The following is a 109880-nucleotide window of genomic DNA, read 5'->3' on the forward strand; positions in this document are numbered from 1 at the left end:
ATACAGTTACGGCGGCCATAGCGGCAGGGAAACGCCCGGACCCATCCCGAACCCGGAAGCTAAGCCTACCAGCGCCGATGATACTACCCACACGGGTGGAAAAGTAGGACACCGCCGAACACACATTTAAGCCCTGTGCCCCCCAATTCTGTTGGGGGGCACAGGCATTTGTGCATCAGAACTTTGACGGGACGTCAATCGAAGAGGGTGGCGCCGGCCGGCGCGTAACTCTTCTCCATGCCGAGCAGCAACTTCTTGCGCTCGAGTCCACCGCCGTATCCGGTGAGACTGCCATTCGCTCCGATGACCCGATGGCACGGCACGATGATGCTGATCGGGTTGTGCCCGTTGGCCAATCCGACCGCGCGGGATGCGCCCGGCGATCCGATGTGCGTGGCGATCTCCCCGTACGAGCGCGTCTCGCCGTAGGGAATCGTCTGCAGGGCAGCCCAGACCCTGCGCTGGAATTCGGTGCCCACCGCATCGAGCTCGATCTCGAACTCCTGCCGCTGTCCGCGGAAGTACTCGTCGAGTTGTCGCACGGCGTCGGCGAACGCACCATCGTCGGGTTCCCAACCGGCGCGGCTCGGTTCATACGTCTGATCGACCATCCGCAGGTGTTGCAACCGGTCTCCGGCGCCGGCCAACGTGAGGACCCCGATCGGACTGTCGACGGTCCGGTATCTCACGCTCTCCATCATTTCTCCTTCGGCGGCCATTGGTTGACCGAGTGTTCGAGTGTTGTCCAAAGATGTTGTGTCACATAGGAACGCCACGGTCGCCAGCGCTCGCTGTATGCGGTGAGCGATTTCGCATCCTCAGCCATGCCGAGGTGGCGGGCTGCAACGAGGACACCGAGATCCGTCGCGGGAAATGCATCGGGATCGCCGAGACCCCGCATCGCGATCATCTCCGCCGTCCACGGACCGATCCCCGCCAGCGCCAACATCTGCTCTCGACCGCGGTCCCACGGGGTTCCCGCATCCAGCACCAGCGCACCGCTGCCGAGTGCGTCGATCAGCGTCGTGACGGTGCGCTGACGGGCTTTCGGCACCGCCAGGTGGCGCATGTCGATGTCGCTCAAATCCTCCGTCGAGGGGAACGTATGGGTCAGGCCTCCTCCGGGGTCACTGACCGGACGTCCGTAGGCCGCAGCGAGTCGAGCGGCGTGCGTGCGTGCGGCCCCGGTCGACACCTGTTGACCCAGCACCACCCGCAGCGCCAACTCGTGCTCGTCGACAGTCCGCGGGATGCGCTGACCCGGAGCCTTCGCGACCACCGCGGCCATCTGATCGTCCTCGCTGAGCGCATCGATGACGGCCTCCGGATCGGCGTCGAGGTCCAGCAATCGGCGGCAGCGTGCAATCGCGGCCGGAAGATCGCGGAAATCCGCGAGCCGCAGCAGACACCGGACATGGTCGGGGTGCGGGGTGAGCTCGACGATGCCGCTGCCATGGGGTAGTCGCAGGGTGCGCCGGTACGTCTCGTCGCGTGTCTCCTCGACGCCCGGTATCGCGGTCGCTGCGAGGTGACCGAATACCCCTTCATAGGCAAATGGTGTCCGTACCGGCAATCGCAGTGACAGCACGCCGCGGCCGCCCGCATCGTCTCCGAAGCGTTCCTGAGCTCTGCGGCGCAGCATCGTCGGTGTCAGATCGCAGACCGCGCGGATCGTGTCGTTGAACTGTCGGATGCTGGCGAACCCCGCTGCGAACGCGACGTCGCTGAACGGCATGTCGGTGGTCTCGATGAGCACTCGCGACATCTGCGTACGCTGCGCTCTGGCCAGAGCCAGCGGCGTCGCCCCGACCTCGGCCTGCATGAGGCGTTCCAGCTGCCGCACCGTGTAGCCGAGCTTCGCCGCCAGGCCGGTGACGCCGTCGCGGTCGACGGTTCCGTCGGCGATCAGTCGCATGGCCCGCGCCACGACGTCACCGCGGACGTTCCATTCCGGCGAGCCAGGCGATGCGTCCGGCCGGCATCTTTTGCAGGCGCGGAACCCAGCCCGCTGAGCCGCCGCGGCCGTCGGGAAGAACTCGACGTTGCGGGCGAACGGTGGTCGAGCCGGACAACTCGGCCGGCAGTAGATCTTCGTCGTCAGCACCGCGGTGACGAACCAGCCGTCGAACCGTGCGTCCTTGGCCTGGACGGCGCGGTAGCAGCGGTCGAAATCGGAGTGCATACCTCGACAATGGCACGCGGGCAGGGACAGGACTGGCGGAAAAGCGACATCGCAGTTCAGACGCTGCGGCGCACCGGGCCCAACCGGTCGGCGATCTGCTCGATCATCCGTTGCACATCGCCCAGCCGTTCGCCCAGCCGCTCCGGCACCCACGCCAGCGCGATCTCCGCCGGCGCCCAGGTGCTCTCGTCGACGGGTATCAGCGCGAACTCGGGCGGAGAGAAGATCTTCCCGATGAACGAGTCGGGGGCATAGCTCACCACGGCAACCAGGTGCCGGTTGAAGACCTGGGTGGCCATCTCGACTTCGCCGCCGCGCCGGTTCGTCGTGCGCACGACCCGATGGATGCCCCGTCGATTGAGGCGTCGGATCAGGCCGGCGAGCACCACAGGATTGGGCCGCGCGAAGTCGATCGCGACCTCGCGGTCGCGCAACTCCTCGATCGTCACCATGTCCCTGCCCGCCAGCGGACCGTCGAAGCGAACCGCGATCCCGCCCTGATAGGTGGCGACGACCCGGGATTGCAGGCGCTTGTCCGTCGCGGGCAAGTGGATCAAGCCGAGCTCCGCCCGCCCCGCGATCAACGCCGCGGTCACCTCCGCCGCGGAGCCGGGCATGCTGAACTCCGATGGGTACGGAAGCTCTGCGATCACGGCTTCGAGGTGGCCGAGTAAATCCGACGGCGCATAGGCTGTCGCGCTGACCCGCAGCGGAGCGAGTCCGCGTACGCCGTGCACAGCCGCCGCCTTGAAGTCCTCGACCTGGCGCAGGATCTCCCGCGCCGGACCAATCAGCCGTTGACCCAGCGGGCTCAGCCGCACCTCGTGGTACCGGCGCTCGAAAAGTTCTCCGCCCAGTTCTTTTTCGAGCAACTTGATCTGCTTGCTCAACGGGGGAGGGGTGATCATCAACTTCTCCGCCGCGCGGGTGAAGTGCAGTTCGTCGGCGACAGCGACGAAATACCTGAGCCTGGTGAAGTCGATGTCCATTCCCTGCCCGTTCGAGACCTACGGGCATGCTACGAGATCGCCGAACCGGGGTTCCCTTACAGCGGGGCGGTGGCGTCGATCTGCGGCGTCTCCAGCACCCCGCGGTCGTGCAACGCGGCGATCTCGGCCGGACCCAGACCGAGAAGTTCCGCGGCGATCTCGGCGGTCTGCTCGCCGAGCAGGGGCGCCTGCCTCATCGGTGGGTCGGCGACATGCGCGCAGTGGATCTGGACGTTCTCCATGACGAACGGTGCGGAGCCGAAGGGGTGCAACTCTTCACGGAACGATCTGCGCTGCTGGTAGTAGCCGAACCCGGGCAGCTCGTCGGCGTGCAGCACCGCAGCGGCTGGGACACCCGCGGCTTGCAGCTCGGACATCGCCCGGGTGGCGGAGCGCTCCGCCACCCACGTCGTCACTGCGTCGTCGAGTTCACTCCCCGAGATGCCGGGGGCGCCGACGACCGCTGCCAGTGCTGCGAGCTCGTCATCGCGCCGAGGCGTCACGACCACCCACCGGTCCTCACCGGCCGCCGCGTACGTACCCCACGCGGCGTCGTGAACCGAAGGACTGCGCTCGACGTGTCCCGACCGTCGGAGCGCGTCGGCGGCGATGTCGGCCGCGAGGTGGGTGAGCATCACCTCGGCCTGCGAAATGCTGGCCGCCCCACCAGTTCCGGTGCGCTCGCGGCGGATCAGCAGTGCCAGTGCGGCCAACGAGCCGATGCGGGCCGCCACATGATCGGGATAGACGGTCACGGTGTCGCAGAACGTGTCGGGCTCACCCGGATACACCCACAGGTTGGTGAAGCCGACTGCGGCACGCACCAACGGTCCGTAGCCGAGGCGCGCCGCCCACGGCCCTGTCGGGCCGAATGCCGAGCTGTCGACGACCACGACCTCGGGATTGATCTGACGTAACGTCGCATGGTCCATGCCCAAAGCGGCTGCCACGCCTGGTTTGAAGTTGTTGAGCACGACATCGCTGCACTGCACCAAGCGGTGCGCCAGCGCCCTGCCTTCGGCGCAGCGAAGGTCGATGCCGATCGAGCGTTTGTTGCGGTGCCCGGCCGCGTAGGGCTGGGTCATCGCGGTCGGCTTGCCCAATCGCAGGCCGTCGGGGTGGGCAGAGTGCTCGATCTTGACGACGTCGGCACCGAGGTCACCGAAGAAGCGGCCCGTGTCGGCGCCGACCACGATCACGCCCAGATCCAGGACGCGCAGGCCCTCCAGCGGCAAGCCCTGCCCGCTGCGGTCCCGCGCGCCCAGGACGGGTGCCGACACGACGCGCTCCGACGTGCCCGGCCGAATCGCCGTCGCGCGGTGACCGTCGATCTCGCAGACACCGGCCGGGATCGGCGCCACCACACCCGGGGCCAGTTCGACGTCGCGGAAGAATCCGCGGGTGGTGAAGTGGTCGGCGGCCAGCGCCTCGGGCAATGTCAACACCGCGGCGGCCGGCACGCCGTGGGCCTGCGCTCGCTCCTCGAGTTCGGCACGGGTCTTGTCGGCGCAGAACCGTTCGATCGCCTCCTGCAGATGTGGTGAGTGAAACCGCTTGCCGAGCTTGTCGTAGGACGGGTCGGCGAATTCCTGCGGACTGCCCATCAAGGCGAACATGCCACGCCACTGCCGTTTCGACAGAATGCAGATTCGGACGTGGCCGTCCTTGCAGCCGAAGATGGGGTAGCGCTGCTGCTCGGCGTTCCAGTCGCGCTGCTGAGCGCTCACCGCGACACCGGCGGACGCACTGCCTGCTGACCCGAACGGCGGATCCAGGGTCTGCATCGCGCCGTCGAGCACCGCGAAGTCGATGAGATCGCCCTCCCCGGTACGTAACCGGTCCAGCAGCACGCTCAGCGTCGTCGCCGCAGCCTGGGCTGCAGCGACCTGGTAGGGCAGTTCCCCCGGTGGGATGAGCGGGGCGCGACCGGGAACGCCGGACCGCGACAGCTCACTGCTGAGTGCGAGCAGAACCGGTGTGGTGGCCTGCCAGTGCGCACAGTCGTTGTCGCGCCCGAAGTCGCTGATCGACAGGATGATCAGGGCTGGGTGACGGGTCCGCAGCGTCCGCACCGACAGCGCCGCCTCCGCGGCCGAACCCGGGCGGGTGCTCTCGATGACGATGTCAGTCTCGGCCACGAGTGCGTCGAATCGCTTGCGGCCCTCGGCTGTTGACAGGTCGATCTCGACGCTGGGCAGCCCGTGGCGATTGATCGCGCTCTGCACGTGCACGGAGGCGACGTGGGGGCCGACCTGAGGGACGACCTGGTCGTCGACGGTGACACCGGGTATCCGTAGCACGGTGACGTCGGCGCCGAGGTCGGCGTAGAGGCGGCCGACCGCGGTCATGGCGCCGGTCGAGGCGTCCAGGATTCGCACACCCGCCAGCGGCGGATCGTAGGCAGCAGCTTCTGTGCGCACAGCGGTCAGCTTCGGCGGGCCTGACGAAACGGGATGTCGCGATCGGGTTCGGGTTCCTTGGGCAATCCCAGAACCCGCTCGCCGATGATGTTGCGTTGGATCTGGTCGGTGCCGCCGCCGATCGAGGTGAAGAACGCGTTCAGGGTCAGAAAGTTCACGTCGTCGGCCACCGGGTTCTCCGAGCCCGCCAGCAGCGCCTGGGCGCCGACGATCTCGGTTTTCAACGCCGCCTCGGCGTGAAGAATCCGCGACATCGCGAGCTTGCCCAGGGACATTATCGAACTCGACGTGCCCTGGCCTGCATTGGCTTTGGCGCGTGTGTTGTTGAGCCGGTTGAGCTCTCGCATCGCCAGCACGGTCGCCAACCGGTCACGCACCGCGCCATCGCCGAGGACACCGTTCGTACGGGCCAGCTCGATCAGACTGTCTGCCGCACGGTTTCGCGAGCCGCGGTTGCTGTCACCCATGATCGAGCGCTCGTAGGCCAGCGCGGTCTGCAGAGCGCGCCACCCGTTGCCCTCACCACCGAGCAGGTAGTCGTCGGACACCACGGCGTCAGTGATGAACACCTCGTTGAAATGCGTCTCGCCCGTGATCTGCACCAGGGGACGAACGTCGATGCCGGCCTGCTTCATCGGCAGCATGAACAGACTGAGCCCCTTGTGCTTCGGCCTGTCCCAGTCGGTGCGCGCCAGCAGCAGCGCGTACTGAGCGGTCTGAGCGCCGGACGTCCAGACCTTCTGGCCGTTGACGATCCATCGATCGCCCTCCCGCACCGCCGTGGTGCGGACCGCCGCGAGGTCCGACCCGGCACCGGGCTCGCTGTACAACAGGCAGGTGCGCGCACGCTCGACGAGGAAGTCGTGCAGCAGCTCGTCGCGCAGGCGGGCAGTGCCCAGCGCGAGCACGGTGTTGGCCGGGATGTTGTACCTGTCCTGCGAAGAGCCCGGCGCCTTCACCGCGGCGAACTCCGTGGAGATCACCGCGGCCAGCGTCGCGGGGTAACCGCGACCGAACCACTCGACGGGATAGGTGGGCACCGCGTATCCGGCGGCGAGAACTTTCTCCAGCCATGCGACACGCGCCGGCGAGCTGGTCCACGGGTCGCCGCCGGCGGGCAGCGGAGACCAGTTGTCGCGCAACCACTCCCGAACCTCGGTGCGCAGTTCGCCGGCGTCGGGCAGTGCGGTCTCTGGTGTCGTCTCTGGTGTCGTCTCGGCCATCTCAGGCACCTTTCGCGGCGAGGAAGCGTTCGCGGTGCAGACGTGTGCCGCCGAACAGGTGCAGTCCGGTGCGGGCGCGTCGCAGGTACAGGTGCGCGGGGTGTTCCCACGTGAACGCGATCCCGCCGTGCATCTGGATCGCGTGCAGTGCCACTGTGTGGTAGGCCTCCGCGCAGGTAAAGCCCGCCAATGCGATTGCGCCGTCGACATTTTCGCTCGCATCGGTGTGTTCGGCGGCAGCGTGGCGTGCCGCGGAGGTCGCGTTCTCCACGTCGATGAGCAGGTCCGCGGCCATGTGCTTGAGCGCCTGGAAGCTGCCGATCTGGCGACCGAACTGGATGCGGGTCTTGAGGTAGGAGACGGTCATGTCGAAGATGCGCCGCGCACCGCCGACCTGCTCACCCGCTGAGGCGATGACCGCGAGAGCCAGTGCGTCGCCCACGGCAGCCCAGCCGGCCGTTCCGAGTCTGCGCGCAGGGGTGCTCGTCAGCGTGATCGTCGACAGACGGACGGTCGGGTCGAAAACCGTTGCAGCACAGAGATCGAATCCCGGTGCGGCCGAACTCACCTCGAACACCCCGATGCCGTCGTCGGTCCGTGCGATGACCAGCAGCACGTCGGCGACGTGGCCCCACGTGACGTAGTGGGCGGCGCCGGTGAGGGTGCCATCGGCGCCCGCACGCACGTCGACCCCGTCGGGCGTCCACGATCCTGCCGGCCCGGTCAACGCCACCGTGGCGATCGTCGTGCCGTCGGCCAGCCCGGGCAACAGCCGTGCCTTGTCCTCGTCGGAACCCGCCGCGTTGATCAGCGCGACGGCCAGCACGGAGCTGGAGATGAACGGTGCGGGCAGCAATGCCGCGCCGGTCTCCTCGGCGACTGCCTCGACTTCGGCGGCGCCGAATCCGAGTCCGCCGTGCTCGGGCGCGACCAACATGCCCAGCACACCCTGGTCGGCCAGTCGAGCCCACAGCGCGCGATCGAACCCGTCCTCGCAGTCCATGACGCGGCGCACGTCGGCCTCGGTGCATTTGTCGGCCAACAGGTCGCTGACCGCGGCGGAGAGCTCAGCCAGTTCGGCCACATCCAACGTCATCTCAACGCCTCCCTCGGGTCGCGCCCACCATCGTGGGGGTCCGCCTGCTCGCTGTCCATCACCGATCCCGACACCGGTGGATGTCGCATCGAGACATGCGAACCGATCAGGGCTCACCGACCGGCGTGGCCAGGCGGGTGGGCTCGGAGTGTCCCCGCAGGGTCACCGTCTCGCCGAGGGTCCAGCGCTCACGTTCGTCCTCGGTCGCCTTGGTCACCGCGGCCGCCGACGCGACAAGATGTCCGTCGACTTTCTTGGAGAGCTCACACAACCGGGCCGCCTCGTTGACCGGCTCGCCGATCACCGTGTACTCGAACCGCTCCTTGGCGCCGACGTTGCCCGCCACGACCTGACCGGCCGCGACGCCGATGCCCGCCTCACACTCCGGCACCTCGGCGCGCAACCGCCGCGCCATCGCGCGCGCCGCCGCCAGCGCCTCTGCTTCGGGGTTGTCCAGCGACACCGGCGCGCCGAACACCGCGAGCACGGCGTCGCCCTCGAACTTGTTGACCAGTCCGTGGTGTCGGTCGACCTCGTCGACGACGACGTCGAAGAAGCGGTTGAGCAGCTCCACCACCTCCACGGCCGGCCGCCCCGTCACCAGCTTGGTCGAACCGATGATGTCGATGAAAATCACGGCGGCGTAGCGTTCCTCGCCGCCCAACTCGATCTGCTGCTTCTCCGCGGCGAGCGCGACCTCCCGGCCCACGTGGCGGCCGAACAGATCGCGCACCCGCTCCCGCTCCCGGAGACCGTGCACCATGGCGTTGAAACCGCGCTGCAGCTCGCCGAGCTCGGTGCCGTCGAACACCACCAGGTTGCAGTCGAGGTCGCCGTCTTCGACCTGCTTGAGTGCCTCGCGCACCACGCGCACCGGGGTGGCGATCAACCAGGACAGCAGCCACATCAGGATCAGGCCGAAGATCAACGCCACCAACGCGATGATCATCACCGCGACCGCGAACTGGGTGCTGGTGAGGTTGCTCAGCGACAGGGAGAAGATCGCCAGCAGCAGGATGCCCAATACGGGGACCCCAGAGCTCAGCAGCCAGACCGTCATGGTGCGCCCCATCACGCCATGCGTCAGCCGGCGCGGCGGGCGGCCCGCCTCGAGCGCCTGCGCGGCGACGGGCCGCAGCGCGAACTCGGTGATCATGTAGCAGGCGGTCGCCACGACGATCCCCGGGAAGCCCACCGCGAACAGGAACCGGGGGATGAAGGCGGAATCCTGCAGGCCGTAGAGAAGGGTCAGCAATGCGGTGCCGACGCCCCACAGGATGAGCGCGCTCGTCGCGACGCGGGCCGGCGCGCGGAACACGTTGCGCTGATCCTCCCGGGTGGGTGTGCGCTCCTCGAGCGCCCACCGCAGCGAATTCACTGTTCGGGCCGTGATCCACACCGTGCCGAGGATCAGCGCCACGAAGAGGTACGCGGGCACTACGCCGAACGTCAACCATGCGGGTGCATCGGTGAAGACGCTCGGCACCGGGATCGCCACGGTGTTGAGCAGTAGCGACACCCCGATGCCCAGGATGTTGGTGAAGAGCAGGAAGAACGTCAGGATGACCTGGATCCGGACCCGGCGGCGGCGCTGGTCCTCTTCTGGCCGGCCCAGCAGCCACGAGCCGTAATCGGGGGTGTCCAGCCGCCCGCTCTGCCGGGTGACCCGCTCCAGCACCTTGCCCAGCCGATGCGGCACGCTCGTCGTGGCGTTCATATGTTGCGTCAGCCTAGTGAGTGCCGCGGCCAACTATGGTGGTTCGGTGCGTCTCGTGATCGCCCACTGCACCGTCGACTACGTCGGCCGGCTCACCGCCCATCTTCCGTCGGCGAAGCGACTTTTGTTGTTCAAGTCCGACGGCTCGGTGAGTGTGCACGCCGACGACCGCGCCTACAAGCCGCTGAACTGGATGTCGCCGCCCTGCTGGGTCTCCGAGCAGGCCGACGGTGAGACCCCGGTGTGGGTCGTCGAGAACAAGGCGGGGGAGCAGCTGCGCATCACCGTGGAGTCGATCGAGCACGACTCCAGCCACGAACTCGGTGTCGACCCCGGGTTGGTCAAGGACGGCGTCGAGGCGCACCTGCAAGCGTTGCTCGCCGAACACGTGGAACTGCTCGGCGCCGGCTACACGCTGGTGCGTCGCGAGTACATGACCCCGATCGGCCCGGTCGACCTGTTGTGCCGCGACGAGCAGGGCCGTTCGGTGGCCGTGGAGATCAAGCGGCGCGGCGAGATCGACGGAGTCGAGCAGCTCACCCGCTATCTCGAGCTGATGAACAGGGACTCGCTACTGGCGCCGGTGGCCGGGGTGTTCGCCGCCCAGCAGATCAAACCGCAAGCCCGCACGCTCGCCACTGACCGTGGAATACGTTGTCTTACACTCGATTACGACAAGATGCGCGGGATGGACAACGACGAGTTCCGACTGTTCTGATGGGCCGCCGCCCGGCACGCAAGCCACGGCAGCATCCGCCGCTGCCCGCTCCGCGGCGGATCGAGATCGGCCCTGACGGCTTCGACTACGAGGTTCGGGCGGTGCCGGGGTCACGAGCGGTCAAGGTGTACCGCTGCCCGGGCTGTGATCAGGAGATCCGGCCCGGTGTCGCCCATGTGGTGGCATGGCCGGCCGATTCGGGGGACGCCGGCGCGGACGACCGCCGGCACTGGCACACATCGTGCTGGGCCAACCGCGCGACCCGGGGGCCTACGCGTCGCTGGTCGTGACTTCCTGTGTCGCTGAGCGTCAGTGCGAGTCGGCGGCAGGTTCGACGAGCTCGATCAGCACGCCGCCGCCGTCCTTGGGATGAATGAAGTTGATGCGCGAATTCGAGGTGCCGCGCCGAGGCGCGTCGTAGATCAACCGCACGCCCTGCTCGCGTAGCCGCTCGCTCAGCGCATCGAGATCGCTGACCCGGTATGCGAACTGCTGCAGGCCGGGGCCGCGCTTGTCGAGGAACTTCGCGATCGTCGACTCGTCATTGATGGGGGCCATCAGCTGGATCTGGGTGCTGCCCACCGGTGCGCCGCGCACCGCGAGCATCGCCTCGCGGATGCCCTGCTCGTCGTTGACCTCTTCGTGCAGCACGATCATGCCGAGATGGTCGTGGTACCACCGGATCGCCGCATCCAGGTCGGGCACCGCGATGCCCACGTGATCGACAGCGGTGACCAGCGCGGTGGCCAGTACAGGACGGGCGTCAGTCTGCTCGGCGGTCATAACAGCGAAGTTACCTAACAAGATCGGTTTCGAATAGTTCCGGCCCTAGAGATAGCCTCTCGGCAGTCGCTCGAAACTCAGGTGGAGGTAGTCATGACGACGTCGGTGATCGTTGCTGGGGCCCGTACTCCCGTGGGCAAGTTGCTGGGTTCGCTGAAGGATTTCTCCGGAAGCGATCTCGGCGCCGTTGCGATCCGCGGGGCACTCGAGAAGGCCGGGGTGCCGGCGTCCGCTGTCGAGTACGTGATCATGGGCCAGGTGCTCACCGCCGGCGCGGGCCAGATGCCGGCGCGTCAGTCCGCGGTCGCCGCGGGCATCGGTTGGGACGTCGCCGCGCTCACCATCAACAAGATGTGCCTGTCGGGCATCGATGCGATCGCGCTGGCCGACCAGCTGATCCGGGCCGGTGAGTTCGACGTCGTGGTGGCCGGTGGCCAGGAGTCGATGACGCAGGCGCCGCACCTGCTGATGAAGAGCCGGTCGGGCTACAAGTACGGCGACGTGACCGCGGTCGACCACATGGCCTACGACGGGCTGCACGACGTCTTCACCGACCAGCCGATGGGCGCGCTGACCGAGCAGCGCAACGACGTCGATAAGTTCACCCGCGCAGAGCAAGACGAGTTCGCGGCGAATTCGCACCAGAAAGCCGCCCGGGCCTGGAAGGACGGCGTCTTCGCCGATGAGGTCGTGCCCGTCGCGATCCCGCAGCGCAAGGGTGACCCGATCGAATTCGCCGAGGACGAGGGCATCCGCGCCGACACCACCGCCGAGTCACTGTCCGGGCTGCGTCCGGCGTTCCGCAAGGACGGCACCATCACCGCAGGTTCTGCCTCGCAGATCTCCGACGGCGCCTGCGCCGTCGTCGTGATGAGCAAGGCGAAGGCCGAGGAGATGGGGCTGTCCTGGCTGTGCGAGATCGGCGCCCACGGCGTGGTCGCCGGACCGGATTCGACGCTGCAGAGCCAACCGGCCAACGCCATCAAGAAGGCGGTCGCCAAGGAGGGGATCTCGCTCGATCAGCTCGACGTCATCGAGATCAACGAGGCGTTCGCCGCGGTCGCGCTGGCCTCGACCAAGGAGCTGGGCGTCGACCCCGACAAGGTCAACCGCAGCGGAGGCGCGATCGCCATCGGCCATCCGATCGGCATGTCGGGAGCTCGCATCACGCTGCACGCAGCCCTCGAACTGTCCCGCCGGGGCAGCGGTTACGCAGTCGCCGCGCTCTGCGGAGCGGGTGGACAGGGAGACGCGCTGATCCTGCGCCGGCCGTAGTCGACGACGCCGGAAAACGACGCCGGAAAACGACGCCGGAAAACGACGCCGGAAAACGACGCCGGAAAACGACGCCGGAAAACGACACTGCGTAGTAGCTGCTGCGGCACAATGGCGCCATGACTCGCGCATTCGACGTCCGCAACGCCGCGGCGTGGTTCCGGCTGATTGCCTTCGCGGAGGCACTGTCCTGGATCGGCCTGCTGGTCGGCATGTACTTCAAATACCTGGGCACGCCCCGCACCGAGGTCGGGGTGAAGATCTTCGGACCGATCCACGGCGGCGTGTTCATCGCCTTCGTCATCGCGGCCGTGTTCACCGGTCTGGCGCTCAGGTGGAGGCTCGGCACATGGTTGCTGGCGTTGCTGGGCAGCATTGTGCCATTGGCCAGTGTGATCTTTCTCATATGGGCTGATCGGACGGGGCGGATGGGCCACGCGGCGGGGTCGAATCAGGTCGGTGTGCACGCCGGGCAGTCGCGTCGGACGGCGCCCGAAACCACCTGAGGCGAGTCGTGACAGACTTGCTGTCGTGACACGTCCTGGACCCCGCATCTCGCCTGCCTTGGCGGGCGCAGTCGATCTGTCAGCTCTCAAACAGCGGCCGGCCACCGGTTCCGACGCCCGCTCCGCACCGGCGGCAGGCGCGCGGGGTGGGGTGGACGTGACCGAAACCAACTTCGAGGCCGAAGTCCTCGTGCGATCCAACGAAGTGCCCGTCGTCGTGCTGCTCTGGTCACCGCGCAGCGACTCCAGCGTTCAATTGGCTGATGTCCTGGGCGAGCTTGCCGGAGCCGACCGCGGAAAGTGGTCGCTGGCCACCGTGAACGTGGACACGACGCCTCGGGTGGCGCAGATGTTCGGCGTCGAGGCCGTTCCGACCGTGGTCGCGCTGGCCGCCGGTCAGCCGCTGTCGAGCTTCCAGGGCATGCAGCCGCCGGACCAACTGCGGCGCTGGATCGATTCGCTGCTCGACGCGACGGCAGGCAAGCTCAGCGGCGGCCCCGCGGCCGGCGACGAAGAGCAGTCCGATCCGGTGCTCGACAACGCACGCGCCCTGCTCGATGAGGGTGATTTCGACGCGGCCCGCAGCGCATACCAAGCGATCTTGGAGTCCGACCCGCAGCACGCCGAGGCCAAGGGTGCGGTGCGACAGATCGACTTCCTGCAGCGCGCCACGACGCACCCTCAGGATGCGGTGGCCCGATCCGACGCCGCTCCGACGGACATCGATGCGGCGTTGGCCGCCGCCGACGTCGAGATACTCCAGCAGGACGTGGCCGCCGCGTTCGACCGACTCACCGGGCTGATCAAGCGCACCGCGGGCGACGAACGCGCCCGCGTACGTACCCGGCTGATCGAACTGTTCGACCTCTTCGATCCCGCGGACCCCGAGGTGATCGCCGGGCGCCGCAATCTGGCCAACGCACTCTACTGACTTTCTCTCCCGCGAGCAGACGCACCTCGAGTGAATCAGGCTCGAAACACTCGAGGTTGCGTCTGCTCGCCGGAAATCAGGCGGGTTGCTCCGGCTCGAACCACAGCGCCGCCAGGGGCGGCAGCACCATGACCGCCGATGCGGGGCGCCCGTGCCACGGCTCGTCGGTCGCTTCCACCGCGCCGTAGTTGCCGATGCCGGACCCGTGGTAGTTGTCGCTGTCGGTGTTGAGGACCTCGCGCCATGTCCCCGCGTGCGGCAAGCCGAGCCGATAGCTGCTGTGCTCGCTACCCGAGAAATTGAACACACAGGCCATCATCGAGCCGTCGTCGCCGAAGCGTAGGAAGCTCAGCACGTTGTTCGCCGAGTCGTTGGCATCGATCCACGAGTAGCCCTCGGGCTTGGTGTCCCGCGACCACAGCGCCCGACGGCTGCGGTAGATGCCGTTCGCATCGGTCATCATCCGCAGAATGCCGTCGGAGAAGCCCTGCTCGTCGAGCTGCCACCAGTCGACTCCACGCTCCTCGGACCATTCGGCGCGCTGACCGAACTCCTGCCCCATGAACAGCAGCTGCTTGCCCGGATGCGCCCACTGATAGGCCAGCAGACCGCGAATGCCGGCTGCCTTCATGTGGTCGTCGCCCGGCATGCGGCCCCACAGCGTGCCCTTGCCGTGCACCACCTCGTCGTGGCTGATGGGCAGCACGAAGTTCTCGCTGAAGGCATAGATCATCGAGAACGTGATCTCGCCGTGGTGGAAACTGCGGTGGATGGGATCGCGCTTGATGAACTCCAGCGTGTCGTTCATCCAGCCCATGTTCCACTTCATCGAAAAGCCAAGGCCGCCAAGGTTTGTCGGCCGAGTGACGCCGGGCCACGAGGTCGACTCCTCGGCGATCGTCACGATGCCGGGGTTGCTCTTGTGGACGGTCGCGTTCATCTCCTGCAGGAACTGCACGGCTTCCAGGTTCTCCCGGCCCCCGTACACGTTCGGCGTCCAGCCACCCTCGGGGCGGGAGTAGTCGAGGTAGAGCATCGACGCGACGGCGTCCACCCGCAGTCCGTCGACGTGGTACTCCTGCAACCAGTACAGCGCATTCGCGACCAGGAAGTTGCGGACCTCCGCGCGGCCGAAGTCGAAAACGTAAGTGCCCCAGTCCAACTGCTCACCACGGCGAGGATCGCCGTGCTCGTAGAGCGCCGTTCCGTCGAAGCGGCCCAGCGCCCACGCGTCCTTGGGGAAGTGGGCAGGCACCCAGTCGACGATCACTCCGATACCCGCGCGGTGCAAAGTGTCGACCAGGTGGCGGAACTCGTCGGGCGTCCCGAAACGCGAGGACGGCGCGTAGTACGAGGTCACCTGGTAGCCCCAGGAGCCGCCGAACGGGTGCTCGGCGACAGGGAGCATCTCGACGTGGGTGAATCCGTGCTCCACGAGGTAGTCAGTGAGTTGTTCGGCGAGCTCGAGATAGCTCAACCCCGGCCGCCACGAGCCCAGGTGCACCTCGTAGGTGCTCATCGGCTCGAACACCGGATTCCGGAGCGCCCGCTCAGCCATCCACTGGTCGTCGGCCCAGGTGTAGTCGCTGACGAACACCTTCGACGCCGTCTGAGGGGGGATCTCGGTGGCGAAGGCCATCGGATCGGCCCGCTCGGTGACCGCGCCGTCGGCGCCGTGCACGCGGAACTTGTAGAGGCCGTTCTCCGGGAAACTCGGCCAGAACAACTCCCACACGCCGGTGGAGCCCAGCACCCGCATCTGTGCCTCGTTGCCCCAGTGGTTGAAGTCGCCGATCACACTGACGCCTTTGGCATTCGGTGCCCACACGGCGAAGGAGACGCCGCTGACGATGCCGTCGGGAGTCTCGAACGTGCGGGGATGAGCACCCAGGATCTCCCAGAGCCGCTCGTGGCGGCCCTCGGCGAACAGGTGCAGATCCACCTCGCCGAGCGTCGGCAGGAACCGATACGGATCCGCCACGGTGTGTACGAACCCGGAGTCCTCGCCCGAGTAGTCCACCTCGAGGCGGTAGTCGATCAGATCGGTGAACGGCACCGCGACCGCGAACAGTCCGGCTTCGATGTGCTGCAGCGGATACCGCGTACCGCCGATGAGGGCGGCCACCGTCACCGCATGCGGGCGGTAGACCCGGATGACGGTGTGATCGTCGAACTCGTGGGCGCCCAGCACGGAGTGCGGGTCGTGATGTTCGCCGGCGAGCAGTCGATTCACGTCCGCGGTGTGCGGCCGCAGGTGCGGGCTGTCGATCTGTTTGGTCACATCGGACGCTTTGGCCATCTCGTCACTCCCTACGCAGTAGGTTCATTCGTTGGTCAGCCGGGACCTGGGGCATGTTGAGCACGTGCGCCACCGCGCGGGCGGGTTCCAGACGCACGTAATTGCCCTGACCCCACTGGTATTCCTCCCCGGTGATCTCGTCGCGTACCCAGAAACGCTCCTGCTGATCCATTCCCAGTGCGCCCATGTCCAACCACACCGTGCCCTCTTCGGGTCCGAACGGGTTGAGCGTCACCACGACGAGGACCTGATCGCCAGTGACCGGGTCGAACTTGCTGTACGCCAGCAACGCGTCGTTGTCGATGGGATGGAACGTGATCGTGCGGAGCTGGTGCAGCGAGGGATGCAACCGGCGAATCTCGTTGAGCCGGGTCAGGAACGGCTCGAGCGATTCACCGTCGGCCAGGGCCGCGTCGAAATCACGGGGCCGCAGTTCGTACTTCTCCGAGTCGAGGTACTCCTCACTGCCTTCCCGAACGGCGCGGTGTTCGAACAGCTCATAGCCGGAGTACACGCCCCAGGTCGGGCTCATCGTGGCCGCCAGAGCAGCGCGGATCGCGAACATGCCCGGCCCACCGTGCTGCAGGCTTTCGTGCAGGATGTCCGGCGTGTTCGGCCACAGGCTCTGCCGCGCGTAGTCGGCGTGCTCGGCGATCGACTGGCCGAATTCGATCAGCTCCCACTTCGCGGTGCGCCAGGTGAAGTACGTGTACGACTGGGTGTACCCCAGCTTGGCCAGCCCGAACAGGCGCGCCGGGCGGGTGAACGCCTCGGCGAGGAACAACACGTCGGGGTCGACGTTCTTGACCTCACCGATCAGCCAGGCCCAGAAGTTCGGCGGCTTGGTGTGCGGGTTGTCGACGCGAAAGACCTTGACGCCGTGCGACACCCAGAACTTCACGACGCGAAGGACTTCCTCGTAGAGGCCCGTCGGATCGTTGTCGAAGTTGAGCGGATAGATGTCCTGGTATTTCTTCGGCGGGTTCTCGGCGTATGCGATCGTGCCGTCGGGCAGCACGGTGAACCACTCGGGGTGCGTCTTGGCCCACGGATGGTCGGGCGCGCACTGCAGCGCGAGGTCGAGGGCGACCTCCAGCCCTTCGCCGCGGGCTGAGGCCACGAAGTCGTCGAAGTCGTCGATCGTGCCCAGGTCCGGGTGGACCGCGTCGTGCCCGCCCTCGTCGCTGCCGATCGCCCACGGCGAGCCCACGTCGTTGGGGCCGGCGGTGACGCTGTTGTTGCGCCCCTTGCGGTGCACCTTGCCGATCGGGTGGATCGGCGGCAGGTACACGATGTCGAAGCCCATGCGTGCCACCCGCGGCAACGCCTTGGTGGCTGTGGCGAAGGTGCCGTGTACCGGGTTGCCGGAGCTGTCCCAGCCGCCCGTGGACCGCGGGAAGAACTCGTACCACGAGCTGAAGCGGGCCAGGGGCCGGTCCACCCAGATGCCGTGTGCCTCGCCGCGGGTGATGAGCTCGCGCAGCGGATACTGCTCGACGAGTTCGGTGACCTCGGGGGACAGCGCGGCACCCGCGCGGTAGTACGGGTCGCCCGGGGTGCGGAGCCGTTCGGCGGCCTCCATCAGCGGGTAGCGCATCTGCCGCGGTACGCCCGTGGACGCGCGCTCGAGCAGTTTGGCGCCGACGAGCAGATCATTGGACAGTTCCGCCTCGCTCTGCCCGGCGTCGAGCTTGGCGATCACGTGGTGACGCCAGGTTGCGATGGGGTCACCCCACCCGTCGACGCGATATGTCCAGAGCCCGACCGCGTCGGGGGTGAACTGGCCGTGGAACACGTCGGGGGTGCGGCCGGTCGCCATCGGCAGGGCCGACGGGCGAATGCGCGCCGCCGACGACGTGACGACCTCCTCGATGGGGACGGGTTCGGTGGTCTTGCTGCGACCCGGTGGCTCATCGGCCAGAGCCGGATAGTTGGTGCCGTGGTAGCGGACGACCAGCGTGGCCGCGACCGCGTCGTGGCCTTCTCGCCACACCGTCGCGGTCACAGGAACCACTTCGCCGACCACCGCCTTGGCGGGGAATCGCCCGCCGGACACCACAGGCTGGACGTCGTCGATTTCGATCCGACCGGCGGTCACTCAAGCACTCCCTAATACGTTGCAGGTCGAGCGCGGCCTACGGTCTGGACCCCGGCCGCGCGCCGTCGTTGGATGGTCTGGTTCACACCTCGTCGTGCACCCTTGTCGCGCCTATACCCACCGTAGTGTCAGCCTCAACCCCGCGGGAGAGGCGAAGTGCAGCGCGTCACCCATGGGCGGGCGTCGCGGCAGTAACGTGAGGACGCGTGAAAGCTCTCCGTCGGTTCACCGTCCGCGCCCACCTCCCGCAACCGCTGGCCGCACTCGAGCGGCTGTCGATCAATTTGCGGTGGTCCTGGGACAAACCGACCCAGGATCTGTTCCAGACGATCGATCCCGAGCTGTGGAAACTCGTCGGTGCGGACCCGGTGGCGATGCTCGGTCACGTCAGCCCCGAGCGGCTGGAGGAGCTGGCCCACGACGAGCACTTCGTCGCACGCCTGGCAGCGCTGGCCGCTGATCTGGATGACTACCTGAGCCGTCCGCTGTGGTACCAGCAGCTCGCGCAGGTCAACGGCGCGGATTCCGGTAAGGCGCCGGTGCTGCCCAACGGCATCGCGTACTTCTCGATGGAATTCGGCGTCGCCGAGGTGCTGCCGAACTACTCCGGCGGGCTCGGCATCCTGGCCGGCGACCACCTCAAATCGGCCTCGGATCTCGGGCTGCCGTTGATCGCGGTGGGGCTGCACTACCGGTCGGGCTACTTCCGGCAGTCGCTGACCGCCGACGGCTGGCAGCACGAGAACTACCCGCTGCTCGACCCGCAGGGCCTGCCGCTGCGCCTGCTCACCGACGCCGCGGGGGAGACCGTCCTGGTGAGCCTCGTGCTTCCCGACTCCGCCGAGCTGTTCGCCAGAGTCTGGATCGCCCAGGTCGGCCGCATCCCGCTGCTGCTGCTCGATTCCGACATCCCCGAGAACGATCACCAGCTGCGGTCGGTGACCGACCGGCTCTACGGCGGCGACCAGGAACACCGCATCCGCCAGGAACTGTTGGCCGGCATCGGCGGCGTGCGCGCGATCCGGGCGTTCACCCAGATCGAGGGGCTGGCCGCGCCCGAGGTCTTCCACATGAACGAGGGACACGCCGGGTTCCTGGGCGCCGAGCGCATCCGCGAGCTGATCGAGGCGGGGCTGGACTTCGACACCGCGCTGACGGTGGTCCGGTCGTCCACGGTGTTCACCACCCACACCCCGGTGCCGGCCGGTATCGACCGGTTCCCGGTCGACATGGTCGCGCGGTACTTCGGCGCCGACCCCGGTGGCTCGAGCTCGCGACTGCTGCCCGGCGTCCCCGTCGAGCGCATCCTCGCCTTCGGCGCAGAGGACGACCCGACGAAATTCAACATGGCCCACATGGGCTTGCGGCTGGCGCAGCGCGCCAACGGCGTGTCACTGCTGCACGGCCGCGTGAGCCGGGAGATGTTCAACAACCTGTGGCCCGGCTTCGATCCGGCCGAGGTGCCGATCGGGTCCATCACCAACGGGGTGCACGCCCCGACGTGGGCGGCGCCACAGTGGCTGGAGCTCGGGCGGGAGTTGCTCGGCACCCAGGATCTGAGCTCGCTGCAGGAGCCCGAGACGTGGGAGCGTCTGCACGAGGTCGATCCGGGGCACCTGTGGTGGATCAGATCGCAGCTGCGGGAGGCGCTGGTACACGGCGTCCGGGACCGGGTGCGCCGGTCCTGGCTGGAACGTGGCGCTGCAGACGCCGAATTGAAGTGGATCGCAACGGCTTTCGATCCGAATGTGCTCACCATCGGGTTCGCACGCCGAGTGCCGACCTACAAGCGGCTGACCCTGATGCTGCGCGATCCCGAGCGGCTGCGGCGGCTCCTGCTCGATCCCGAGCGCCCGGTTCAGCTCATCGTCGCCGGCAAGTCGCACCCGGCGGACGAAGGTGGCAAGGCGCTGATCCAGCAGGTGGTGCGGTTCGCCGACCAGGCCGACGTCCGGCATCGCATCGCATTCCTGCCCGATTACGACATGTCGATGGCGCGCACGCTCTACCACGGCTGCGACGTCTGGCTGAACAACCCGCTGCGACCCCTTGAGGCCTGCGGCACGTCGGGGATGAAGAGCGCGCTCAACGGCGGACTCAACCTGTCGATCCGCGACGGCTGGTGGGACGAGTGGTACGACGGCGAAAACGGTTGGGAGATCCCGACAGCCGACGGACTGGCCGACGAGAACCGGCGCGACGATCTGGAGGCGGCCGCGCTGTACGACCTGCTCGAGCGAGCGGTGGCGCCGAAGTTCTACGACCGTGACGAGCGTGGCGTCCCGACCCGGTGGGTCGAGATGGTGCGGCACACCCTGCAGGTGCTCGGTCCGAAGGTGCTGGCATCGCGGATGGTGCAGGACTACACCGAGCGCTACTACCTGCCGGCGGCCCACGCTCTGCGGCAGTCGATCGAGCCCGGTGTCGCCACCGAGGGCCCGTTCGGCGCGGCCCGGGAGCTCGCGCTGTACCGGCAGAAGGTGCACAAGGCGTGGCCGAACGTTCGCGTCGTCGAGGTCGACAGCTACGGGCTGCCCGACACGCCGCTGCTCGGGTCGGAGCTGACGCTCACCGCGCGGGTCTGCCTGCAGGACCTCCGGCCCGACGAGGTGACCGTGCAGGCCGTTCTCGGACGCGTGGATACCGGTGACGCCCTGGTGAATCCGGTGACGATCCCGATGACGCATTCGGGGAAGACCGACGCCGGTGAGGACCTGTTCACCGCCAGCACGCCCCTGCCGGTCACGGGTCCGGTCGGATACACCGTGCGCGTGCTGCCCCACCACCGACTGCTGGCCGGCGACAACGAGTTGGGGCTGGTGACGCTGGCCGGGTGACTCAGCGGAAGCGGGCGAAGCAGCGGTCGGCGTCCCCTAGCACGCCCACCCGGAACGCGTCGATGCGGGAGAACCCCGACGGCACGGATTCGCCGTTGACGTCGCTGGCGGCCAACCCGTTGGTGAGCAGGCCCGACACCGCCTCGTCGACATCGCCGGCGGTCAGGGCGATCGTCGCACCGTCGGGCGTGGTGACCTGCTTCGACATCTTGACCGTCGCGACGCCGGTGAGGCACGCGGTGCGCAGTGCGGCCTCGGCGTTGTCGAGGGCCACCCCGCCGCGCTCCTGCTGAATCGCCTGCATGTAGCGCGAGACCAGAACCGAATAGGCCACGTTGTCGCCGGACGCCAGGCCGCCCTCGGCGTCCTGCGCGCCGAGTGCCGTCAACGCAGGCAGGTCCACGACGATGGTGTTGGTGGCCGGGCAGTACGACGCGGGTGGGCTCGGACGCGCGTCCGCGCACGTCTCGGCTGCCGCCGCATCGAAACTGAGCGCGGGAGGAGCCTTGGGGGAGAACAGGATTCCCATCGCGTCGACGATGGAGCGCACCGAACTCTCGTCGATCGCCAACTCGCCGGACTGGTCCTCAGGCAGCAGGACCGGAAGGTCCCCGCGCCGCTGGCCGATCTCCCGCATGTCGATTCCTGCACACGCCGCCGGGCCATCGGTGAAGCCGAACTGGAATGCCGAGATCCGTTCGAAGGCCGAGCCGTGCTCGTCGACGCCCGCCTCGGGGTCACCCTGCTGCATCAGCGGATCGCGGAACGAGATCACGCCGGCCAGGACATTGTTCAGCCCGTCTCCGGTGCTCAACGAGAACCGCGGTGACTTGTCCTCGGCCACCCAGCGCATGTAGGCACCGGCCAGGCAATCGGCCTGTTGTTCGGCGACCAGCGTCGGCGTGCCGTTGGTGGTCAGCTTGGCGGCGCGACTCACGGCGTGTCCGTACTCGTGGGCGAGCACCATCGCGACGCCGATGTCGCCGTGGGCGCGGCGCAGCCCCGGCAGCAGTTCGCCCCGGTCCCAGCCGATCGTCCTGTCGGGGTAGCAGTACGCAGCGTTGATCAGACCGAACGTGCTGTCGCCGCAGAAGGTCCCGTCGAAACCCCCTGCATCCCAGGAGATCAATTCCTTCACCGGGGTGAATCCCTCGTCGAAGGTCTCCGGAAACGCGCTCTCCCAATACTGTTCGATGTCGCTCACGGCGCTCGCCGCCAGGTTGTCGATGTCCCCGCCGTCGGTGCCTTCCACCGTGCGGCTCGGCCCCTCGGCATTCGGGCGCAAGCCGGTGGGGCCGTCGGTGGCCGGCATCCCGGCCACTGAAAACGGGTCACTGAACACCGATACGGCGTTGCCCTGCAGAGTCGTCGAGCAGGAGGCGCACAGCACGGCCCCGACACCGATCAGAACGCCCAGCACCTGCCGTGATCGCCCCATGACGCCGCCTTTCGGGTCGTTCCAGCGAGGTCGACAATAACGACCGGGCGCGTCCGCCGCCGGGCAGTCGCCGAACCTCGGGTCAGCCCGCCTCGTGCAGCCGCCGCAGCGCGGCGCGCACCGCATCACCGTCGGTGGTCGCCCAGAACGGCGGCAGCGACGATCGGAGGTAGCCGCTGTAGCGTGCGGTCGCCATCCGGGAGTCGAGTACCGCGACCACCCCGCGGTCGTCGACGCGGCGCAGCAGCCTGCCCGCGCCCTGGGCCAGCAACAGCGCGGCATGGCTGGCGGCGACAGCCATGAAGCCGTTGCCGCCCCGCGCGGCCACGGCGCGCTGACGCGCCGTCAGCAGCGGATCGTCGGGGCGGGGGAACGGTATCCGGTCGATCAGCACCAGCGACAGCGACGGACCGGGAACGTCGACGCCCTGCCACAGCGAGAGGGTGCCGAACAGTGAGGTCTGCTCGTCGGCGGCGAAGCGCGCGACCAGCGCGGCAGTGCTGTCCTCGCCCTGACACAGCACCGGGGTGGTGAGCCGGCCGCGCATGATCTCGGCGGTCGCCCGCGCGGCGCGCATCGAGGAGAACAGTCCCAGCGTGCGTCCGTCCGCCGCCTCGATCAGACCGGCGATCTCGTCGAGCTGCTCGGCCGCGCCGACGCCGTCGCGGCCCGGCGGCGGCAGGTGCGCAGCGACGTAGAGGATCGCCGACCGGGCGTGATCGAACGGCGAGCCGACATCGATCCCGCGCCAGCCGATCTCGGCCTCGGTCGAACCGGTCAACCCCCAGGCCGCGGCCATCGCGTCGAAATCTCCGCCCACGGTCAATGTCGCCGACGTGAGCACCGCGGTGGTGGGTCCGAACAGGCGGGCCCGCAGCAACCCGGCGACCGACAGCGGCGCGACCCGAAGCAATGTGCGATTGCCGGAGCGCGCGTCCTCGATGTGTTCGACCCAGACGACGTCGGTGCGGTCGGGGATCGCGGGCACGAACGAGGCGAGGATCCGGGAGGCCGTGTCAGCGACGTCGCCGAGCGCGGTCGCGGCCTCGGCGCGCGCGGTGGTGGTCTTGGGATCGTTCGGCGCGGTCTCGACTGCGGTGCGGGCGCGGCTCGCGCTGTCGCGCAGCACGCTCAGGTAACTCCCGAGCTCCTCGTCGAGGACGTCGATGCGGCCGGCACGCGCGTCGAACAGAGCGGAGGTCAACGTCGCGCAGGCGGCCTCGAAACGCTCGGCGAGCTCGGCGTCGACCACCCGGGCGGCCCGCCGCTGAGCCACCCCGAGGGCTGTCGCCGACAGTTCGGCCGTGGCCACGCCGGTCACCCTGTCCACCAGTTCGTGGGCTTCGTCGACCACCAGCAGGTCGTGTTCGGGCAGCACGTTGGCATCGCCGATCGCGTCGATCGCCAGCAGCGCGTGATTGGTGACCACGACGTCGGCGTCGGCGGCGCGGTCGCGGGCCCGCTCGGCGAAGCAGTCGCTGCCGAAGGGGCAGCGCGACACCCCGATGCACTCGCGCGCGGACACGCTGACCTGCGACCAGGCGCGGTCCGGCACACCGGGTACGACGTCGTCGCGGTCGCCCGTCTGCGTCGTGTCAGACCATGCGGTCAGGCGGGCGACGTCGCGGCCCAACGCGCTGGACGCGACGGGATTGAACAGCTGATCCTGCGGCTGATCATCACCGGCCTCTGCTGCTCCGTTGTGGATCTTGTTCAGGCACAGGTAGTTTCCGCGACCCTTGAGCAGCGCGAACTCCGGGCGTCGGGGGAGGTGCGGGGCCAGCGAATCGGCCAGCCGGGGCATGTCGCGGTCCACGAGTTGGCGTTGCAGCGCGATCGTCGCGGTGGACACCACGACGGGCCGCTCGTCAGCCAGCGCGTGGGCGATCGCGGGCACCAGATAGGCCAGCGACTTGCCGGTGCCCGTGCCGGCCTGCACGGCCAGATGCTCACCGCTGTTGAAGCTCTGCGCCACCGCTTCGGCCATCGCGACCTGGCCGTCGCGATGCGCGCCGCCGAGGGCGGAGACGGCTGCAGCGAGAAGCTCGGCGACCTCGCCGGGCCGGGTGCCCACCGCCCTACCTCCCGCGCGGGGAGATCATCCGGGTCGGGACCGCGGGTTCGCCCTTGGACAGTTTCAGCCCGTCCCAGGGCAGGCTCAGCAATCCCTGCTGCACGCGTTCGCGGCCGGAGGCGAGCGACAGATCGGCGATCACGCGTCCGTCGCGCACGAGCTCCGTCGTCACCGGCCGCGCCACGAGATCGGACGGTATGTCACCCGGCTCGTCATCGCGGGGATACACGATCTCCTCGACGATCGTGCCCGACTCCTTGGCCAGCCGCACGGCGTGTTTGCGGCCGCCGTGGGACTCCTTGCGGCTGCTGCGCTTGGCCACCGGCAGGCCGTCGACCTCGACCAGCTTGTAGACCATGCTCGCCGTCGGGGCACCCGATCCCGTCACCACCGAGGTGCCCACGCCGTAGATGTCGACCGGTTCGGCCCGCAGCGCGGCGATCGCGAACTCGTCGAGGTCGCCGGAGACCACGATCTTGGTGCCGGTGGCGCCCAGTCCGTCGAGCTGGGCCCGCACCTGGCGGGCGAGCACCCCGAGATCGCCGGAGTCGATGCGCACCGCTCCCAGCTCCGGGCCCGCCGCCTCGATCGCGTTCGCGACGCCGGTGGTGATGTCGTAGGTGTCCACCAGCAGCGTCGTCCCGACACCGAGCGCCTCGACCTGCGCTCGAAACGCCGCCTTCTCCCCGTCAGAGGCGGACTGGCCGGCGCTGCTGTGCAGCAGGGTGAACGCGTGGGCGCTGGTGCCGAGCGCGGGCACGCCGTGAGTGCGCTCGGCCTCCAGATTCGACGATCCGGTGAACCCGGCGAGATAGGCGGCGCGCGACGCGGCGACCGCGGCGGACTCGTGTGTGCGACGTGATCCCATCTCGATGAGCGGACGACCCTGCGCGGCGCTGACCATGCGGGCCGCCGCCGAGGCGATCGCGGTGTCGTGGTTGAAGATCGACAACACCAGTGTCTCGAGCAGCACACACTCGGCGAAGGTGCCGTGCACGGACAGCACGGGGGAGCCCGGGAAGTACAGCTCGCCCTCGGGATAGCCGTCGATGTCGCCGCTGAAGCGGTAGTCGGCCAGGTAGGCGAGCGTGTCGGCATCGCAGAACTTCTCGAGCGCGGCGAGCTCTGAATCGCCGAAGCTGAACTGCCGCAACGCATTCAGAAACCGTCCCGTCCCGCCGGTGATGCCGTAGCGCCGGCCGTCGGGCAACCGGCGCGCGAACACCTCGAACGAGGTGCGGCGGTGGGCGGTGCCGTCCTGTAGCGCGGCCGCGAGCATGGTCAGCTCGTACTTGTCGGTCAGCAGGGCCGGTGAGGGGTACGCAGACGGGTTCTCCGGCGACGAGGTCACCGCCCAACCGTATCGGTTCGGACCCCGGGGGCGACCCCGGTATTCTGGCACCCATGGTGACGCCGGCGAAGGCACGACCGGATACCCGCGTAGAACGTGAGGTGAGTACCGACACCGCGGCGGACACCCCGTGGGTCACGATCGTGTGGGACGACCCGGTGAACCTGATGACGTACGTGACCTACGTGCTCCAGAAGCTGTTCGGCTACAGCGAGCCGCACGCCACCAAGCTGATGCTGCAGGTGCACAACGAGGGCAAGGCCGTGGTCTCGGCCGGCTCGCGGGAATCCATGGAGGTCGACGTGTCCAAGCTCCACGCCGCCGGGTTGTGGGCGACACTGCAACAGGACCGCTGACCCGGCTGTGCGTAAGTGGAAGAGGGTCGACGGCAGTGACGGCCCGCGGTTCAGGTCGGCGCTGGCCGCACATGAGGCCGACCTGTTGTCCAGCCTGGTGACGTCGCTCCTCGGCATGCTCGACGACCGGGCCTCGTCGGCACCGGTCGACGAACTCGCCGAGATCACGGGCATCAGGACCGGCAATTCGACTGCGCCGCAAGACGATACGATGAAACGGCTACTGCCGGATTTCTACAAGCCGGCGACCGACCACCCCGCGGGTTCGGGTCCGGCCGAGAGCCTCAACAGCGCGCTGCGCAGTCTGCACGAGCCCGAGATCATCGACGCCAAGCGTGCTGCGGCGGACCGCCTGCTGGCGACGATGCCTCCCGGCGGCGGAAAGTTCGAGCTGACCGAGGACGACGCGCAGGCATGGGTGGCGGCGGTCAATGACGTGCGCCTGGCGCTGGGCACGATGCTCGAGATCGGGCCGGAAGGGCCCGACAGACTCCCCGGCGACCATCCCATGGCCGGCCATCTCGACGTGTACCAGTGGCTGACCGTGCTGCAGGACTCCCTGGTGGTCAGCCTGATGGGTGGGGGACGCTGATGGCGGGCGCGATCACCGATGTGGCGGGCATCCGCGTCGGGCACCACCACACGATCGACCCCGACGCCGCACTGGGCTCGGGGTGGGCGACCGGAACCACGGTCGTGCTGACGCCGCCGGGCACGACCGGCGCGGTCGACGGTCGCGGTGGCGCGCCGGGCACCCGCGAAACCGACCTGCTGGACCCCAGTAATTCGGTGCGGCACGTCGACGCGGTGGTCCTGACCGGCGGCAGCGCCTTCGGGTTGGCCGCCGCGGACGGCGTGATGACGTGGCTGGAGGAGCAGCAGCGTGGCGTGGCCTTGACCGGTGACGGTGCCGGCGGAGGCGGGGTGGTGCCGATCGTGCCCGCCGCGGTGATCTTCGATCTGCCCGTGGGCGGCTGGCAGTGCCGGCCGACTGCGGAGTACGGCTATCGCGCGGCCGCGGGCGCGGCCTTCGACACTGCCATCGGAACCGTCGGCGCGGGCGTCGGCGCCCGCGCGGGGGTGCTCAAGGGCGGAGTCGGGACGGCGTCGGTGACCCTCGACATCGGCGTCACCGTCGGTGCGCTGGTCGTCGTGAACTCCGCCGGCGACGTCGTCGACCCCGACACCGGACTGCCCTGGCAGGCCCGCCACATCGAGGAATTCGGTCTGGTGGCACCGCCGGCCGACCAGATCGCGGCCTATGTCGACCGGCACGGCGAACTCAGTCCGCTCAACACCACGATCGCCGTCGTGGCCACCGACGCCGCATTGAGCAAGGCGGCCTGCCGCCGCGTCGCGGTCGCCGCGCAGGACGGGCTCGCCCGCACGATCCGCCCGTGTCACACGCCGATGGACGGTGACACGGTGTTCGCGCTGGCCACCGGCGCCGTGGAGATCGAACCCGACCCCACGATCCCGGCGTCGATGTCGCCGGAGGTGCCCCTGATGACGGCGATCGGCGCCGCCGCCGCCGACGTGCTGGCCAGCGCGGTGCTTGCCGGAGTCCTGGCCGCCGACGGGATCGCCGGAATACCCACCTACCGTGGGCTGTTGCCCGGAGCGTTCGAATGAAGGAGAGCGGGTGCTGACGATTCGTGCTGACCTCGTGGCGGCGATGGTCGATCACGCGCGCGCCGACCACCCCGACGAGGCGTGCGGGGTGATCGCCGGACCCGAGGGGTCCGATCGCCCGGAGCGGTTCATCGCGATGGTCAACGCCGAGCGGTCGCCGACCTTCTACCGGTTCGACTCCGGTGAGCAGCTCAAGGTGTGGCGGGCCATGGACGACGCCGACGAGGCGCCTGTGGTGATCTATCACTCGCACACCGCCACCGAGGCCTACCCGAGCCGCACCGACATCTCGTATGCATCCGAGCCCGACGCCCACTACGTGCTCGTGTCGACGCGAGACCCCGACGAGCACGAGCTGCGCAGCTATCGCATTGTGGACGGCGTGGTCACCGAAGAGCCCGTCACCATCGTCGAGCAGTACTGACGCCAGACAACCCAGAACCGAGGAGCCCTGCCATGTCCGTGACCGTGTCCATCCCCACGATCCTGCGCACCCACACCGGCGGCGAGAAGCGGGTGTCCGCCTCAGGCGCGACCCTGCAGGCGGTGATCGACGATCTGGAAGCCAACTACTCGGGTATCACCGAGCGCCTCGTCGATAACGGCAAGCTGCACCGCTTCGTCAACATCTACGTCAACGACGAGGACGTGCGATTCTCGGGCGGCTTGAACACCGAGATCTCCGACGGGGATTCGGTGACGATCCTGCCGGCCGTGGCAGGAGGCTGATGAGGTACGACTCCCTTCTCCAAGCGCTCGGCGGTACGCCGCTGGTCGGTCTGCCGCGGCTCTCGCCGTCCTGGGATGGCGATCCGCACGTCCGGCTGTGGGCCAAGCTCGAAGACCGTAACCCGACGGGCTCCATCAAGGACCGGCCTGCGCTGCGCATGATCGAAGAGGCCGAACGCGCCGGACGTCTCCACCCCGGCGCGACGATCCTCGAGCCGACCAGTGGCAACACCGGTATCTCGCTGGCCATGGCTGCCCTCCTCAAGGGCTACAACATGATCTGCGTGATGCCAGAGAACACCTCCATCGAGCGTCGCCAGCTGCTCGAGCTCTACGGCGCTCGCATCATCTACTCCCCGGCCGAGGGCGGCTCCAATACGGCGGTGGCACACGCCAAAGAGCTTGCTGCACAAAACCCTTCGTGGGTCATGCTCTACCAGTACGGCAACCCGGCCAATGCCATCGCGCACTACGAGGGCACCGGCCCGGAACTGCTGGCCGACCTGCCCGAGATCACCCATTTCGTCGCGGGACTGGGCACCACCGGCACCCTGATGGGCACCGGTCGGTTCTTGCGCGAAAACGTCCCCGGCGTGCAGATCGTCGCGGCCGAACCCCGCTACGGGGAAGGTGTGTACGCACTGCGCAACATCGACGAGGGCTTCATCCCCGAGCTCTACGACCCCGAGGTGTTGACCACCCGATTCGCGGTCGGATCCTTCGACGCGGTGCGCCGCACCCGCGAGCTGATCCAGGTGGAGGGCATCTTCGCGGGTATCTCCACCGGTGCGATCCTGCACGCGGCGCTGGGCATGGCGGCCAAGGCCGTCAAGGCGGGGGAGCGCGCCGACATCGCGTTCACCGTCTGCGACGCCGGGTGGAAGTATCTGTCGACCGGCGCCTACGCCGGTAGCCTGGACGACGCAGAGGATGCGCTGGAAGGGCAACTATGGGCATGACGGGCACCGGCGGAGGCCCCGCCCCGACCGCGGGGCGCAATCGCCCCGGCTGGCTCGTCGGCGGGATCACCATCGTGTCGTTCGTCGTATTGCTCTGGGTCATCGAGGCTTTCGACGCCGTCAGTGGGCATCGGTTGGACAGCAACGGTATTCGGCCGTTGGAAACCGACGGGCTGGCGGGCATCCTGTTCGCCCCGCTGCTGCATTCGAACTGGGAACACTTGATGGCCAACACCGTTCCGGCGTTGGTGCTCGGATTCCTGGTGACGTTGGCCGGGCTGTCCCGCTTCGTGTTCGCCACCGCGATCATCTGGCTGGTCGGCGGTCTGGGCACCTGGCTGATCGGCAATGTCGGCGCCCAGTGCCCCTACATCGGTGTGCGCTGCGAGACCAACCACATCGGGGCGTCCGGCCTCATCTTCGGCTGGCTCACCTTCCTGATCGTCTTCGGCTTCTTCACCCGCAAGGTGTGGCAGATCGTCGTCGGCGTCGTCGTGCTCTTCCTCTACGGCAGCGTGCTGCTCGGCGTCTTGCCGGGCACCCTCGGCGTGTCGTGGCAGGGCCACCTCTGCGGTGCGCTGGCCGGGGTTCTCGCGGCCTACCTGCTGTCCGGCCCGGAGCGGCGTACACGCGCCGTCGGCAAGGGCGCTCCTGCCCCGCCGTACCTCACCCGATGAGCGCCGGATTGCCGATCGGGATCTTCGATTCCGGTGTCGGGGGTCTGACGGTGGCCCGGGCGATCATCGACCAGTTGCCCGACGAGCACATCGTCTACGTCGGCGATACGGCCAACGGGCCCTACGGTCCGCTCACGGTGCCGCAGATCCGGGAGCACGCGCTGGCGATCGGCGACGATCTCGCCGAGCGGGGCATCAAGGCGTTGGTGATCGCATGCAACACCGCGTCGTCGGCCTGCCTGCGCGATGCGCGCGAGCGCTACGCGCCGATCCCCGTCGTCGAGGTGATCCTTCCTGCCGTGCGGCGTGCGGTCAGCACCACGCGCACCGGCCGGATCGGGGTCATCGGTACGGCTGCGACCATCGCGTCGGGCGCCTACCAGGACGCCTTCGCCGCGGCGCGTGACCTCGAGGTGTTCTCGGTGGCGTGCCCGCGCTTCGTGGACTTCGTGGAGCGCGGCGTGACGAGCGGCCGGCAGGTTCTCGGCCTGGCCGAGGGGTACCTCGAACCGCTGCAGCAGGCGCAGGTCGACACGCTGGTATTGGGGTGCACGCACTATCCGATGCTGTCGGGCCTGATCCAGTTGGCGATGGGCCAGGACGTGACACTGGTGTCGAGTGCCGAGGAGACAGCAAAGGACCTGTTGCGGGTGCTGACCGAGCGCGACCTGCTGCGGCCGCACCCTGGTGTTAGCGCGCCCGCGCCGACGCGGTTGTTCGAGGCGACGGGCGATCCGGAGGCGTTCACACGGCTGGCGGCGCGTTTCCTGGGGCCGACCCTGGACGGGGTGCGCCATGTTCAGGGTCACGCTGCGACCAGGACATGATCTGGGTCTCCCAAAGTATCGAGAAAGCGGCGATGTTTTCCGCATGGCGCTGGCGGGCATGGCAAGCTAGTGGGCGTGCGAGTCACCGTACTGGGGTGTTCCGGCAGTGTGGTCGGTCCCGACTCGCCCGCGTCCGGTTATCTGGTGACCGCGCCCGACACACCGCCGCTGGTTCTCGACTTCGGCGGGGGAGTCCTCGGCGCTCTCCAGCGCCACGCCGACCCGAATTCGGTGCACGTCCTGCTCTCGCATCTGCATGCCGACCACTGCCTGGATCTGCCCGGGTTGTTCGTGTGGCGTCGTTATCACCCGAGCCCGGCCACCGAGCGCGGCGTCGTGTACGGGCCCGCCAACACCTGGGCGCGGCTGGGCGCAGCGTCGTCGCCTGAAGGAGGGGAGATCGACGACTTCAGCGACATCTTCGACATCCGGCATTTCGTGGACAACCAGGCCGTCGAGATCGGGTCTCTGACGATCGTGCCGCGCCTCGTGTGTCATCCCACGGAGTCCTACGGCATGCGCATCACGGACCCGTCCGGCGCGACGCTGGTGTACAGCGGGGACACCGGCTACTGCGACGCGCTCATCGACTTGGCGCGCGGCGCCGACGTCTTCCTGTGCGAGGCGTCGTGGACGCATGATCCGAGCCGTCCCCCGCGGTTACACCTGTCGGGTACCGAAGCGGGTCGCGCCGCGGCCAACGCCGGGGTCGGGGAACTGCTGCTGACCCACATCCCGCCGTGGACGTCGCGCGAGGACGTCATCAGCGAGGCGAAGGCCGAATTCGACGGCCCGGTCCATGCGGTCGTCGCCAACGAAGCCTTCGACATCACGCGCGGCTGACCTTCCCTCATTCGCCCACACCGACGCGTGGGCGGGTTTGTGCGAGAGGCGGCCGCCATTACGTCGATCTCGGTGCTGTCATGGTGACCAGCTAGGGTTGGCCCGTGTCCAGACGAGAAGACGGCCGGCTCGACGACGAGCTTCGCCCGGTCACCCTGACCCGCGGCTTCACCACGCATCCGGCGGGATCGGTGCTGGTCGAGTTCGGGCAGACACGGGTGATGTGCACGGCGAGCGTCACCGAAGGCGTGCCTCGGTGGCGCAAGGGCTCGGGCCAGGGCTGGCTGACCGCGGAGTACGCGATGCTGCCCGCCGCCACCCACGACCGTTCCGACCGGGAGTCGGTGAAGGGCCGCGTGGGGGGTCGCACCCAGGAGATCAGCCGTCTGGTCGGGCGTTCACTGCGCGCCTGCATCGACCTGGCCGCGCTGGGGGAGAACACGATCGCGATCGACTGCGACGTGCTGCAGGCTGACGGTGGCACCCGCACTGCGGCCATCACCGGCGCGTACGTCGCCCTGGCGGATGCGGTGACGTACCTGGCCGCCACCGGGAAGCTCAAGGACCCGCGGCCGCTGTCGTGTGCGATCGCCGCGGTCAGCGTCGGCGTCGTCGACGGGCGCATCCGAGTGGATCTGCCCTACACCGAGGATTCGCGCGCCGAGGTGGACATGAACGTCGTCGCGACCGACACCGGCACGCTGGTCGAGATCCAGGGCACGGGAGAGGGCGCCACATTCCCGCGTTCGACTCTGGACAAGATGCTCGACGCGGCCATGGCCGCATGCGACCAGCTGTTCGTGGTGCAGCGCGAAGCGTTGGAGTTGCCGTATCCGGGGACGCTGCCCGAATCGGGCGAGCCCGCGAAGAAGGCGTTCGGAAGCTGACCCGGCTCCTGGTTGCCACCCGCAACCTCAAGAAGCTGACCGAACTCCAGCGGGTGCTCGATGCTGCCGGGGTGGCGGGTCTGTCGCTGCTGTCGCTGGCCGACGTCCCTGCGTTCGATGAGGCGCCCGAGACCGGAGCGACGTTCGAAGAGAACGCGCTGGCAAAGGCGCGCGACGCATACGCAGCGACGGGCCTGCCGTCGGTTGCCGACGATTCGGGCATCGAAGTGGATGCGCTCAACGCCATGCCGGGCGTGCTGAGTGCGCGGTGGGCGGGCCGGCACGGCGACGACGCCGCCAACACCGCGCTGCTACTCGCTCAGATGGCCGACGTCCCCGACGAGCGCCGCGGAGCGGCGTTCGTGTCCGCCTGTGCGCTGGTCCACGGCCCCGGCGAGGGCGACGCCGTCGTGGTGCGCGGCGAGTGGCGGGGCGCCGTCGTGCGCGAGCCGCGCGGCGCCGGGGGCTTCGGGTACGACCCGGTGTTCCTGCCGGCCGGATCGGAGCGCACGGCAGCGGAGCTGACGCCGCAGGAAAAGGACGCGGCGTCGCACCGGGGCCGGGCGTTGACCGCGCTGCTGCCGTCGCTGCGCGAGCTGGTCTGAGGGGTCAGCTCAGACCGAATTGAGCCTTGATCTTCTGCGTCTGGAAGTGCTCGACGATGATGCCGACCAGCGGGATCGTGCCGGCGAGAAGAATGCCGACGGTCTTGGCGATCGGCCAGCGGACCTTCACCGCCAAATTGGCCGTGAAGAGCAGATAGACGAAGTACACCCAGCCGTGCACGACGGCGATCCAGCCGAGCGAGTCGTCACCGAAGCCGTACTTCATCACCATCTCGTAGCAGAGCGCGATCAGCCAGACACCCGTGGCCCAGGCCATGACCCGGTATCCGGTGAGTGCTTTGCGGACGGTGTCGACGGAGGCGATCGGCGAGGGAGATTCGGGTGCGGTCACGTACCGGTTCCTGTCGTCTTGTCATCGCCATTGCTTCTGGCGAGTTCTGCGAGGTAAGCGTTGTATTCGCGCAGCGTCACATCGGCTTCGATCGGCGCTGCCTTCGGTCGCTCGGGGAGGAGGCCCGCCGGGATCTCGGTGGGCGTCTCCGTGCTCTGCGGGGCGGGCGGCGCATCCTCGTAGCGGACGAACTTGTAGTAGGCGTAGACGCAGAAGCCGGCGAACGCAGGCCACTGCAGCGCGTACCCCAGATTCTGGAAGTCGCCGGAGGTCGATTCGAAGCGTGTCCACTGCCACCACGCCAAGGCGAGGCAGCCCGAGGCAGCGGCGATCGTCAGCAGGATGAGCGCCGGCCTCCTACGCCGCGTAGTGGACACTGCTCAACGGTACCGCGTTACGATCGTCAGGCTCACGCGCGAGTGGCGGAATGGCAGACGCGCTGGATTTAGGTTCCAGTGTCTTCGGACGTGGGGGTTCAAGTCCCCCCTCGCGCACCAAATCTCGTGCTGGTGTGCGTCCAGAGCGTCGAATCGCCCCAACCTCAGCGCTAGGCGCACACCAGGCGCTGGCTGTGGGGAATCAGGCAGAAGCTTCGACCGGCGCCTGTTCGCGGGCCTGGGAGGTGAAGCAGAACATGCTCGCCGCGAAGCTCAGTAGCGCGACGGCTCCGGAGAGTAGGGCGAACAACGTCTCCGACAGACTCCAGCTGCCCAGCGCGAACGCGAGGGCGATGATCGCCGAGATCATCAGGAACAGGCCGGTGGTCGCCACGGCCTCGTTGAACGGGTCGTCTGCGCTGACGATTTCGGACTTCTCGCCCATGGCTTCCTCCTCTGGCTGCCGACATCGCAGCGTGTGGCCGGAAAGTTACCCGCTCGTCAACGAGGGAAAACCAAAGTCCGCGTGACCATGGTCACGCCTGTACGTCTGGAGTGTGTTTTGCGACGATCAGTCGCATGATGCCCGAGAACGAGGGAACTTTCTGAGCATGAGCGACGTGAAGTTCCTGGATCTGCACGGCGATCGGCTCGCCTACCGAGACGAGGGCAGCGGCGATGAGGTGCTGCTCCTCATCCACGGGATGGCGGGCAGTTCCGACACCTGGCGGTCGGTGATTCCGCGGCTGGCCAAGCGGTATCGCGTGATCGCCCCCGACCTCCTGGGGCACGGGCAGTCGGCGAAGCCGCGCAGCGACTACTCGCTGGGCGCCTTCGCGGTGGGTCTGCGTGATCTGCTCGACGAACTCGCCGTTCCCAATGTGACGGTGGTCGGTCAGTCTCTCGGTGGCGGCGTCGCGATGCAGTTCGCCTACCAGCATCGGGAGTACTGCCGACGACTGATCCTCATCAGCAGCGGCGGCCTCGGCCAGGACGTCGGATGGACACTGCGGCTGCTGTCCGCGCCGGGCGCAGAGTTCCTGCTGCCGGTCATCGCACCCCCGCCTGTGGTGCGGGTCGGCAACGCTGTTCGCGGTTGGTTGTCGTCGCACAGCATCCAGTCGCCGCGAGGTGCCGAGATGTGGAGCGCCTATGCGTCGCTGTCGGAATCGCAGACCCGGCAGGCGTTCCTGCGCACGCTGAGGTCGGTGGTGGACTATCGCGGGCAGGCGGTCAGCGCGCTGAACCGGCTGTACCTGACATCGGAGCTGCCAACACTAGTGATCTGGGGCGATGACGACCGCATCATCCCGGTCGAACACGGCCGGGCGCTGGCTGAACTCCGGCCGGCGTGCCGGCTCGAGGTGCTTCCCGGTGTCGGGCATTTCCCACACGTCGAGCAGCCCGACGCCGTCATCGACCTGATCGACGAGTTCGTCACCACGACCGCAACAGACGTCGAGCCCGTCGAGTCGACCGCCCTGGATCCCAGCGAACCTTCGCGCTGAATCTGGCGTCAGCGTCAGCGTCAGCGTCAGCGTCAGCGTTTGCGGACGGGGTGCCCGTTCCGCTCGGCGAGCGAACGCAGCTGCTTGAGAGCGAACTGTCTGTTGCGCCCTCCTTCGGGAAGCACGATGCCCGCCCACAGTCCGACGGCTCCGGGCGTCACGCACGCCTCACGCGCACACTGCCATCTACGTGGGCAGGACCGGCACAACTCCTTGGCGCCTTCATCGGTGGCGGTAGTCCACCGATCGGGATCGCGCGTGCACGGCGCGGTCCACGGCAACTCCGTGATCGATACCGGATTCATGGCCACACCCCTTCCTCGGCTCTGGGCATTCTTTGCCCTGTGCGTATTCCCCGTCGGCGACGACGATACGCCTGTATCGCAATGACGATACATTTGTATGGTGATGCCCGCTCGTGGGTGGAGTTGTCTACGGTTACCAACGTGGCCTCTGACGTGCGCGGCGGGAGATCTGAGGAACCCCGCAACATCGAGCGAATTCGGCAGGCCGCGCTGCAGAGTTTCGCCCGCAGCGGCACCGGCGCGACGACCATGCGCGGCGTGGCCGCCGCCGCTGGGGTGTCGCTGGGTCTGGTGCAGCATCACTTCGCGACCAAGGCCGGATTGATCGCGGCGGTCGACGAGTTCGTTCTCGAGCTCGTGGTGTCGTCGATGGCACGTCCGCTGCCGGAGCCACCCGTCGACTCGGTGGCCGAGATCGGCGGCCGCGTCACCGCGATATTCGCCGAGTATCCCGAAGTCGCCGCCTATCTGAGCCGCGCCCTGGTGGACGGCAGCGCGGTGGGGACTCGGCTCTTCGACGCGCTGATCGGCGTGGGTGTGGCGCGGTGGCAGCAGCGCATCGACCGCGGCGAGGTACGCGCGGACGTCGACGTCACCTGGGCCGCGATCAACGCCATCGTGCTGGCCCTCGGCGCGATCAGCCTCCGATCACACGTGGATCGGCATCTTCCTGCGCCGCTGACGGAGCCGGCGCAACTCGAACGCTGGCAGCGGGCGGTCGACACGCTGCTGCGCGACGGCCTGTTCGTGTCGCGATCGGAGCGGCCGGACGGTTCAGCGCCTGGGGAGTAGACGACCCGGACGCCGACGTCGCGGCGACCGGCGCCTAGCGTACGGCCACGGTTGATTTCTCTCCGGGACTGCTTCGGCGCGAACGGTTTTGAGCTGAGTCCGGAGGTAGGCACGCAGCTCGTGCATGTCGTCATCGGCCCACCGGTTGCGCACCTCTGTGGGATCGGCGTCCAGATCGTAGAGCTCCCACTGGTCGTCGAGCGGGTCCGACCGGTACATCGGCCCGCCGATTCCGGTCGCGGCCAGCTGGCGCACCCCTGGCTCTGTCCACGTCGCTGGATCGTCGAAGGACCGGACCAGTTTCCACAGGTGCGCCGCACCGTTCGGCGCGGTGTCTTCGTCCACGCGCAGCACCAGGCCTTCGAAATTGGCTGCGGTGTGGGCCGGGACGCGGATACGCAGCGGTCGAGGCACCGCGGATGTCAACCTCAGCATGCGGGCGACACCGGATGCTCCTGTGTCACCTTCCAGGACGTTGTCACGCGTCATCAGGTACACCGCCCGGGTGGTGTCGGCGTCAGCACCGTCGACGACAGGCATCAGGTCCCGGCCGGGGAGCGGGTGCACCTCGGTGAACGTCTCGGCGAGAGTGCGGGCGGTGGCCGGGATGTCGACGCCGGCAGCCGAGAGCAGAGTGGGCACCAGGTCGACGTGGGAGGTCGGCGCGCTCACGGTGCGAGCCGTCGACGAACGGCGTCCGACGCGGGCGATGACGAACGGAACCCGAGTGGCCTCGTCGTACAGGTTGAACCACTTCTGGTGCAGCCCGCCGTGAGCGCCCAGTAGATCGCCGTGGTCAGCGGTGCGCACCAGCACCGCGTCGTCGGAGCCGCCCTCGGTGACAGCGCGGCGTACCCGGTCGATCGGATCGTCGACTTCGGCGTGCAGACGGTAGTAGAGATCCCGATAGTTCTGCGCATCACGTTGGTAGGTGCGCTCGATCATTCTGCTGGGACCGTAGCCCGAGTAGTACGCGTCGCGAAAAGCGATCTGAGCGGCGGGTTTCGTGGACAGGTCCTCGTCGGCAGAGGGTGCAGGTGGCACCGGTGGGGGATCGAGGTGCGACGCGCGTAGCGGACTCCGCCGTGACCACGCCGGGAACAGCACGATGTCGTGAGGGTTGACGAAGCTCGCGACGAGGAGAAAAGGGCGAAGCGCAGCTGTTTCGCCGCGCCGCCGCCGTGCGTAGCGGTCCTCCAGCCAGGTGACCACGCGATCGGCGATCAACGGGTCGCGGCGGATGCCGGCGTCGGACAGTTTGGCGCCGTGGGGTTCCGGGCCCACCCAGCCGGAGAAGCCATACGGCCCTAGAGGATCGGCGTCGAGATATCTCGCGACGGCGCTCGGGTCGACCACGCCGTGGGAGTCGTTGGTGGCCAGGGGCCGGCCCGTGTCGGGGTCGACGAGATCAGCGTGGGAGATGTGCCACTTGCCGTCATAGTGGGTGTCATAACCGGCCGCGCGAAACCAGTTGCCGAGTGTGGGAACTTCGCCGGGTCGGAGCCACCGAAGCCGGGAGTCGTTGTACGCCTTGCCCATTCCGTCGGTCTGGGTGACACCGTGCAGATCGGGATACTGCCCGGTGAAGATCGTCGGCCGGCTCGGCACGCACGCCAACGAGCCCGTGTAGTGGCGGACGAACTGCACGCCGTGGTCGTCGAACCAGGCCCGGCCGGGCAGCTTCTCGCGGCGCCAGGCGGTCAGCGCGGCGGGCTCGTAGGGTGGCGCCGCTCGCTCCTCGTCGGTCATGACGATGACGATGTCCGGACGCGGTGATGTCATGTCGGGACCTTTCCGGTCGCCTGAGCCACCGAGTGCAGAAGCGCTCTGCCGCAGGCCCTGGTCATGGGTACATCATCGTCGCTGGCGCCCGTCGGCGTTCGGTTACCGCGCGGTCAGACCGGCGAGCACCGTGCGGGTGATCGATGCGGCGCGGTCGGTGGGGAACTCCCGACCTTCGGTCAGCACGGCCTGGACGATGCCGCCCACGATGGCGTCGGTCGCATCGGCGGCGACCGCCTCGCCGTAGCCGTGGCTGCGGAGCCTCGCGCGGACAGCGTCGCGCAGCGGAGTGGAGAAGCCCGCCCGCAGCCGCTGCCCGGTCTCCGGGTGTTCGATGCCGGCGATGGTCAGGAACCTCAGCATCGCGTTACCGCGGGCCGTGGTCAGCGCCGCCGCGAGTTCGACCGCCCAGACGCAGAGATCGGCCTCGACGTCGGCGGTCGCGGGGACCGGACGCAGTATGCGATCGGCGTCGGCGAGGATGACGTCGGCGGCCAGGGCGTGCCGGCTCGGCCACCAGCGGTAGATCGTCTGCTTTCCGACTCCGGCGCGGGCCGCCACCGCCTCGATGGTCAGTTTGTCGAAGCCGCGGAGCAGCAGGAGTTCTCGGGTCGCTGTGACGATCGCCTGACGCGACTTCTCGTTGCGTCGTCGTGGCGCGTCGACCGTCGCAGCCATGGCTGTGCCTCCCGTCCGACCTTCCCGTCGTCTTTACACGCCGCGGTCGTCCCCGTAGTGTGCCACAAGACGAGACGTTGCGTCTCGTAAGAATTTCACAACGTAGAGGGGTGAGCGCCATGGCAGTTGCACCGTCGATCGGTCTCACCCCCGAGCAGACGCAGCTCGCCGCTTCGGTCTCGGACTTCGCGGCGCGGCGCGCACCGATCGACAAGACTCGCGCCGCCTTCGACTCGCTCAGCGCAGGCAGGCTGCCCGACTGGTGGGACGACTTCACTGCCAACGGGTTTCATGCCGTGCATCTACCCGAGGATGTGGGCGGGGGTGGTGGCTCGCTGCTCGACGTCGCCTGTGTGCTGGAGGCCGTCGCCACCGCGATGCTGCCTGGTCCGGTGCTGCCGACGGTGATCGCCGGCGCCGTCGCCATGCTCGCCGACGACGAACCCGCCGCGCGAGACCTCCTGGGCAGACTCGCCCAGGGAACACCGGGCGCCGTCGTCGCCGACCGCGACGTACTGCGTGCCACCGCGACGGAGCACGGCTGGACGCTGAACGGCTCGACGTCGGCCGTCCCGGGGCTCTGTTCCGCGCAGGTCGTCATCGTCACCGCGCGCTCCGCGGGCCGGACACTGTGGCTGATCGTCGATCCCACGGCCCCGGGTGTGGAGGCGTCCCCGCTCGACGGCACCGACAAGACCGTCGACGTCGGCGTGCTCCGGTTCGATGACTACGCCTGCCCGGCGCAGCACCGGCTCACCGGCATCGACGACACCCGCGCGCAGTGCCTGGCGCTCGCGTTGACCGCGGCGGCCGCGTCCGGCGTCATCCGGTGGTGTGTGGCAGCAGTGACCGAGCATCTACGCACCCGCGAGCAGTTCGGCAAGCCGATCGGCGCCTTCCAGGCGCTGCAGCATCAGGCGGCAATGCTCCTGGTGCACAGCGAACTCGCCACCGCGGCCGCGTGGGACGCCGCTCGCTCGGCATCGGAGTCGCTGACGCAGAACAGGATCGCCGCCGCGACGGCGGCGCTGATGTCGATCGGCCCCGCGCCGGGTTTCGTGCTGGACGCACTGACGATGTTCGGCGCGATCGGCTACACCTGGGAGCACGATCTCCACCTGTACTGGCGCAAGGCCACCAGCCTGGCCGCCTCCATCGGGCCGATCAGCCGCCACGCCTATCAGCTCGGCGACCTCACGCGCCTCGAAAGCCGGGACGTATCAGTCAAACTCGGCGACACAGAACCCGACTTCCGGACGTTCGTCGCCGGCGTGCTCGACGAGGCCGCCACGCTGCACAACGATCAGCCCGGCCGCCAGGGCGACTATCCGAATCTCGCGACCGGACCGCAGCGGACCCTGCTCGCCGAGGCGGGATTGATCGCTCCGCACTGGCCCCGGCCGTGGGGCGTCGATGCCACGACCCGCCAGCAGTTGATCATCGACGAAGAATTCGCCAGGCGACCCCAGCTGGTCCGCCCCTCGCTGGGCATCGCGGAGTGGATTCTGCCCTCGCTGATCAGTGCGGCGCCCGAACACGTGGCGCAGCAGTTGATCCCACCCACGGTGCGCGGCGAACTGGGCTGGTGCCAACTGTTCAGCGAACCGGGCGCGGGCTCGGATCTGGCTGCGCTCACCACACGCGCCGTCAAGGTCGACGGGGGCTGGCGCATCACCGGGCACAAGATCTGGACGTCCTCGGCGCACACCGCCGATTACGGCGCGCTGTTGGCCCGCACCGATCCCGACGCGGCCAAGCATCGCGGCATCGGCTATTTCGTCGTCGACATGCGTTCCGATGGCATCGATCTGCAGCCCATCCGGCAGGCCACCGGTGAGGCGCATTTCAACGAGGTCTTCCTCACCGACGTGTTCGTGCCCGACGAACTGCTGCTCGGCGGTCCGACGGACGGCTGGCGGCTGGCCATCGCGACCATGGCCCAGGAGAGGGTGGCCATCAGCGCCTACATCAAAGAGGACCGTGCCGTGATCCTGCGTGCGCTCGCCGGCCGCGGCGGGCCTGACCACGTTCAGGTACTCGCCGCCCTCGGCGATGCGGACGCGCTCGCGACGGCGATCAAGGTGTTGGCGGTGCGCGAGGTGCTGCGTCTGCTCGACGGACAGGCGCCCGGTGCGGCGTCCAGCGTGGCCAAGGTGGCGATGAACGTGATGCTGCGTCGCACGTTCGCAGCGACCCTCGAACTGTCCTCTCCTGCGGGACTTCTGGAGGATGACGGAATCCACGGCGCATCGCTGATCGAGCAGTACTTCCAGCTGCCGGCCGAACTGATCGGCGGCGGTACCAAGGAGATCCAGCTCAACATCATCGCCCAGTTCATTCTCGGGCTCCCTCGTCCCTGATCGACAGGAGTGCACATGGGTTTGCGTGGCGAGGCCGCCATCGTCGGATACGTCGAGCTGCCGCCGGAACGGATGAAGGGGGCGACGCCGGCTCCGTTCATGATCGAGCAGTGGGCGGAGCTCGCCGGCGCGGCCCTGGCCGACGCCGGACTGTCCGGTGACGACGTCGACGGCATCGTCACCACCCATCTCGCCGAGTCGGAGATCTTCGTCCCGTCCACGGTTGCCGAATACCTCGGTGTGCAAGCCAACTTCGCCGAGCTGGTCGACCTCGGCGGTGCGAGCGCCGCGGCGATGGTGTGGCGCGCCGCGGCCGCGATCGAGCTCGGCATCTGTGACGTCGTGGTCTGCGCAATCCCGGCGCGTTATCTGACTCCGATGTCGCAGCGGCGCCCGCGACCGCTGACCGACGCAGTGTTCTTCGGCGCGTCGAGCAATCAATACGGCTCGCCGCAGGCGGAATTCGAGATCCCGTACGGCAATCTCGGGCAGAACGGTCCTTACGGCCAGGTGGCCCAGCGTTACGCGTCGGTGTACGGCTACGACGAACGTGCGCTGGCGAAGATCGTCGTCGACCAGCGCGTGAATGCCAACCACACCGACGGCGCGATCTGGAAGGACACGCCGCTGACCATCGACGACGTGCTGGCCAGCCCGGTGATCGCCGATCCGCTGCACATGCTCGAGATCGTGATGCCCTGCCTCGGTGGTGCCGCCGTCGTGGTGGCCAATGCCGACGTCGCCGCGCGCGCGGCGCGCAGACCGGTGTGGGTCAAGGGCTTCGGCGAGCAGGTGCCCTTCAAGACGCCCACCTACGCCGAGGATCTGCTGCACACGCCGATCATCCGCGCCGCTGAGACGGCGTTCACGATGTCGGGTCTGACCCGCGCGCAGATGGACATGGTGTCGATCTACGACTGCTACACGATCACCGTGCTGCTCAGCCTCGAGGACGCCGGCTTCTGCGAGAAGGGTGCCGGCATGCAGTTCGTCACCGACCATGACTTGACCTTCCGCGGTGATTTTCCGCTCAACACCGCAGGCGGACAGCTCGGTTTCGGTCAGGCGGGCAACGCCGGCGGGATGCACCACGTATGCGATGCGGCGCGTCAGATCATGGGCCGCGCCGGGGCGGCGCAGGTGCCCGGGTGTGACCGCGCCTTCGTCTCGGGCAACGGCGGCATCCTGTCGGAGCAGACGACCCTTGTCCTGGAAGGAGATTAGGCGAGATGACGTTCGAGCGACCGATGCCGGTGAAGACGCCGACCACCGCACCCTTCTGGGACGCGTTGGCCGAACACCGGGTGATGATCCAGTACTCGCCGTCGTCTCAGTCGTATGTGTTCTATCCGCGAGTGCGTGCCCCGCGCACGCTCGCCGACGATCTGGAATGGCGCGAGATCTCCGGGATGGGCACGCTGTACACCTTCACGGTTGCGCGCCGGCCCGTCGGTCCGCACTTCGCCGACGCGGTGCCCCAGCTGCTGGCCATCGTGGAATGGGATGAGGGACCCCGGTTTTCGACCGAGTTGGTCAATGTCGAGCCGACGGACATCACGATCGGCATGCGCGTGCGGCCGGTGTTCTGCCACTACCCCGAGCACGAGGTCACGATGCTGCGGTACGAGCCGGCGTGACGGCCACCTTCTGCAGCGGACGGCGAGCGGTCTCGGCCATGGTCAGCACCGTCAGCAAGGTGACCACCGCCGCTCCGATCACGTAGTAGGCCGGGGCGATGTCGTTGCCGGTGCGCGCCACCAGCCAGGTCGCCACATAGGGTGCGGTGCCACCGAAGATCGCCACCGAGATGTTGTAGCCGATCGAGTAGCCGCTGGACCGCACCCGGGTGGCGAACAGTTCGGCGCCGGCTGCCAGCGCGGTGGAGGCGAATACGGCCTCGATGGCCGCCAGTGCGGCGTGTGCAATGATGGCCGCGGCCAGTGAACCGCTGGTCAGCAGCAGGAACAGCGGGTAGGTGAACACGGCGAACAGGATCGACCCGGCGATCAGCAGCGGTTTGCGCCCGACCCGGTCCGACAGCGCGCCCAGGAGAGGGATCAGCGCGATCGCCACGAGGCTGGCCACCGTGATGGACACGAACGAGTCGGTCTTGCTGAATTCCAGCGTCTTGGTGAAATAGCTGGGTAGGAACGTGAACACGACGTAGAAGCCGACGTTGTGGATGACGACCAGGCCGATGATCTGCAGAATCGGCCGCCACGCGTGGGTGAACGCCTCCTTCAGCGGTGACGACGACACCTCACCCTCCTCGCGCAGCGCGGTGAATTCCGGGGTGTCGCCCAGCCGGGTCCGGATGTAGAGGCCGACGGCGCCGAGCAGCCCGGCGATCAGGAACGGTATCCGCCAGCCGTAGGCGTCCATCGCGGCTTCCGAGAGCAGGGCTTCCAGTGCGGTCACCGTCACCGAGCCGAGTAGGAAGCCGACGACGACGGACCAGACGAGGAAGGACACCACGAAGCCGCGATGCCGGTCGCTGGCGTACTCGGCGAGAAAGCATGCCCCACTGCCGTATTCACCACCCGCGGAGAAGCCCTGCAGACAGCGCAGGAGCAGCAGCAGGATCGGGGCGAACACGCCGATGGTCTGGTAGCTCGGCACCAACCCGATCGCGAACGTGGACGCCGACATGACCAGGATGACCACCGCCAGCACGCGCTGGCGGCCGATCCGATCGCCCAGAGGGCCGAAGAAGAACCCGCCGAGCGGCCGCATGAAGAACGCCGCGGCGAAGACCGCGAACGTGTTGAGCAGCGCGGCGGTCTCATCGCCGGGCGGGAAGAACTTCTCGGCGATGTAGGTCGCGAGGAAGCCGTAGATCGCGAAGTCGAACCACTCGACGGCGTTGCCGATCGCGGCCCCGCGCACAGCCTTGGCGACGGGAACGTGTGCGGCGGGCGCAGGGTCAGCGCTGGGCATGCGCGAGCATTCCCGTTTCCCGGCCCGAACTAACGCCGGTGGGACGAGGCCGGGGTGTAGGTTCGAGGCCATGCGCGAGACCGTCATCGTCGGGGCGGTACGCACACCCGTCGGCAAGCGCAACGGCGGTCTGTCCGACCAGCACGCCGCCGACCTCTCGGCACTCGTGCTCAACGAACTCCTCGAGCGCACCGGTGTGGACGTCGATCTCGTCGACGACGTCGTGTGGGGTTGCGTGTCTCAGGTGGGCGACCAGTCGAGCAACATCGGGCGGTTCGCGGTGCTGGCCGCGGGCTGGCCGGAACGTATTCCCGGCACCACCGTGAACCGGGCCTGCGGATCCAGCCAGCAGGCACTGGATTTCGCCGTCCACGCGGTGATGTCCGGCCAGCAGGACGTGGTGGTGGCCGGGGGAGTCGAGGTGATGAGCCGCGTCCCGCTGGGCGCCGCGCGCGCCACCGGCATGCCCTACGGGCCCAAAGTGCTTGCCCGATACGACGACTTCTCGTTCAACCAGGGCCTCTCGGCAGAGATGATCGCCCGCCGCTGGAACCTGTCTCGCACGCGTCTCGACGAGTACTCGGCGCGCTCGCACGCCCTGGCCGCCGCCGCGCAGGACAGCGGCGCCTTCATCGACCAGATCATGCCGGTCTTCACCGATGACGACGTGATCTCCGTCGATGAGGGCATTCGGCGTGGCACCACCGCCGAGAAGCTGTCGGCGCTCAAGCCCGCATTCGCCGACGACGGGGTGATCCACGCCGGCAACTCCTCGCAGATCTCCGACGGCGCGGCCGCGTTGCTGGTGACGACGGCGGAGAACGCAGTGCACCTGGGGGTCACTCCGCTGGCGCGCTATCGCGCAGGGGCCGTCACCGGGGCGGATCCGACGTTCATGCTGACCGCCCCGATCCCTGCGACGGAGAAGGTCCTGCACAAGGCCGGTCTCGAGTTGGCCGACGTCGGGGTGTTCGAGGTCAACGAGGCGTTCGCACCGGTGCCGCTGGCGTGGTTGGCGGACACCGGCGCCGATGAGGCGAAGCTCAATCCGCTCGGGGGAGCCATCGCTCTCGGCCACCCGCTGGGCGCATCGGGTGCGGTGCTGATGACGCGGATGATCCATCACATGCGCGACAACGGTATTCGCTACGGGCTACAGACGATGTGCGAGGGCGGCGGCACCGCCAACGCCACCGTGGTCGAACTCGTGCAGTGACGGTTCACAGATTCCCGATGTCGTGTTCGAGATGGTCGGCAAAGCGTGCTCGCGCCGCTTCCCGTTTGCGCGGCAGCCATTCTGACGGCCAGACGTCGTCGCTCGCGGAGTAGCCCCGCAGTATCTGCTTGGCCACGGTCGTCTTGTGCACCTCGGTCGGGCCGTCGGCCAACCCCAGTACCGCCGCGCCGGTCACCATGGACATCAGCGGCATCTCGTTGCTGACACCCAGTGCGCCGTGCACCTGCATGGCGCGCCACGCGATGTCGTGCAGCACCGTCGGCATCACGACCTTCACCGTGGCGATGTCCTTGCGTACCACCTTGTAGTCGTTGTACTTGTCGATCTGCCATGCGGTGTAGAGCACCAGTAGGCGGAACTGCAGCAGTTGGGCGTAGCTGTCGGCGATGTAGGCCTGCACGGTCTGTTTGTCGGCGAGCAGGCTGCCCGCGGTCCGGCGGCTCAGTGCCCGCTCGCACATCATGTCGATCGCCTTGCGGGCCAGCCCGATCGTGCGCATCGCGTGGTGGATGCGGCCCCCGCCCAGGCGGGTCTGGGCGATCACGAAGGCCTGCCCTTCGCCGCCGAGCACAGCCGAATCCGGCACGCGCACATCGTGATAGTGGATGAGTGCGTGGCCGCCCTGCCCTTCCGGCTCGCCGTGCAGGCCGACGTCGCGGACGATCTCCACCCCCGGAGTGTCGGTCGGCACCAGGAACATCGACATGCCTTGATACGGGCTCACATCCGGGTTGGTCACCACCATCACGATCAGAAACGACGCGGTGCTGGCGTTGGAGGAGAAGTACTTCCACCCGTTGATCACCCAGTGGTCCCCGTCGCGGACGGCACGGGTGGTGAACTGCGTCGGATCGGCGCCGCCCTGGGGTTCGGTCATCGAGTAGCTGGAGAACAATTCTCCGTCGAGCAGCGGACGCAGGTAGCGCTCCTTCTGGTCGGGTGTGCCGTAGTGGGCGAGGATCTCCGCGTTGCCGGTGTCGGGGGCCTGGCAGCCGAAGATGACCGGCGCCCATGACGAGCGGCCGAGGATCTCGTTGAGCAGCGCCAGCTTCAGCTGCCCGTAGCCCTGACCGCCCAGGTCCGGACTCAGATGCGTCGCCCACAGGCCTTTCGCGCGCACCCGCTGCTTGAGGTCGTCGACGACGGTGCGGCGCGCCGGGGTCAGCGGGGTGTACTGCAGGTGCGGCCAGACCAGATCGAGCGGCTCGACCTCGTCTCGGACGAATTCATCCGCCCAGTCCAGCACCTGTTGGTAGTCGGGGTCGGTGGCGAAATCCCACATGCGGTCTCCTCGTCGTGAAGCGCTTCCCCCCACCCTGTCTCCGGGGGTGCTGGCGGCGGAGCGTTTTCGTGTTCTTCGGTATAGCCTCGGCCGCGTGGACGTGACCGCGATTCTTCCCGTGCCGGCTCACCTGGCCGACCGGGCCGACACCGTGCTGTCGCCCGTGGCGGGTGAGTCCGCTCTGATCCGCGGCGTGCGGGCGCTCGCCGAGGTCGCGTCCGTCATCGTCGCCGCCGCACCGATGCTGGCCGATCCGGTCCGCGAACTCCTTGTGCAGCAGGGTTTTTCGCAGACGAGGGTGGTGACGGCGGAGGCGCCCGGGGATGCCGCGCGGTGCGTCGCGGCGGCACTGGCCGACGATCACGTCACCGATGAGATTCTCGTGCACGACGTCGGGTGGCCGCTGGTCGACCCCGACGTCGTGGGGCGGCTGATGGCGGCCCTGCGGGACGGCGCGCAGTGGGTGGCGCCGGCGCGGCCGGTCACCGACAGCATCAAGGCCGTCGACGGCGACGGAGCCGTTGTCGCGACGCTGGACCGCGCGGAGCTCGAGGTGATGCAGTACCCGCGCGGGTTCGCCGCCGACGTGCTGCGGCGCGCGCTGAGCGGCGCCGCGGCCGACCGGTTCGACGATCTCGACGTCGTGCTGTCAGCCCACGCGCGTCTGCAACTCGTCGCGGGAGATCCGCATGCGTTCGGCGTGGAGCTGCCGCGGGACGCCGACTATCTCGCGGCGGTCATGGCGAGCCGGCAGCGCGATTCTGCGCGGTGAGCAGATGGTGGGCCACCGCGACGTCGCCGGGATAGGTCACCTTCAGGTTCGCCGCGCTGCCCGGGAAGGTTCGGACGCGGATGTCGGTGTAGCGCTCGACGCACGACGAGGTGTCCGTGCCCTCGAAGCCGTCGCGCTCGGCGAGGCGGTATGCCTGGAGCACGTCGCGGGCGCGGAAGGCCTGGGGTGTCTGAACCCGCACGACGTCCTCGGTCAGCGGATGCGCATCGCCGCCGCTCACCCGAGCCAGACCGGTGACGGGAAGTGCGGGCAGTGCTCCACCGACGTCGCGTGCCAGGGTGATCGCCGTGGTGAACATCCCGGCATCGGCGAGCGGGCGGGCGGCGTCGTGGATCAGGATCACCTCGACCGCACCGGATTCGATGTCGCCGGACAGATGGCGCAGGACGTTGCGCTCGGATTGGTGCCGGGTGGGTCCGCCCTCGACGAACTCGACAGCGGCGCCGGGCAGTTCGCGGGCGACGGTGCTGCGCGCCAGCTCGGACTCGCCTTGCCGGAACACCAGCACGGTACGGGCCACCTCCGGTATCCGGACCGCAGTGTCGAGCGACCACACGAGCATGCTGCGGCCGTCCAGCGTCAGGTAGGCCTTGTTGCCGTCGGCGCCGACGCGGGAGCCGCTCCCTGCGGCCAGGACCACGGCCACCGCGTCGGAATGCATGCACGCACAGTAACTCCGGTACGGTCCACTCCCAGCGTCCAAGGGGGTAGCCGGTGACCGAACAGCCACATGCGCCGAGTGCCGGCGTGCAGACCGCAGCGCATCGCGTCCGGAAGATGATCGGGCGCGATCCGCACGAGTCCCATCGGGTCGCGACGCCGCTGGAACTGCTCTTCGACCTGACCTTCGTCGTGGCGTTCGGCATCGCGGCGTCCCAGCTCGCCCATCTGTTCGCCGCCGGGCATGTGCTCGCCGGACTTGCCGCGTTCTTCTTCGCGACGTTCGCGGTGAGCTGGGCGTGGATCAACTTCAGCTGGTTCGCCTCGGCCTTCGACACCGACGACTGGGTGTACCGGCTGACCACCATGGTGCAGATGGTGGGGGTGATCGTGCTGGCCCTGGGGATTCCGCAGATGTACAGCTCGATCGAGCACGGCGAGCACGTGGACAACGCCGTCGTGGTCGCCGGCTACGTGGTGATGCGGGTGGCGATGGTGACGCAGTGGCTGCGGGCCGCCCGCCAGGATCCGGCCCACCGTCGGGCGTGTCTGACCTATGCGCTGTGGATCACGCTGGCGCAGGCAGGGTGGATCGCCGCGATCTTCGTCCACACCTCCCTCGCTGTCACCGCGGCGATCGTCGTCGGTCTGGTGCTGGTGGAGATGATGGGCCCGGTGCTGGCCGAGTCGAAGGGCGGCGGTACGCCGTGGCATGCGCATCACATCGCGGAGCGGTACGGGCTGTTCACGATCATCGCGCTCGGCGAAGGGGTGGTCGGCACGGTCGCCTCGCTGACCGCGGTGGTGGAGGCCCAGGGTTGGACGTTCGACGCGGCGTTCGTCGCGGTGGCCGGCATCGGGCTGACGTTCGGCATGTGGTGGACCTACTTCGCGCTGCCGCAGGCCGAGATCCTGCACGTGCGCCGGGAGCGCTCGTTCTGGTTCGGCTACCTGCACATCGTGGTGTTCGGGGCGATCGTCGCGACCGGCGCGGGGCTGCACGCAGCGGCGTATTACCTGGAGCACCATTCGGAGCTCGGTTCGGTGGCGACGGTGGCGACCGTGGTCGTGCCGGTCGGCATCTACCTGTTGATGGTCTACGTGCTGGGGGCGGTGCTGACGCGTACGTTCGCGCTCTTCCACGCGGCGGTGATGCTGGTGACCGCGGCAGTGTTGGCGACGGCGGTGGTGCTCGCGGCGGCCGGGATCTCGATGGCCAACTGCCTGCTGATCGTGACGCTCGCTCCCGTCGTCTCAGTGGCGGCACACGAGGTCCGCGGGCAGCGGCACACCGCGGCCGCGGTTGCGCGGGCCGTCGATGCGGCTAGCCGTTGATGCCCTCCAGCAGCATCCGGTCGTCCTGCTGGGCCAGCAGGCGGCGGGCTTTGCGGCGGGTGATCAGGATGCCGGTGACCGCCAGCGCCCAGACCGCGTACTGAAGTGTCCAGGCCCACCGGAAAGAGTCGAAGGACAGTCCGCCGGTGGCTTGCAGGATCACGCCCATCATCTGCATGAGCACCAGCGAGGCCAGGAAACCGCCCATGTTGACCATGCCCTGCGCGGTTCCGAGGGTGTGGCTGGGATTGAAGGTCCGCGCGAAGTCGAAGCCGACCATGGAACCCGGTCCGCCGACGGAGATGACGACGATGAGGACCACGAGCAGCCACACCGGTGCTCTGTGGGGGAGCGCCAACACGACGGTCCAGATCGCGGCGTTGCTCGCGATGATCCAGAGGACCAGACGTGAGCGACGGTGCGGAAACCGTCCGGTGAGCACGCCGATGACCAGCCCGGCACCGATCGCGGCGACGACCGAGATGGTCAGCAACGTCCCCGCCGCCGTGGCGGACAGGCCCTGGGCCACCGTCAGGTAGGGCACCCCCCACATCAGCGCGAAGACCGTGACGGAGAACTGCGTGCCCATGTGGGTGAAGAAGCCCAGGCGGGTGCCCGGCCGCAGCCAGACCGTCTTGACGCTGGCCAGTGTCTCCCGGACGCCCAACGTCTGCGCGCTGACCGCGACGCCGTCGGGCGCGTTCTTGACCAGCGCCCCGACCAGCACGAGGACGAGTGCGCCCAGCGCGGCGGCGGACGTGTAGGCCGGAGTCCAACCGGACCCGGACAGCAGGGCGAGGAACGGCACCGCGCTCAGCACCTGTCCCAGTTGCCCGCAGATGCCGGTCAATTGCGTCACCAGCGGCACCTGCCGCGCCGGAAACCACCGGGGCACCAGGCGCAGGACGGAGATGAACGTCATCGCGTCGCCGAGTCCCACGACTGCGCGCGCGGCGAGGGCGAGCGGTAGTGACGTCGTCACAGCCAGCACCAGCTGGCCGGTGGCCATCAGAGTGGCTCCGGCGAGGATGAGGGCACGCGATCCGTACCTGTCGAGCAACAGCCCTGCGGGGACCTGTGCGCCGGCGTAGACGACCACCTGCAGCACGACGAACGTCGAGAGGAGGCCGGGGCCGGCAGCAAATCGCTCGGCGGCGGGCAGCCCGGAGACGCCGAGGGTGGTGCGATCGAGAACAGCCACGATGTAGGCGAGAAGTCCGGTCGCCCAGATGATCCAGGGGCGCACGATGCAACCTCTCGGTGCGAATCTCGACGGAAACGGGTGGCTCGGCGCGGCCGGACCACCCGTCCATGGTCTCGCATCAGGCTGTGCCGATGCCAACCGATTTCCTGACGATTCGGTCACTCGATGCCCGCGCGGCGGGCAAACATGTTGGCTGAAACTGCACGGCAATGACGTGTGTATTACGTCGATGTGATCGATCGTTGCAGCTGAAACGCCGTGTCAGGCGAACTTACTCGTCGGAAAGATAGGGCGGGAATACTTCGCTCACGCGGTAGCCGGGCGGGTTACAGTGGAGCACTAGCTGCGCAGGCCATCGTCTGGCCTCTTACCGGCAGCGTCGAGGGGGGTGTCGCAGTGGCTGAATATCGGCTCGAGGATTTGGCCCGGGAATCCGGGGTCAGTACCCGCAACATCCGCGCCTATCGGGAACGTGGGCTGCTGGATCCGCCGCGCCGGGTGGGTCGCTCCGCTTTGTACGACGACTATCACCTCTCGCAGCTGAACACGATCAGCCAGTTGCTGCGCAAGGGGTACAACTCGGCCCACATCGCCGAGTTCTTCACCAGCATGCGTGAGGGCGAGGACCTCGCCGACATCCTGGGTCTGCAACGGGCGGTGCTCGGCCCGGACGGCGACGATCAGGACGGCCCCGCCCTGCCGATCGAGCCCGACTCGCCGGAGGCGAGCGCGTTGATCGCCCACGGCCTGGCGGAGGTGAAGGGGCGCAAGCTGGTGCTCGTCGACACCGATGCCGCCGAGATCCTGGCTCGCTCCCACGACCACACCGTGTACGTCCGGACGCTTCTGCGATTCGTCGAGGCCGCCGACAGGTCGGTGGAGGATCTTGCCGAGGCGTTTGTGAACAGCCTGGTGGAGCTGTATCAGGCGGAGGTCGGACAGTCATACCTGCCGAAGCCGGACGAGATGGGCCGGCTTCGCCAGATCGTCGAGGACTACCGCCTGCTGGGCAAGAAGGTGATGGCGTCGCGGTTCGATCTGGCGACGCGCCGGCTGATGTCCTCGTCCGGGTCGGATTACACCGCGGGCATCCTGCTCACCGGGGTCTGGGAGCGGCCGACAGGCTAGCGGTCGGGGCGACGCCGTCAGACTTACTGATGAGTAAGGTTCTGTAGCAAACACCTGTCCAGTCTGCGAATGCGTGACCACACAGTTCGCGCAAGACCGTCGTACCCGCCCGCCACGCCGGCACTGCATCTGAGAACTGAAGTTTTCAGATAACGATTGCATAACAATGCGGCTTTGAACTGCGCTTCTACCTTACTGAACCGTAACCACCCGCCAGCAGGACGTTTGTCCCGGAAGCCGACCAGGCATCTTCGGTCGGGTGTTACGCGCAGTTCTGTTACCCGTGCGTAGAACTCGCCAGTAACCATTTCAGGCATCAAAATCGAGTCGTCTCTTATGACACTCTTAGTACGGCTGCAGTGTCCGCCGCAGTGCCTCGTGCGTTCGAGGCGCAGTGGTCGAGACCAGCCGGATTCGACGCCGAATCGCCTAGGCCCACGACGCGGGCTCGCCTCCCGTCGACGACGAGCTATCAGCCGCACATGCACGACGCGCCCTTGAAGAGCCGCGCAACGCACCACTGAGGAGAACACACCACGTGACGATCAACGACCAGGACCGTGCGACCACCAGTTCCGACTCCGAGGGCGGACAGACTTTCGAACCCCTCGCCGGGGCGCACGCGCTCGTCGATCGGCTGCACGCCGGCGAGCCCTATGCCGTCGCGTTCGGCGGCCAGGGCGGACCGTGGCTGGAGAACCTGGAAGAGCTGGTCAACTCCGCGGGTATCGAGTCCGAGATCAGCCAGCTGGTCGCTGAGGCCGAGCTGCTGCTCGAGCCGCTGGCCCGTGAGCTCGTGGTCGTCCGCCCGATCGGCTTCGAACCGATGAAATGGATCCGCGCGCTGGCTGCCGACGAGCCGCTGCCGTCGGTCAAGGACCTCACCACCGCCGCGATCTCCGGCCCCGGCATCCTGCTCACGCAGATGGCCGCCCAGCGGGCGCTCAAGCGCCAGGGGCTCGACCTCGAAGGACATCCGCCCGTGGCGATCGCCGGGCACTCGCAGGGCATCACCGCCGTCGAGTCGCTCAAGGCCCACGGCACGCGCGATGCCGAGTTGCTCGCGATCGGTCAGCTGATCGGCGCGGCAGGCTCACTGGTGTCGCGCCGGCGCGGCATGGTCGGTCGCGGCGACAAGGCGCCGATGGTGTCGGTCACCAATGTCGACCCGGACCGCATCGCCGCGCTCCTCGACGAGTTCGCCCAGGACGTCCGCACGGTCCTCGCGCCCGCCCTGTCGATCCGCAACGGACGTCGGTCCGTCGTCATCACCGGCACCCCTGAGCAGCTGGCCCGTTTCGAGCTCTACTGCGAGAAGATCACCGAGCGCGAAGAGGCCGAGCGCAAGAACAAGACCCGCGGCGGGGCGATCTTCCGTCCGGTGTTCAACCAGCTCAACGTCGAGGTCGGCTTCCACACCCCGCGACTGGCCGACGGTGTCGACCTGGTCGAGGAGTGGGCAGCGCGGACCGGCCTGGATCGCGACCTCACCCGCATGCTCACCGAGCACATCTTCATCACGCCGGTCGACTGGGTCGCCGAGGTCGAAGGCCTCGCCGCAGCCGGCGCCAAGTGGATCGTCGACCTCGGACCGAGCGACACCGTCACCCGCCTCACCGCCCCGGTGATCCGCGGGCTGGGTATCGGCATCGTCGCCGCCGCCACCCGGGCGGGCCAGCGCAGCCTCTTCACGGTCGGCGCCGCCCCCGAGGTCGCCCCGGCCTGGTCGAGCTATGCGCCGACGCCGGTCACCCTGCCCGACGGCTCGGTCAAGGCGTCGACGAAGTTCACCCGCCTGACCGGCCGGTCCCCGATCCTGCTCGCCGGCATGACCCCCACCACGGTCGACGCCAAGATCGTCGCTGCCGCGGCCAACGCCGGTCACTGGGCCGAGCTGGCCGGTGGCGGCCAGGTCACCGAGGAGATCTTCGACGGCCGCATCCAGGAGCTGACCCAGCTGCTCGAGCCGGGCCGTGCCGTGCAGTTCAACTCGCTGTTCCTCGACCCCTACCTGTGGAAGCTGCAGGTCGGCGGCAAGCGCCTGGTGCAGAAGGCCCGTCAGTCCGGCGCGCCCATCGACGGCGTCGTCGTCACCGCGGGTATCCCCGACCTGGAAGAGGCTGTCGACCTCATCGAGGAGCTCTACACCGTCGGCATCACCCACGTCTGCTTCAAGCCCGGCACGGTCGACCAGATCAAGTCGGTCATCAAGATCGCCACCGAGGTGCCGACGCGCGACGTCATCGTGCACATCGAGGGCGGCCGCGCCGGCGGTCACCACTCCTGGGAGGACCTCGACGACCTCCTTCTCTCCACCTACGGGGAACTGCGCAAGTACCGCAACATCACGATCTGCGTCGGCGGCGGTATCGGCACGCCGGAGCGCGCTGCCGACTACCTCTCCGGCGACTGGGCCAAGCCGTACGGCTTCCCGCAGATGCCGGTCGACGGCATCCTCGTCGGTACCGCCGCGATGGCCACCAAGGAAGCGACGACCTCCCCGGCGGTCAAGCAGATGCTGGTCGAGACCACCGGCACCGACACCTGGGTGGGTGCCGGCCACGCCATCAACGGGATGGCCAGTGGCCGTAGCCAATTGGGCGCCGACATCCACGAGATCGACAACGCCGCCTCCCGGTGCGGCCGTCTGCTCGACGAGGTCGCCGGTGACGCCGACGCCGTCGCCGAGCGCCGCGACGAGATCATCGCGGCGATGGCCGGAACCGCCAAGCCGTACTTCGGCGACATCAGCGACATGACCTACCTGCAGTGGCTGCAGCGCTACGTCGAGCTGGCCATCGGTGACGGTGACAGCACCGCCGACACGGCCGCGCCGGGCAGCCCCTGGCTGGCCGACACGTGGCGGGACCGCTTCGAGGAGATGCTCAAGCGCGCCGAGGCTCGGTTGTCGGAGAAGGACTTCGGTCCGATCGACACGCTCTTCGGCGCCGACGGCGCGGCCCTGCTCGAGCAGCCGGAGCAGGCGATCGCCGCCCTGCTCACCCGCTACCCCGACGCCGAGGCCGTGCGTCTGCACCCGGCCGACGTGCCGTTCTTCGTGACGCTGTGCAAGAAGCCGGGTAAGCCGGTGAACTTCGTGCCGGTCGTCGACAAGGACGTCCGACGGTGGTGGCGCAGCGACTCGCTGTGGCAGGCCCACGACGCCCGCTACACCGCCGATCAGGTGTGCATCATTCCGGGCACCCAGGCGGTCGCGGGTATCACCCGCGTCGACGAGCCGGTCGGCGAATTGCTCGACCGGTTCGAGAAGGAGATCGTCGACCGCGTGCTGGCCGCCGGCGAGCAGCCGGTGCCGGTGGTGTCGCGCCGCCAGGCACGCGCCGACGTCGGTGGCCCGCTCGCCGTGGTCCTCGATTCGCCCGACGTCCTGTGGGCCGGTCGCACCGCCATCAACCCCGTCCACCGCATCGGTGCGCCGGGGGAGTGGCAGGTCAACGACGTGCCGGGCAAGCCGAGCGCGACGCATCCGAATACCGGTGCGCGCCTTGAGCAGTCGACCGACGAGACCGGCAAGGTCTCGGTGACGCTGAGTGTTCCGCTGTCGGACATCTGGATCGACATCCGCTTCACGCTGCCCTCGACCACCGTCGACGGCGGCATGCCGATCGTCACCGTGGAGGATGCGTCGACGGCGATGCGGGCGGTGCTCGCGATCGCCGCCGGCGTCGACGGGCCGGACGCCCTTCCCGCTGTCGTCGACAACACCTCGACCGTCACCGTGGAATGGGATCCGGAGAAGGTCGCCGACCACACCGGCGTCACCGCCACGTTCGGTGCTCCGCTGGCGCCCGGACTCACCCTGGTGCCCGACGCCCTGGTCGGCCTGTGCTGGCCCGCGGTGTTCTCGGCCATCGGATCCGCGCTCACCGAGGACGGCTTCCCCGTCGTCGAAGGCCTGCTCAGCCTGGTCCACCTCGACCACGCTGCCCACCTGTTGGCGCAGATGCCCGATAGCAAGACTGAATTGACCGTCACCGCAACGACTCTCGCGGCGAACGACACCGAGGTCGGGCGAGTCGTCCCGGTCGAGGTGTCGATCGCGGACTCCGAGGGCACCGTGCTGGCGACGCTCGAGGAGCGCTTCGCCATCCGCGGCCGCACCGGTGCCGCCGAGCTGACCGATCCGCCGCGTGCCGGTGGAGCGATCACCGACAACGCCACCGACACCCCGCGCCGTCGCCGGCGTGACGTGGTCGTCACCGCGCCTGTCGACATGAGTGCGTTCGCCGTGGTCTCGGGTGACCACAACCCGATTCACACCGATCGGGCCGCCGCGCTGCTGGCCGGTCTGAAAACGCCCATCGTGCACGGCATGTGGCTCTCCGCCGCGGCGCAGCACGCGGTCACCGCCACCGACGGTCGGGCCACTCCGCCGGCGCGCCTGGTCGGCTGGACGTCGCGCTTCCTGGGCATGGTGCTGCCGGGCGACGAGATCGAGTTCCGCGTCGACCGCGTCGGCATCGACCGTGGTGCGGAGATCATCGAGGTGTCGGCCAAGGTCTCCGGTGAGCTGGTGATGGCCGCCACCGCGCAGCTCGCCGCGCCCAAGACCGTCTACGCCTTCCCGGGCCAGGGCATCCAGTCCAAGGGCATGGGTATGGACGTGCGGGCACGCTCCAAGGCGGCCCGCAAGGTGTGGGACGTCGCCGACAAGTTCACCCGCGAGACGCTCGGTTTCTCGGTGCTGCACGTGGTGCGCGACAACCCGACCAGCCTGATCGCCTCCGGTGTGCACTACCACCACCCCGAAGGTGTGCTGTACCTGACGCAGTTCACCCAGGTCGCCATGGCGACGGTCGCGGCGGCCCAGGTCGCCGAGATGCGGGAGCAGGGCGCGTTCGTGGAAGGCGCGATCGCGTGCGGTCACTCCGTCGGTGAGTACACCGCGCTGGCGTGCGTCTCCGGCGTGTACCCGCTCGAAGCTCTGCTCGAGGTCGTCTTCCACCGCGGGTCCAAGATGCACGACATCGTGCCGCGTGACGCCCAGGGCCGGTCGAACTATCGGCTGGCGGCCATCCGGCCGTCGCAGATCGATCTCGACGACGACGATGTCAAGGCGTTCGTCGCGGAGGTCTCGGAGCGCACCGGTGAATTCCTGGAGATCGTGAACTTCAACCTGCGTGGTGCGCAGTACGCCATCGCGGGCACGGTCGCAGGCCTGGAGGCGCTCGAGGAGGAGGTCGAGCGGCGCCGCGAGATCTCCGGCGGCAAGCGGTCTTTCATCCTGGTGCCCGGCATCGACGTGCCGTTCCACTCCTCGGTGCTGCGGGTCGGTGTCGCCGACTTCCGCCGTGCCCTCGAGCGGGTCATGCCGGACGACGCCGATCCAGAGTTGTTGATCGGTCGCTACATTCCGAACCTGGTGCCGCGGCCGTTCACGCTGGACCGCGACTTCGTGCAGGAGATCCGCGATCTGGTGCCCGCCGAGCCGCTCGACGAGATCCTCGCCGACTACGACACGTGGCGCAACGAGCGTCCGCGTGAGCTCATGCGCAAGATCGTCATCGAGCTGCTGGCCTGGCAGTTCGCCAGCCCGGTGCGCTGGATCGAGACGCAGGACCTGCTGTTCATCGAGGAGGCCGCAGGCGGCCTCGGGGTGGAGCGCTTCGTCGAGATCGGTGTGAAGAACGCGCCGACCGTCGCCGGGCTGGCCACCAACACGCTGAAGCTGCCGGAGTATTCGCACAACACGACCGAGGTGCTCAACGCCGAGCGTGACGCCGCGGTGCTGTTCGCGACCGACACCGATCCCGAACCCGAGATCGAGGACACGCCACCGCCGCCGGCATCGGCCGAACCGGCTACAGCGCCGGCCGAGGCGGCGCCTGCTGCACCGGCACCGGCCGCTGCCCCCAGTGGCGGACCCCGTCCCGACGACATCACGTTCGACGCGGCCGACGCGACGATGGCGCTGATCGCGCTGTCGGCGAAGATCCGTATCGATCAGATCGAGGCGCTGGATTCGATCGAATCCATCACCGACGGTGCGTCCTCGCGACGCAACCAGATGCTCGTCGACCTGGGGTCTGAGCTGAACCTGGGCGCGATCGACGGTGCCGCAGAAGCCGATCTGGCCGGCCTGAAGGGGCAGGTCACCAAGCTGGCCCGGACCTACAAGCCGTTCGGACCGGTGCTCTCCGATGCGATCAACGATCAGCTGCGCACGGTCCTCGGGCCGTCGGGCAAGCGTCCGGCCTACATCACCGAGCGCGTCGCCAAGACGTGGGAACTGGGTGAAGGCTGGGCCAAGCACGCCACCGTCGAGGTGGCGCTGGGAACCCGCGAGGGCTCGAGCGTTCGTGGCGGGGCCCTCGGCGGCCTGCACGACGGTGCGCTGGCCGACGCGGCCTCGGTCGACAAGGCGATCGACGCGGCGGTGGTCGCGGTGGCGGCGCGCCGCGGCGTGTCGGTGTCGCTGCCCTCTGCCGGCGGCGCCGGTGGCGGCGTCGTCGACTCGGCGGCGCTCGGTGAATTCGCCGAGCAGGTCACCGGACCCGACGGTGTGCTGGCGTCGGCGGCCCGCACGATCCTGGATCAGCTGGGCCTGGGTGCACCGCTGGTGACCCCGGATGCCGCGGCCGACGCAGAGCTCATCGATCTGGTCACTGCCGAATTGGGTTCGGACTGGCCGCGTCTGGTGGCCCCGTCGTTCGACGCCCGCAAGGCGGTCCTGCTCGACGACCGGTGGGCCAGTGCGCGCGAGGATCTGGTCAAGATCTGGCTGATGGACGACGACGAGGTCGACGCGAATTGGGCGCGCCTCTCCGAGCGGTTCGAGGGCGCGGGTCACGTGGTCGGCACGCAGGCGACCTACTGGCAGGGCAAGGCCCTGGCTGCCGGCCGCACCGTGCACGCCTCGCTGTACGCCCGTGCGGCGGCGGGCGCGGAGAATCCGGGCAAGGGCCGCTACAGCGACGAGGTCGCGGTCGTGACCGGCGCGTCGAAGGGCTCGATCGCGGCGTCGGTGGCAGCACAGCTGCTGGCCGGTGGCGCGACCGTGATCGCGACCACGTCGAAGTTGGACGATTCGCGACTGGCCTTCTACCGCAACCTCTACCGCGACAACGCCTGCTTCGGCGCCAAGCTGTGGGTGCTGCCGGCGAACATGGCCTCCTACAACGACATCGACGCTCTCGTCGAGTGGGTCGGCAACGAGCAGACCGAGAGCCTCGGGCCGAAGTCGATCCACGTCAAGGACGCGCTGTCGCCCACGCTGCTGTTCCCGTTCGCGGCGCCGCGGGTCGGTGGCGACCTGTCCGACGTCGGCGCGCGTGCCGAGATGGAGATGAAGGTCCTGCTGTGGGCCGTGCAGCGGCTGATCGCCGGGCTGTCCCACATCGGGGCGGACCGCGACATCGCGGCACGCCTGCACGTGGTGCTCCCGGGCTCGCCCAATCGCGGCATGTTCGGCGGTGACGGTGCCTACGGCGAGGCGAAGGCGTCGCTCGACGCGCTGGTGTCGCGCTGGAAGGCCGAGACGTCGTGGGCGCAACGGGTCAGCCTGGCGCACGCGCTGATCGGCTGGACCCGGGGCACCGGGCTGATGGGCCACAACGACGTCATCGTCGACGCGGTCGAAGAGGCGGGCGTCACCACCTACTCGACCGAGCAGATGGCCTCCATGCTGCTGGATCTCTGCGACGTCGAGACGCGGGTCGCGGCGGCGCGGGAACCCGTCGAGGCCGACTTCACCGGCGGTCTCGCCGACGCCGATCTCGACATGGCCGAGCTCGCCGCCAAGGCGCGCGAGGAGGCGACGGCCGCACCGGCCGACGACGATGCCGACGACGAGGTTGCCGCGCAGACGATTTCGGCTCTGCCGTCGCCGCCTCGCGTGGTGACCGGTGCGCCGGTGCCGGAGTGGGCCGACCTCGACGTCGACCCGGCCGATCTCGTGGTCATCGTCGGTGGCGCCGAACTCGGTCCGTACGGTTCGTCGCGCACCCGATTCGAGATGGAGGTCGACAACGAACTGTCGGCCGCCGGTGTGCTCGAATTGGCGTGGACGACCGGCCTGATCACGTGGGAGGACGATCCGCAGCCGGGTTGGTACGACACGCAATCCGGTGATCTGGTCGAGGAATCCGAGCTCGTCGAGCGCTACCACGACGCGGTCGTGGAGCGCTGCGGCATCCGGGAGTTCGTCGACGACGGCGCGATCGATCCCGATCACGCGTCGCCGCTGCTGGTGAGTGTGTTCCTGGACAAGGACTTCCGGTTCGTGGTGTCCAGCGAGACCGACGCGCGCGCATTCGTGGCGTTCGATCCCGAGCACACCGTGGCCCGGCCGATCCCGGACTCCGGCGACTGGGAGGTGATCCGCAAGGCGGGCACCGAGATCCGCGTTCCGCGCAAGACCAAGCTGTCGCGGACCGTCGGCGCCCAGATCCCGACCGGCTTCGATCCGACCGTGTGGGGTGTCAGCCCCGACATGGCGACCTCGATCGACCGGGTGGCGCTGTGGAACATCGTCGCGACCGTCGATGCGTTCCTGTCGTCGGGCTTCACGCCGTCGGAGCTGATGCGGTGGGTGCACCCGAGCCTGGTGGCCTCCACCCAGGGCACCGGCATGGGCGGCATGACCTCGATGCAGACCATGTACCACGGCAACCTGCTGGGCCGCAGCAAGCCGAACGACATCCTGCAGGAGGTGCTGCCGAATGTTGTTGCAGCGCACGTCATGCAGTCCTATGTCGGCGGCTACGGCGCGATGGTGCACCCGGTGGGTGCCTGCGCGACCGCGGCGGTCTCGGTCGAGGAGGGCGTGGACAAGATCCGCCTCGGCAAGGCCGAGCTCGTGGTCGCGGGTGGCTTCGACGACATGACGCTGGAAGCGATCACCGGCTTCGGTGACATGGCGGCCACCGCCGACACCGAGACGATGCGCGCCAAGGGCATCAGCGACTCCAAGTTCTCCCGCGCCAACGACCGGCGCCGGCTCGGCTTCCTGGAAGCCCAAGGCGGCGGCACGATCCTGCTGGCGCGCGGCGATCTGGCGCTGCGGATGGGTCTGCCGGTGCTCGCGGTGGTCGGCTACGCGCAGTCGTTCGCCGACGGTGTGCACACCTCGATCCCGGCTCCCGGACTGGGTGCACTGGGTGCCGGCCGCGGTGGCCGTGACTCGGTGCTGGCGAGCTCGCTGAACAAGCTCGGCGTGGGTGCCGACGACATCGCGGTGATCTCCAAGCACGACACCTCGACGCTGGCCAACGACCCCAACGAGACGGAGCTGCACGAGCGCCTGGCGGCCTCGCTGGGCCGCTCGAAGGGTGCGCCGCTGTTCGTCATCAGCCAGAAGAGCCTCACCGGCCACGCCAAGGGCGGCGCCGCGGTCTTCCAGATGATGGGCCTGTGCCAGGTTCTGCGCGACGGCGTCATCCCGCCGAACCGCAGCCTGGACTGTGTCGACGACGAGCTGGCCACCTCGGCGCACTTCGTGTGGGCGCGCGAGACGCTGCGGCTCGGCGACAAGTACCCGCTCAAGGCCGGTCTGGTGACCAGCCTCGGGTTCGGGCACGTGTCGGGTCTGATCGCGCTGGTGCATCCGCAGGCGTTCCTGGCCACGCTGACCCCGGAGCAGCGGGCGACTTACACCGCCCAGGCTCAGGAGCGCACGCTGGCCGGTCAGCGCAGGCTGGCCTCGGCGATCGCGGGCGGACGGCCGATGTACGAGCGGCCCGAGGGACGTCGCTTCGACCACGATCAGCCCGAGAAGGCGCAGGAGGCGGCCATGCTGCTCGACACGGCGTCGCGTCTCGGCGAAGACGGGGTGTATCAGCGGTGATCCGTGGGATAGCGTGCTGGCCGTGGGCATCGTCGGGATAGGTATCGACCTCGTCTCCATTCCCGATTTCGCCGAGCAGGTGGATCGGCCGGGCACGGTGTTCGCGGAAACGTTCACGCCAGGGGAGCGGCGCGACGCCGCCGACAAGAGTTCGTCGGCGGCGCGCCACCTGGCGGCGCGGTGGGCGGCCAAGGAGGCCGTGATCAAGGCGTGGTCGGGATCGCGGTTCTCCAAGCGGCCGGTGCTGCCCGAGGCGATTCACCGCGACATCGAGGTGATCACCGACATGTGGGGCAGGCCCCGCGTCCGCTTGACGGGCGCGGTGGCCGAGCACCTCAAAGAGGTGACCATCCATCTTTCGCTGACGCACGAGGCGGACACCGCGGCCGCGGTGGCTGTCCTGGAGGAGCGGTAGCGGCACTACCCTCGTCGCTATGAGTGATCTCGTTCAGCGGGTCCGCGACGTACTGCCCTCGGTCCGGGCCGATCTCGAGGATCTGGTCCGCATCCAATCCGTCTGGGCGGATCCGCAACGCCGCGACGAGGTGACGCGCAGCGCCGACGCCGTGGCGAAACTGTTGTCGGAGGCGGGTTTCGGTGATGTCCGCATCGTCTCCGAGGGAGGGGCGCCTGCGGTCATCGCCCGCCACCCCGCTCCCGAGGGAGCGCCGACGGTGCTGCTGTACGCCCACCACGGCGTCCAGCCCGAAGGCGATCCGGCTGCCTGGGACAGTTCTCCGTTCGAGCCGACCGAGCGCGATGGTCGGCTTTACGGGCGCGGCACGGCCGACGACAAGGCCGGCATCGCAACGCATCTGGCGGCGTTCCGGGCGCATGGCGGCACGCCGCCCGTCGGGGTGACGGTGTTCGTCGAAGGGGAGGAGGAATCGGGCTCACCGTCGCTGTCGCGCCTGCTGGCGGCGCACAAGGACGCGCTGGCCGCCGATGTCATCGTGATCGCCGACTCCGACAACTGGAGCACCGACACCCCCTCGCTCACCGTGTCGCTACGCGGCCTGGCCGACTGCGTGGTCGAGGTCTCCACGCTCGACCACGGCCTGCATTCCGGCATGTGGGGCGGTGTGGTGCCCGACGCGCTCATGGTGCTGGTGCGGCTACTGGCCAGCCTGCACGACGACGACGGCAACGTTGCGGTCGCGGGCCTGCACGAGGCGACGGCGGCAGACGTCGACTACACCCCCGAGCGGGTGCGCGCCGACACCGGAGTGCTCGACGGCGTCGACGAGATCGGTTCTGGCGCAGTGGCGCAACGACTCTGGGCCAAACCGGCGATCACGGTCATCGGGATAGACACCACGCCGATCGCGAAGGCATCCAACACGTTGATCCCGTCGGCGCGGGCCAAGGTCAGCATGCGGGTGGCCCCCGGCGGCGATGCCGGCGAGCACCTGGCCGCCCTGACCCGGCACCTGGAACAGCACGCGCCGTGGGGTGCCCGGGTGACGGTGACGCCCGGCGACGTCGGCCAGCCCTACGCCATCGACGCCACCGGCCCGGTCTACGACGCAGCGCGCGAGGCGTTCCTGCAGGCCTGGGGACAGGATGCGGTCGACACCGGCGTCGGCGGCTCGATCCCGTTCATCGCGGCTTTCGCCGCTGCATTCCCCGAGGCCAAAATCCTGGTCACGGGCGTCGAGGACCCGGATACCCAGGCGCACAGCGTCAACGAGAGCCTGCACCTGGGTGTGTTGGAGCGGGCCGCAACAGCAGAGGCGCTGCTGTTGGCCAAACTGGGGGTGCTGGCCGCACTGGGATCAGACGGACAGATCCCGACGTAGCTTCGCGACGTGGCCGGTGGCGCGCACGTTGTACTGCGCCACCTCGATCGTGCCGTTCTCGTCGACGACGAACGTCGAGCGGATCACGCCCTGCACGGTCTTGCCGTACATCGTCTTCTCGCCGTAGGCGCCCCAGGCCTCGAGCACCGCGCGGTCGGGATCGGACAGCAGGGGGAACGTGAGCCCTTCCTTGTCGCGGAACTTCGCGAGTTTCTCGGGCTTGTCCGGGGAGATGCCGACGACGTCGAGACCGGCGTCGCCCAGCTCGGCCAAGTTGTCGCGGAAGTCGCACGCCTGCTTCGTGCAGCCGGGGGTGGAGGCGGCGGGGTAGAAGTAGACGACGACCTTTCGCCCCTTGTAGTCCGACAGCTTGACGGTGTTGCCGTCGGCGTCGGGGAGGCTGAACGCGGGGGCTTTGTCGCCCACCTCGAGGCGGGGAGTCTGCGGCATGGCTGGTGGCTCTCCTTCGATCCGTGGCATCGATGCGCGACCGGGCGCTGCGCGCAGCGCCCGCTGAACTAGGGTAGTGCGGCAGGACCGACAGACGACCGGAGGCATACGTGGCGGATCGTGATCCCGACACCATCAAGGCCGAGATCGATCAGGCGCGCGATCAGTTGGCTCTGACTGTCGACTCGTTGACTGCGCGGGCCAACCCGCGGCGGCTGGCCGACGATGTCAAAGCAGGTGTGGTGCGCTTCGTGACGAAGCCGCCGGTGATGGCTTCGCTGGCTGGCGTCGGCGTGCTGGTGCTCGTGGTGGTCGTGCGGCGCGCGCGCCGCTGACGGTTCCCTGCTGACGGTTCAGCGGCGGCGAGCCGAGCGGAACCAGTCCGAGAAGGAAAAACCGGGCGGGTTGGCGACGCGGCCGAGTCGGCTGCAGCTGTGGACGAGAACCGGATGCTGCGCGGCAGCGTCCGGGCCAGAGCCTTCTGTTGCTGTCGTCGTCGTCGACGGCTCCATCAGCCCTGACATCAGCTAAGTTCCTCGTTTCCCGTCACGGTCCGCGGATTTCTCCCGTTCCGTTGTGATCAGCTAACGGCACCTTAACACCCGATGTGGCCTATGCCCAGCGCAATCGTTATCCGGACGGCGAAGCGAGGAAATGTTCGGACCGATCCGAAGAGTTGACGCACCGGTCGATTTTGCTCCGAAGGAGTGTCCGATAGCACATCATTCGACACACGTCTTCTCGAACGCGAAAATTATGCGCGAACGTCAAAAATGTGACCGCAGTGGCGCCTGCAGACAGGGGCGGCGGCGCGGGTCCCGGGTCATCTACGCTGACGGCTGACCCACCACGAGCAAAGGAGACACGCGATGGCGTGGTTTCTCGCCCTGCAGGGCCCGTCCCAACCCAGCCACCAGGCGTCGGTGTACGAGTTGCAGGATCTGACCGACGTCGACCAGCTCGCGCAGGAACTCGTCAGCGCTGTGACGCTGGATCGCGTGGTGCCGATTCCGGCGATGCTGCCGCAGAACAACCGCAAGCGTCAGAAGGTCACGCTGTACGTCCGGCCCGCGGCCTGGGCGATGTGGACCTTCTACGAGCTCAGCGACGACGACCGCCGTGCGCTGATGAAGGAGAATCCGCTCGTGCAGGCGATGCAGGCACATCAGCAGCAGCACCATCCGGGGCAGCCCGGCGCCGGCGCCCCCAACCCGTTGATGGGTCAGCCCGGTCCAGGTGCGCCCCGGCGCTGAGCCCCCCACGATCACACTGCGCGGCCATCAGAAGGAGGAGACGTCATGAGCGCGGATGTGGAGCAGTTCGAGTTCCAGGCCGAGGCCCGGCAGCTCTTGGATCTGATGATCCACTCGGTGTATTCGCACAAAGAATCCTTTCTGCGCGAGCTCATTTCGAACGCCTCGGATGCCCTGGACAAGCTCAGGCTCGAGGCATACCGCAACAAGGATCTCGACGTCGACACCTCGGACCTGCACATCGAGCTGGTCACCGACAAGCAGGCCCGCACCCTGACCGTGCGTGACAACGGCATCGGGATGAGCCGCGACGAGGTGGTCGAACTCATCGGCACGCTGGCCAAGTCCGGCACCGCCCGCATGCGTCAGCAGCTGCGCGAGTCCGAGGGCGGGGACGCCGGCGATCAGCTGATCGGCCAGTTCGGCGTCGGTTTCTACTCGGTGTTCATGGTGGCCGACCGGGTCGAGTTGCTCACCCGCAAGGCGGGGGAGAGCGACGCCACCCGCTGGGAGTCCAGTGGCGACGGCACTTACACGATCGCCGCGGTCGCCGATGCGCCGCAGGGGAGCTCGGTGACGCTGCACCTCAAACCCGCGGACGCCGAGGACGAGCTGGGTGACTACACCGCGGAGTGGACGCTGCGGAACCTGGTCAAGAAGTACTCCGACTTCATCTCCTGGCCCGTCCGCATGCAGGTGGAGCGGCGGGTCCCTTCCGCAGAAGGCTCAGGCGGCGAGGACGCGAAAGACTCAGTCACCATCGAGACCGAGACGCTGAACTCGATGAAGGCCCTGTGGTCACGCTCCAAGGACGAGGTGACCGCCGAGGAGTACACCGAGTTCTACCGCCACATCGCCCGCGCCTGGGACGAGCCGCTCGAGGTCATCGCGATGAAGGCCGAGGGCACGTTCGAGTACCAGGCGCTGCTGTTCATCCCGTCGCACGCGCCGTTCGACCTGTTCGACCGTGACGCGCACGTCGGTATCCAGCTCTACGTCAAGCGCGTGTTCATCATGGGCGACTGCGACGAGTTGCTGCCGCAGTACCTGCGCTTCGTCAAGGGCGTGGTGGATGCACAGGACATGTCGCTCAACGTGTCTCGCGAGATCCTGCAGCAGGACCGCCAGGTGACGGCGATACGCCGTCGGCTGACCAAGAAGGTCCTCTCGACCATTGCCGAGCTGCAGACCGAACGTCCGGAGGACTACCGCACGTTCTGGACGCAGTTCGGCCGCGTCGTGAAGGAGGGTCTGCTCTCCGACGCCGACAACCGCGACGCGCTGCTGCGGATCGCGTCGTTCGTGTCGACGCGGGACGGCGCCGAGAGTGACCCGGAGCCCACCACGCTGGCCGGTTACGTCGAGCGCATGAAGGACGGGCAGGAGCAGATCTTCTACGCCACCGGTGAGACGCGGGAGCAGATCCTCAAGTCGCCGCACCTGGAGGCGTTCAAGGCCAAGGGCTACGAGGTGCTGCTGCTGACGGACCCGGTCGACGAGGTCTGGGTGCAGAACGTGACCGAGTTCGACGGTAAGCCGCTGCAGTCGGTGGCCAGGGGCGAGGTGGACCTGGAATCCGACGAGGAGCGCTCGGCGCGGGAGGCCGAGCGCGAGGAGCAGGGCAGGACGTTCGCCGAGCTGATGGCCTGGTTGAAGGAGACGCTCGACGAGCACGTCAAAGAGGTGCGGCTCTCGTCGCGGCTGACCGAATCGCCGGCCTGCCTGATCACCGATGCGTTCGACATCACTCCTGCCCTGGCCCGCTTGTACAAGGCGTCGGGGCAGGAGGTGCCGGTCGCCAAGCGCATCCTCGAGCTGAACCCGGAGCACCCGCTCGTCACCGGGCTGCGTCAGGCTCATGGGGATCGTCCCGACGATCCGGCGATCGCCGAGACAGCCGAACTCCTCTATGGCACCGCACTTCTGGCCGAGGGTGGGGCGCTCGATGACCCGGCGCGCTTCGCCGATCTGCTCGCCACGCGCCTGGCGAGAACGCTCTAGCACCCATCAGGCGGCGCTCCAGGCGATTCGGTTGTGCGCCAGAGCTATTCGGTTGCGATATCGCTGATCGGTAGGCTGAGTTCCGCCGCAGTGACGGTGACGAGCAGGCTCTTGACCGCCGAGTAGTCGAAAGCTCCGCGCATGACGGAGCCGATCGACAGGCCGTCGTAGACGGCGAGGATGCGCATGGCGGCGGCGTTGGCGTCGTCGGTGTGGAAAACGCCTGCAGCCAGGCCGCTTTCGATGATGGCCGAAGTGCGATCGAGCCAAGCCTGCATCAGGCGCGCGACTTCGTCCCGCAGCGCCGGTCGGCGACGTCCGGCATGCCAGGCATCGATCCACAGCGCGCTCACGCGCTCCTCTTCCTCGGATACGAGCGTCGCGACGAGTAGTCGGATCGCGGCAACCGGGGACGTCTGCTCTTCGACGGGACCGAACGTCGCCTCGAGTTCGGCTTCTGCGATGCCGACGAACACCTCCGCGAGCAACGTGTCGACGGAGGGGAAGTAGTAACCGATCAGGCCGCCGGTGATGCCGAGGGCGTCCGCGATGGATCTCAGCGTGATCGATTCCAGCCCGTCGGACAGCGCCAGCGCCGTCGCGTGCTGCACGATCTCGGCGCGGCGCGCCTCGGGAGTCTTCCGCGTCCGCCGGGGTTTGACCTCGGCTCCACTTGACGGCACGCCGGCGATGGTATTGGGTTACTGCCCAACAGCCAAATTGGGCGCGTGCCCAATAAGAGATTCGAGGATGCGCGTGATCACCCCTGACATCGAGTCGAGCACCTCGACGCTCTCCACTGCGGCTGACGAATTCGGCCGGATCGAGGCCCGCGGGATCGACTACATCCCGCCAGGCGAACGACACGGCAATCCCCGCGGGCTTTTCTTCGTATGGGCGTCGGCCAACGTCAACTTCCTCTATGTCGTACTCGGCGGACTCCTCATCCTCTTCGGCCTCTCGTTGTGGCAGGCGCTGGCCGTCATCGTGATCGGCAACCTGTTCTGGGCGGCGATCGGATTGCTCGCCATCACCGGCCCGGTCTCGGGAAGCCCCAGCGGGGTCATCAATCGCAGCATGTTCGGCGTCGTCGGGAATCGCCTGAACATGGCGCTGCTCAACTGGCCGATCTTCATCGCGTACGAGGCGGTCAATCTCGCCCTCGGCGCTCTGGCTGGCTTCGCGCTGGCCGATCAACTGGGTTTCGCCGCCAACCCGCCGGTCAAGATCGCGATCGTCGCCGTCACGGCCGCGATCACGGTGACGATCAGTGTCTTCGGCCACGCGACCATCGTGCGGATGAGCGGCCTGTTCACCGTCGCGCTGACGATCGTGATGGTGATGCTCGGAGTTTGCGTGCTCAATCATGCGGACTGGGGCTATGTTCCGCCGGTCGAGATCGCGCCCGCCGGTTGGGCCGTCGTGGCGACGATGACCGCGGGCGTGACCGTCATCGCGGCGGCGCCGCTGTCCTGGGGCATCAGCGCCGACTACGCCCGATATCTGCCCGCGGACACCTCCCGACTGCAGGTCGCGACCTGGACCGCGCTCGGCGGATTCGTACCGGCGGTGTTGTTGGGTGCCGTGGGTGTGCTGGCGGGCACCGTGATCGACATGACCGACCCGCAGACCGCGCTTGCCGAGATCCTGCCGTCCTGGGCTTACTCCGCCTTCCTGCTGTTCGTGGTTCTCGGTTGCATGACCAACAACATCCTCACCATGTACAGCTCGGGACTGTGTCTTCAGGCCATCGGGGTTCCGCTGCGCCGCGCTGTCACCGTGCTGATCGACGGTCTTCTCGGTGTGTCACTGGCGCTCTACGCGCTGTTCGTCACCAACTTCACCGACGCGTTGAGCACCACCCTCGAACTGACCGTCGTCCTACTCGGACCGGCTATCGCGGTGTACTCCGCCGATATCCTGCTGCGCCGAAATCGTTATGACGGAGCGGAATTGAACGATGTGCTGCCGGCGGGTCCGTTCTGGTTCAGTCGAGGGTGGAACATCGCAGGGTTCTCGGCGATCGGCGCCGGAGCGTTCACCGCCGCACTGTGCGTCAACACCACGCCGTACCAGGGCCCGATCTCAGCCGCGCTCGACGGCGCGGATCTGTCCGCCCTCGTCGGCCCCCTGGTTGCCGTCGCCGTCTATGTCGCGATGACGCGTCTGCTCTATCCCGGCCACATCGTGCGCGGCGATGTGGCCGCGTGAGGCCACTGCCGGTCTCGCCGAGCTGGTTCGTCGTCGCCGACTGCGGTGCGGGCGTCACCCTCATCGAGGAACCCGGGGTGGAGCCGATGCTGCGCGCCAACACGTGGTACGTGCGCGGACGACGTCGTGACGTGTTGATCGACACCGGCCTCGGGGTGTGTTCTCTGCGGGGTGCCCTGGCCGAAACCTTCGGAGGGCGTGAGCCTGTGGCAGTGCTGACGCACACGCACCTCGACCACATGGGCGGGGCCCACGAGTTCCGCCAGCGGTGGGCCCATCCCGCCGAGAAGCCCGGTCGTCCCGCCCGCGTCAGCCTCTTCGGGCCCGACCTGTGCGCGGCCCTGGGTGTGGACCGGGGCGCCGAGGGGATGTCCGGGTGGCAGCTCAACGCCGTGCCCACCAAGGAATACGACCCGTCGACGTATCAGACGAAGCCCGCGCCGAGCACCGCTGATCTGCACGACGGCGACGTCGTCGACCTGGGGGACCGCCGGCTGGAGGTCCTGCACCTACCGGGCCACAGCCCCGGCAGCATCGCTCTCTACGACCCCGACACCCGCACGTTGTTCTCCGGCGATGTCGTCTACGACGCCGAGCTGCTCGACGACCTCGTCGGCAGCGACCGTGCGCGCTACCGCGAGTCGTTGCGCAGGCTCGCGCAGCTGGACGTGGCGACCGTTCATGCCGGGCACGAGCCCAGCTTCGACGGCGACCGGCTGCACGTCTTGATCGACGCCTACCTGAGTACCCCTACACCGGAAAGCAAGAGAAACTGACATGGCTCGTTACGGAACACAATTCGGACCCGACATCACCTTCCTGGGAGTTCCGCGATGCACGTGGGACGAACCCGCGACATACGCCGATGCCGACGTCGTCATCATCGGCGCCCCCTTCGACGGTGGCACGTCTCACCGTGCAGGCACCCGCTTCGGACCGCAGTTCATGCGGCAGACCGACTACAACCCGCACGACGGATCCCGGCCCTCGCTGGCGATGCGGGTCGACGCCCTCAGGGACGTGACGGTGTACGACGCAGGTGATGTCGAGATGTTCGCCGGTGACGCCGCGAAGTCGGTCGCCGACCTGCAGAAGGCCGTGTACACCGTCACCGCCAACGGGGCGGTACCCATCATCCTGGGCGGCGACCACACGATCGCGTGGCCGGACGCGGGCGGCGTAGCCGAACACGTCGGCACGGGCCGGGTGTCGATGATCCACTTCGACGCCCACGCCGATACCGGCGACATCGAGTTCGGCTCACTCATCGGACACGGCCAGCCGATGCGCCGTCTGATCGAATCCGGTGCCGTGCGCGGAGATCGCTTCCTGCAGATGGGGTTACGAGGCTACTGGCCGGGACCCGACACCCTGGAGTGGATGGCGCAGCAGAAGATGCGGTGCTACGAGATGACAGAGATCGTCCATCGAGGTTTCGAGACGTGCCTGACCGAAGCCTTCGGTATCGCCACGGACGAATGCGAGGGCGTGTTCCTGTCCGTCGACGTCGACGTGTGCGACCCTGGCCACGCGCCGGGGACTGGCACTCCCGAACCGGGCGGCCTCACATCTCGACAACTGTTGGACGCCGTCCGGCGCATCGCCTACGAACTACCGGTGGTCGGCGTGGACGTCGTCGAGGTGGCGCCACCCTACGACGTCGCGGACATCACCTCGTTCCTGGGCAATCGGATTGTCCTGGAGGTGCTTTCCGGGATGGCGCGTCGCCGTCGCGACCAGCGCGACGGCAGTGTCTGGGACCCGTCGTTGCCGCTCCTGGCCGACCGTGGCCACTAGTCGTCACGACGTAGGAGGGGAAGGCTCCCGTATCAACCAGAAAAGCCCCGCGTAGGCGGGGCTTTTGTGGTGGTGCGCCGTCAGGGTTTCGAACCCCGGACCCGCTGATTAAGAGTCAGCTGCTCTACCAACTGAGCTAACGGCGCGCGTGGGAGACAATAACAGGCCCGCGGCACCGGACGGAAATCGTCGAAGAATCCGCTCGTCAGGGGCGCTTCCCGATCGCAACGCCGCGTTCACGTGCGCACTCGAAACGCACCGTAGAATCGGCGTCAACAATCCTGGGAATCCGCTGTCAGTATTCCTGTCAAGAGCCTGAAGAAGAAGTGGAGCGAAGTATGGCGCAGGGCAACACGGCGACGCGTGCGCGGCGCGGGCGGGCCTGGTTGGCCGCCATCGTGCTGATTCCCGCGATGGCGCTGGCGATGACAGCATGCGGCAGCGGCACCGACACCGCGGCACCTCAGGTCATCGACGAGAAGGGCACCCCGTTCGGTGACCTGCTGGTACCCAAGCTGACGTCATCGGTCAAGGACGGCGCGGTCGGGGTGAGCGTGGATTCGCCGGTGTCGGTGAGCGCCGAGTTCGGGGTGCTGGGCGCTGTGTCGATGGTGAACCAGAGCGGCAAGCCCGTGCAGGGCCGGTTGTCCGACGACGGCTTGACGTGGGAGACAGTGGAGCCGCTCGGTTACAACAAGCGCTACACGCTGACCGCGGAGTCGCTGGGTCTCGGTGGGGTCGCCAAGCGGCAGATGTCGTTCGAGACGCATTCGCCGGAGAACCTGACGATGCCCTATGTGTTGCCCAACGAGGGCGAGGTCGTCGGCGTGGGGCAGCCGGTGGCCGTCCGGTTCGACGAGAACATCACCAATCGTCTTGCGGCGCAACGGGCGATCACGGTGAAGACCACGCCCGAGGTCGAGGGCGCCTTCTACTGGCTGAGCAATCGCGAGGTGCGGTGGCGCCCCGCGGAGTACTGGAAGCCGGGCACCAAGGTCGAGGTCGCGGTCAACACCTACGGTGTCGATCTCGGGGACGGCCTGTTCGGTCAGGAGAACGTGTCGACCTCGTTCACGATCGGTGACCAGGTCGTCACGACCGTCGACGACGACACCAAGACGTTGACGGTCAAGCGCAACGGCGAGGTCATCAAGTCGATGCCCGTGTCGATGGGTAAGAACAGCACGCCGACGAACAACGGCACCTACATCGTCGGGGACCGTCGCGCCCACATGGTGATGGACTCGTCGACCTACGGTGTCGCGGTCGAATCACCGAACGGCTATCGCACCGAGGTGGATTGGGCGACGCAGATCTCGTACAGCGGCATCTACGTGCACGCCGCTCCGTGGTCGGTGGGCAGTCAGGGCTACAGCAATGTCAGCCACGGCTGCATCAACGTGAGTACGAGCAACGGCAAGTGGTTCTACGACAACGCCAAGCGCGGCGACATCGTCGAGATCGTCAACACCGTGGGGTCGCCCCTGCCGGGGACCGACGGCCTCGGGGACTGGAACATCCCGTGGTCGCAGTGGAAGGCCGGCAACGCCAACATCTGACGCCGATCGCCCCGCCGGCCGCGCCGGCGGGGCGATGGTCGTCGTACGCGGTCACTCGTGGGGCTGCTTCGTCTCCGGGTAGTTGGTGTAGCGAAGGATGAACGCCGCTGACGTGATGCCGGCGGCGACGCCGATGACACCCCACAGTGCGATCTGGAAGACCAGCGATCCGAACAGGAAGTCGTAGCTCAGGGTCAGGTAGAGGGCCCAGAAGACGCGATAGGCCGACCAGAAGGCCACCAGGCCGGTGCTGATGCCGATCATCAGAGCGCGCTGGCGGTCGACGCGGGTGACGTGCTGCTCGAGGGCGGCGGGGAGCTTCATGGGGGTGTCCTTTCGACGGTGTGTTTCCGCAGTCGCGGTCGAGACACAGTCAAAAGGGGAGCATGCGCTACCGATCCCAAGAAATGACCCAAGAAACAAGTCAGGGGCCCACGTGGGGCCCCTGACCGACGGGGTGGCTGACGGGACTCGAACCCGCGACAGCCAGGATCACAACCTGGTGCTCTACCAACTGAACTACAGCCACCATTGCCGCTTGCGCGGCGTCGTCGATACTAGCCGGTGGATCCCCCGGGAGCCGAATCAGTTGTCGAATCCGGACCCAGGGTGGCCGCTATCGCCGCGATCTCGCTGGTCGCGGGTCCGGGCGGCGGCACGAACGCGGTTTGCCGGTAGTACTTCAGCTCGCGGATCGACTCGTGGATGTCGGCGAGCGCGCGGTGCGCCAGTCCCTTTTCCGGCTGGCCGAAGTAGATGCGGGGATACCAGCGGCGGCACAGTTCCTTGATGGAGCTGACGTCGATCATCCGGTAGTGCAGGTAGTCGTCGAGCTTGGGCATGTCCCGGGCCAGGAAGCCGCGGTCGGTGGCGATCGAGTTGCCGCACAGCGGCGCCGTCTTGGCCTGTTTGACGTGCTCGCGGATGTAGTCCAGCGCCATGGTCTCGGCGGTGGCGAGATCGATGGTCGACGTCCGGACCTCGTCGATCAGCCCCGACTTCGTGTGCATCTGGGTGACGACGTCGACCATCGACGTCAAGGCGTCCTCCTCGGCGTGGATCACCACGTCGATCCCGTCGCCCAGGATGTTGAGCTCCGAGTCGGTCACCAGGACCGCGATCTCGATGAGCCGATCTGTGCCCAAATCGAGGCCGGTCATCTCACAGTCGATCCACACCAGTTCGTCACGCACAGCGATCCACACTAATTCCTCGCACCCCACTAAGGTGCGACGCATGGCAACGGAGTCGCCCAGCAATGCAGCGCAGCAGATCGCGGCGGGCTATGCCGGTGAGGGTCCCGCACTCGAACTCGGCTCGGTCGTCATCGACGGGGCCAGCGATCCGTCCGCGCTCGTGCGGATCCCGATGACAACGCTCAACCGCCACGGGCTGGTCGCCGGTGCGACGGGCACCGGCAAGACCAAGACGCTGCAAATGCTGGCCGAGCAACTGTCGGCGGCCGGTGTGCCGGTGCTGATGGCCGACGTGAAAGGCGACCTGTCCGGGTTGTCCCGGCCGGGCGCCGTCAGCGACAGAGTCACTCAGCGCGCCGCCGACACCGGCGACGCGTGGACGCCGCAGTCGTTTCCGGTGGAGTTCCTGTCCCTGGGCACTGGCGGTGCCGGCGTGCCGGTGCGCGCGACCATCAGCAGCTTCGGGCCGATCCTGCTGTCGAAGGTGTTGGGCCTCAACCAGACTCAGGAGTCGACGCTCGGGCTGATCTTCCATTGGGCCGATCAGCAGGGGCTGCCGCTGCTCGACGTCAAAGATCTGCGGTCGGTGATCCAGTTCCTGACGAGCGAGCAGGGTAAGCCCGAATTGAAGGCGCTGGGTGCGGTGTCGACGACCACCGCCGGGGTGATCCTGCGTGCCCTGGTCAATCTGGAGGCCGACGGCGCCGACACGTTCTTCGGTGAACCGGAGCTCGAGCCCGCCGACCTTCTGCGCGTCGACCAGTCCGGCCGCGGCGTGATCTCGCTGCTGGAGCTGGGCGCGCAGGCCACCCGGCCGGTGATGTTCTCGACGTTCCTGATGTGGGTTCTCGCCGACCTGTTCACGACGCTGCCCGAGGTCGGCGACGTCGACAAGCCGAAGCTGGTGTTCGTCTTCGACGAGGCCCACCTGCTGTTCACCGACGCGTCGAAGGCGTTCCTGGCCCAGGTCGAGCAGACCGTGAAGCTCATCCGTTCCAAGGGTGTGGGCGTGTTCTTCTGCACCCAGCAGCCGACCGATGTGCCCAAGGACGTGCTCAGCCAGCTCGGGGCCCGCATCCAGCACGCGCTGCGGGCATTCACCCCGGATGACGAGAAGGCGCTGAACAAGACGGTGCGGACCTACCCGAAGACCGACGTCTACGATCTGCAGTCCACGCTGACCTCCTTGGGTATCGGTGAGGCGATCGTGACGGTGCTGTCGGAGAACGGGGTGCCGACGCCGGTGGCCTGGACGCGGGTGCGTGCGCCCCGCTCGCTGATGGACACGATCGGCACCGACGCGATCGCAGCGGCCGCGGCATCGAGCCCGCTGCAGGCCGAATACGGCCAGACCGTCGACCGGGAATCGGCCTACGAGCGTCTGGCGGCGAAACTGGCACCACCCGCCGAACCGCCGCAGGCGCAAGCCCCTGCCCCGCAACAGGTTCCGATGCCTCAGCCGTGGGATCTGCCGCCGATGCCGGAGCCGGTGCAGCCACGGGAACCGGGCTTCCTCGACACCGTGATGGACAGTCCGGCGTTCAAGAGCGCGATGCGCTCGGCGGGCACGGTGATCGGCCGCGAGATCACCCGCAGCATCTTCGGTACCGGTCGGCGCCGACGGCGCTAGTCGCCGCCGAGCTTCTTGTACACGGCGCCGACGATCGGTGCGACGATAGCCCGCGGTGCGTAGCCGCTGGCCGCCGACATCGCCTTCGACGTGATGCCGGGGACGACGCGCATCTTGTTGCGATCCAACCCGTCCAGCGACACCTTCGCCGTGTACTCGGTGTCGATCCACAGGAAGTCGGGGATCATCCGCTCGACCAGTGACTGCTCGTCCGGGTTGGGCAGCTCGGTGCGCACGGGTCCGGGGGCCAGCACGGTGACGTGCACACCGGCGGATTTCACCTCGCCGCGCAGCGATTCGCTGAAGGTGTTGGCGAACGCCTTGGTCGCCGCGTAGGTGGCGTTGTTCGGGATGGGGGAGTTGCCCGCCGCGGAACCGGAGATGAGGATGCCGCCGGCGCGCCGGGCGACCATGCCGGGCAGGACCGCCAGTACCAGATCGTGCACCCCGAGCACGTTGAGCTGCACCTGTTTGCGTTCCTCGGCCGGGTCCAGCGTCACCACCGGCCCGAACGTGGCGGTCCCGGCGTTCGCGCAGAGGATCGAGATCTCGCGGTCGGCCAGCTCCGTGCAGAGCTCGGCCCGGGCGGCCGGGTCGGCCAGGTCGACCGCGCGAACCTCCACGGTGACGCCGTACTGGCTGCGGAGACGTTCGGCGAGAGCCTCGAGCACCTCGCCGCGCCGAGCGGTGATGATCAGGTGGTGGCCGCGGGCCGCGAGCTCGACGGCCAGCGCCTCGCCGATGTTCTGGGAAGCGCCGGTGACGACCGCGCGCGCCTGCGCACTGGGTCCGGGAACGGGCATGGGCGCTGACTATATCGTGGGCGTCCATGAGCGAGTCGTCTCCGGTCCAGGCTCCCCTCGCCGGTCCGGTGCGCTCCCGCGTCGCGGCCTGGGTGCTGTGGGATTTCGGCGCCACCCCGATCAACGCGATCGTCGTGACGTTCGTCTTCTCGGTGTACCTGACCAATGCGGTCGGCGACGACCTGCCCGGCGATGTCAGTCCTGCGAGCTGGCTGGGCCGCGCGCTGGCGGTGGCCGGGCTGATGGTGGCGGTGTTCGCGCCGGTCACCGGGGTGTGGGTGGACGCGCCGGGCCGGCGGCGCCGGGCGCTGGCGCTGCTCACCGGGGCGATGGTGGTGCTCACCGCGTCGATGAGTCTGATCCGCGACGATCACCGCTTCCTGCTGCCCGGGTTGGTGATGCTCGCCGCCACCGCGGCGCTGAGCGAGCTCGCCACGGTGCCCTACAACGCGATGCTGCGCGAGTTGTCCACCCCGCAGACCGCCGGCCGGGTGTCCGGATTGGGCTTGGCCGCAGGCTATGTCGGCAGTGTGGTGGTGTTGGTCATCGTCTACGTCGGCTTCGTGGCGGGAACCGGTGACACGCGCGGGCTACTGGCGCTGCCCACTGCCGACGGGCAGAACGTGCGCGCTGCGATGTTCCTGGTGGCCGCCTGGTTCGCGCTGTTCGCACTGCCGCTGCTGCTGCGCGGACCCGCGGGCGCGGGTGCGTTGCCGCCGCGAGTGGGCTTCGTCGGTGCGTACCGACGCATCTGGCGGGAGATCCGGCAGGAATGGCGCCGCGACCGCAACGTCATCTACTACCTGGGGGCCAGCGCCCTGTTCCGCGACGGCCTGACCGGTGTGTTCACCTTCGGTGCCGTGCTGGGTGTGCAGGTCTACGGGGTCTCGTCCGCCGATGTGCTGTTGTTCGGGATCGCGGCCTGTGTGGTCGCGGCCGTCGGCGCGGTGATCGGCGGCTTCGCCGACGACCGGCTGGGTGCCAGGCGAGTCATCATCACGTCGCTGGTGGCGATGATCGGCGTCGGGCTGACGCTGCTGACGGTGTCCGGTCCGCTGTCGTTCTGGGTCCTGGGACTGGCGTTGTGTCTGTTCATCGGCCCCGTGGGGGCCTCGGCGCGCACGCTGATGATGCGGATGGCGATGCACGGCAAGGAGGGCGTGACGTTCGGCCTGTACGCCACCGCCGGGCGCGCCGCGACCTTCCTCGCACCGTGGCTGTTCTCGGCGTTCATCGACATCTTCGACAGCGACCGCGCCGGTCTGGGCGGCATCCTGGTCGTACTGGTGCTCGGCCTGGTCGCGTTCGCGTTCGTGCGGGTGCCCGGCCGGCACGTCGACGCTTAGCGCCGCCCCGCCGCGCAGACGGTGAGGCCGGCGCCGTCGCGCTGCTGCACCAGGGTGTCGTCGACGGTGATCGAGCACGTCACTCTGCGGCCCACGTTGATGATGCTGACGCTGGCCGAGCGCTCGGCGGGCTCGGGCAGCGACACCTCGCGGGTCCAGGGCAGCATCACGTTGAACTCGGTCTGCAGCAGACCGCCGGTGTCGACGTAGGTGATGTTGAGGGCGCGGCCGGTGCCCGACACCGTGTAGACGACGGTGTCGGTGGCGCCGGGGGTCGCCGGCTCCGTGGTGGTCGGCAGCGACGGCTCTGTGGGTGCCGGCAGGGCCGATGTGCGTGGGATGCGGGACGTGGTCGTCGGCGTGGGCCGGGTCGAGGTGACGGTCGGTTCCGGCGCGGCCGGCGCCGGCGCCATGACGGTGTCCTGTCGCGAGCTGTTGACGATCACGAGCGCGATGACGAGGCCGATGATCGTCAGGACGGCGAGCCCGGCCACCACCCAGAGCCATCGCGGCGGCTTGGGATCTTCCGGCGGTGGCGGTGGCTCGCTGCCGTAGGCGGTGCCGGGACCGTACTGGTGTGCACCGGTGGCGTAGGGGTCGTAGCCGTAGGACGAGTACGGGGGGAGCTGCTCGGTCGGGCGCGGCGGCGGCTGGTAGGGCGGCCCGTATGGGGCCTGACCGGCGTAGGCGGGGTCGGTGTAACCGGGATAGGTGGGGTAGCCGCCGCCGAAGGCCTGCGTCGGTTCGTCACGACGTCTGTCGGGGGAATCCGTCATACCCACCTCATGGCTGCAGGGTACCTGTGGCGGCGAGCCGGTGGCCCGAGGCGCCGGCCGGGGTCGACCGTGTGAGAATCGAGCACCGTGGCACAGCAGGTTCGTCGGGTTTACGGGGCGTCGATGTCCCCCGACGCCACCGCCTTCGCTCATCTGGTCGACGACGGGGGATACCCGCGGGCGGTGCAGCGGTTCCTCCGGGGCTGGCGAGCCAGCTCGTCGCGCGACGTGGAACTGCCGGTAGACGGGCCGGTGACCAGGGTCCTGCATTCGGCCGACGGCCACTGGTTGGCCTGTCAGGTCGCACCCGAAGGTGGCACCCGAAGCCAGATCTGGGTTGTCACAACCGATCCCGACGACCGTGCGGCACGTCGCATCGATCACTGGCCGTCGGGAGCCGACGGCACCGCTGAGCTGATCAGCTGGGACGGCACCCGGGTTGCGGCGATCCTCACCGGCGAGGACGGTGTGGGCAGCTCGTGTCTGATCGATCCGTCGGACGGTTCGACGATCGTGCTCGACAGGCGCTCGGCGGGCCGTCTGGTCGACGCATGGTGCGGCGCGTCGCTGGTGCGGGTGGGGCCGCGCGGCTACCGCGATCTCATCATGCTGCGCGGACTCACCGAGACCGGCCTGCTGCCTTTCGATCCCGGCTCCACCACCGACACCGGCATCATCCTCGACGATCACAGTCCGCGGCGGCTGCGCTACGGGCCGGAGGGCGAACAGACCAAGCTCTATCACCCGGCACGCGACTACGACGTGAACAGCACGGAAGGGTACGTGCGCGCTCTGATCCGCAGCGAGAACGGCACCGAGTACGCGCGTCTGCTCGAGGTGACCGTCACTGCCGACGGCGTCGCCTATCAGGTGGTGGCCGAGCGGGCCGGCTGTGAACTCGACGAGTTCACCGTCAGCGATGACCTCTCCACCGTGGCGATGCTGTGGAATCGTCACGGCGCCAGCGAGTTACAGATCCTCGAGTACGCCGACTACACGCTCTACGATCCGATCCCGCTGCCCGGCATGGTCGCCAGTGAACTCTCGATCAGCGCCGGCGGATCGATGCTGGCGCTGACGGTCGAGGGGCCGTCGATGCCGCCCACCGTCGAGCTCGTCGATCCGCGGACGCGTGAGTGGGAGCCGGTGGACCGCCAGCCGAGCAGCGGACCGGTGTCGGCAGACCCGACGCTGGAGACCGTCACCGCGCGCGACGGTCTGGAGTTCACCGGTTGGCTGTTCCGTCCGCCGCCCGGGGTGGCGACCATCGGCGCGATGCTGTTCCTCCACGGTGGTCCCGAAGGACAGGGCAGGCCGGGCTACAACGAGTTCTTCCCCGGGTTGCTCGAGGCGGGCATCTGCGTGTTCCTCCCGAATGTGCGCGGTTCCGGCGGCTTCGGCCGGTCGTTCATGCACGCCGACGATCGGGAACGGCGGTTCGCCGCGATCGATGACGTCTCCGACGCGGTGCGCTTCCTGGTCGACCACGAGTACGCGCCCGACGGTTGCGTCGCGTGCTGCGGCTGGTCCTACGGCGGCTATCTCACCCAGGCCGCGCTGGCGTTCCATCCCGACGATTTCGCCGCCGGCATCAGCATCTGTGGCATGAGCGATCTCAACAACTGGTACCGCACCACCGAGCAGTGGATCGCCTCGGCCGCCTACCCGAAGTACGGCCACCCGGTCAGCGATCAGGATCTGCTCGAACAGCTCTCGCCGCTGCCGCGCGCGGACGCGATCACGGCTCCACTTCTGTTGGTGCACGGCCTCAACGACACCAATGTGCCGCCGAGTGAGTCGCAGCAGATGTACGAATCCTTGGTGGCGCAGGGTAAGCAGGCTGAACTCCTGCTGTTCGACGACGACGGACACGAAATCGACAAGCGCGAGAACCGTGCCGTGTTGCTGAAGGCGATGACGAGCTGGTTGACGGCCGCGTTCGCGGGCTGAGCCGACCCTGAGCCGACCCGGCGGCGGTGTTTACCGTAATTATCTGCCGGGTAAACCCAGCTGCGCGCCAAGTGGGCGCGATGACGGAGGAGGCAGGGCATGCGAGGAATTCTCGGCGTCATTGTGCTCGTCTGGTTGTTGATCGGGGTGTTCGCCGCCTATCAGCGTGACTACTTCACCGGGGGCGAGGCCAACTGCGCCACCGCCGGGAGCATCGCGCTGACGGTCGTGGCCGGACCGCTCAACTACGCGGGTGTCAATCCGAAGGTGACGGATTGCAATGTGCCTCAACCGAGTCAGTAACCGCTGATCTTTCTGGGATTGGAGGAGTCATGATCGTCCTGGGCGTGATCCTGTTGCTGCTGGGCTGGTTCTTGCACATCTCGACAGTGCTCTACATCGGCGTGGTGCTGCTGGTGATCGGTGCTGTTTTCTGGGTGCTCGGGTCCATCGGTCGCCCCGTGGGTGGCCGCCGAGCCTGGTACTGACGCTCAACTGATTTCGTTCTCGGCCGAGGTCAGCGCTGCGACCGTCATTGCGCGCAAGACGGTTCGCAGCGTGGCCTCGGTCGTTTTGATGGCCGACTTCGTGGTCGCTGGTTTGACGGTGTGAGCCGTCGAGTTCAGCAGGCCGAACGTCGCGTGCGCCATCACCCGGGCCGACGCCTCGGACAGCTTCGGCCGCCGACGGCGCAGCACCCCGACCCAGACTTCCACGTACTGACGCTGCGCCCGGCGGACCTGACGCGTGGCGGACGCGGGCAGACTGTTCAGGTCGCGATCCTGGATGCGGATCAAATCGGACTCGCCGAGGGCGAAGTCGAGGTGGAAATCGATCAGGGCCGCCAGCGCGTCATCGGGGTCAGGTGCAGCGTCGGCGACCTCGGACGCGCCCGCCAGTAGCCGGGTGCTGATGCCGACCAACAATTCGGCCAGTAGCGCTTCCTTGTTGGGGAAGTGCCGATAGATGGCCGGTCCGCTGACACCTGCCTCGGCGCCGATGTCTTCCAGTCGAACCGCGAGGTAGCCGTGCTCGGCGAAGAGATGCTCAGCCGCCGCGAGCAGTTGGCTGCGCCGGTCTGACTTCGCCCGGCTGCGCCGGGAGGTGGCGTCGGTTCTGGTCGCGGCGGTGGTCACGGCGTCGGTCATGGCGCATCCTGTCGATCCGATCGTGGACAACGCGAGTTAATTGCGATTAACATACCACCAGTTAGTCGCCATTAACTCTAGTTGAGGTGGATTCCGAGGATGCCGACGCGGACATCACATCGTGACGACCATGCCGAATTGGTCGAACAGTTGCGGGAGAAGTTGGCCGCCGCGGCTCTCGGCGGTTCGCAGCGAGCTCGCGATCGGCACGTCGCGCGAGGGAAACTGCTACCCCGTGACCGCGTGGACGGTCTACTCGATCCGGGCAGCCCCTTTCTCGAGATCGCTGCGCTGGCAGCCAACGGCATGTACGACGACGAGTGCCCGGGCGCCGGCATGATCGCCGGCATCGGCCGGGTGTCCGGCCGCGAATGCATGATCGTCGCCAACGACGCCACGGTCAAAGGCGGCACCTATTACCCGGTGACGGTCAAGAAACACCTTCGCGCGCAGGAGATCGCGCTGCAGAACCGGCTACCGTGCCTCTACCTGGTGGACTCCGGCGGCGCATTCCTGCCGCGCCAAGACGAGGTCTTCCCCGATCGCGACCACTTCGGGCGCATCTTCTACAACCAGGCGACCATGAGCGCCAACGGAATTCCCCAGATCTCCGCGGTCATGGGATCGTGCACCGCGGGCGGCGCCTACGTGCCGGCGATGAGCGACGAATCGGTGATCGTGCGCAACCAGGGCACGATCTTCCTCGGCGGACCGCCGCTGGTGAAGGCCGCGACCGGAGAGGTCGTCACCGCCGAGGAACTCGGGGGCGGCGACTTGCACGCCAAGGTGTCCGGGGTCGCCGACCATCTCGCCCACGACGACCGCGATGCGCTGCGCATCGTCCGCCGTATCGTCAGCACCCTGGCGCCGAAGGCCGACGCACCCTGGGACGTAGCCGACGTCGTGGACCCGGTGGCTGACCAGAGCGAGCTCTACGACGTCGTGCCCGTCGATCCTCGGGTGCCCTACGACGTCGGTGAGGTGATCAGCCGCATCGTCGACGGGGGTGAGTTCGCCGAATTCAAGGCCGCTTACGGCACCACGTTGGTCACCGGCTTCGCGCGCATCCACGGCCATCCCGTCGGCATCGTCGCCAACAACGGGGTGCTGTTCGGCGAATCCGCGGTCAAGGGTGCGCATTTCATCGAGCTGTGCGATCAGCGCAAGATCCCGTTGCTGTTCCTTCAGAACATCTCCGGCTTCATGGTCGGCCGCGACTACGAGGCGGGCGGCATCGCCAAACACGGCGCCAAGATGGTCACAGCGGTCGCCTGCGCCCGGGTGCCCAAGCTCACGGTGGTCATCGGTGGGTCGTACGGGGCCGGAAACTACTCGATGTGTGGGCGCGCGTATTCGCCCCGCTTTCTGTGGATGTGGCCCAACGCCAGGATCTCGGTGATGGGCGGCGAGCAGGCCGCAGCGGTGCTCGCCACCGTTCGCAGTGACATGACCGCGGACGAGGAAGAGGCGTTCAAGGCACCCATCCGCGCCCAGTACGAGGCGCAGGGCAATCCGTACTACTCCACCGCCCGGCTGTGGGACGACGGCGTCATCGATCCTGCTGACACGAGAACGGTTGTCGGACTGGCTCTCTCGGTTGCCGCCCAGGCGCCGCTGAACCCGGTCTCCTACGGCGTCTTCAGGATGTGACCTCCCCATGACAAAAAGCTTCGATACGGTTCTGGTGGCCAACCGCGGGGAGATCGCGGTCCGCGTCATCCGCACGCTGCGGGCGATGGGGATTCGGTCGGTCGCTGTGTTCAGCGACGCCGATGCCGGCGCCCGGCATGTCGCAGAGGCAGACGTCGCGGTGCGCCTGGGCCCGGCGCCGGCCCGGCAGAGCTATCTGTCGATCGACGCGTTGCTGTCCGCGGCAGAGCGTACCGGCGCCCAGGCGGTGCACCCCGGATACGGGTTCCTCTCGGAGAACGCCGCATTCGCCCACGCCCTCGACGCCGCGGGGATCACCTTCATCGGACCGCCGACCGCCGCGATCCGCACCATGGGGGACAAGATCTCTGCGAAGGCCACGGTGTCGGCCGCTGGAGTTCCGGTGGTCCCGGGCATCTCGCGGCCCGGCCTCACGGATGACGACCTGATCGCGGCTGCCCCGCAGATCGGGTTCCCCGTGCTCGTGAAGCCCTCGGCGGGCGGTGGCGGTAAGGGTATGCGCGTGGTGCACGACGCCGGCGAACTGCCCAGCGCGTTGGCCAGTGCGCGTCGGGAGGCATCCTCGGCATTCGGCGACGACACCCTGTTCCTCGAGCGTTTCGTGCTCAACCCGCGCCACATCGAGGTGCAGGTCCTCGCCGACACCCACGGCGGCGTCGTGCATCTGGGGGAGCGCGAGTGCAGCCTGCAACGCCGGCACCAGAAGGTCATCGAGGAGGCGCCCTCACCGCTGCTCGATGCCGCGACGCGGGCGCGCATCGGCGCTGCGGCGTGCGACACAGCGCGCAGCGTGGCCTACACAGGAGCCGGCACGGTGGAATTCATCGTCTCGGCCGATCGGCCCGACGAGTTCTTCTTCATGGAGATGAACACCCGGTTGCAGGTGGAGCATCCGGTGACCGAGATGGTGACGGGCCTGGATCTCGTTGAGCTGCAAGTGCGTATCGCCGCAGGAGAGGAACTTCCTGTCGGCCAGGACGACATCGCGATGCATGGACACGCGGTCGAAGCACGGATCTATGCCGAGGATCCGGCCCGCGGATTCCTGCCGACCGGCGGCACGGTGCTGACGCTGCGTGAACCGGCAGCCCGGGGAGTCCGGGTGGATTCGGGGCTGGCCGCAGGCACGGTCGTCGGCAGTGACTACGATCCGATGCTGGCCAAGGTGATCGCCCACGCCGAGGACCGGACCAGCGCGCTGCGATCACTGGATGCCGCACTCGCCGACACCGTGGTCCTGGGGCTGACCACCAACGTCGACTTCCTGCGATTCCTGGTGGCCGACCCCGACGTGGCGGCAGGCCGACTCGACACCGGGCTGCTCGATCGTCGCCTCCCGGACTACGCACCGACGCCGCCGCGGGAGGACGACCTGATCGCCGCCGCCGCGTACCGGTGGCTGACGAGCTGGCCGGCGCAGCCCGAAAGCCCCTGGGCAGTGCCCTCGGGCTGGCGCATCGCGCATCGCGCGCCGATACCGATCCGGCTGCGTGCGGGCGACCGCACCGACCACGTCTGGCTGACCGGCGTGCCGGAGGCGGCGACCGCGACCGTGGAGAACGGCGAAACCCGGTCACTACGGGCGCTTCTCGACGACTCGAGGCTCGACGTCACGATCGACGGTCTGCGCGTCGAGTACCTCGTCGCCGACGAGGGCGGGTCGATATGGCTCGCCACCGAGGGCCGGGTGAGCATGGTCGAGGAGGTTCGCGAAGAGCCGGTGCGGCCGGACGACGCACACAGTGGCGACGCCGAGCTGACGAGCCCGATGCCCGGCGCGGTCGTGGCGGTCGGCGTCGAGGACGGCGCCCCGGTCACCGCGGGCACCGTCGTCGTCACCGTCGAGGCGATGAAGATGGAACATGCACTCACCGCGCCGGTCGACGGAGTGGCCGAACTCCTCGTCGGTGCGGGCGAACAGGTGAAAGTGGGCCAGGTGCTGGCTCGGATCACGGCGACCAAGGAGCAACCGCAATGACAGACTTCCTCTCGACCGGCACGCTGCCCGACGACTACGCGCAGTTGGCCAAGACCGTCCGCGACTTCGCGCAGAGCGTCGTCGCCCCCGTGGCGGCCAAGCACGACGAGGAGCACTCGTTCCCCTACGACGTCGTGGCCGGCATGGCCGACATGGGCCTGTTCGGGCTGCCGTTCCCCGAGGAGTACGGGGGTATGGGGGGTGACTACTTCGCGCTCTGCCTCGCGCTGGAGGAACTCGGAAAGGTCGACCAGAGCGTGGCGATCACGCTGGAGGCGGGGGTCTCGCTGGGCGCAATGCCGGTGTACCGGTTCGGCACGGAAGAGCAGAAGCAGGAGTGGCTGCCGCTGCTGGCATCGGGAAAGGCGTTGGGCGCGTTCGGTTTGACCGAGGCCGGCGGCGGCAGCGATGCCGGTGCCACCAAGACCACTGCACGCCTTGACGACGGGCACTGGATCATCAATGGCAGCAAGCAGTTCATCACCAACTCGGGCACCGACATCACCAAGCTCGTGACCGTCACGGCCGTGACCGGAGACAACGGCGGTAAAAAGGAGATCAGCTCGATCCTGGTGCCGGTGCCCACGCCCGGTTTCACGGCCGAACCGGCGTACAACAAGGTCGGCTGGAACGCCTCGGACACCCATCCGCTCAGTTTCGACGATGTCCGCGTCCCGCAGGAGAACCTGCTGGGGGAGCGGGGCCGCGGGTACGCGAACTTCCTGCGCATCCTCGACGAGGGGCGCATCGCGATCGCCGCGCTGTCGGTGGGTGCCGCCCAGGGGTGCGTCGACGAATGCGTGAAGTACTCCAAGGAACGGCATGCCTTCGGGCGCGCGATCGGCAGCAACCAGGCCATCGCGTTCAAGATCGCCCGGATGGAGGCTCGCGCGCACACGGCTCGCGCGGCGTACTACGACGCGGCCGCGTTGATGCTCTCCGGCAAGCCGTTCAAAAAGGCTGCGGCCGTGGCCAAGCTGGTGGCCAGCGAGGCGGCGATGGACAATTCCCGTGATGCCACCCAGATCTTCGGCGGCTACGGCTTCATGAACGAATACCCGGTGGCGCGCCACTACCGCGACAGCAAGATCCTCGAGATCGGTGAGGGCACAACGGAAGTCCAGCTGATGCTGATCGGACGGGAGCTGGGCCTGTGACGCGGGTGGTCGTGCAGCGGGGTCTGTGGTTCGAGGAGTTCGACACCGGTGTGCTGTACCAGCATCGGCCTGGTCGCACGATCACCGAGGCCGACAACGTCTTGTTCACCACGCTGACGATGAACACGCAGGCGCTGCATCTGGACGCCGCGTTCTCCGACGCGCTGCCGCCGTTCCATCAGCGCCTGGTCAATTCGATGTTCACGCTGTCGACCCTGGTGGGTCTGTCGGTGGCGCAACTGACGCAGGGCACGATCGTCGGCAACCTCGGGTTCGGTGAGGTGGCTTTCCCGAAGCCGCTGTTCCACGGGGACACGCTGTACGCCGAGACGGAGGTGACCGACAAGCGGGAGTCCAAGAGCCGCCCCGGTGAGGGGATCGTGACGTTCGCGCACACCGGCCGTAACCAGCACGGTGACATCGTCGCCACCGCATCACGCAAGACCATGGTGCGCAAGCGTCCTGACGGGGAGGCGTGATGCTCGCCGCTCCCGGTCCGGGCTGGCTGTTCTGCCCGGCCGATCGCCCGGAACGCTTCGAGAAAGCCGCGGCGGCAGCCGATGTCGTGATCCTCGATCTCGAGGACGGCGTCGCGGGGAAGGACCGCACGGCGGCCCGGGCCGCGCTGATCGAGACCCCGCTGGATCCGGCGCGCACCGTGGTGCGCGTGAATCCGGTCGGCACGGCGGATCACGCCGAGGATCTCGCGGCGCTCGCCGAGACCGACTACAGCACCGTCATGCTGGCCAAGACCGAAACGGCCGAGCAGGTGGCCTCATTGGCGCCCCGCGACGTCGTCGTCCTCGTCGAGACGCCGCTGGGCGCCCTCGCGGTGACCGAGACCGCTCGGGTCGAGAACACCTACGCGCTGATGTGGGGCGCGGAGGACTTGTTCGCGGTGACCGGGGGAACCGCCAATCGCCGGCCCGACGGCTCCTACCGCGACGTGGCCCGCCACGTGCGCTCGCAGACCCTGCTCGCCGCCAAAGCCTATGGTCGTCTCGCGCTGGACTCGGTGTACCTCGACATCAGAGACCTCGACGGGCTGCGCGCCGAGAGTGATGACGCCGTCGCGGTCGGGTTCGACGCCAAAGTCGCGATCCACCCGACGCAGGTCGCGGTCATCCGGGCGGCCTACGCACCCACCGAGTCGCAGATCGACTGGGCGCACCGGGTGCTCGACACCGCGCGCACCCAACGGGGCGTCTTCGCTTTCGGCGGCATCATGGTGGATGCCCCAGTGCTGCGGCGGGCGGAGCGCATCGTCGCGTTGGCTGCCCACCCCGGTGGTTCCGACGCCGGCGCCGTTCAGGGGAACGTGTAGATGCAGTGCCCACTGCCACCGATCGGCTGAAAGGCCACGATCTCGTCGTCCAGCGTGATGGAGCAGCCCGGCCCCGGCACGTCTCGGCCGGTGGCCACTACCTGGAGCATCGTGACGTCAGGACCGATGTCGATCGCCCGGGTGAACGGCAGCGGCGTGTGATCAGGCACCAGGCCGGTGTCCGGGTCGGTGACGATGCTGAACACCTCCCCGCTGCCGAATGCGGAGAAGACCACGTGATGGGTGTCAGGGCCGTAGGGCAGCGGTTCGGCAACGGCGGGCGCCGACAGGGCCAGGCCGAGCGCCCCGATGACTGGCACGACTGTGGACGCGGCCAGTCTGGTTTTCGTCAGTGTGAGGACCATTCGGTGTTCGCCTTCCGGAAAAGTGGGCTGATGGGGTAGCAGTCGCCACTCTGACGGGCCGCGATGGATCTGGCGCGAGTAGTCCACTACCCGATTGGTCGGGTGACACGGCTCGAACGCGAGCGGGCCTCTTCGCCGTCGGTGGCATCATGGTGAGTGCCCCAGTGCTTCGGCGGGCGGAGCGCATCGTCGCGTTGGCGCCCCACCCCGGCAGCTGACGGACAGACCTCCCACCAGAGGTCAGCACCGACCGCCCTTGCGCTGAGCACCTCAGTCGACTGCCGGCGCGATCCGCCGGCAGTGACCCTAGGAGGCGGTATGGCCGGTGTTGTGGAACCGATTTCGCTTGTTGCGCCCGATGGCGCGCCGACGGCGGAGGCCCGATACCGAAGACAGCTGCCGCCCGAGACCCTGGCCTGGCTCTACGAGTCGATGGTCGTCACGCGCGAGCTCGACACCGAGTTCGTCAACCTGCAGCGGCAGGGCGAGCTCGCGCTGTACGCGTCGTGTCGCGGGCAGGAGGCGGCGCAGGTCGGCGCGACCGCCTGTCTGCGCAAGAGCGATTGGTTGTTCCCGCAGTACCGCGAACTCGGCGTGTTCCTGGTGCGCGGGATCTCCCCGCCGCAGATCGGCGCCCTGTGGCGGGGCCGGTGGCACGGCGGCGTGGGCTTCACCGACAAGTGCTGCGCCCCGATCTCGATTCCGATCGGTACGCAGGGTCTGCACGCCGTCGGTGCCGCGATGGCCGCGCAGCGGCTCGGCGAGGACAGCGTGACCGTCGCGTTCCTCGGTGACGGCGCGACCAGCGAAGGCGATGTGCACGAAGCGCTGAACCTCGCGTCGGTGTACCGAGCGCCGTGCGTGTTCTTCGTGCAGAACAACCAGTGGGCGATCTCCGTGCCGGTGCACCGCCAAGTGGCCGGGCCGTCGATCGCCCAGCGCGCCGACGGCTACGGCATGGCCGGTGTGCGCGTCGACGGCAACGACGTGCTCGCCTGCTTCGCGGTGATGGCCGAGGCGGCTGCCCGCGCCCGTGCCGGCGGGGGACCGACGCTGATCGAGGCGGTCACCTACCGGATGGGTCCGCACACCACCTCCGATGATCCGTCCCGCTACCGCGATGCCGACGAGGCGGAGCACTGGCGGGCAAGGGATCCCATCGACCGGTGCCGCACCTACCTCAACGGCGAAGGCGTGTGGACGCAGCGTTTGGAGGACCGCGTCGCGCACCGGGCGCAGCGGTTGCGCAGTGAGCTGCGGGAGGCCGTGCTGAGCGAGCCGGACGCCGCGATCGAGGAGGTGTTCGACACCGTCTATCACCGCATCACACCGGATCTGGCCCGCCAGCGGGACGCCCTGATCGCCGAACTGGCAGCCGACACTCTCGAGGAGGCCTGACATGACGCAGCTGATCGAGCGGCCCTTCGGGTTCGACGACGATGTGCCGGAGGTGGAGACCCTGTCGATGGCACAGGCCATCAACCGAGCTCTGTCGGATGCGATGCTCGCCGACGACCGCGTGGTGGTGTTCGGGGAGGACGTCGCCACGCTGGGTGGTGTTTTCCGCGTCACCGACGGATTGGCCCAGAGATTCGGTGACAGCCGATGTTTCGACACCCCGCTCGCCGAGTCCGCGATCGTGGGCATCGCGATCGGGATGGCGATCCGTGGATTCGTGCCCGTGCCGGAGATCCAATTCGACGGTTTCGCCGCGCCGGCGTTCGACCAGATCGTCAGCCACCTTGCGAAGTATCGGATGCGCACCCACGGTGACGTCGACATGCCCGTGACCATCCGCATCCCGTCGTTCGGCGGAATCGGTGCGGTCGAACACCATTCGGAATCCACCGAGACCTACTGGTTGCACACGGCCGGGTTGAAGGTGGTCGTCCCGTCCACACCGGCGGATGCGTACTGGCTGCTGCGGTACGCGATCGCCGAACGCGATCCGGTGCTCTTCCTGGAACCCAAACGCCGCTACTGGGCCCGAGAACCCGTCGACACCCGCAACCCGGCGGAACCGCTGGGCCGCGCGGTGATTCGCCGAGCCGGTGAGGACGTCAGCGTGATCACCTACGGCCCGCTGGTCGCCACCGCGCTGACCGCAGCGGAAACAGCCACTGCCAGCGTCGAAGTCATCGATCTTCGAACGCTCGATCCCTTGGACATGGCCACGGTGGCCGCGTCGGTGCGACGGACCGGACGGGCCGTGGTGATGCACGAAGGCTCGCGCACACTGGGTTTCGGTGCCGAACTGGCGGCCCGCATCCAGGAGGAGTGTTTCTACGAACTGGAAGCGCCGGTGCTGCGCGCCACCGGATTCGACACGCCCTACCCGCCGGCCCGGCTGGAACGACTGTGGCTACCCGGCGTCGACCGGCTCCTCGACTGCGTCGACGACGCGATGAGCCGGCCATGAGCACCGCGCGGGATTTCCTGGTACCCGATCTCGGTGAGGGTCTCGAGGACGCCACGATCACCGGCTGGGCCGTCGCCGTCGGCGACGAGGTGGCGCTGAACCAGACGCTCTGCACGGTCGAGACCAACAAGGCCGAAGTGGAGATCCCCAGCCCCCATGCCGGGCGGGTCGTCGAACTCGGTGGCGCCGAGGGGCAGACGCTGCCGGTCGGTGCGCTGCTGGTGCGGATCGAAACCGACGGCTCCGCGCCGAAGCGCACGCCCGTCCTGGTCGGCTACGGCGCCGATGACGCGCTCGACGGCAGCCGCCGGCGCGCCAGAGCCAAGCCGCCGGTACGCAAGCTGGCCGCTGACCTCGACGTCGACCTCGGCCGCGTCGACGGGTCGGGGCCCGAGGGCATCGTCACCCGCGCCGACGTGCTCACCGCAGCCGGGCTGGCCGCCGATGCGCCGGTGACCGGGGTGCGGCTGGCGATGGCGCGGCGAATGGCTCTGTCGCGCAGCGAGATTCCCGATGCTCATGCGTCGGTGGAGGTCGACGGCACCGAGTTGCTCCGGCTGCGCGAACACTGCGTGTCCGCCGGCGCGACATCGGTCACCCCGTTCGTCCTGGTGCTGCGGCTCACCGTCGCGGCGTTGTGCAGACATCCCGAACTCAATGCCACCTGGCTCGACACCGTGGACGGGCCACGCATCCACAGACACTCCGCGGTCCACCTGGGCGTCGGGGTGGCCGCGCCGCGCGGGCTACTGGTGCCGGTGGTTCCCGACGCCCACAACCGGACCACCCGGCAGCTCGGCGACGACGTGGCACGGCTCGTGGCGGCGGCCCGCGAGGGAACGCTCGCGCCGTCGCAGATGCAGGGCTCGACGTTCACGGTGTCGAACTTCGGGGCGCTGGGACTCGACGACGGGGTGCCGGTGATCAACCACCCCGAAGCCGCGATCCTGGGCGTGGGCACCGTGAAGCCGCGCGCCGTGGTGGTCGACGGCGAGGTGGTGGCGCGGTCGACGATGCGACTGACGTGCGCGTTCGATCATCGGGTCGCCGACGGCGCCCAGGTGGGTGCGTTCCTGTCCGAGCTGCGGTCGTCGATCGAGTCGCCGGCGACGGCGCTGCTCGATCTGTAGCGGCTAGCGGCGTTTCGCGGCGGCCAGGCGTTCGGCGAACTCGGGAGACTCGATCGAGCGGGCCTGAGGTCCGATCTCGACGTCCACGGCCATGTGGTGCTGATGCATGTCGGTGATCCCGGGGTTGAACGTCGCGCGCATCGACGCCTTGGTCGCGACGACCACGTCCCGTGGCGCCGCCGCCGGTCCGGCGGCCAGGGCGCGTGCCGCCGCCACCGGATCGTCAGCGACTTCGAGCGCCAACCCGTGTCGCACGGCAGCCTCGGCGTCGAAGCGCAACCCGAACAGCAGCGCGGCGCGCGCTGCCTGCGGTCCGATGGCGCGCTGCAGCATGAACGTCGCGCCGCCACCGGGATGGATGCCCAGCTTCTGGAACCGCGGATCGAACAGCGCCCCCGGGCCGGCGATCCGCACGTCGGCGGCCAGCGCGAGGTTCAGGCCAGCACCGACGGCGGGTCCGTTCACCGCGGCGATGGTCGGCAGACTGCATTCGGCGACGGCGAGAAAGCCGTCGTAGATCACCCGGAGCCCGTCCTCGGTGGCCTTGCCGAGCGCGGTCAGGTCAGCGCCCGCGCAGAAGGCTTTTCCCGCGCCGGTGACGATGACCGCGTGCACGCCCGGGTCGGCCTCGGCGGCCTCCACGGCGGTGCGCAACGCGGCCGAACTCTCGGCGGTGACGGCGTTGCGGCGATCGGGGTCGTTGACGGTGATGAGTGCCACGCGGTCGGTGACCTCGCTGAGTACCAGATCGGACATCCGCTCAGCGTAGCGAGGCGGCGATGTCGTCGAACACGTGAACGGCCCGCCGTGCACCGGCGTCCACCTCACCCCACCGCCGCGTCGCGGGGTCGTCGGCGTCGAGTGCGTGCCTGCTGTGTTCGAGTAGCCGGTCAGCGGCTGCTCGAGCGCGCGCCACGACCTGGCGGCACACCACCACGACCTGCTCGAGATCGGCATGCGCGATGGCGAATTCGGTGAGCTGGAGTTCGGCGGCGTCGATATCGGATGCCGCCCGCGCGACCTGCGCGGCATCGGAATCCGCGGTCGCGCCGCCATGGTGGGCCGCGAGATGGCTCCGCAATTGCTCGACATGTCGAAGCCACATGCCGTGGGCCGATCCGACCACCACCGCGGTCGCCCCGGTGACGGCGCGGATCGTCCGGCTGCGGTCGAGGGGACGTTCGTCGCCCGCGTCGAACGTCGCTTCGAGCCACGCTCGGGAACTGTCGTCGACGGCGAGTTCGCGGATGCGGGAGACGAATTCGCGAATCGGCCTTTCCGGACCGGTCATACCGACCTTTCTCACGGGAAGTGGTAAGCATGATCGTGGCACGGAGAACAGGTCGGTGATGTCGAGTCCGTCTACCCCATCTGTTCTCGACGCGGTGCGATCTCTTCTGCCTGCCATCGCGGACGCCGCGGCCGATGTCGACCGGCACGGCGCGGTGCACTCGGATGTCATCGATGCGCTGCACCACGCGGGCTATTTCGCTCTGCTGCAGTCGCAGGCCGTGGGCGGCCTCGACGCTGATCTCGAGGTGTACCTGGCCGCGACGCGCGAACTCTCGACGGCATGTACGTCCACAGGGTGGCTGGCTGGGTGGCTCGCCGTGAACAGCTGGGGACTGTCGATGCGCGACCCGCGAGTGCTCGGCGAGATCTGGGGAACCGATCGCCGTGCGCTGCTGTGCTCGTCGTATGCCCCGACGGGTCGTCTGCATCGACGGGACGGCGGCTTCTGGCTGTCCGGCCGGTGGTCGAGGTGCACCGGCGCCAGACATTCGTCGTGGTTGAGCGCTGCGGCGCTGCGGGTCGGCGCCGACGGTGCGGCGCAGGACTTCATGGCCGTGCTGGTGCCCAGAGCCGACTACGTCGTCGAACCGACGTGGAACGGCTTGGGTCTGAGGGGGATCGGCGCTGACGACGTGGTGGTGGCCGGTGCGTTCGTACCGGATCATCGGGTTTTCAGCTGGCTGCACCTCGACCGCGAGGTGTCCGCGACGGCACTGGATCGGCTACCGCAGCCGACGGTGTTCACGCTCGCCGGAACCATGCCGCTGCTGGGTGCCGCCCAGCGCGCCCTGCAGAGTGTGGGAGGGGGCGCGGGACGCCCGGCGTTGAGTTCTATCGCCATGGCGGCCACGGACATCGAGCTGTCGCTGCTCCAGCTCCAGCGGGATGTGGCCGATCTCGTCCGGTGTGTCGAGGACGGAGGGCAGCCCGATACCGCGTTGGTGTTGCGGACCCGGCGCGATCAGGTGATGGCGTGCGAACGGGCGGTCGGCGCGGTGCGAGCGGTGGTGCAGGACGGGGGTCAGGACGAGGACCGGGACGAGGACCACGACGAGGCGCTGATGGAACGGCTGTGGCGCGATATGCAGACGGCACGCAAGCACGTGTCGAGCAATGTGGAGCAGGTGCTGTCCGTCGCCGGCCGATCTGCGTTGGGGCTCACCGTCGATGACCTGATCTGGTGATCGGTGCTCACACCCAGTCGTCGGCGGACAGCGTGCGCAACACGCGGGACAGCATGTCGTCGGTGACGGCGGCCAGATCTGCCTGCACACCCGTGGGGGCGACGGTGTCGCCCAGTCGGTCGGCGATTCCGCGAGCGGCGCGGGTCAAAAACGGTGCCACTCTCTTCAACCGCTCGGCGGGGGCGGGGCCGGTCAGAGAGATTCCGGCGATGTGGCCGGCCGGCGTGCGAATCGCGGCAGCGATGCTCGCCAGCCCCACCGTGAGTTCCTGATCGTCGTAGGCGAGTCCGTGCCGCGCGCGAATTCGTGCCAGCTCTTGATGCAGGGTGGGGAGGTCGCCGATGGTGGCCGGGGTGATCTTGCGGAGCGTCGCATCGAGGAGGGCATCGATGTCCTCGGCAGTCATCATCGCCAGCGCGGCCTTGCCCAGTGCGCTGGCGTGGGCGGGACTGCGCCCGCCGACGCCGACGGGAACCACGACTCCGCCGCCACCCGAGATCTTGTCGAGGCAGGAGATCTCGGCGCCGTCGAGCACGCCCAGATGCACGACCAACGTGGTGTCGTTCTGCAGGCGCTCCAGGACAGGCGAGGCCACCCGGCGCAGGGCCTGATGATCGTCGGAGACCGGCAGCGATGCGGCGGTGCGACAGTAGCCGTCGGCGCGGTGCTCCAGCAGTCCGGCGCCATGGAGCTGAGTCAGGATGCGGTGTGTGGACGAGCGGGGGAGCCCGGTTCGGGATGCGATCTGATCGAGCCGCAGCAGAGTCGCTGCTGAGTCGAACGCAGTGAGGATCAGCGACACCCGGGCCACCATCGACGCAGGTGCACCGTCGGTGTCGATACCGGTCTGCCGCGCCACCACCTCGGTCACGGTAGCGGCGGCGGACCGACGGCGGTGCGGATTCGCGACACGATCAAGCCCCTCCGCTGTCCGGCGGAGGGGCTGATCGGCGATTCTTCCTAGTGGCGTGTCACGCCGCGGCGTCGTGGGTTCCTGCACCTTTGCCCGCGTTGTCTGCGCCGGCATCCGCTGCGGTGGAGGCTGTGCCGCGGCGCTTGCCGAACGGCTTCGAGGCTTTCCTGGTGGTGTCGGCCGTGGCGTCGACTGTTGCCCCGTCGCGTTCCTGCGCAGCCTCGAGCTTTCTGATCCGGTTGCGTTTCGGTGTCGGCGCGGCTGTGTCGTCGGACGCCTCGCTGGCTTCGGTCTCCTCGGCCTTGATGACTTGCGCCCGGGACACATCGGACTTCTCGGCGGACTTCTCGGTGGCGGGCACGAGGGCCGGCGCCGGGTCGGCTTTCGTGCCCAGTCCCGCGATGATCTTGGCCCGAACCGCGCGGTGATACTTCGAGATCGAGAACGCCGCGTCGGTGACACTGTGATTGAGCGCGTTCGCGATGGTGGCGAGGTCGCGAGACTGGAACGAGGCGACGAACTCCTGTGCGCTCGCGGCGAGTTGACGATTCAAGGTTCGTCTCTGGCGTTGCACCTCGGCGACGAAGGTCGGCTCCGGCGCGAACAGCCTGCCGTTCCAGTTAACCAGGGTCCAGCCGTCCTCGGCGTTTCCTTCGACGATCACGTACTGGGCGTTGCCCAGAGGTGCGGTTCGCAGGAGGTCGATCTTCTGTGCGGCCGTGAGGTTCTGGGCGTTCATCATCGTCCAGAACATGATGGCGCCGCCGTGGGAGAACACGGCAGCGTTGCGGTCACCGTTGTCGTAGATCGTGGCGAGCGCCTGGTCGACGCGAGCATCGAATTCGTTGCCGTCGATCGAGCCGGGGATCCGCAGGTTGCGATTGCCCTGGACAGCCCACGCCAACGGGTAGAGGCCGTAGCCGCTGGATGCCTGACTCTCGGGCGTCCCTTCGAACACGCCCGCTTCGATCTCCTGCAGGCCGGGCAGAACCTGGATGGGCAGCCTCAGGTCCCGGGACATCGGAGCCGCAGTGAGTTGCGTCCGGACCATCGTGGAGGCGTAGATGCCGTCGTAGTTGTTGTCCTCGAGCAGCGCCGCCACGGCCTCGGCTTGCAGCTGGCCCTTGGCGGTCAGCACCGGCCCGGGTGTCGAGGTGTCGATGTTGCCCGACGCATTGCCCGCCGACTCTCCGTGCCGGATGAAGGTCACCCTCATCAGTTCGGCGGCGCTGGCCGGCACCGCGGCGCCGATCAGCAGGCCGGTGACGGCCAATGCGACTCCGAGCAGGTGACGCACCGTGCGTCGCTGCCCGTGGGACGCGTCCGGAACAGACGCCTGTTTCATGAAGGGTTCCTCCCGCCGTTGGTCAAGGTCGTGTTCACCGTGATCGGCGGGTCAGGTGGGAACAAGGCGCAGTCCCACTGATCGAGACCGGAGTCAGAGACTCCGAAGCAGTGCCGCGGCGCGGACCTCGTCGTCCACGGTCAGCGCGATGTGGACGTCGTCACCCTGGCGGGTCCATCCGAGGGTGACGTCCTCGCCGTACTTGATCGGCTTCCGGTATTCGATGACGGCTCGATAGGGCGGCGCGCACACCTCTGGCGCCAGCGCCATCACTTCGTGAATGGCATGCCAGTAGGCAGTGTTGGTCACGTGCTCGAACAGGTCGATATCCGTGCGCCGCAACGCAAATGGCGCGGTGTGTTCGACCGTCTCCGGGTTCTTCAGCCACGGCCGCCATTTGAGGCGGTGCTCGGAGGTGGTGGTGCCGAACTTCTCCAGCAGGGTGTCGGTGGCGCGCTGCGGTGTCAGCGTCTTGGCGTTCATCGCGATCCAGAAGCCCTCGGTCTCGATGCGGCCGCCGTCGCTGCCGACGAGGTCCACCCGCATGGTGCACCAACGCAGGGACAGGGCCGAGCACCATCGGCTGAAGGTCACCTCGTTGGGGAATTCGATCGGTTCGATGACGTCGATGACCGTGCGCTGCACCAGCCAGTGCGGGTGCTCTTCCGCCTCGCCCGCGTCGACGAGATTCTCTGCACCCACCTCCTGGATGTAGCGGGCCACGCCGTCGAGGCGCAGGTTGAGGTCGTCGCCGACGTCGCCCGTCGCGACGCGCCACCCCGTTCGATAGACGTATCCGGACTCGGGCAGCGGGCTCAGTCGGCGGTCGACGTCTTCAGTGCTCATCGCCGGTCAGCCTACGGTCCGTGGTCGTCTTCGGGCAGGAGGTGGCGGTCGGGGTGGTGGTAGCCGTTCACGCGGCGTCGGCCGCCAGTGTCGAGGTCGGGTGGGGGTAGCCATTCGGTCTGGCCGCGGTTGTTGACTGTGGTGGTCCAGCCGGTCTGTTCGATCATGCGATTGTCCGGCCCACAGGCGAGGGTGAGGTTGGTGATGTCGGTGACCCCGCCGCTCTTCCAGTCGTCGATGTGGTGGACCTGGGTCCAGTAACCGGGCACGGTGCAGCCGGGCCGGGTGCAGCCGCGGGCGGAGGAGTGCAGCATGATCCGCTGCGCCGGGCTCGCCAACCTCTTCGTCCGCCCCAGATACAGCGGCTGATTGGTGTGCTGATCGAATACCGCAAGATAGTGGTGGGCATGGCTGGCCATCCGGATCAGATCCGCCATCGGCAACAGGGAGCCGCCGCCGGTGACCGCCACCCCCGCGGACCTCTCCAGTTCCTGCAGCGTGGTCGAGACGATCACGGTGACCGGTAACCCGTTGTGGGAGCCGAGATCTCCGGAACTGAGGGCCATCCGCCCGACGGCCAGCCACGCGTCGTGATTGCGCTGCGCCACGCTGCGGCTATCACCCCGCACCTTTTCCAGGTCGGGTTCTGCGTCGACACAGGGTGTCTCGTCGTCGGGGTTGCACATCCCCGGCGCGGCGAGCTTGGCCTGGATGGCTTCGTACGTGGCCCGTGCTTCCGGGGTGATCCAGCCCGAGAGGCGGCTCATCCCGTCGGCCTGCTGCTCACCCAGTGTGATCCCGCGCTTGCGGGCGCGGTCGGCGTCGGTGGGTTCGGGACCGTCTTGGTCGATCATCGCCGCCAACCGATCCGCAGCCTTGCGCAGATCCTCCGGCGTCAATCCGGCCCCGAGCGACGCCAACTGTCGATCCGCGGCGGCGCGGGTGTCGACATCGACCCACATCGGCAGGTCCTCGTGGAACGTCGCGATCACCGCGACATGCTCGCCGTCCAGGGTGCCGGCGGCTTGTGCGGCGGCGGTGGCCTCCCAGACCGGCGGCAACGGTTCCCCGGTCAACGCTTGGCGCGGACCCAAGGCCGCAGCCTCAGCCAGGCGGCGTTTCGCGTCGCGCTCCGAGACCCGCAGCGCGGTCGTCAGCACCTTCTTCCATGACGCTTCACCGAGCCGACGCGGCTCCGTCTCCGTCGTGAGCCGAGCCAGGATCTGATGCTCGAGCGCCGGGGCAGATCGCACCACCGCCGTCACCTCAGACAACAGAACCACCAACTCCGGGTGGGTCAGCGTGTCGCAGGCCTCAGACAGGATCGCGAGCTGAGCCCGCATCCCCTCCACCGCACCCGCGACCACATCCATATATCGAACACTAGTTCGACCCACCGACAAGTCAGGTCTCGTGTCTCCTCTGCCACCGCATCAGGTAGCGGTAATACAGCGTGCGGCGGATCTGGACGCCCGGCAGGACCTCCTCGGCAACCTGGCGGATCTCGGTCAGGCCTTCGCGTGGTTCCGCGACGGCCACGCCGATGTCTCGCGTCTCGCGGTGCCACCGCGAGCCCAGACGCACCGCGGGTAGGCACAGCGCCGACCACGCCCAGTCGGCCACGGTCGTGTTCGCGCTCAGTCCGACCACGGCGAGTTCGCCACCGGGCCGCAGCATGCCCTTCGCGGCAGTCAGCGCCTCGCGCAGATCGAGGTGGTGCAGGCTCGCAACGAAGGTGATGAGGTCGAATCGTGGTGTGTCCGAGGCGTAGTCGGCGAAGGTGCTCTCCGTGACCCACACTCCGTCGACGTCAGACAATCGGGCGCGCGCTCGCCGAACGACCGTCGGGTCGGGATCGATTCCCACGACCGAGCGCGCGAGCGGCGCCAGACGTTCGACGAGCAGGCCCTCGCCGCACCCGACGTCCAGAACGTCGCGGCCGCGCGCGAGTGCCAGCACCCACGGGTGATATGCGGTGTTGTGGTTCCAGTAGTCGGCCATACGCCTCAGTCGGCGGTGTCGGCGCCATCCGCTGCTGCAGCGTCACGCGAGCTGTCGGTGTTCGACTCCTCTGTCTGCTCAACGGCTTTCGAACGCGAAGCCTCCTCGCGTGCGGCGGCGCGCTCACGGATTCGCTCCTGCCGACGCTCGCGCCGCGTCTCTTTCGGAGTGGCGGCGTCGTCGGCCTTGTCGGTCTCGGCCTCGTCGGCGAGCTTGGCCACCTGGTCAGCGTCAGAATCTCTGTCCGACAAAGCCTTCAGGCCGTCTCGGATGGCTCCGGGCACCTTGGACACGGTCTCTGCGAACTCACCGACCGTGGGCATCAGCCGCGCTGGGCGGTAGCGACTCGGGTCGGAAGAGATCGGGTTGTTGTCGTAGTAGGCCGAATCGACGATGACCTTCAGCAGTGGCTCGCTGACGTCGGCGATCGCGTCGCCGAACGGCACCACGTCGCGGATCAGCCGCGCCAACGGCAACTCCTCGGTGGTGTAGGTGACGTAGGTGGTGTTCCCGCGGGTGGTCACGTAGGCGAGCACCCGGTCACCGTCGGGAGCGTCGCACCTGGCGTCGTCGCACGGCAGCGCCTCGGCTCCGCTGGCCAGCACCGCACACGTGTTCGCGCCGCCGCAGGAGACGGTCGGCCGGCCCTCGTTGTCGACGGGTAGGTCGATCTGCTCCTGCTCGCGGTAGCCGTACAGGTACGCGACCAAAGAGTTCACGTGCGCGACGAGGTTCAGTAGATCCGCCGGCGCGTTCGAGTTGTAGTTGTACTGATAGGCGATGTCGACCACCGCGGCGGCGGCCGTGTCCGTCGGCGACGGGAACGGGTTCACCCCGATCAGCGAGAACCACGGATAGCGCGTGCCGAAGCCGCCGTCGGGCCGGGAGACGTTGTTGTCGAGAACGAACACGGTCGACGGCAACATCGGATCCGCTGCACCGTCCAGGCGGGAGAGCACCAGGCTGGCGTTCGCCGCGCCCCAGCCCGACGACAGCACCGCGTTGTCCTCACCGGAGTGGGCCCGTAGCGCGGCGTCGATCGCGCGCGGCCCGCCACCGAACGGGACGCCGACCAGATCGGGACCCGGTTGGCCGCCGGGGTTGTACGGCGCCTGGTTGAACAGTCCGCCGAAGAAGTTCTCGTTGCCGCTGCCGTCAGGGTGCGTCGAGCTGCCCACCACGATGAGCGCGGACAGGTCCACCGGGAGCGCGGAGAGCGCCGTCGGCTGCACGGAAGCGACACCGCCGACCGTTGCTGCGACCCCCATCGCGGCCGCACTGACGATGCCGGCCTTGACCCTGCTCGATCGACGGACTTTGCCCATTCTGCGTGTCCTCCCCGGATTCACCCCCGTCACCGTAACCCGGGAACCGGCGTCAGTGGTGCGCGGGACGCCGTCGTGCGACAGCGACGGTGGGCCCGATGTGCACCGTGCGGAATTCGACGTCTATGTCGGGGTGGGCGTGACGTGCGAGGGCGCGCAGGGCGGACGGGCTGTACGCCCGCATCGAACTGATCACGCCATCGTGGGTCAACGGGAGCAGCCGGGTGAACGGCAGCACGGCGCCCAGTACGACCGCATGCACCGGAGCCGGTGGGCGGCGCAGGTCGATGATCACCAGGCTCCGAGCCGCTCTGGTGCCCTCGGCGAACACCTGGGCGGCGAGCGGCGGTGGTAGATGGTGCAGTGAGAGTGCGAACACCGCCAGGTCGTAGGCGCCGTCGGGCGCGTCGATTGCGGTCGCGTCCATGACCCGGACCGTCGCCCGCGGGTGCCGTCCGACGGCGCTCTCGGCGATCGCGGCCACGAAGCCGGCGTCGAGGTCGGTGACCGTGACCTCCGCGGTGGGGTGGAGTTCGAGCAGCTTCTCGGACAAGCCCCCCAGGCCCGCGCCGAGCTCGAGGATCTTCGGCGCACGAAGGCCTGCGGCCTCGTCACGGACGATCCGGGCGCACCTTCCGTAGATCCCGTGGCGGCGCCGCCCGCCGCGGTCCAGCGCGCGCACCACTTTGTGCTTGAGCTCGTCGACGTCGTCGCGGTCGAGGTATTCGAGGCGGTCGGTCTGCAGTCTGCGATCCAGCCAGGACGCGTCGGGACCGCCACGGGGCATCGCGGAGATGGCCGACGCAGTGGTGTCTGTCATCGGCCCTCCAGCGCGTCGATCAGCTGCTCCCGGTAGGTGTCGACAGACGACGAAGCCAGCATCTCGAGGTGGCTGCAGTCGACCGTCCGGGAGGTGACGGTGCCGGTGACGAAGTGTCCCCAGTCGAAGACGGAGCTTGCGCTTGCCGTGGCGCGGAAGATCGCGATGTCACCGTCGAAGATCCGCGGGTGATGACGTTGCAGGCGAATCTGATTGGCCGCAACGCAGCCGACCATGACTTGCAGTAGAGCGGCCGGCGGAACGACCTGGTCGGCAGCCGTCAGCGCCGTTCCGATCAATTCGGCCGCACGGATGTGGGTGAGCGGCCGCTGCTCGTCAGGGACGGCAATTCCGTTGAACCGCAGAAGCTCCGCGAGCACCTCGCCCTCGGAGGACGCGCCGCCGATCACACGGTCAGCGGTGAACGCGTCGTCGATCAGGATCAGACTGTCGATCACACAGCCACGGCGCTGCAGCTCCACAGCCAGGTCGTGGGCGACCACGCCGCCCAGCGACCAGCCGAGCAGGCGGTAGTGCGTGGACGGATGTGCCTCTTGCAGGCGGTCGGCGTACAGCGCGGCCATGGCGCTGATCGAATCCGGCTCCGGCGCAGCATCATCGACGGTCTGGTTGATTCCGATGATCGGTCCACTGACGTGGTCGACGAGTGCCCGGTATGGCCAGCTGGTGCCGAAGCCGTCGTGCACGCAACACAGCGGGATGCCGTCACCGGGTTTGAGGACCTCGATGGGCAGGATCTGCGTGGTGCTGTCGGGGGTGCCGATCTGCGCGGCGAGACCGCGGACGGTGGGTGCGGAGAACAGCGTGCGGACTGCCAGCTCGGTGTCCAGTTCGGCGTTCACTCCGGAGATCACACGCATCGCAGACAACGAGTCCCCGCCGAGCTCGAAGAACGAGTCGTCGATACCGACCGTCTCGAGTCCGAGCACGTGAGCGAAGACCGCGGCGATCGCCGTTTCCGTCACCGTGCGGGGTTGCTGGGAAACGGACACGGCGGGAACGGGATCCGGTAACGCACCGACATCGATCTTGCCCGATGCCGTCAATGGCAGTTCGTCGAGGACGACGAGGTGGGCGGGCACCATGTAGTCGGGAAGCCGGGTGCTCAGCTGCGCGCGAACCGCCCCGATCCGCGAATTCGTCTGCGGGCTGTTGGCCAGCGCAGCCGTCGGCAGCGTCACGGCGGAAGGCCGGTACGCGCCGATCACGTCGCCGTCGGTGTCCCGGGCGGTCATCAGCGCGTCGACGGTGCCCGGCTCCGATCCCCACGTCACGGCGACCCGGTACCCGCACTCCTCGCCGAGGCGATGAAGATCCTCGGGAGTCACCGCCTCGAGGATCGCTGCGGCCGCCGCGAGCGCATCCGACAGCGAGTCTCCAGCGGCCAGGGACTTTTCGACGGCCACGTCGCCGATCAGGCCGCGACGGGGCACCCCGTTGACACGCACCGCGTCGGGATGTTCACGGGCCAGGCGGTCGGCGAGACCCGGCAGCCCGGCGCATTCGCGCCACTGCCACAGCAGTGCCGGCGACGGTGCGGCGGACCGAGCGGGTGCGCGGTGTATGACGACGTCGTAGCGGTACCGGGTCAGCTCGTTGTCGGCAAGACCACGCTTGACCTGGATGTCGACCTGCTGCGCCGTTGGGTGTCGATCGGCCCAGGCGGTGAAGAAGTCCGGTGCGAGTAGCAATTCTGGTTCGCTGACGATGGCGCGCTGAACCCGTCGACGTACCCCGGTGGCGTCGCCCGCACCTCGGGCCAGCGCGACTCCGGTCTGAAACGCGTTCTGCAGAGCATGATTGCGGACATCGCCGATGAACAGGGCGCCGCCCGGGGCGAGGAGGTCGAGTGCGGCTTCCATCACCTCGCTCAGATAATCGGCGTGCGGGAAGTACTGGACGACGGAGTTGACCACCACCGTGTCGAAGGCGCCGCGGGGTAGGCCGGTGGTGTCGTGGGCGGGTCGGGCGAGCAGCTCGACGCGATCTCGCCAGGCGACGTCATTGCCGCGCAGGGCGTGTCCCAGTGCCTCGATGGCGACGGGTGAGGAGTCGGTGGCGACATAACTGTCTGTGTGCGGGGCGATCTGACTCAGCAGCAGACCGGACCCGGCGCCGATCTCGAGAACGCGCCGCGGCCGCAGAGCCAGGATGCGGTCGACGGTCGCCGAGCGCCACTCGGCCATCTCGGACAACGGAATCGGGCCGTCGGAATAGCTGCTGTTCCAACCGCGGAAGTCGCTGCCGAAGATCGGTGTTCCAGCCGGCGCACCGTAGAGATCGTCGTACATCTGCTGCCACGCGCCGACCACCTCGACGTCGCGGCCGTCCGTCGCGGAACGGTGCAGGGTGAGGTAGGCGACCAGTTGACCGGCTCCGTCATTCTGGTGGGCGACGGCCACTGCCTGCTCGACCTCCGGGCAGCACGCCAGGGCGTTCTCCACCTCGCCCAATTCGATCCGGTAGCCGCGGATCTTCACCTGGTGATCCGACCGCCCGACATAGCGCAGGTCGCCGTCGCCGCTCCACGCGACCAGGTCGCCGGTGCGGTACATCCGCTCGCCGGGGCCGCCGAACGGGCAGGCGACGAATCGTGACGCCGTCAGGCCGGTACGCCCGAGATACCCGTACGAGAGGCCCGCTCCGGCCACGTACAGCTCGCCGATCACCCCACTCGGCACGTGCCGCAGCCACGGATCGAGCACGAAGAAGGCGAGATTCGACAGTGGGGCCCCGATGGGGCTGCCGCTGGCGTCTGCGTCGGCGGCGGTGATCTGACGGACCGACGCGTGCACCGTGGTCTCGGTGATCCCGTACATGTTGATCATCCGCGGAGACGCGGGATACGCGGCGAACCACGGACGAAGCCGCTGCGGCTCGAGTGCCTCCCCGCCGAAGACCACGGTGTCCAATCGCAGCGGTTGTCGGCTCACGGCATCGGCGGTCTGGAGCGCATAGAAGGCGGACGGTGTCCGGCTGAGCACGGTGACGTGCTCGTCGGCGAGCAGCGCGTGCAGGTCGTCGGGGGAGCGGCCGGCCTGCTCGGACACCACGACGAGCCGGCCCCCGCCGAGCAGTGCGCCCCAGATCTCCCAGACCGAGAAGTCGAAGGCCAGAGAGTGGCATTGCGACCACACTCCGCCGGCGCCGACCTCGGTCCGCAGCGCGTCGAGAAGAGCGGTCACGTTGCGGTGCGGTACGGCAACACCTTTGGGCACTCCAGTCGTTCCTGATGTGTAGATCAGGTAGGCCACGGTGTCCGGGTCGGGGTAGGCCAATGGTGTCTGGGACGCGGCGTCACCGGGAGCGCCGTCATCGGCGATGGCGATGATCGACAGGCCTGCGCGGTCCATGCGCGGTCTCAGATCGGCGGTCGTGACCGCGGCGACGGGAGCAGCGTCGGCGAGCATGAAGTCGATCCGCGCGTCCGGATAGGCCGGGTCGATGGCGACATACGCTGCGCCGGTCTTGAGCACCGCCAGGATCGCGACGACGGCGTCGGCGCTGCGGGGGAACAGCAGCGCCACGTACCGACCGTGCCCGGCGCCCTCGCGGACCAGCCGGTGCGCCAGCCGATCCGATGCCTCGTCGATCTCCCGGTAGCTGAACGTGTCACCGTCGAAGGTCACCGCTGCGGTGTCGGGAGTGCGGGTGACCTGCTCAGCCCACAACGCCGGAATCGATTGCCCTATGGGTCGTTGCGTGATCAGAGCTGACCTGTTGCCGATCTCGTCGAGATGAGTGCGCTCGGCAGGGTCGAGGAGACACACCGAGGACACGCGTGCGCTCGCGTCTGTCGTCATCGCGTCGAGGACACGTTCGAGCCGCCGAGCCATTGCGGCGATCGTCTGATGGTCATAGACGTCGGTTCGATACTCGACGATGCCGGCGATGCCGGCGGCAGCCCCCTCGGCGTCCCAGTGCTCGGCGAGGTGGAAGACGAGGTCCATCCGCGCCGTGTGGGTGTCCATGGTGACCGGAGTGATCTGCAGATCGCCGAGCGCCGTGATGGCGGAGGCGTTCTGCCCCAGGACGTTCTGCCAGGCGAGCATCACCTGGATCACCGGGTGGTGAGTCAGATCCCGGGCCGGATTGAGCCGCTCGACGAGTACCTCGAACGGCACGTCCTGGTGATCGAACGCGGCCAGGCTGCGCTGCCGCACCTGCGCGAGCAGCTCCGCGAAGGTCGGGTTCCCGCTGGTATCCGTGCGCAGCACCAGGGAGTTGACGAAGAATCCCACGAGGTCGCTCACGGCGGGATCCCGACGTCCGGCGATCGGAAATCCCACACTGACATCGTCGTTGGCGCTCTGCGCGGACAACAGGACCGCCAGCGCTGTATGGATGACCATGAAACTGGTGGCGTTGTTGTCGTGTGCGACGGTGCGGATGCGCTGTTGCAGATCGGCCGACCAGGCGATGTCGACGCTCGCGCCGCGGTAGTCGGCAACGCGGGGGTACGGCCGGTCGGTGGGGAGGTCGAGGCGTTCGGGTTTCCCTCGCAGTGCGTCCTGCCAGTAGGCCAGCTGCCCGGCGATACGACTGTGCGTGTCGTCGATGTCGCCGAACTGCTCGCGCTGCCAGAGGGTGTAGTCGACGTACTGCACAGGCAAGCTCGGCCACTCAGGTGCCACCCCGGCGCAACGGCTGGTGTACGCGGTGCCGATGTCCCTGATCATCGGGCCCAGGGACCAGCCGTCGAACGCGATGTGGTGCACGACGATCGCCACCACGTGTTCCTCGGGGCTCAGCGAGTAGACGCGCGCACGAATCGGGATCTCGGTGGCGAGATCGAAGCGGCGCACGGCCAGTGCCGCGAGCTCGGCGAGGAGAGCGGAGGGCGAGGATGCGACGACTGCGTGCTCGCCCCTGTGCCACGCATCGGGCGCGGCGGCCAGGATCCGTTGATGCGGTTCCCCGTTGGTCTCGGGAAAGACCGTCCGCAGCGCCTCATGGCGGGCGATGACGTCGTCGAGGGCCACGCACAACGCATCGACGTCCAGCGTTCCGGTGATGCGCAGCGCGTTCGGCATGTTGTAGGTCGCAGCCCCGTCCTGGAAACGGTCGAGGAACCACAACCGGGTCTGAGCGAAGGACAGGGGAATCGTGTCCGGACGCGGTCCGGCGACGATCCTCTGGTGTCGCCCGGCTTCCCCGGCCACAGCGGGTGCCAACCGCGCCACCGTCGGTGCGTCGAACAGAGTGTGCACCGAGATGTCCGTGTCCAGCGCGGAGTTGACGCTGCTCACGAGACGCATCGCCGACAGTGAGTCCCCACCCAGGTCGAAGAACGAGTCGTCCACCCCGATCCGGGGCGCTCCGAGGACCGCCGCGAAGATGTCGAGCAGGATCTCCTCGCCCGGTGACGACGGTGCGCGATAACGGTCGGCATCTCCGAACTCGGGTGCGGGTAGGGCGCGGACGTCGAGCTTCCCGCTGGTGGTCAAGGGCAGTCGATCCAGGGAGATGATCGCGCTGGGCACCATGTAGGGCGGGAGAGTCTGCGCAAGAGTGTCTTTCGCCCATGCCCTGTCCACTGCGCCGATGACGTACCCGACGAGGCGCCTGTCACCTGGGCGGTCCTCCCTGACGATCACCGCTGCCTGGCCGGCGCCGGGAAGCGCTGCCAGCGCGGACTGGATCTCGCCCAGTTCGATGCGATACCCGCGGATCTTGACCTGTTGGTCGGCGCGCCCGAGGTAGCGAAGTGCACCGTCGGGACCCCACCTGACGAGGTCACCGGTGCGGTACATCCGGGTGCCTGGCGGGCCGAAGGGGCACGCGACAAAGCGTGACGCGGTCAGTCCACCGCGCCGGACATAACCGACGCCCACGCTGGTTCCCGAGACGTAGAGTTCACCGACCACGCCGATCGGGACCGGACGCAGCCAGGGATCGAGCACGAACAGTGCCGCCCCGGGGGCGGGTGCCCCGATCGGCGCCCCACCCCCCACGCGCAGCGGGGCGCTGATCCCCACCACGATCGAGGTCTCCGTCGGACCGTAGGCGTTGATCATCAAGCGATCCGCTGCCCACCGGTTGACCAGGTCCGGCGAGGACGCCTCCCCGGCGACGGCCAGGCTGGTGTGCGGCAGCCCCTCGTGGGAGAGCATCCCTGCTGCCGAGGGCGTCAGGCTCAGCACCGTCACCTGCTCGCGCCGCAGTAGAGCGTGCAGGTCCTGAGGGGACTTGCTCACCTCATCCGGAACGACGACCAGTCGACCGCCGTGCAGCAACGGGGCCCACGTCTCCCACACCGACATGTCGAAACTCAGCGAGTGGAACTGTGTCCACACCCCGTCGGTGGGGAGGTGGTCGCTCAACCCGACGAGCAGCGGTGTGACGTTGCGGTGGGCGATCGCAACGCCTTTCGGCACGCCGGTGGTACCCGATGTGTACAGGATGTAGGCAAGGTCGTCGGCCTGAGGCGGACGCGGCGGGGTACCGGAACATGAAGCGATGCGCGGATCCTCGACGTCGATCAGGGCGATGTCGTGGCCGGCGACCCGATCAGCGAGGTGCCCGGCGACCACCGCCGCGATCGGGTCCGCGTCCGACACCATGAAGGCCACCCGTGCCGACGGGAGCGACGGGTCGATCGGCAGGTACGCGGCGCCGGATTTCAGGATCGCGAGGATCGCGATCACCGTCATGGTCGAGCGCTCGAGCAGCACTGCAACGCATTCGCCGGGGCCGGCGCCGTGCGCGATCAGCATGTGCGATAACCGGTTGGCGGCGGTATCGAGTTCACGGTAGGTGTAGGTGAGCGTGTCACACGTGAGCGCCGGTGCATCCGGTGTGTCGCGTACCTGTTGTTCGAACAGGGCGGGAATCGACATGCCGGACGCCGGGCGGGTGAGGACGGTGTGTCGGCCCAGCAGCGCCAGCTCCGCATGTTCGGCGATGTCGAGCAGGTCCATCGACGACAGGGGCGCCGACGAGTCGGCACACATGGCGATCAGTACCCGCTCTACTCTTTCGCCCAGTGCATCCGCCTGCGCCCCGTCGAAAAGCCCGGCGTCGTATTCGATCCGCACTCCGAGGCGAGGACCGGACAGGGCCTGCAGAGTCAGCGGGTAGTGCGTGGATTCGGTGGTGCGGAAGTCGGTGAGCGTCAGTCCTTGCGAGCCGAATGCGGCCCCGGTTCCCACGGGATAGTTCTCCAGGACGAACAGCGTGTCGAACAGTTGGTCGTGTCCGCAGACGCGATGGATCTCGGCCAGCGACAGGTGTTCGTGATCGAGGGTGTCGTTGTGGTGCCGGTGCAGCTGGGCGAGCAGCCCGGACGTCGTCGTCGTTCCGTCGATCGTGGCGCGCACCGGAACGGTGTTGATCAGCAGGCCCACCATCGCCTCGGCGCCCGCGATGTCGGCAGGTCGCCCGGAGACCGCAGTGCCGAACACGACGTCCTGGCGTCCGGTCAGCACCGTGAGCACGACCGCCCAGGCGGCCTGCAGCACGGTGTTGAGTGTGGTGTGCGACGTGCGCGCGAGTCGCCCCAGATCTTCAGTGAGACTCTCGGACAGCGAGAACGACGATGTGGCTCGCTCGCCGTGTCCGAGTCGGTCAGGCTGTCCCACCAAGGTCGGGCCGTCCAGATCGGCCAACGCGTCCCGCCACGCCGCCTGGGCAGCGGCGATGTCCCGGGTGGCCAGCCATTCGACGAAGCGGCGATAGGGGGTAGGCGGAGGGAGGTGCTGTTCGTGGTAGATCGCGAAGATCTCGTGCAGCAGTACAGGCATGGACCATCCGTCGACGACGATGTGGTGCATTGTCAGGAGGCAGCGATGCCGTTCTGGCGCAACGCGAATCAGTGCCACGCGCACCGCGGGCGGTGTGGCGAGCTCGCAGACGGCGATCCGCTCGCTGGTGGCCAGCTGTCGGACGTCGGTGTCGGATCCGTTCGGTAGGTAGCGCCAGGGGACCTCGATGTGTCGGGGGATGACCTGAACGGGCAGATCGACCTCGTCGGTGAACACCGCCGCGAGGTTGGGGTGTCGGGTCACGACCGCGGTGACGGCCCGGTGTAGACGCTCCCCGTCGAGTGGTCCCGACACCGTGACGTCGATCTGCATGGCGTAGAGATCGGTTGGGGTGGTGGTGGTTTGGGCGTGGTAGAGGAGTCCTTGTTGGAGGGGGGTGAGGGGGAGGATGTCGGCGGTGTCGTAGTGGTGGGTGAGGT

At 68.2% G+C, this 109880-nt stretch carries 91 protein-coding genes, 3 tRNA genes, 1 rRNA gene and 1 pseudogene; 53 read left to right on the plus strand and 43 right to left on the minus strand.

Going from position 1 to position 109880, the window contains the following annotated elements; genetic code table 11:
* The first annotated feature begins 7 nt into the window (after nucleotides 1-7).
* Nucleotides 8-120: ribosomal RNA gene (rrf, locus tag DMB80_RS12575) — 5S ribosomal RNA — on the plus strand.
* 74 nt (nucleotides 121-194) lie between these two features.
* Here rrf and DMB80_RS12580 read toward each other — a convergent pair.
* The 7 genes from DMB80_RS12580 to DMB80_RS12610 form a co-directional block, all read right to left on the minus strand.
* The gene (locus DMB80_RS12580) at nucleotides 195-698 is read right to left on the minus strand and encodes a methylated-DNA--[protein]-cysteine S-methyltransferase (RefSeq protein WP_111510165.1); all 504 of its coding nucleotides are present in this window, start codon (nucleotides 696-698) and stop codon (nucleotides 195-197) included.
* Nucleotides 698-2182 (minus strand): DNA-3-methyladenine glycosylase 2 family protein, encoded by a 1485-nt coding sequence (locus DMB80_RS12585; protein ID WP_111510166.1) that lies wholly within the window; start codon nucleotides 2180-2182, stop codon nucleotides 698-700. The genes DMB80_RS12580 and DMB80_RS12585 overlap by 1 nt, the downstream gene beginning before the upstream one ends.
* Before the next feature lie 56 nt (nucleotides 2183-2238).
* Complete coding sequence (locus DMB80_RS12590; protein ID WP_111510167.1) at nucleotides 2239-3171, minus strand: LysR family transcriptional regulator; 933 nt, start codon at nucleotides 3169-3171, stop codon at nucleotides 2239-2241.
* 56 nt (nucleotides 3172-3227) lie between these two features.
* Nucleotides 3228-5591 (minus strand): CaiB/BaiF CoA-transferase family protein, encoded by a 2364-nt coding sequence (locus tag DMB80_RS12595; protein WP_420812177.1) that lies wholly within the window; start codon nucleotides 5589-5591, stop codon nucleotides 3228-3230.
* A gap of 5 nt (nucleotides 5592-5596) precedes the next feature.
* Nucleotides 5597-6814, minus strand: coding sequence for an acyl-CoA dehydrogenase family protein (locus tag DMB80_RS12600; protein WP_111510169.1), 1218 nt, complete (start codon nucleotides 6812-6814; stop codon nucleotides 5597-5599).
* Between the two features lies 1 nt (nucleotide 6815).
* Nucleotides 6816-7910 (minus strand): acyl-CoA dehydrogenase family protein, encoded by a 1095-nt coding sequence (locus DMB80_RS12605; RefSeq protein ID WP_111510170.1) that lies wholly within the window; start codon nucleotides 7908-7910, stop codon nucleotides 6816-6818.
* A 106-nt stretch (nucleotides 7911-8016) separates the two neighbouring features.
* A complete protein-coding gene (locus DMB80_RS12610; RefSeq protein ID WP_111510171.1) occupies nucleotides 8017-9627 on the minus strand; it encodes an adenylate/guanylate cyclase domain-containing protein in 1611 nt (536 codons plus the stop codon).
* Between the two features lie 46 nt (nucleotides 9628-9673).
* On the opposite strand from DMB80_RS12610, the gene nucS reads away from it, so the two are divergent.
* Together nucS and DMB80_RS12620 are read left to right on the plus strand one after the other, a co-directional pair.
* Nucleotides 9674-10345 carry an endonuclease NucS gene (gene nucS, locus DMB80_RS12615; protein WP_073684397.1) on the plus strand — a complete coding sequence of 224 codons (672 nt, stop codon included), beginning with the start codon at nucleotides 9674-9676 and terminating at the stop codon, nucleotides 10343-10345.
* Nucleotides 10345-10635 carry a hypothetical protein gene (locus tag DMB80_RS12620; RefSeq protein WP_111510172.1) on the plus strand — a complete coding sequence of 97 codons (291 nt, stop codon included), beginning with the start codon at nucleotides 10345-10347 and terminating at the stop codon, nucleotides 10633-10635. The genes nucS and DMB80_RS12620 overlap by 1 nt, the downstream gene beginning before the upstream one ends.
* A 19-nt stretch (nucleotides 10636-10654) precedes the next feature.
* On the opposite strand, the gene mce is transcribed toward DMB80_RS12620, so the two are convergent.
* Complete coding sequence (gene mce, locus DMB80_RS12625; RefSeq protein WP_111510173.1) at nucleotides 10655-11128, minus strand: methylmalonyl-CoA epimerase; 474 nt, start codon at nucleotides 11126-11128, stop codon at nucleotides 10655-10657.
* A 93-nt stretch (nucleotides 11129-11221) separates the two neighbouring features.
* Between mce and DMB80_RS12630 the strand changes: the two genes are divergently transcribed.
* The 3 genes from DMB80_RS12630 (at nucleotide 11222) to DMB80_RS12640 (ending at nucleotide 13840) form a co-directional block, all read left to right on the plus strand.
* Nucleotides 11222-12403: an acetyl-CoA C-acetyltransferase gene (locus DMB80_RS12630; RefSeq protein WP_111510174.1), complete on the plus strand. Its 1182-nt coding sequence runs from the start codon at nucleotides 11222-11224 to the stop codon at nucleotides 12401-12403.
* 119 nt (nucleotides 12404-12522) lie between these two features.
* Entirely contained in the window at nucleotides 12523-12909 is a 387-nt protein-coding gene (locus tag DMB80_RS12635; protein WP_111510175.1) for a DUF3817 domain-containing protein, read from the plus strand.
* A 25-nt stretch (nucleotides 12910-12934) separates the two neighbouring features.
* Complete coding sequence (locus DMB80_RS12640) at nucleotides 12935-13840, plus strand: tetratricopeptide repeat protein (RefSeq protein WP_111510176.1); 906 nt, start codon at nucleotides 12935-12937, stop codon at nucleotides 13838-13840.
* Between the two features lie 76 nt (nucleotides 13841-13916).
* On the opposite strand, the gene glgB is transcribed toward DMB80_RS12640, so the two are convergent.
* Together glgB and DMB80_RS12650 are read right to left on the minus strand one after the other, a co-directional pair.
* The gene (gene glgB / locus DMB80_RS12645) at nucleotides 13917-16139 is read right to left on the minus strand and encodes a 1,4-alpha-glucan branching protein GlgB (protein WP_111510177.1); all 2223 of its coding nucleotides are present in this window, start codon (nucleotides 16137-16139) and stop codon (nucleotides 13917-13919) included.
* Nucleotides 16140-16143: 4 nt separating this feature from the next.
* A complete protein-coding gene (locus DMB80_RS12650) occupies nucleotides 16144-18237 on the minus strand; it encodes an alpha-1,4-glucan--maltose-1-phosphate maltosyltransferase (RefSeq protein ID WP_111510178.1) in 2094 nt (697 codons plus the stop codon).
* 206 nt (nucleotides 18238-18443) lie between these two features.
* Here DMB80_RS12650 and glgP point away from each other — a divergent pair, with 206 nt between their 5' ends.
* Nucleotides 18444-21074 carry an alpha-glucan family phosphorylase gene (glgP, locus tag DMB80_RS12655; RefSeq protein ID WP_111510179.1) on the plus strand — a complete coding sequence of 877 codons (2631 nt, stop codon included), beginning with the start codon at nucleotides 18444-18446 and terminating at the stop codon, nucleotides 21072-21074.
* A 1-nt stretch (nucleotide 21075) separates the two neighbouring features.
* Here glgP and DMB80_RS12660 read toward each other — a convergent pair whose 3' ends face one another.
* The 3 genes from DMB80_RS12660 to DMB80_RS12670 form a co-directional block, all read right to left on the minus strand.
* The gene (locus tag DMB80_RS12660) at nucleotides 21076-22512 is read right to left on the minus strand and encodes a neutral zinc metallopeptidase (protein ID WP_048423792.1); all 1437 of its coding nucleotides are present in this window, start codon (nucleotides 22510-22512) and stop codon (nucleotides 21076-21078) included.
* 82 nt (nucleotides 22513-22594) lie between these two features.
* Nucleotides 22595-24586 (minus strand): ATP-dependent DNA helicase, encoded by a 1992-nt coding sequence (locus DMB80_RS12665; RefSeq protein WP_111510180.1) that lies wholly within the window; start codon nucleotides 24584-24586, stop codon nucleotides 22595-22597.
* A 4-nt stretch (nucleotides 24587-24590) separates the two neighbouring features.
* Nucleotides 24591-25937 (minus strand): nicotinate phosphoribosyltransferase, encoded by a 1347-nt coding sequence (locus DMB80_RS12670; protein WP_276131539.1) that lies wholly within the window; start codon nucleotides 25935-25937, stop codon nucleotides 24591-24593.
* Between the two features lie 53 nt (nucleotides 25938-25990).
* On the opposite strand from DMB80_RS12670, the gene clpS reads away from it, so the two are divergent.
* From clpS to rdgB, 11 genes are all read left to right on the plus strand, one after another.
* Entirely contained in the window at nucleotides 25991-26293 is a 303-nt protein-coding gene (gene clpS / locus DMB80_RS12675; RefSeq protein WP_046361410.1) for an ATP-dependent Clp protease adapter ClpS, read from the plus strand.
* Between the two features lie 7 nt (nucleotides 26294-26300).
* Nucleotides 26301-26885: an oxidative stress transcriptional regulator AosR gene (aosR, locus tag DMB80_RS12680; RefSeq protein WP_046361411.1), complete on the plus strand. Its 585-nt coding sequence runs from the start codon at nucleotides 26301-26303 to the stop codon at nucleotides 26883-26885.
* Nucleotides 26885-27925: a P1 family peptidase gene (locus tag DMB80_RS12685; protein ID WP_111510182.1), complete on the plus strand. Its 1041-nt coding sequence runs from the start codon at nucleotides 26885-26887 to the stop codon at nucleotides 27923-27925. The genes aosR and DMB80_RS12685 overlap by 1 nt, the downstream gene beginning before the upstream one ends.
* A 10-nt stretch (nucleotides 27926-27935) precedes the next feature.
* Nucleotides 27936-28349, plus strand: a complete 414-nt coding sequence (locus tag DMB80_RS12690) for a M67 family metallopeptidase (RefSeq protein WP_046364613.1) — start codon at nucleotides 27936-27938, stop codon at nucleotides 28347-28349.
* A 32-nt stretch (nucleotides 28350-28381) separates the two neighbouring features.
* Nucleotides 28382-28654 (plus strand): MoaD/ThiS family protein, encoded by a 273-nt coding sequence (locus tag DMB80_RS12695; protein WP_111510183.1) that lies wholly within the window; start codon nucleotides 28382-28384, stop codon nucleotides 28652-28654.
* A complete protein-coding gene (locus DMB80_RS12700) occupies nucleotides 28651-29613 on the plus strand; it encodes a PLP-dependent cysteine synthase family protein (RefSeq protein WP_111510184.1) in 963 nt (320 codons plus the stop codon). The genes DMB80_RS12695 and DMB80_RS12700 overlap by 4 nt, the downstream gene beginning before the upstream one ends.
* The gene (locus DMB80_RS12705; RefSeq protein WP_205538651.1) at nucleotides 29604-30290 is read left to right on the plus strand and encodes a rhomboid family intramembrane serine protease; all 687 of its coding nucleotides are present in this window, start codon (nucleotides 29604-29606) and stop codon (nucleotides 30288-30290) included. Before DMB80_RS12700 ends, DMB80_RS12705 begins: the two co-directional genes overlap by 10 nt.
* Entirely contained in the window at nucleotides 30287-31117 is an 831-nt protein-coding gene (gene murI / locus DMB80_RS12710) for a glutamate racemase (RefSeq protein WP_111510185.1), read from the plus strand. Before DMB80_RS12705 ends, murI begins: the two co-directional genes overlap by 4 nt.
* Nucleotides 31118-31186: 69 nt before the next feature.
* Nucleotides 31187-31960 (plus strand): cyclic nucleotide-degrading phosphodiesterase, encoded by a 774-nt coding sequence (locus DMB80_RS12715; protein WP_111510186.1) that lies wholly within the window; start codon nucleotides 31187-31189, stop codon nucleotides 31958-31960.
* Nucleotides 31961-32064: 104 nt separating this feature from the next.
* On the plus strand, nucleotides 32065-32847 hold the full coding sequence (gene rph / locus DMB80_RS12720; protein WP_046364607.1) for a ribonuclease PH: 783 nt from the start codon (nucleotides 32065-32067) through the stop codon (nucleotides 32845-32847).
* Nucleotides 32844-33452, plus strand: coding sequence for an RdgB/HAM1 family non-canonical purine NTP pyrophosphatase (rdgB, locus tag DMB80_RS12725; RefSeq protein WP_111510237.1), 609 nt, complete (start codon nucleotides 32844-32846; stop codon nucleotides 33450-33452). The genes rph and rdgB overlap by 4 nt, the downstream gene beginning before the upstream one ends.
* 4 nt (nucleotides 33453-33456) lie before the next feature.
* Here the strand turns inward: rdgB and DMB80_RS12730 are convergent, their stop codons facing one another.
* Both DMB80_RS12730 and DMB80_RS12735 read right to left on the minus strand, forming a co-directional pair.
* Nucleotides 33457-33804, minus strand: a complete 348-nt coding sequence (locus tag DMB80_RS12730; RefSeq protein WP_111510187.1) for a DUF3817 domain-containing protein — start codon at nucleotides 33802-33804, stop codon at nucleotides 33457-33459.
* Entirely contained in the window at nucleotides 33801-34181 is a 381-nt protein-coding gene (locus DMB80_RS12735; RefSeq protein WP_111510188.1) for a hypothetical protein, read from the minus strand. The genes DMB80_RS12730 and DMB80_RS12735 overlap by 4 nt, the downstream gene beginning before the upstream one ends.
* Before the next feature lie 36 nt (nucleotides 34182-34217).
* On the opposite strand from DMB80_RS12735, the gene DMB80_RS12740 reads away from it, so the two are divergent.
* A tRNA-Leu gene (locus tag DMB80_RS12740) sits at nucleotides 34218-34301 on the plus strand.
* A gap of 82 nt (nucleotides 34302-34383) precedes the next feature.
* Here the strand turns inward: DMB80_RS12740 and DMB80_RS12745 are convergent.
* Entirely contained in the window at nucleotides 34384-34626 is a 243-nt protein-coding gene (locus DMB80_RS12745) for a hypothetical protein (protein WP_111510189.1), read from the minus strand.
* A gap of 166 nt (nucleotides 34627-34792) precedes the next feature.
* Between DMB80_RS12745 and DMB80_RS12750 the strand changes: the two genes are divergently transcribed.
* Nucleotides 34793-35689 (plus strand): alpha/beta fold hydrolase, encoded by an 897-nt coding sequence (locus DMB80_RS12750; RefSeq protein ID WP_111510190.1) that lies wholly within the window; start codon nucleotides 34793-34795, stop codon nucleotides 35687-35689.
* 32 nt (nucleotides 35690-35721) lie between these two features.
* Here DMB80_RS12750 and DMB80_RS12755 read toward each other — a convergent pair whose 3' ends face one another.
* Nucleotides 35722-35994, minus strand: coding sequence for a WhiB family transcriptional regulator (locus DMB80_RS12755; protein ID WP_046364602.1), 273 nt, complete (start codon nucleotides 35992-35994; stop codon nucleotides 35722-35724).
* A 141-nt stretch (nucleotides 35995-36135) separates the two neighbouring features.
* Between DMB80_RS12755 and DMB80_RS12760 the strand changes: the two genes are divergently transcribed.
* Nucleotides 36136-36786, plus strand: a complete 651-nt coding sequence (locus DMB80_RS12760; protein WP_240431162.1) for a TetR/AcrR family transcriptional regulator — start codon at nucleotides 36136-36138, stop codon at nucleotides 36784-36786.
* On the opposite strand, the gene DMB80_RS12765 is transcribed toward DMB80_RS12760, so the two are convergent.
* Both DMB80_RS12765 and DMB80_RS12770 read right to left on the minus strand, forming a co-directional pair.
* Nucleotides 36769-38568 carry a sulfatase-like hydrolase/transferase gene (locus DMB80_RS12765; protein ID WP_111510192.1) on the minus strand — a complete coding sequence of 600 codons (1800 nt, stop codon included), beginning with the start codon at nucleotides 38566-38568 and terminating at the stop codon, nucleotides 36769-36771. The two genes, DMB80_RS12760 and DMB80_RS12765, sit on opposite strands and share 18 nt — an antisense overlap.
* 102 nt (nucleotides 38569-38670) lie before the next feature.
* Nucleotides 38671-39246 carry a TetR/AcrR family transcriptional regulator gene (locus tag DMB80_RS12770; protein WP_111510193.1) on the minus strand — a complete coding sequence of 192 codons (576 nt, stop codon included), beginning with the start codon at nucleotides 39244-39246 and terminating at the stop codon, nucleotides 38671-38673.
* A gap of 119 nt (nucleotides 39247-39365) precedes the next feature.
* Between DMB80_RS12770 and DMB80_RS12775 the strand changes: the two genes are divergently transcribed.
* Genes DMB80_RS12775 through DMB80_RS12785 form a run of 3 tightly spaced genes read left to right on the plus strand, consistent with a single transcriptional unit; the run spans nucleotide 39366 to nucleotide 43243 of the window.
* Nucleotides 39366-41606, plus strand: a complete 2241-nt coding sequence (locus tag DMB80_RS12775; RefSeq protein WP_111510194.1) for an acyl-CoA dehydrogenase family protein — start codon at nucleotides 39366-39368, stop codon at nucleotides 41604-41606.
* Between the two features lie 15 nt (nucleotides 41607-41621).
* The gene (locus DMB80_RS12780) at nucleotides 41622-42830 is read left to right on the plus strand and encodes a thiolase family protein (RefSeq protein ID WP_111510195.1); all 1209 of its coding nucleotides are present in this window, start codon (nucleotides 41622-41624) and stop codon (nucleotides 42828-42830) included.
* Nucleotides 42831-42835: 5 nt separating this feature from the next.
* Entirely contained in the window at nucleotides 42836-43243 is a 408-nt protein-coding gene (locus DMB80_RS12785) for a Zn-ribbon domain-containing OB-fold protein (RefSeq protein ID WP_111510196.1), read from the plus strand.
* Here the strand turns inward: DMB80_RS12785 and DMB80_RS12790 are convergent.
* Complete coding sequence (locus DMB80_RS12790) at nucleotides 43215-44543, minus strand: MFS transporter (protein WP_111510197.1); 1329 nt, start codon at nucleotides 44541-44543, stop codon at nucleotides 43215-43217. The genes DMB80_RS12785 and DMB80_RS12790 overlap by 29 nt on opposite strands.
* A 70-nt stretch (nucleotides 44544-44613) precedes the next feature.
* Between DMB80_RS12790 and DMB80_RS12795 the strand changes: the two genes are divergently transcribed.
* Complete coding sequence (locus tag DMB80_RS12795; RefSeq protein WP_111510198.1) at nucleotides 44614-45759, plus strand: thiolase family protein; 1146 nt, start codon at nucleotides 44614-44616, stop codon at nucleotides 45757-45759.
* Between the two features lie 4 nt (nucleotides 45760-45763).
* Here the strand turns inward: DMB80_RS12795 and DMB80_RS12800 are convergent, their stop codons facing one another.
* Nucleotides 45764-47062 carry an acyl-CoA dehydrogenase family protein gene (locus DMB80_RS12800; protein ID WP_111510199.1) on the minus strand — a complete coding sequence of 433 codons (1299 nt, stop codon included), beginning with the start codon at nucleotides 47060-47062 and terminating at the stop codon, nucleotides 45764-45766.
* Nucleotides 47063-47156: 94 nt separating this feature from the next.
* On the opposite strand from DMB80_RS12800, the gene DMB80_RS12805 reads away from it, so the two are divergent.
* Nucleotides 47157-47834, plus strand: coding sequence for an IspD/TarI family cytidylyltransferase (locus tag DMB80_RS12805; protein WP_111510200.1), 678 nt, complete (start codon nucleotides 47157-47159; stop codon nucleotides 47832-47834).
* On the opposite strand, the gene DMB80_RS12810 is transcribed toward DMB80_RS12805, so the two are convergent.
* Complete coding sequence (locus DMB80_RS12810) at nucleotides 47800-48516, minus strand: IspD/TarI family cytidylyltransferase (protein WP_111510201.1); 717 nt, start codon at nucleotides 48514-48516, stop codon at nucleotides 47800-47802. The two genes, DMB80_RS12805 and DMB80_RS12810, sit on opposite strands and share 35 nt — an antisense overlap.
* Nucleotides 48517-48632: 116 nt before the next feature.
* On the opposite strand from DMB80_RS12810, the gene DMB80_RS12815 reads away from it, so the two are divergent.
* A complete protein-coding gene (locus DMB80_RS12815) occupies nucleotides 48633-49850 on the plus strand; it encodes a low temperature requirement protein A (protein ID WP_111510238.1) in 1218 nt (405 codons plus the stop codon).
* Here DMB80_RS12815 and DMB80_RS12820 read toward each other — a convergent pair.
* The gene (locus DMB80_RS12820) at nucleotides 49840-51096 is read right to left on the minus strand and encodes an MFS transporter (RefSeq protein ID WP_162938517.1); all 1257 of its coding nucleotides are present in this window, start codon (nucleotides 51094-51096) and stop codon (nucleotides 49840-49842) included. The genes DMB80_RS12815 and DMB80_RS12820 overlap by 11 nt on opposite strands.
* A 354-nt stretch (nucleotides 51097-51450) precedes the next feature.
* On the opposite strand from DMB80_RS12820, the gene DMB80_RS12825 reads away from it, so the two are divergent.
* The 4 genes from DMB80_RS12825 (at nucleotide 51451) to DMB80_RS12840 (ending at nucleotide 63786) form a co-directional block, all read left to right on the plus strand.
* Nucleotides 51451-52182, plus strand: coding sequence for a MerR family transcriptional regulator (locus DMB80_RS12825; protein ID WP_111510202.1), 732 nt, complete (start codon nucleotides 51451-51453; stop codon nucleotides 52180-52182).
* A 538-nt stretch (nucleotides 52183-52720) separates the two neighbouring features.
* Complete coding sequence (locus tag DMB80_RS12830) at nucleotides 52721-61987, plus strand: type I polyketide synthase (RefSeq protein WP_111510203.1); 9267 nt, start codon at nucleotides 52721-52723, stop codon at nucleotides 61985-61987.
* 22 nt (nucleotides 61988-62009) lie between these two features.
* Complete coding sequence (gene acpS, locus DMB80_RS12835) at nucleotides 62010-62402, plus strand: holo-ACP synthase AcpS (protein ID WP_110797910.1); 393 nt, start codon at nucleotides 62010-62012, stop codon at nucleotides 62400-62402.
* A 19-nt stretch (nucleotides 62403-62421) separates the two neighbouring features.
* Complete coding sequence (locus DMB80_RS12840) at nucleotides 62422-63786, plus strand: dipeptidase (protein ID WP_111510204.1); 1365 nt, start codon at nucleotides 62422-62424, stop codon at nucleotides 63784-63786.
* Here DMB80_RS12840 and bcp read toward each other — a convergent pair.
* Nucleotides 63763-64236: a thioredoxin-dependent thiol peroxidase gene (gene bcp / locus DMB80_RS12845; protein WP_046365964.1), complete on the minus strand. Its 474-nt coding sequence runs from the start codon at nucleotides 64234-64236 to the stop codon at nucleotides 63763-63765. The two genes, DMB80_RS12840 and bcp, sit on opposite strands and share 24 nt — an antisense overlap.
* Before the next feature lie 110 nt (nucleotides 64237-64346).
* On the opposite strand from bcp, the gene DMB80_RS12850 reads away from it, so the two are divergent.
* From DMB80_RS12850 to htpG, 3 genes are all read left to right on the plus strand, one after another.
* Nucleotides 64347-64571 carry a DUF3618 domain-containing protein gene (locus DMB80_RS12850; RefSeq protein ID WP_048423768.1) on the plus strand — a complete coding sequence of 75 codons (225 nt, stop codon included), beginning with the start codon at nucleotides 64347-64349 and terminating at the stop codon, nucleotides 64569-64571.
* Nucleotides 64572-65105: 534 nt separating this feature from the next.
* Nucleotides 65106-65489, plus strand: a complete 384-nt coding sequence (locus tag DMB80_RS12855; protein ID WP_046365966.1) for a hypothetical protein — start codon at nucleotides 65106-65108, stop codon at nucleotides 65487-65489.
* 45 nt (nucleotides 65490-65534) lie between these two features.
* On the plus strand, nucleotides 65535-67490 hold the full coding sequence (htpG, locus tag DMB80_RS12860) for a molecular chaperone HtpG (RefSeq protein ID WP_111510205.1): 1956 nt from the start codon (nucleotides 65535-65537) through the stop codon (nucleotides 67488-67490).
* 44 nt (nucleotides 67491-67534) lie between these two features.
* Here htpG and DMB80_RS12865 read toward each other — a convergent pair whose 3' ends face one another.
* On the minus strand, nucleotides 67535-68173 hold the full coding sequence (locus tag DMB80_RS12865) for a TetR/AcrR family transcriptional regulator (protein ID WP_111510206.1): 639 nt from the start codon (nucleotides 68171-68173) through the stop codon (nucleotides 67535-67537).
* A 67-nt stretch (nucleotides 68174-68240) separates the two neighbouring features.
* Here DMB80_RS12865 and DMB80_RS12870 point away from each other — a divergent pair, with 67 nt between their 5' ends.
* From DMB80_RS12870 to speB, 3 genes are read left to right on the plus strand one after another with little or no spacing between them, the layout of a single operon-like run.
* The gene (locus DMB80_RS12870; protein WP_111510207.1) at nucleotides 68241-69701 is read left to right on the plus strand and encodes a cytosine permease; all 1461 of its coding nucleotides are present in this window, start codon (nucleotides 68241-68243) and stop codon (nucleotides 69699-69701) included.
* A complete protein-coding gene (locus tag DMB80_RS12875; RefSeq protein WP_111510208.1) occupies nucleotides 69698-70477 on the plus strand; it encodes an MBL fold metallo-hydrolase in 780 nt (259 codons plus the stop codon). Before DMB80_RS12870 ends, DMB80_RS12875 begins: the two co-directional genes overlap by 4 nt.
* A gap of 1 nt (nucleotide 70478) precedes the next feature.
* Nucleotides 70479-71498 (plus strand): agmatinase, encoded by a 1020-nt coding sequence (speB, locus tag DMB80_RS12880; protein WP_111510209.1) that lies wholly within the window; start codon nucleotides 70479-70481, stop codon nucleotides 71496-71498.
* A gap of 70 nt (nucleotides 71499-71568) precedes the next feature.
* Here speB and DMB80_RS12885 read toward each other — a convergent pair.
* Nucleotides 71569-71644: transfer RNA gene (locus tag DMB80_RS12885), tRNA-Lys, on the minus strand.
* A gap of 192 nt (nucleotides 71645-71836) precedes the next feature.
* On the opposite strand from DMB80_RS12885, the gene DMB80_RS12890 reads away from it, so the two are divergent.
* On the plus strand, nucleotides 71837-73057 hold the full coding sequence (locus tag DMB80_RS12890; protein ID WP_111510210.1) for a L,D-transpeptidase: 1221 nt from the start codon (nucleotides 71837-71839) through the stop codon (nucleotides 73055-73057).
* A gap of 51 nt (nucleotides 73058-73108) precedes the next feature.
* Here the strand turns inward: DMB80_RS12890 and DMB80_RS12895 are convergent, their stop codons facing one another.
* The 3 genes from DMB80_RS12895 to orn form a co-directional block, all read right to left on the minus strand.
* Nucleotides 73109-73381 carry a hypothetical protein gene (locus DMB80_RS12895; protein WP_111510211.1) on the minus strand — a complete coding sequence of 91 codons (273 nt, stop codon included), beginning with the start codon at nucleotides 73379-73381 and terminating at the stop codon, nucleotides 73109-73111.
* A 132-nt stretch (nucleotides 73382-73513) separates the two neighbouring features.
* Nucleotides 73514-73586, minus strand: a tRNA-His gene (locus DMB80_RS12900).
* A 28-nt stretch (nucleotides 73587-73614) separates the two neighbouring features.
* Nucleotides 73615-74250 carry an oligoribonuclease gene (gene orn / locus DMB80_RS12905; protein ID WP_046363925.1) on the minus strand — a complete coding sequence of 212 codons (636 nt, stop codon included), beginning with the start codon at nucleotides 74248-74250 and terminating at the stop codon, nucleotides 73615-73617.
* Nucleotides 74251-74293: 43 nt separating this feature from the next.
* On the opposite strand from orn, the gene DMB80_RS12910 reads away from it, so the two are divergent.
* Nucleotides 74294-75883 (plus strand): helicase HerA-like domain-containing protein, encoded by a 1590-nt coding sequence (locus DMB80_RS12910; RefSeq protein ID WP_111510212.1) that lies wholly within the window; start codon nucleotides 74294-74296, stop codon nucleotides 75881-75883.
* Here the strand turns inward: DMB80_RS12910 and cmrA are convergent.
* On the minus strand, nucleotides 75880-76686 hold the full coding sequence (gene cmrA / locus DMB80_RS12915; RefSeq protein WP_111510213.1) for a mycolate reductase: 807 nt from the start codon (nucleotides 76684-76686) through the stop codon (nucleotides 75880-75882). The genes DMB80_RS12910 and cmrA overlap by 4 nt on opposite strands.
* Before the next feature lie 26 nt (nucleotides 76687-76712).
* On the opposite strand from cmrA, the gene DMB80_RS12920 reads away from it, so the two are divergent.
* Nucleotides 76713-78032 carry an MFS transporter gene (locus tag DMB80_RS12920; protein WP_111510214.1) on the plus strand — a complete coding sequence of 440 codons (1320 nt, stop codon included), beginning with the start codon at nucleotides 76713-76715 and terminating at the stop codon, nucleotides 78030-78032.
* Here DMB80_RS12920 and DMB80_RS12925 read toward each other — a convergent pair.
* A complete protein-coding gene (locus DMB80_RS12925; RefSeq protein WP_111510215.1) occupies nucleotides 78029-78808 on the minus strand; it encodes an MmpS family transport accessory protein in 780 nt (259 codons plus the stop codon). The two genes, DMB80_RS12920 and DMB80_RS12925, sit on opposite strands and share 4 nt — an antisense overlap.
* 123 nt (nucleotides 78809-78931) lie before the next feature.
* Here DMB80_RS12925 and DMB80_RS12930 point away from each other — a divergent pair, with 123 nt between their 5' ends.
* From DMB80_RS12930 to DMB80_RS28120, 3 genes are all read left to right on the plus strand, one after another.
* The gene (locus DMB80_RS12930; protein ID WP_111510216.1) at nucleotides 78932-80758 is read left to right on the plus strand and encodes an alpha/beta hydrolase family protein; all 1827 of its coding nucleotides are present in this window, start codon (nucleotides 78932-78934) and stop codon (nucleotides 80756-80758) included.
* 99 nt (nucleotides 80759-80857) lie between these two features.
* Entirely contained in the window at nucleotides 80858-81061 is a 204-nt protein-coding gene (locus tag DMB80_RS12935; protein ID WP_046363917.1) for a hypothetical protein, read from the plus strand.
* A 29-nt stretch (nucleotides 81062-81090) separates the two neighbouring features.
* On the plus strand, nucleotides 81091-81246 hold the full coding sequence (locus DMB80_RS28120) for a DUF6131 family protein (protein WP_162938518.1): 156 nt from the start codon (nucleotides 81091-81093) through the stop codon (nucleotides 81244-81246).
* Between the two features lie 3 nt (nucleotides 81247-81249).
* Here DMB80_RS28120 and DMB80_RS12940 read toward each other — a convergent pair whose 3' ends face one another.
* A complete protein-coding gene (locus DMB80_RS12940) occupies nucleotides 81250-81906 on the minus strand; it encodes an SACE_7040 family transcriptional regulator (RefSeq protein WP_111510217.1) in 657 nt (218 codons plus the stop codon).
* A 99-nt stretch (nucleotides 81907-82005) separates the two neighbouring features.
* Here DMB80_RS12940 and DMB80_RS12945 point away from each other — a divergent pair, with 99 nt between their 5' ends.
* Genes DMB80_RS12945 through DMB80_RS12965 form a run of 5 tightly spaced genes read left to right on the plus strand, consistent with a single transcriptional unit; the run spans nucleotide 82006 to nucleotide 88036 of the window.
* The gene (locus tag DMB80_RS12945) at nucleotides 82006-83556 is read left to right on the plus strand and encodes a carboxyl transferase domain-containing protein (protein ID WP_111510218.1); all 1551 of its coding nucleotides are present in this window, start codon (nucleotides 82006-82008) and stop codon (nucleotides 83554-83556) included.
* A gap of 7 nt (nucleotides 83557-83563) precedes the next feature.
* Nucleotides 83564-85555, plus strand: coding sequence for an acetyl/propionyl/methylcrotonyl-CoA carboxylase subunit alpha (locus DMB80_RS12950; protein WP_111510219.1), 1992 nt, complete (start codon nucleotides 83564-83566; stop codon nucleotides 85553-85555).
* Nucleotides 85552-86712 carry an acyl-CoA dehydrogenase family protein gene (locus tag DMB80_RS12955; protein ID WP_111510220.1) on the plus strand — a complete coding sequence of 387 codons (1161 nt, stop codon included), beginning with the start codon at nucleotides 85552-85554 and terminating at the stop codon, nucleotides 86710-86712. The genes DMB80_RS12950 and DMB80_RS12955 overlap by 4 nt, the downstream gene beginning before the upstream one ends.
* Entirely contained in the window at nucleotides 86709-87191 is a 483-nt protein-coding gene (locus DMB80_RS12960; protein WP_111510221.1) for a MaoC family dehydratase, read from the plus strand. The genes DMB80_RS12955 and DMB80_RS12960 overlap by 4 nt, the downstream gene beginning before the upstream one ends.
* Nucleotides 87191-88036 (plus strand): HpcH/HpaI aldolase/citrate lyase family protein, encoded by an 846-nt coding sequence (locus DMB80_RS12965; RefSeq protein WP_111510222.1) that lies wholly within the window; start codon nucleotides 87191-87193, stop codon nucleotides 88034-88036. The genes DMB80_RS12960 and DMB80_RS12965 overlap by 1 nt, the downstream gene beginning before the upstream one ends.
* Here the strand turns inward: DMB80_RS12965 and DMB80_RS12970 are convergent.
* A complete protein-coding gene (locus DMB80_RS12970) occupies nucleotides 88021-88401 on the minus strand; it encodes a hypothetical protein (protein ID WP_162938519.1) in 381 nt (126 codons plus the stop codon). The two genes, DMB80_RS12965 and DMB80_RS12970, sit on opposite strands and share 16 nt — an antisense overlap.
* A gap of 104 nt (nucleotides 88402-88505) precedes the next feature.
* Between DMB80_RS12970 and DMB80_RS28585 the strand changes: the two are divergent.
* The 4 genes and pseudogenes from DMB80_RS28585 to DMB80_RS12990 form a co-directional block, all read left to right on the plus strand.
* A pseudogene (locus tag DMB80_RS28585) lies at nucleotides 88506-88619 on the plus strand (CoA ester lyase); the annotation flags it as partial.
* Between the two features lie 100 nt (nucleotides 88620-88719).
* On the plus strand, nucleotides 88720-89799 hold the full coding sequence (pdhA, locus tag DMB80_RS12980; protein WP_111510224.1) for a pyruvate dehydrogenase (acetyl-transferring) E1 component subunit alpha: 1080 nt from the start codon (nucleotides 88720-88722) through the stop codon (nucleotides 89797-89799).
* Nucleotide 89800: 1 nt separating this feature from the next.
* Nucleotides 89801-90820 (plus strand): alpha-ketoacid dehydrogenase subunit beta, encoded by a 1020-nt coding sequence (locus DMB80_RS12985; RefSeq protein ID WP_111510225.1) that lies wholly within the window; start codon nucleotides 89801-89803, stop codon nucleotides 90818-90820.
* Nucleotides 90817-91950 carry a dihydrolipoamide acetyltransferase family protein gene (locus DMB80_RS12990; RefSeq protein ID WP_111510226.1) on the plus strand — a complete coding sequence of 378 codons (1134 nt, stop codon included), beginning with the start codon at nucleotides 90817-90819 and terminating at the stop codon, nucleotides 91948-91950. The genes DMB80_RS12985 and DMB80_RS12990 overlap by 4 nt, the downstream gene beginning before the upstream one ends.
* A gap of 3 nt (nucleotides 91951-91953) precedes the next feature.
* Here the strand turns inward: DMB80_RS12990 and DMB80_RS12995 are convergent, their stop codons facing one another.
* The gene (locus DMB80_RS12995) at nucleotides 91954-92706 is read right to left on the minus strand and encodes an enoyl-CoA hydratase (protein WP_111510227.1); all 753 of its coding nucleotides are present in this window, start codon (nucleotides 92704-92706) and stop codon (nucleotides 91954-91956) included.
* Between the two features lie 4 nt (nucleotides 92707-92710).
* Nucleotides 92711-93241, minus strand: coding sequence for a hypothetical protein (locus DMB80_RS13000; protein ID WP_111510228.1), 531 nt, complete (start codon nucleotides 93239-93241; stop codon nucleotides 92711-92713).
* 94 nt (nucleotides 93242-93335) lie between these two features.
* On the opposite strand from DMB80_RS13000, the gene DMB80_RS13005 reads away from it, so the two are divergent.
* Entirely contained in the window at nucleotides 93336-94427 is a 1092-nt protein-coding gene (locus DMB80_RS13005) for an acyl-CoA dehydrogenase family protein (protein ID WP_240431164.1), read from the plus strand.
* Between the two features lie 7 nt (nucleotides 94428-94434).
* Here the strand turns inward: DMB80_RS13005 and DMB80_RS13010 are convergent, their stop codons facing one another.
* The 8 genes from DMB80_RS13010 to DMB80_RS13045 form a co-directional block, all read right to left on the minus strand.
* Nucleotides 94435-95289 (minus strand): IclR family transcriptional regulator, encoded by an 855-nt coding sequence (locus tag DMB80_RS13010; protein WP_240431165.1) that lies wholly within the window; start codon nucleotides 95287-95289, stop codon nucleotides 94435-94437.
* 109 nt (nucleotides 95290-95398) lie between these two features.
* A complete protein-coding gene (locus tag DMB80_RS13015) occupies nucleotides 95399-96685 on the minus strand; it encodes a histidine phosphatase family protein (RefSeq protein WP_111510230.1) in 1287 nt (428 codons plus the stop codon).
* Nucleotides 96686-96778: 93 nt separating this feature from the next.
* The gene (locus tag DMB80_RS13020; RefSeq protein WP_111510231.1) at nucleotides 96779-97531 is read right to left on the minus strand and encodes an acyl-[acyl-carrier-protein] thioesterase; all 753 of its coding nucleotides are present in this window, start codon (nucleotides 97529-97531) and stop codon (nucleotides 96779-96781) included.
* An 11-nt stretch (nucleotides 97532-97542) separates the two neighbouring features.
* The gene (locus tag DMB80_RS13025) at nucleotides 97543-98904 is read right to left on the minus strand and encodes an HNH endonuclease signature motif containing protein (RefSeq protein ID WP_111510232.1); all 1362 of its coding nucleotides are present in this window, start codon (nucleotides 98902-98904) and stop codon (nucleotides 97543-97545) included.
* A 31-nt stretch (nucleotides 98905-98935) separates the two neighbouring features.
* On the minus strand, nucleotides 98936-99532 hold the full coding sequence (locus tag DMB80_RS13030; protein WP_111510233.1) for a class I SAM-dependent methyltransferase: 597 nt from the start codon (nucleotides 99530-99532) through the stop codon (nucleotides 98936-98938).
* Between the two features lie 5 nt (nucleotides 99533-99537).
* The gene (locus tag DMB80_RS13035; RefSeq protein ID WP_111510234.1) at nucleotides 99538-100857 is read right to left on the minus strand and encodes a PE-PPE domain-containing protein; all 1320 of its coding nucleotides are present in this window, start codon (nucleotides 100855-100857) and stop codon (nucleotides 99538-99540) included.
* Between the two features lie 52 nt (nucleotides 100858-100909).
* Nucleotides 100910-101677 (minus strand): class I SAM-dependent methyltransferase, encoded by a 768-nt coding sequence (locus tag DMB80_RS13040; RefSeq protein WP_111510235.1) that lies wholly within the window; start codon nucleotides 101675-101677, stop codon nucleotides 100910-100912.
* Nucleotides 101674-109880, minus strand: an 8207-nt coding sequence (locus tag DMB80_RS13045) for a non-ribosomal peptide synthetase (protein ID WP_121497470.1), incomplete at its 5' end; no start/stop codon positions are given. The genes DMB80_RS13045 and DMB80_RS13040, both read right to left, overlap by 4 nt.

The sequence above is a fragment of the Mycobacterium kyogaense genome, assembly GCF_003254575.1.
GTDB classification, from domain to species: domain Bacteria; phylum Actinomycetota; class Actinomycetes; order Mycobacteriales; family Mycobacteriaceae; genus Mycobacterium; species Mycobacterium kyogaense.

What these genes read in the sequence shown, in the direction of transcription:
- DMB80_RS12995 (WP_111510227.1), bottom strand. Translation starts at nt 92,706, where the DNA reads ATGTCCGATCTGGTACTCAGCGAGGTCACCGACCGCGTGGCACTCATC.
- DMB80_RS12970 (WP_162938519.1), bottom strand. Translation starts at nt 88,401, where the DNA reads ATGGTCCTCACACTGACGAAAACCAGACTGGCCGCGTCCACAGTCGTG.
- pdhA (WP_111510224.1), top strand. Translation starts at nt 88,720, where the DNA reads ATGGCCGGTGTTGTGGAACCGATTTCGCTTGTTGCGCCCGATGGCGCG.
- DMB80_RS13040 (WP_111510235.1), bottom strand. Translation starts at nt 101,677, where the DNA reads ATGACAGACACCACTGCGTCGGCCATCTCCGCGATGCCCCGTGGCGGT.
- DMB80_RS12985 (WP_111510225.1), top strand. Translation starts at nt 89,801, where the DNA reads ATGACGCAGCTGATCGAGCGGCCCTTCGGGTTCGACGACGATGTGCCG.
- DMB80_RS12945 (WP_111510218.1), top strand. Translation starts at nt 82,006, where the DNA reads ATGCCGACGCGGACATCACATCGTGACGACCATGCCGAATTGGTCGAA.
- DMB80_RS12770 (WP_111510193.1), bottom strand. Translation starts at nt 39,246, where the DNA reads ATGGCTGCGACGGTCGACGCGCCACGACGACGCAACGAGAAGTCGCGT.
- DMB80_RS12775 (WP_111510194.1), top strand. Translation starts at nt 39,366, where the DNA reads ATGGCAGTTGCACCGTCGATCGGTCTCACCCCCGAGCAGACGCAGCTC.
- DMB80_RS12750 (WP_111510190.1), top strand. Translation starts at nt 34,793, where the DNA reads ATGAGCGACGTGAAGTTCCTGGATCTGCACGGCGATCGGCTCGCCTAC.
- DMB80_RS12870 (WP_111510207.1), top strand. Translation starts at nt 68,241, where the DNA reads ATGCGCGTGATCACCCCTGACATCGAGTCGAGCACCTCGACGCTCTCC.
- mce (WP_111510173.1), bottom strand. Translation starts at nt 11,128, where the DNA reads ATGACCGCCGAGCAGACTGACGCCCGTCCTGTACTGGCCACCGCGCTG.
- DMB80_RS12695 (WP_111510183.1), top strand. Translation starts at nt 28,382, where the DNA reads ATGTCCGTGACCGTGTCCATCCCCACGATCCTGCGCACCCACACCGGC.
- DMB80_RS12765 (WP_111510192.1), bottom strand. Translation starts at nt 38,568, where the DNA reads ATGACATCACCGCGTCCGGACATCGTCATCGTCATGACCGACGAGGAG.
- DMB80_RS12910 (WP_111510212.1), top strand. Translation starts at nt 74,294, where the DNA reads ATGGCAACGGAGTCGCCCAGCAATGCAGCGCAGCAGATCGCGGCGGGC.
- DMB80_RS12580 (WP_111510165.1), bottom strand. Translation starts at nt 698, where the DNA reads ATGGAGAGCGTGAGATACCGGACCGTCGACAGTCCGATCGGGGTCCTC.
- DMB80_RS12790 (WP_111510197.1), bottom strand. Translation starts at nt 44,543, where the DNA reads ATGCCCAGCGCTGACCCTGCGCCCGCCGCACACGTTCCCGTCGCCAAG.
- DMB80_RS13020 (WP_111510231.1), bottom strand. Translation starts at nt 97,531, where the DNA reads ATGAGCACTGAAGACGTCGACCGCCGACTGAGCCCGCTGCCCGAGTCC.
- glgB (WP_111510177.1), bottom strand. Translation starts at nt 16,139, where the DNA reads ATGGCCAAAGCGTCCGATGTGACCAAACAGATCGACAGCCCGCACCTG.
- DMB80_RS12800 (WP_111510199.1), bottom strand. Translation starts at nt 47,062, where the DNA reads ATGTGGGATTTCGCCACCGACCCCGACTACCAACAGGTGCTGGACTGG.
- DMB80_RS28120 (WP_162938518.1), top strand. Translation starts at nt 81,091, where the DNA reads ATGATCGTCCTGGGCGTGATCCTGTTGCTGCTGGGCTGGTTCTTGCAC.
- DMB80_RS12965 (WP_111510222.1), top strand. Translation starts at nt 87,191, where the DNA reads ATGCTCGCCGCTCCCGGTCCGGGCTGGCTGTTCTGCCCGGCCGATCGC.
- speB (WP_111510209.1), top strand. Translation starts at nt 70,479, where the DNA reads ATGGCTCGTTACGGAACACAATTCGGACCCGACATCACCTTCCTGGGA.
- DMB80_RS12780 (WP_111510195.1), top strand. Translation starts at nt 41,622, where the DNA reads ATGGGTTTGCGTGGCGAGGCCGCCATCGTCGGATACGTCGAGCTGCCG.
- DMB80_RS13025 (WP_111510232.1), bottom strand. Translation starts at nt 98,904, where the DNA reads ATGGATGTGGTCGCGGGTGCGGTGGAGGGGATGCGGGCTCAGCTCGCG.
- DMB80_RS12630 (WP_111510174.1), top strand. Translation starts at nt 11,222, where the DNA reads ATGACGACGTCGGTGATCGTTGCTGGGGCCCGTACTCCCGTGGGCAAG.
- DMB80_RS12810 (WP_111510201.1), bottom strand. Translation starts at nt 48,516, where the DNA reads ATGCATTCCGACGCGGTGGCCGTGGTCCTGGCCGCAGGGAGCGGCTCC.
- DMB80_RS12950 (WP_111510219.1), top strand. Translation starts at nt 83,564, where the DNA reads ATGACAAAAAGCTTCGATACGGTTCTGGTGGCCAACCGCGGGGAGATC.
- DMB80_RS12855 (WP_046365966.1), top strand. Translation starts at nt 65,106, where the DNA reads ATGGCGTGGTTTCTCGCCCTGCAGGGCCCGTCCCAACCCAGCCACCAG.
- murI (WP_111510185.1), top strand. Translation starts at nt 30,287, where the DNA reads ATGAGCGCCGGATTGCCGATCGGGATCTTCGATTCCGGTGTCGGGGGT.
- DMB80_RS12890 (WP_111510210.1), top strand. Translation starts at nt 71,837, where the DNA reads ATGGCGCAGGGCAACACGGCGACGCGTGCGCGGCGCGGGCGGGCCTGG.
- DMB80_RS12620 (WP_111510172.1), top strand. Translation starts at nt 10,345, where the DNA reads ATGGGCCGCCGCCCGGCACGCAAGCCACGGCAGCATCCGCCGCTGCCC.
- DMB80_RS12745 (WP_111510189.1), bottom strand. Translation starts at nt 34,626, where the DNA reads ATGGGCGAGAAGTCCGAAATCGTCAGCGCAGACGACCCGTTCAACGAG.
- DMB80_RS12815 (WP_111510238.1), top strand. Translation starts at nt 48,633, where the DNA reads ATGATCGGGCGCGATCCGCACGAGTCCCATCGGGTCGCGACGCCGCTG.
- DMB80_RS13035 (WP_111510234.1), bottom strand. Translation starts at nt 100,857, where the DNA reads ATGGGCAAAGTCCGTCGATCGAGCAGGGTCAAGGCCGGCATCGTCAGT.
- DMB80_RS12610 (WP_111510171.1), bottom strand. Translation starts at nt 9,627, where the DNA reads ATGAACGCCACGACGAGCGTGCCGCATCGGCTGGGCAAGGTGCTGGAG.
- DMB80_RS12705 (WP_205538651.1), top strand. Translation starts at nt 29,604, where the DNA reads ATGGGCATGACGGGCACCGGCGGAGGCCCCGCCCCGACCGCGGGGCGC.
- DMB80_RS12585 (WP_111510166.1), bottom strand. Translation starts at nt 2,182, where the DNA reads ATGCACTCCGATTTCGACCGCTGCTACCGCGCCGTCCAGGCCAAGGAC.
- DMB80_RS13015 (WP_111510230.1), bottom strand. Translation starts at nt 96,685, where the DNA reads ATGAAACAGGCGTCTGTTCCGGACGCGTCCCACGGGCAGCGACGCACG.
- DMB80_RS12925 (WP_111510215.1), bottom strand. Translation starts at nt 78,808, where the DNA reads ATGACGGATTCCCCCGACAGACGTCGTGACGAACCGACGCAGGCCTTC.
- DMB80_RS12795 (WP_111510198.1), top strand. Translation starts at nt 44,614, where the DNA reads ATGCGCGAGACCGTCATCGTCGGGGCGGTACGCACACCCGTCGGCAAG.
- DMB80_RS12605 (WP_111510170.1), bottom strand. Translation starts at nt 7,910, where the DNA reads ATGACGTTGGATGTGGCCGAACTGGCTGAGCTCTCCGCCGCGGTCAGC.
- bcp (WP_046365964.1), bottom strand. Translation starts at nt 64,236, where the DNA reads ATGCCGCAGACTCCCCGCCTCGAGGTGGGCGACAAAGCCCCCGCGTTC.
- DMB80_RS12935 (WP_046363917.1), top strand. Translation starts at nt 80,858, where the DNA reads ATGCGAGGAATTCTCGGCGTCATTGTGCTCGTCTGGTTGTTGATCGGG.
- DMB80_RS12990 (WP_111510226.1), top strand. Translation starts at nt 90,817, where the DNA reads ATGAGCACCGCGCGGGATTTCCTGGTACCCGATCTCGGTGAGGGTCTC.
- clpS (WP_046361410.1), top strand. Translation starts at nt 25,991, where the DNA reads ATGGTGACGCCGGCGAAGGCACGACCGGATACCCGCGTAGAACGTGAG.
- DMB80_RS12940 (WP_111510217.1), bottom strand. Translation starts at nt 81,906, where the DNA reads ATGACCGACGCCGTGACCACCGCCGCGACCAGAACCGACGCCACCTCC.
- DMB80_RS12930 (WP_111510216.1), top strand. Translation starts at nt 78,932, where the DNA reads ATGTCCCCCGACGCCACCGCCTTCGCTCATCTGGTCGACGACGGGGGA.
- htpG (WP_111510205.1), top strand. Translation starts at nt 65,535, where the DNA reads ATGAGCGCGGATGTGGAGCAGTTCGAGTTCCAGGCCGAGGCCCGGCAG.
- DMB80_RS12895 (WP_111510211.1), bottom strand. Translation starts at nt 73,381, where the DNA reads ATGAAGCTCCCCGCCGCCCTCGAGCAGCACGTCACCCGCGTCGACCGC.
- DMB80_RS12785 (WP_111510196.1), top strand. Translation starts at nt 42,836, where the DNA reads ATGACGTTCGAGCGACCGATGCCGGTGAAGACGCCGACCACCGCACCC.
- DMB80_RS12840 (WP_111510204.1), top strand. Translation starts at nt 62,422, where the DNA reads ATGAGTGATCTCGTTCAGCGGGTCCGCGACGTACTGCCCTCGGTCCGG.
- DMB80_RS12600 (WP_111510169.1), bottom strand. Translation starts at nt 6,814, where the DNA reads ATGGCCGAGACGACACCAGAGACGACACCAGAGACCGCACTGCCCGAC.
- DMB80_RS12920 (WP_111510214.1), top strand. Translation starts at nt 76,713, where the DNA reads ATGAGCGAGTCGTCTCCGGTCCAGGCTCCCCTCGCCGGTCCGGTGCGC.
- DMB80_RS12590 (WP_111510167.1), bottom strand. Translation starts at nt 3,171, where the DNA reads ATGGACATCGACTTCACCAGGCTCAGGTATTTCGTCGCTGTCGCCGAC.
- DMB80_RS12635 (WP_111510175.1), top strand. Translation starts at nt 12,523, where the DNA reads ATGACTCGCGCATTCGACGTCCGCAACGCCGCGGCGTGGTTCCGGCTG.
- DMB80_RS12755 (WP_046364602.1), bottom strand. Translation starts at nt 35,994, where the DNA reads ATGAATCCGGTATCGATCACGGAGTTGCCGTGGACCGCGCCGTGCACG.
- DMB80_RS12660 (WP_048423792.1), bottom strand. Translation starts at nt 22,512, where the DNA reads ATGGGGCGATCACGGCAGGTGCTGGGCGTTCTGATCGGTGTCGGGGCC.
- DMB80_RS13030 (WP_111510233.1), bottom strand. Translation starts at nt 99,532, where the DNA reads ATGGCCGACTACTGGAACCACAACACCGCATATCACCCGTGGGTGCTG.
- DMB80_RS13000 (WP_111510228.1), bottom strand. Translation starts at nt 93,241, where the DNA reads ATGACCGGTCCGGAAAGGCCGATTCGCGAATTCGTCTCCCGCATCCGC.
- cmrA (WP_111510213.1), bottom strand. Translation starts at nt 76,686, where the DNA reads ATGCCCGTTCCCGGACCCAGTGCGCAGGCGCGCGCGGTCGTCACCGGC.
- DMB80_RS12685 (WP_111510182.1), top strand. Translation starts at nt 26,885, where the DNA reads ATGGCGGGCGCGATCACCGATGTGGCGGGCATCCGCGTCGGGCACCAC.
- DMB80_RS12955 (WP_111510220.1), top strand. Translation starts at nt 85,552, where the DNA reads ATGACAGACTTCCTCTCGACCGGCACGCTGCCCGACGACTACGCGCAG.